The sequence below is a fragment of the Lentzea chajnantorensis genome, assembly GCF_054300775.1.
In genome coordinates, this window is sequence record NZ_JBSDZT010000002.1 from 7,543,688 (window position 1) to 7,656,722 (window position 113,035).

106 protein-coding genes, 2 tRNA genes and 7 pseudogenes (2 of these 115 cut by a window edge) are annotated in these 113,035 nt (G+C 71.1%); 60 read left to right on the forward strand and 55 right to left on the reverse strand.

Annotation, left to right across the window (positions count from 1 at the left end; genetic code table 11):
• The 3 genes from ACVDFE_RS35955 to ACVDFE_RS35965 all read left to right on the forward strand — a co-directional run.
• Positions 1-380, forward strand: partial view of an endonuclease/exonuclease/phosphatase family protein gene (locus ACVDFE_RS35955; protein WP_458433594.1) — the end only. Its footprint begins 535 nt before the window's first position; only the last 380 of its 915 coding nucleotides appear in the window; the start codon falls outside the window, past its left edge; it ends in the stop codon at positions 378-380.
• A 292-nt stretch (positions 381-672) separates the two neighbouring features.
• On the forward strand, positions 673-894 hold the full coding sequence (locus ACVDFE_RS35960) for a helix-turn-helix domain-containing protein (protein WP_458433595.1): 222 nt from the start codon (positions 673-675) through the stop codon (positions 892-894).
• Entirely contained in the window at positions 878-2,062 is a 1,185-nt protein-coding gene (locus ACVDFE_RS35965; protein WP_458433596.1) for a site-specific integrase, read from the forward strand. The genes ACVDFE_RS35960 and ACVDFE_RS35965 overlap by 17 nt, the downstream gene beginning before the upstream one ends.
• Positions 2,063-2,195: 133 nt before the next feature.
• On the opposite strand, the gene ACVDFE_RS35970 is transcribed toward ACVDFE_RS35965, so the two are convergent.
• The 6 genes from ACVDFE_RS35970 to cmk all read right to left on the reverse strand — a co-directional run bounded on the left by ACVDFE_RS35970 (position 2,196) and on the right by cmk (position 7,039).
• A tRNA-Pro gene (locus ACVDFE_RS35970) sits at positions 2,196-2,269 on the reverse strand.
• 180 nt (positions 2,270-2,449) lie between these two features.
• Positions 2,450-3,565, reverse strand: coding sequence for a sensor histidine kinase (locus ACVDFE_RS35975; protein WP_458433597.1), 1,116 nt, complete (start codon positions 3,563-3,565; stop codon positions 2,450-2,452).
• Positions 3,559-4,191 carry a response regulator transcription factor gene (locus ACVDFE_RS35980; RefSeq protein ID WP_360398895.1) on the reverse strand — a complete coding sequence of 211 codons (633 nt, stop codon included), beginning with the start codon at positions 4,189-4,191 and terminating at the stop codon, positions 3,559-3,561. The genes ACVDFE_RS35975 and ACVDFE_RS35980 overlap by 7 nt, the downstream gene beginning before the upstream one ends.
• A 51-nt stretch (positions 4,192-4,242) precedes the next feature.
• Positions 4,243-5,664, reverse strand: coding sequence for a ribosome biogenesis GTPase Der (der, locus tag ACVDFE_RS35985; protein WP_360398898.1), 1,422 nt, complete (start codon positions 5,662-5,664; stop codon positions 4,243-4,245).
• Positions 5,661-6,299 carry a lysophospholipid acyltransferase family protein gene (locus ACVDFE_RS35990; protein WP_360398901.1) on the reverse strand — a complete coding sequence of 213 codons (639 nt, stop codon included), beginning with the start codon at positions 6,297-6,299 and terminating at the stop codon, positions 5,661-5,663. The genes der and ACVDFE_RS35990 overlap by 4 nt, the downstream gene beginning before the upstream one ends.
• Complete coding sequence (gene cmk, locus ACVDFE_RS35995; protein ID WP_458433598.1) at positions 6,296-7,039, reverse strand: (d)CMP kinase; 744 nt, start codon at positions 7,037-7,039, stop codon at positions 6,296-6,298. The genes ACVDFE_RS35990 and cmk overlap by 4 nt, the downstream gene beginning before the upstream one ends.
• 151 nt (positions 7,040-7,190) lie before the next feature.
• Here cmk and ACVDFE_RS36000 point away from each other — a divergent pair, with 151 nt between their 5' ends.
• The gene (locus tag ACVDFE_RS36000) at positions 7,191-7,631 is read left to right on the forward strand and encodes a pyridoxamine 5'-phosphate oxidase family protein (protein ID WP_458433599.1); all 441 of its coding nucleotides are present in this window, start codon (positions 7,191-7,193) and stop codon (positions 7,629-7,631) included.
• 51 nt (positions 7,632-7,682) lie between these two features.
• Here the strand turns inward: ACVDFE_RS36000 and ACVDFE_RS36005 are convergent, their stop codons facing one another.
• Together ACVDFE_RS36005 and ACVDFE_RS36010 are read right to left on the reverse strand one after the other, a co-directional pair.
• Complete coding sequence (locus ACVDFE_RS36005; protein ID WP_458433600.1) at positions 7,683-8,654, reverse strand: 5'-methylthioadenosine/S-adenosylhomocysteine nucleosidase family protein; 972 nt, start codon at positions 8,652-8,654, stop codon at positions 7,683-7,685.
• On the reverse strand, positions 8,651-9,370 hold the full coding sequence (locus ACVDFE_RS36010; RefSeq protein ID WP_458433601.1) for an NUDIX hydrolase: 720 nt from the start codon (positions 9,368-9,370) through the stop codon (positions 8,651-8,653). The genes ACVDFE_RS36005 and ACVDFE_RS36010 overlap by 4 nt, the downstream gene beginning before the upstream one ends.
• Positions 9,371-9,471: 101 nt before the next feature.
• On the opposite strand from ACVDFE_RS36010, the pseudogene ACVDFE_RS36015 reads away from it, so the two are divergent.
• From ACVDFE_RS36015 to ACVDFE_RS36035, 5 genes and pseudogenes are all read left to right on the forward strand, one after another.
• Positions 9,472-10,089 (forward strand): annotated as a pseudogene (locus tag ACVDFE_RS36015) (5'-methylthioadenosine/S-adenosylhomocysteine nucleosidase family protein); the annotation flags it as partial.
• Positions 10,090-10,360: 271 nt separating this feature from the next.
• Positions 10,361-10,507 (forward strand): hypothetical protein, encoded by a 147-nt coding sequence (locus ACVDFE_RS36020; RefSeq protein ID WP_458434489.1) that lies wholly within the window; start codon positions 10,361-10,363, stop codon positions 10,505-10,507.
• On the forward strand, positions 10,508-12,646 hold the full coding sequence (locus ACVDFE_RS36025; protein WP_458433602.1) for a hypothetical protein: 2,139 nt from the start codon (positions 10,508-10,510) through the stop codon (positions 12,644-12,646).
• Complete coding sequence (locus tag ACVDFE_RS36030; RefSeq protein WP_458433603.1) at positions 12,643-14,061, forward strand: hypothetical protein; 1,419 nt, start codon at positions 12,643-12,645, stop codon at positions 14,059-14,061. Before ACVDFE_RS36025 ends, ACVDFE_RS36030 begins: the two co-directional genes overlap by 4 nt.
• A 4-nt stretch (positions 14,062-14,065) precedes the next feature.
• Positions 14,066-15,142, forward strand: a complete 1,077-nt coding sequence (locus ACVDFE_RS36035; protein ID WP_360398928.1) for a TIR domain-containing protein — start codon at positions 14,066-14,068, stop codon at positions 15,140-15,142.
• 185 nt (positions 15,143-15,327) lie between these two features.
• On the opposite strand, the gene ACVDFE_RS36040 is transcribed toward ACVDFE_RS36035, so the two are convergent.
• On the reverse strand, positions 15,328-16,452 hold the full coding sequence (locus tag ACVDFE_RS36040) for a DUF1015 family protein (protein ID WP_458433604.1): 1,125 nt from the start codon (positions 16,450-16,452) through the stop codon (positions 15,328-15,330).
• An 18-nt stretch (positions 16,453-16,470) separates the two neighbouring features.
• Between ACVDFE_RS36040 and ACVDFE_RS36045 the strand changes: the two genes are divergently transcribed.
• The 6 genes from ACVDFE_RS36045 to ACVDFE_RS36070 all read left to right on the forward strand — a co-directional run bounded on the left by ACVDFE_RS36045 (position 16,471) and on the right by ACVDFE_RS36070 (position 20,295).
• Positions 16,471-16,944, forward strand: coding sequence for a cation:proton antiporter regulatory subunit (locus ACVDFE_RS36045; RefSeq protein ID WP_360398934.1), 474 nt, complete (start codon positions 16,471-16,473; stop codon positions 16,942-16,944).
• Between the two features lie 5 nt (positions 16,945-16,949).
• Positions 16,950-18,122 (forward strand): cation:proton antiporter, encoded by a 1,173-nt coding sequence (locus ACVDFE_RS36050; RefSeq protein ID WP_360398937.1) that lies wholly within the window; start codon positions 16,950-16,952, stop codon positions 18,120-18,122.
• Positions 18,123-18,184: 62 nt separating this feature from the next.
• Positions 18,185-19,342 (forward strand): S8 family peptidase, encoded by a 1,158-nt coding sequence (locus ACVDFE_RS36055; RefSeq protein WP_458433605.1) that lies wholly within the window; start codon positions 18,185-18,187, stop codon positions 19,340-19,342.
• Positions 19,339-19,560 (forward strand): hypothetical protein, encoded by a 222-nt coding sequence (locus tag ACVDFE_RS36060; protein WP_458433606.1) that lies wholly within the window; start codon positions 19,339-19,341, stop codon positions 19,558-19,560. The genes ACVDFE_RS36055 and ACVDFE_RS36060 overlap by 4 nt, the downstream gene beginning before the upstream one ends.
• A 221-nt stretch (positions 19,561-19,781) precedes the next feature.
• On the forward strand, positions 19,782-20,174 hold the full coding sequence (locus tag ACVDFE_RS36065) for a DUF6319 family protein (RefSeq protein ID WP_458433607.1): 393 nt from the start codon (positions 19,782-19,784) through the stop codon (positions 20,172-20,174).
• Between the two features lie 32 nt (positions 20,175-20,206).
• Positions 20,207-20,295 (forward strand) — tRNA-Asp (locus ACVDFE_RS36070).
• 429 nt (positions 20,296-20,724) lie between these two features.
• On the opposite strand, the gene ACVDFE_RS36075 is transcribed toward ACVDFE_RS36070, so the two are convergent.
• Positions 20,725-21,696 carry a quinone oxidoreductase family protein gene (locus ACVDFE_RS36075; RefSeq protein WP_458433608.1) on the reverse strand — a complete coding sequence of 324 codons (972 nt, stop codon included), beginning with the start codon at positions 21,694-21,696 and terminating at the stop codon, positions 20,725-20,727.
• A gap of 1 nt (position 21,697) precedes the next feature.
• On the reverse strand, positions 21,698-22,498 hold the full coding sequence (locus ACVDFE_RS36080; protein WP_458433609.1) for an SDR family NAD(P)-dependent oxidoreductase: 801 nt from the start codon (positions 22,496-22,498) through the stop codon (positions 21,698-21,700).
• Positions 22,499-22,623: 125 nt separating this feature from the next.
• On the opposite strand from ACVDFE_RS36080, the gene ACVDFE_RS36085 reads away from it, so the two are divergent.
• Both ACVDFE_RS36085 and ACVDFE_RS36090 read left to right on the forward strand, forming a co-directional pair.
• Positions 22,624-23,376 carry an SDR family oxidoreductase gene (locus tag ACVDFE_RS36085; protein WP_360398955.1) on the forward strand — a complete coding sequence of 251 codons (753 nt, stop codon included), beginning with the start codon at positions 22,624-22,626 and terminating at the stop codon, positions 23,374-23,376.
• A 10-nt stretch (positions 23,377-23,386) separates the two neighbouring features.
• Entirely contained in the window at positions 23,387-23,839 is a 453-nt protein-coding gene (locus ACVDFE_RS36090) for a MaoC family dehydratase (protein WP_360398958.1), read from the forward strand.
• On the opposite strand, the gene ACVDFE_RS36095 is transcribed toward ACVDFE_RS36090, so the two are convergent.
• The 8 genes from ACVDFE_RS36095 to ACVDFE_RS36130 form a co-directional block, all read right to left on the reverse strand.
• The gene (locus ACVDFE_RS36095; protein WP_360398961.1) at positions 23,826-24,395 is read right to left on the reverse strand and encodes a TetR/AcrR family transcriptional regulator; all 570 of its coding nucleotides are present in this window, start codon (positions 24,393-24,395) and stop codon (positions 23,826-23,828) included. The genes ACVDFE_RS36090 and ACVDFE_RS36095 overlap by 14 nt on opposite strands.
• A 94-nt stretch (positions 24,396-24,489) precedes the next feature.
• Positions 24,490-25,032 (reverse strand): exonuclease domain-containing protein, encoded by a 543-nt coding sequence (locus ACVDFE_RS36100; RefSeq protein WP_458433610.1) that lies wholly within the window; start codon positions 25,030-25,032, stop codon positions 24,490-24,492.
• Positions 25,033-25,054: 22 nt separating this feature from the next.
• Complete coding sequence (locus tag ACVDFE_RS36105) at positions 25,055-25,765, reverse strand: hypothetical protein (protein ID WP_360398967.1); 711 nt, start codon at positions 25,763-25,765, stop codon at positions 25,055-25,057.
• Positions 25,752-27,188, reverse strand: coding sequence for a substrate-binding domain-containing protein (locus ACVDFE_RS36110; protein ID WP_458433611.1), 1,437 nt, complete (start codon positions 27,186-27,188; stop codon positions 25,752-25,754). The genes ACVDFE_RS36105 and ACVDFE_RS36110 overlap by 14 nt, the downstream gene beginning before the upstream one ends.
• On the reverse strand, positions 27,185-28,306 hold the full coding sequence (locus tag ACVDFE_RS36115) for a hypothetical protein (protein WP_458433612.1): 1,122 nt from the start codon (positions 28,304-28,306) through the stop codon (positions 27,185-27,187). The genes ACVDFE_RS36110 and ACVDFE_RS36115 overlap by 4 nt, the downstream gene beginning before the upstream one ends.
• Positions 28,307-28,396: 90 nt before the next feature.
• Entirely contained in the window at positions 28,397-29,155 is a 759-nt protein-coding gene (locus ACVDFE_RS36120; RefSeq protein WP_360398976.1) for an SDR family NAD(P)-dependent oxidoreductase, read from the reverse strand.
• A gap of 14 nt (positions 29,156-29,169) precedes the next feature.
• Positions 29,170-30,366 (reverse strand): acetyl-CoA C-acetyltransferase, encoded by a 1,197-nt coding sequence (locus ACVDFE_RS36125; RefSeq protein ID WP_360398979.1) that lies wholly within the window; start codon positions 30,364-30,366, stop codon positions 29,170-29,172.
• Between the two features lie 11 nt (positions 30,367-30,377).
• Positions 30,378-31,523: an acyl-CoA dehydrogenase family protein gene (locus tag ACVDFE_RS36130; protein ID WP_360399273.1), complete on the reverse strand. Its 1,146-nt coding sequence runs from the start codon at positions 31,521-31,523 to the stop codon at positions 30,378-30,380.
• A 94-nt stretch (positions 31,524-31,617) separates the two neighbouring features.
• Here ACVDFE_RS36130 and ACVDFE_RS36135 point away from each other — a divergent pair, with 94 nt between their 5' ends.
• Positions 31,618-32,241 carry a TetR/AcrR family transcriptional regulator gene (locus tag ACVDFE_RS36135; protein WP_360398982.1) on the forward strand — a complete coding sequence of 208 codons (624 nt, stop codon included), beginning with the start codon at positions 31,618-31,620 and terminating at the stop codon, positions 32,239-32,241.
• Here ACVDFE_RS36135 and ACVDFE_RS36140 read toward each other — a convergent pair.
• Both ACVDFE_RS36140 and ACVDFE_RS36145 read right to left on the reverse strand, forming a co-directional pair.
• Positions 32,234-32,506 carry a GlsB/YeaQ/YmgE family stress response membrane protein gene (locus ACVDFE_RS36140; protein WP_360399276.1) on the reverse strand — a complete coding sequence of 91 codons (273 nt, stop codon included), beginning with the start codon at positions 32,504-32,506 and terminating at the stop codon, positions 32,234-32,236. The two genes, ACVDFE_RS36135 and ACVDFE_RS36140, sit on opposite strands and share 8 nt — an antisense overlap.
• A gap of 105 nt (positions 32,507-32,611) precedes the next feature.
• Positions 32,612-33,391: a sporulation protein gene (locus ACVDFE_RS36145; RefSeq protein WP_360398985.1), complete on the reverse strand. Its 780-nt coding sequence runs from the start codon at positions 33,389-33,391 to the stop codon at positions 32,612-32,614.
• 179 nt (positions 33,392-33,570) lie between these two features.
• Here ACVDFE_RS36145 and ACVDFE_RS36150 point away from each other — a divergent pair, with 179 nt between their 5' ends.
• The 3 genes and pseudogenes from ACVDFE_RS36150 to secA2 all read left to right on the forward strand — a co-directional run bounded on the left by ACVDFE_RS36150 (position 33,571) and on the right by secA2 (position 40,187).
• Positions 33,571-36,495 (forward strand): carboxyl transferase domain-containing protein, encoded by a 2,925-nt coding sequence (locus ACVDFE_RS36150; RefSeq protein ID WP_458433613.1) that lies wholly within the window; start codon positions 33,571-33,573, stop codon positions 36,493-36,495.
• 11 nt (positions 36,496-36,506) lie between these two features.
• On the forward strand, positions 36,507-37,805 hold the full coding sequence (locus ACVDFE_RS36155; protein WP_360398991.1) for an MFS transporter: 1,299 nt from the start codon (positions 36,507-36,509) through the stop codon (positions 37,803-37,805).
• 95 nt (positions 37,806-37,900) lie between these two features.
• Positions 37,901-40,187, forward strand: a pseudogene (gene secA2 / locus ACVDFE_RS36160) (accessory Sec system translocase SecA2).
• A gap of 131 nt (positions 40,188-40,318) precedes the next feature.
• On the opposite strand, the gene ACVDFE_RS36165 reads toward secA2, so the two are convergent.
• From ACVDFE_RS36165 to ACVDFE_RS36185, 5 genes are all read right to left on the reverse strand, one after another.
• A complete protein-coding gene (locus tag ACVDFE_RS36165) occupies positions 40,319-40,630 on the reverse strand; it encodes a hypothetical protein (protein ID WP_458434456.1) in 312 nt (103 codons plus the stop codon).
• A gap of 43 nt (positions 40,631-40,673) precedes the next feature.
• Positions 40,674-41,786, reverse strand: coding sequence for an aromatic ring-hydroxylating oxygenase subunit alpha (locus tag ACVDFE_RS36170; protein ID WP_458433614.1), 1,113 nt, complete (start codon positions 41,784-41,786; stop codon positions 40,674-40,676).
• Positions 41,783-42,883 carry an N-methyl-L-tryptophan oxidase gene (gene solA, locus ACVDFE_RS36175; protein WP_458433615.1) on the reverse strand — a complete coding sequence of 367 codons (1,101 nt, stop codon included), beginning with the start codon at positions 42,881-42,883 and terminating at the stop codon, positions 41,783-41,785. Before solA ends, ACVDFE_RS36170 begins: the two co-directional genes overlap by 4 nt.
• Positions 42,880-45,243 (reverse strand): GcvT family protein, encoded by a 2,364-nt coding sequence (locus ACVDFE_RS36180; RefSeq protein WP_458433616.1) that lies wholly within the window; start codon positions 45,241-45,243, stop codon positions 42,880-42,882. Before ACVDFE_RS36180 ends, solA begins: the two co-directional genes overlap by 4 nt.
• 191 nt (positions 45,244-45,434) lie before the next feature.
• Positions 45,435-46,205 carry an IclR family transcriptional regulator gene (locus ACVDFE_RS36185; RefSeq protein ID WP_458433617.1) on the reverse strand — a complete coding sequence of 257 codons (771 nt, stop codon included), beginning with the start codon at positions 46,203-46,205 and terminating at the stop codon, positions 45,435-45,437.
• Between the two features lie 119 nt (positions 46,206-46,324).
• Here ACVDFE_RS36185 and ACVDFE_RS36190 point away from each other — a divergent pair, with 119 nt between their 5' ends.
• The 4 genes from ACVDFE_RS36190 to ACVDFE_RS36205 all read left to right on the forward strand — a co-directional run bounded on the left by ACVDFE_RS36190 (position 46,325) and on the right by ACVDFE_RS36205 (position 50,747).
• Positions 46,325-46,645, forward strand: a complete 321-nt coding sequence (locus ACVDFE_RS36190; protein WP_360399009.1) for a bifunctional 3-phenylpropionate/cinnamic acid dioxygenase ferredoxin subunit — start codon at positions 46,325-46,327, stop codon at positions 46,643-46,645.
• On the forward strand, positions 46,642-47,742 hold the full coding sequence (locus ACVDFE_RS36195; protein ID WP_458433618.1) for an NAD(P)/FAD-dependent oxidoreductase: 1,101 nt from the start codon (positions 46,642-46,644) through the stop codon (positions 47,740-47,742). The genes ACVDFE_RS36190 and ACVDFE_RS36195 overlap by 4 nt, the downstream gene beginning before the upstream one ends.
• An 81-nt stretch (positions 47,743-47,823) precedes the next feature.
• On the forward strand, positions 47,824-49,281 hold the full coding sequence (locus ACVDFE_RS36200; RefSeq protein ID WP_458433619.1) for an aldehyde dehydrogenase family protein: 1,458 nt from the start codon (positions 47,824-47,826) through the stop codon (positions 49,279-49,281).
• Complete coding sequence (locus tag ACVDFE_RS36205; protein WP_458433620.1) at positions 49,278-50,747, forward strand: GMC family oxidoreductase; 1,470 nt, start codon at positions 49,278-49,280, stop codon at positions 50,745-50,747. The genes ACVDFE_RS36200 and ACVDFE_RS36205 overlap by 4 nt, the downstream gene beginning before the upstream one ends.
• A gap of 251 nt (positions 50,748-50,998) precedes the next feature.
• Here the strand turns inward: ACVDFE_RS36205 and ACVDFE_RS36210 are convergent, their stop codons facing one another.
• From ACVDFE_RS36210 to ACVDFE_RS36245, 8 genes are all read right to left on the reverse strand, one after another.
• Positions 50,999-52,546 carry a helix-turn-helix domain-containing protein gene (locus ACVDFE_RS36210; protein ID WP_458433621.1) on the reverse strand — a complete coding sequence of 516 codons (1,548 nt, stop codon included), beginning with the start codon at positions 52,544-52,546 and terminating at the stop codon, positions 50,999-51,001.
• The gene (locus ACVDFE_RS36215; RefSeq protein WP_360399024.1) at positions 52,543-53,850 is read right to left on the reverse strand and encodes an MFS transporter; all 1,308 of its coding nucleotides are present in this window, start codon (positions 53,848-53,850) and stop codon (positions 52,543-52,545) included. The genes ACVDFE_RS36210 and ACVDFE_RS36215 overlap by 4 nt, the downstream gene beginning before the upstream one ends.
• 10 nt (positions 53,851-53,860) lie before the next feature.
• Entirely contained in the window at positions 53,861-54,592 is a 732-nt protein-coding gene (locus tag ACVDFE_RS36220) for an SDR family NAD(P)-dependent oxidoreductase (protein WP_360399027.1), read from the reverse strand.
• Between the two features lie 289 nt (positions 54,593-54,881).
• Positions 54,882-55,799, reverse strand: a complete 918-nt coding sequence (locus ACVDFE_RS36225; protein ID WP_360399030.1) for an LCP family protein — start codon at positions 55,797-55,799, stop codon at positions 54,882-54,884.
• 174 nt (positions 55,800-55,973) lie between these two features.
• The gene (locus ACVDFE_RS36230) at positions 55,974-56,360 is read right to left on the reverse strand and encodes a DUF3037 domain-containing protein (RefSeq protein ID WP_360399033.1); all 387 of its coding nucleotides are present in this window, start codon (positions 56,358-56,360) and stop codon (positions 55,974-55,976) included.
• A complete protein-coding gene (locus ACVDFE_RS36235; RefSeq protein ID WP_360399036.1) occupies positions 56,344-57,111 on the reverse strand; it encodes a HipA family kinase in 768 nt (255 codons plus the stop codon). Before ACVDFE_RS36235 ends, ACVDFE_RS36230 begins: the two co-directional genes overlap by 17 nt.
• 99 nt (positions 57,112-57,210) lie before the next feature.
• A complete protein-coding gene (locus ACVDFE_RS36240; protein ID WP_458433622.1) occupies positions 57,211-58,266 on the reverse strand; it encodes a lactonase family protein in 1,056 nt (351 codons plus the stop codon).
• Positions 58,267-58,416: 150 nt separating this feature from the next.
• A complete protein-coding gene (locus ACVDFE_RS36245; RefSeq protein WP_458433623.1) occupies positions 58,417-59,247 on the reverse strand; it encodes a PPK2 family polyphosphate kinase in 831 nt (276 codons plus the stop codon).
• Positions 59,248-59,387: 140 nt separating this feature from the next.
• On the opposite strand from ACVDFE_RS36245, the pseudogene rocD reads away from it, so the two are divergent.
• The 4 genes and pseudogenes from rocD to ACVDFE_RS36265 all read left to right on the forward strand — a co-directional run bounded on the left by rocD (position 59,388) and on the right by ACVDFE_RS36265 (position 63,176).
• A pseudogene (gene rocD, locus ACVDFE_RS36250) lies at positions 59,388-60,630 on the forward strand (ornithine--oxo-acid transaminase).
• A 16-nt stretch (positions 60,631-60,646) separates the two neighbouring features.
• Positions 60,647-61,201 (forward strand): DinB family protein, encoded by a 555-nt coding sequence (locus tag ACVDFE_RS36255; RefSeq protein WP_458433624.1) that lies wholly within the window; start codon positions 60,647-60,649, stop codon positions 61,199-61,201.
• Positions 61,202-61,298: 97 nt separating this feature from the next.
• Positions 61,299-62,678, forward strand: coding sequence for a DUF2252 domain-containing protein (locus ACVDFE_RS36260; protein WP_458433625.1), 1,380 nt, complete (start codon positions 61,299-61,301; stop codon positions 62,676-62,678).
• 69 nt (positions 62,679-62,747) lie between these two features.
• A complete protein-coding gene (locus tag ACVDFE_RS36265) occupies positions 62,748-63,176 on the forward strand; it encodes a GNAT family N-acetyltransferase (RefSeq protein ID WP_360399054.1) in 429 nt (142 codons plus the stop codon).
• Positions 63,177-63,294: 118 nt separating this feature from the next.
• Here ACVDFE_RS36265 and ACVDFE_RS36270 read toward each other — a convergent pair whose 3' ends face one another.
• The 3 genes and pseudogenes from ACVDFE_RS36270 to zapE all read right to left on the reverse strand — a co-directional run bounded on the left by ACVDFE_RS36270 (position 63,295) and on the right by zapE (position 66,306).
• Positions 63,295-64,890, reverse strand: a complete 1,596-nt coding sequence (locus tag ACVDFE_RS36270; RefSeq protein ID WP_360399057.1) for an ABC-F family ATP-binding cassette domain-containing protein — start codon at positions 64,888-64,890, stop codon at positions 63,295-63,297.
• Between the two features lie 78 nt (positions 64,891-64,968).
• Positions 64,969-65,220 (reverse strand): DUF3040 domain-containing protein, encoded by a 252-nt coding sequence (locus ACVDFE_RS36275; RefSeq protein WP_458433626.1) that lies wholly within the window; start codon positions 65,218-65,220, stop codon positions 64,969-64,971.
• 98 nt (positions 65,221-65,318) lie between these two features.
• A pseudogene (zapE, locus tag ACVDFE_RS36280) lies at positions 65,319-66,306 on the reverse strand (cell division protein ZapE).
• A 67-nt stretch (positions 66,307-66,373) separates the two neighbouring features.
• Between zapE and ACVDFE_RS36285 the strand changes: the two are divergent.
• A complete protein-coding gene (locus ACVDFE_RS36285) occupies positions 66,374-67,057 on the forward strand; it encodes a pyrimidine reductase family protein (RefSeq protein ID WP_458433627.1) in 684 nt (227 codons plus the stop codon).
• Positions 67,058-67,075: 18 nt separating this feature from the next.
• Positions 67,076-68,140 carry an ATP-dependent DNA ligase gene (locus tag ACVDFE_RS36290; protein WP_458433628.1) on the forward strand — a complete coding sequence of 355 codons (1,065 nt, stop codon included), beginning with the start codon at positions 67,076-67,078 and terminating at the stop codon, positions 68,138-68,140.
• Here ACVDFE_RS36290 and ACVDFE_RS36295 read toward each other — a convergent pair.
• On the reverse strand, positions 68,137-69,006 hold the full coding sequence (locus ACVDFE_RS36295) for an EamA family transporter (RefSeq protein WP_360399072.1): 870 nt from the start codon (positions 69,004-69,006) through the stop codon (positions 68,137-68,139). The genes ACVDFE_RS36290 and ACVDFE_RS36295 overlap by 4 nt on opposite strands.
• Positions 69,007-69,143: 137 nt before the next feature.
• On the opposite strand from ACVDFE_RS36295, the gene ACVDFE_RS36300 reads away from it, so the two are divergent.
• Complete coding sequence (locus tag ACVDFE_RS36300; RefSeq protein WP_458433629.1) at positions 69,144-70,676, forward strand: alpha/beta hydrolase; 1,533 nt, start codon at positions 69,144-69,146, stop codon at positions 70,674-70,676.
• 268 nt (positions 70,677-70,944) lie between these two features.
• Here the strand turns inward: ACVDFE_RS36300 and ACVDFE_RS36305 are convergent, their stop codons facing one another.
• Together ACVDFE_RS36305 and ACVDFE_RS36310 are read right to left on the reverse strand one after the other, a co-directional pair.
• The gene (locus tag ACVDFE_RS36305; RefSeq protein WP_458433630.1) at positions 70,945-71,649 is read right to left on the reverse strand and encodes a DUF6319 family protein; all 705 of its coding nucleotides are present in this window, start codon (positions 71,647-71,649) and stop codon (positions 70,945-70,947) included.
• Between the two features lie 116 nt (positions 71,650-71,765).
• Positions 71,766-72,008, reverse strand: a complete 243-nt coding sequence (locus ACVDFE_RS36310) for a hypothetical protein (protein WP_360399081.1) — start codon at positions 72,006-72,008, stop codon at positions 71,766-71,768.
• A gap of 147 nt (positions 72,009-72,155) precedes the next feature.
• Between ACVDFE_RS36310 and ACVDFE_RS36315 the strand changes: the two genes are divergently transcribed.
• Both ACVDFE_RS36315 and ACVDFE_RS36320 read left to right on the forward strand, forming a co-directional pair.
• Positions 72,156-72,470: a hypothetical protein gene (locus tag ACVDFE_RS36315; protein ID WP_458433631.1), complete on the forward strand. Its 315-nt coding sequence runs from the start codon at positions 72,156-72,158 to the stop codon at positions 72,468-72,470.
• Between the two features lie 103 nt (positions 72,471-72,573).
• Complete coding sequence (locus tag ACVDFE_RS36320; RefSeq protein WP_458433632.1) at positions 72,574-72,870, forward strand: hypothetical protein; 297 nt, start codon at positions 72,574-72,576, stop codon at positions 72,868-72,870.
• 138 nt (positions 72,871-73,008) lie between these two features.
• On the opposite strand, the gene ligD is transcribed toward ACVDFE_RS36320, so the two are convergent.
• Complete coding sequence (gene ligD, locus ACVDFE_RS36325) at positions 73,009-74,013, reverse strand: non-homologous end-joining DNA ligase (RefSeq protein ID WP_360399087.1); 1,005 nt, start codon at positions 74,011-74,013, stop codon at positions 73,009-73,011.
• Positions 74,014-74,022: 9 nt separating this feature from the next.
• The gene (locus ACVDFE_RS36330) at positions 74,023-74,601 is read right to left on the reverse strand and encodes a TetR family transcriptional regulator (protein WP_458433633.1); all 579 of its coding nucleotides are present in this window, start codon (positions 74,599-74,601) and stop codon (positions 74,023-74,025) included.
• A 64-nt stretch (positions 74,602-74,665) separates the two neighbouring features.
• Between ACVDFE_RS36330 and ACVDFE_RS36335 the strand changes: the two genes are divergently transcribed.
• From ACVDFE_RS36335 to ACVDFE_RS36350, 4 genes are read left to right on the forward strand one after another with little or no spacing between them, the layout of a single operon-like run.
• Complete coding sequence (locus ACVDFE_RS36335; RefSeq protein ID WP_360399093.1) at positions 74,666-75,811, forward strand: acyl-CoA dehydrogenase family protein; 1,146 nt, start codon at positions 74,666-74,668, stop codon at positions 75,809-75,811.
• Positions 75,812-75,820: 9 nt separating this feature from the next.
• On the forward strand, positions 75,821-76,990 hold the full coding sequence (locus tag ACVDFE_RS36340; RefSeq protein WP_360399096.1) for an acyl-CoA dehydrogenase family protein: 1,170 nt from the start codon (positions 75,821-75,823) through the stop codon (positions 76,988-76,990).
• Complete coding sequence (locus tag ACVDFE_RS36345) at positions 76,990-77,715, forward strand: MaoC/PaaZ C-terminal domain-containing protein (protein WP_458433634.1); 726 nt, start codon at positions 76,990-76,992, stop codon at positions 77,713-77,715. The genes ACVDFE_RS36340 and ACVDFE_RS36345 overlap by 1 nt, the downstream gene beginning before the upstream one ends.
• 11 nt (positions 77,716-77,726) lie before the next feature.
• Positions 77,727-78,287, forward strand: a complete 561-nt coding sequence (locus tag ACVDFE_RS36350) for a response regulator transcription factor (protein WP_360399102.1) — start codon at positions 77,727-77,729, stop codon at positions 78,285-78,287.
• A 3-nt stretch (positions 78,288-78,290) separates the two neighbouring features.
• Here the strand turns inward: ACVDFE_RS36350 and ACVDFE_RS36355 are convergent, their stop codons facing one another.
• Positions 78,291-80,399, reverse strand: a complete 2,109-nt coding sequence (locus ACVDFE_RS36355; RefSeq protein ID WP_458433635.1) for a LuxR C-terminal-related transcriptional regulator — start codon at positions 80,397-80,399, stop codon at positions 78,291-78,293.
• 295 nt (positions 80,400-80,694) lie between these two features.
• Between ACVDFE_RS36355 and ACVDFE_RS36360 the strand changes: the two genes are divergently transcribed.
• Positions 80,695-81,075: an SsgA family sporulation/cell division regulator gene (locus tag ACVDFE_RS36360; protein WP_458433636.1), complete on the forward strand. Its 381-nt coding sequence runs from the start codon at positions 80,695-80,697 to the stop codon at positions 81,073-81,075.
• Here the strand turns inward: ACVDFE_RS36360 and ACVDFE_RS36365 are convergent.
• From ACVDFE_RS36365 to ACVDFE_RS36375, 3 genes and pseudogenes are all read right to left on the reverse strand, one after another.
• Entirely contained in the window at positions 81,072-83,066 is a 1,995-nt protein-coding gene (locus tag ACVDFE_RS36365) for an ATP-binding protein (RefSeq protein ID WP_458433637.1), read from the reverse strand. The genes ACVDFE_RS36360 and ACVDFE_RS36365 overlap by 4 nt on opposite strands.
• Positions 83,067-83,274: 208 nt before the next feature.
• Positions 83,275-83,406, reverse strand: a pseudogene (locus ACVDFE_RS36370) (helix-turn-helix domain-containing protein); the annotation flags it as partial.
• Positions 83,407-83,447: 41 nt separating this feature from the next.
• Positions 83,448-84,095, reverse strand: a complete 648-nt coding sequence (locus tag ACVDFE_RS36375; protein WP_360399114.1) for a GntR family transcriptional regulator — start codon at positions 84,093-84,095, stop codon at positions 83,448-83,450.
• 107 nt (positions 84,096-84,202) lie between these two features.
• Between ACVDFE_RS36375 and ACVDFE_RS36380 the strand changes: the two genes are divergently transcribed.
• From ACVDFE_RS36380 to ACVDFE_RS36420, 9 genes are all read left to right on the forward strand, one after another.
• Complete coding sequence (locus ACVDFE_RS36380) at positions 84,203-85,156, forward strand: asparaginase (protein WP_458433638.1); 954 nt, start codon at positions 84,203-84,205, stop codon at positions 85,154-85,156.
• 64 nt (positions 85,157-85,220) lie between these two features.
• Entirely contained in the window at positions 85,221-85,511 is a 291-nt protein-coding gene (locus ACVDFE_RS36385; RefSeq protein WP_360399120.1) for a hypothetical protein, read from the forward strand.
• Positions 85,512-85,596: 85 nt separating this feature from the next.
• Positions 85,597-86,019 (forward strand): peptide-methionine (R)-S-oxide reductase MsrB, encoded by a 423-nt coding sequence (msrB, locus tag ACVDFE_RS36390; RefSeq protein ID WP_360399123.1) that lies wholly within the window; start codon positions 85,597-85,599, stop codon positions 86,017-86,019.
• A 265-nt stretch (positions 86,020-86,284) separates the two neighbouring features.
• Positions 86,285-87,169 carry a TIGR04222 domain-containing membrane protein gene (locus ACVDFE_RS36395; protein ID WP_458433639.1) on the forward strand — a complete coding sequence of 295 codons (885 nt, stop codon included), beginning with the start codon at positions 86,285-86,287 and terminating at the stop codon, positions 87,167-87,169.
• An 88-nt stretch (positions 87,170-87,257) separates the two neighbouring features.
• Positions 87,258-88,064: a TIGR04222 domain-containing membrane protein gene (locus tag ACVDFE_RS36400; protein WP_458433640.1), complete on the forward strand. Its 807-nt coding sequence runs from the start codon at positions 87,258-87,260 to the stop codon at positions 88,062-88,064.
• Entirely contained in the window at positions 88,030-88,854 is an 825-nt protein-coding gene (locus ACVDFE_RS36405; RefSeq protein WP_458433641.1) for a TIGR04222 domain-containing membrane protein, read from the forward strand. Before ACVDFE_RS36400 ends, ACVDFE_RS36405 begins: the two co-directional genes overlap by 35 nt.
• Positions 88,854-89,672 carry a DUF692 domain-containing protein gene (locus ACVDFE_RS36410; RefSeq protein WP_458434457.1) on the forward strand — a complete coding sequence of 273 codons (819 nt, stop codon included), beginning with the start codon at positions 88,854-88,856 and terminating at the stop codon, positions 89,670-89,672. The genes ACVDFE_RS36405 and ACVDFE_RS36410 overlap by 1 nt, the downstream gene beginning before the upstream one ends.
• A gap of 64 nt (positions 89,673-89,736) precedes the next feature.
• Positions 89,737-90,036, forward strand: a complete 300-nt coding sequence (locus ACVDFE_RS36415) for a hypothetical protein (protein ID WP_360399135.1) — start codon at positions 89,737-89,739, stop codon at positions 90,034-90,036.
• 176 nt (positions 90,037-90,212) lie between these two features.
• Positions 90,213-93,293, forward strand: a complete 3,081-nt coding sequence (locus tag ACVDFE_RS36420; protein WP_458433642.1) for a S8 family peptidase — start codon at positions 90,213-90,215, stop codon at positions 93,291-93,293.
• 57 nt (positions 93,294-93,350) lie between these two features.
• Here ACVDFE_RS36420 and hemQ read toward each other — a convergent pair whose 3' ends face one another.
• Genes hemQ through hemE form a run of 3 tightly spaced genes read right to left on the reverse strand, consistent with a single transcriptional unit; the run spans position 93,351 to position 96,537 of the window.
• A complete protein-coding gene (gene hemQ / locus ACVDFE_RS36425) occupies positions 93,351-94,043 on the reverse strand; it encodes a hydrogen peroxide-dependent heme synthase (RefSeq protein ID WP_458433643.1) in 693 nt (230 codons plus the stop codon).
• Positions 94,044-94,066: 23 nt separating this feature from the next.
• Entirely contained in the window at positions 94,067-95,494 is a 1,428-nt protein-coding gene (hemG, locus tag ACVDFE_RS36430; protein ID WP_360399144.1) for a protoporphyrinogen oxidase, read from the reverse strand.
• Positions 95,494-96,537 carry a uroporphyrinogen decarboxylase gene (gene hemE, locus ACVDFE_RS36435; RefSeq protein ID WP_458433644.1) on the reverse strand — a complete coding sequence of 348 codons (1,044 nt, stop codon included), beginning with the start codon at positions 96,535-96,537 and terminating at the stop codon, positions 95,494-95,496. The genes hemG and hemE overlap by 1 nt, the downstream gene beginning before the upstream one ends.
• Positions 96,538-96,620: 83 nt before the next feature.
• On the opposite strand from hemE, the gene ACVDFE_RS36440 reads away from it, so the two are divergent.
• Complete coding sequence (locus tag ACVDFE_RS36440; RefSeq protein WP_229813237.1) at positions 96,621-97,166, forward strand: DUF3000 domain-containing protein; 546 nt, start codon at positions 96,621-96,623, stop codon at positions 97,164-97,166.
• Between the two features lie 156 nt (positions 97,167-97,322).
• On the opposite strand, the gene ACVDFE_RS36445 is transcribed toward ACVDFE_RS36440, so the two are convergent.
• Positions 97,323-98,429: a dipeptidase gene (locus ACVDFE_RS36445; protein WP_458434458.1), complete on the reverse strand. Its 1,107-nt coding sequence runs from the start codon at positions 98,427-98,429 to the stop codon at positions 97,323-97,325.
• Positions 98,430-98,723: 294 nt separating this feature from the next.
• Between ACVDFE_RS36445 and ACVDFE_RS36450 the strand changes: the two are divergent.
• The 3 genes and pseudogenes from ACVDFE_RS36450 (at position 98,724) to ACVDFE_RS36460 (ending at position 101,513) form a co-directional block, all read left to right on the forward strand.
• Positions 98,724-99,441, forward strand: a pseudogene (locus ACVDFE_RS36450) (response regulator).
• Between the two features lie 70 nt (positions 99,442-99,511).
• Positions 99,512-100,769: pseudogene (locus tag ACVDFE_RS36455) on the forward strand (HRDC domain-containing protein).
• A 216-nt stretch (positions 100,770-100,985) separates the two neighbouring features.
• Positions 100,986-101,513 carry a GNAT family N-acetyltransferase gene (locus ACVDFE_RS36460; RefSeq protein ID WP_458433645.1) on the forward strand — a complete coding sequence of 176 codons (528 nt, stop codon included), beginning with the start codon at positions 100,986-100,988 and terminating at the stop codon, positions 101,511-101,513.
• A gap of 128 nt (positions 101,514-101,641) precedes the next feature.
• Here the strand turns inward: ACVDFE_RS36460 and ACVDFE_RS36465 are convergent, their stop codons facing one another.
• Positions 101,642-102,280: a MerR family transcriptional regulator gene (locus ACVDFE_RS36465; protein WP_458433646.1), complete on the reverse strand. Its 639-nt coding sequence runs from the start codon at positions 102,278-102,280 to the stop codon at positions 101,642-101,644.
• A 59-nt stretch (positions 102,281-102,339) separates the two neighbouring features.
• Here ACVDFE_RS36465 and ACVDFE_RS36470 point away from each other — a divergent pair, with 59 nt between their 5' ends.
• The 4 genes from ACVDFE_RS36470 to ACVDFE_RS36485 are packed head-to-tail and all read left to right on the forward strand — an operon-like array spanning position 102,340 to position 107,078.
• Positions 102,340-103,221 (forward strand): hypothetical protein, encoded by an 882-nt coding sequence (locus tag ACVDFE_RS36470; RefSeq protein ID WP_458433647.1) that lies wholly within the window; start codon positions 102,340-102,342, stop codon positions 103,219-103,221.
• On the forward strand, positions 103,218-103,667 hold the full coding sequence (locus tag ACVDFE_RS36475; protein WP_360399165.1) for an ABA4-like family protein: 450 nt from the start codon (positions 103,218-103,220) through the stop codon (positions 103,665-103,667). Before ACVDFE_RS36470 ends, ACVDFE_RS36475 begins: the two co-directional genes overlap by 4 nt.
• A gap of 34 nt (positions 103,668-103,701) precedes the next feature.
• Positions 103,702-104,973 (forward strand): thiolase family protein, encoded by a 1,272-nt coding sequence (locus ACVDFE_RS36480; protein ID WP_458433648.1) that lies wholly within the window; start codon positions 103,702-103,704, stop codon positions 104,971-104,973.
• Positions 104,970-107,078 (forward strand): 3-hydroxyacyl-CoA dehydrogenase NAD-binding domain-containing protein, encoded by a 2,109-nt coding sequence (locus tag ACVDFE_RS36485; RefSeq protein WP_458433649.1) that lies wholly within the window; start codon positions 104,970-104,972, stop codon positions 107,076-107,078. Before ACVDFE_RS36480 ends, ACVDFE_RS36485 begins: the two co-directional genes overlap by 4 nt.
• A gap of 45 nt (positions 107,079-107,123) precedes the next feature.
• On the opposite strand, the gene ACVDFE_RS36490 is transcribed toward ACVDFE_RS36485, so the two are convergent.
• Entirely contained in the window at positions 107,124-107,441 is a 318-nt protein-coding gene (locus ACVDFE_RS36490) for a hypothetical protein (RefSeq protein WP_458433650.1), read from the reverse strand.
• Between the two features lie 59 nt (positions 107,442-107,500).
• On the opposite strand from ACVDFE_RS36490, the gene ACVDFE_RS36495 reads away from it, so the two are divergent.
• Positions 107,501-108,070: an HAD domain-containing protein gene (locus tag ACVDFE_RS36495; protein ID WP_458433651.1), complete on the forward strand. Its 570-nt coding sequence runs from the start codon at positions 107,501-107,503 to the stop codon at positions 108,068-108,070.
• Here ACVDFE_RS36495 and ACVDFE_RS36500 read toward each other — a convergent pair.
• Genes ACVDFE_RS36500 through ACVDFE_RS36510 form a run of 3 tightly spaced genes read right to left on the reverse strand, consistent with a single transcriptional unit; the run spans position 108,021 to position 109,272 of the window.
• Positions 108,021-108,527: a DUF2199 domain-containing protein gene (locus ACVDFE_RS36500; RefSeq protein ID WP_360399180.1), complete on the reverse strand. Its 507-nt coding sequence runs from the start codon at positions 108,525-108,527 to the stop codon at positions 108,021-108,023. The genes ACVDFE_RS36495 and ACVDFE_RS36500 overlap by 50 nt on opposite strands.
• Before the next feature lie 50 nt (positions 108,528-108,577).
• Positions 108,578-108,988 (reverse strand): PIN domain-containing protein, encoded by a 411-nt coding sequence (locus ACVDFE_RS36505; RefSeq protein ID WP_458433652.1) that lies wholly within the window; start codon positions 108,986-108,988, stop codon positions 108,578-108,580.
• Positions 108,976-109,272 carry a type II toxin-antitoxin system Phd/YefM family antitoxin gene (locus ACVDFE_RS36510; protein WP_458433653.1) on the reverse strand — a complete coding sequence of 99 codons (297 nt, stop codon included), beginning with the start codon at positions 109,270-109,272 and terminating at the stop codon, positions 108,976-108,978. The genes ACVDFE_RS36505 and ACVDFE_RS36510 overlap by 13 nt, the downstream gene beginning before the upstream one ends.
• Positions 109,273-109,344: 72 nt before the next feature.
• Here ACVDFE_RS36510 and ACVDFE_RS36515 point away from each other — a divergent pair, with 72 nt between their 5' ends.
• From ACVDFE_RS36515 to ACVDFE_RS36525, 3 genes are all read left to right on the forward strand, one after another.
• Entirely contained in the window at positions 109,345-110,058 is a 714-nt protein-coding gene (locus ACVDFE_RS36515) for a DUF72 domain-containing protein (RefSeq protein ID WP_458433654.1), read from the forward strand.
• Positions 110,059-110,119: 61 nt separating this feature from the next.
• Positions 110,120-112,087, forward strand: coding sequence for an McrB family protein (locus ACVDFE_RS36520; RefSeq protein WP_458433655.1), 1,968 nt, complete (start codon positions 110,120-110,122; stop codon positions 112,085-112,087).
• Positions 112,080-113,035 carry the 5' portion of an McrC family protein gene (locus tag ACVDFE_RS36525; RefSeq protein ID WP_458433656.1) on the forward strand. The gene runs 205 nt beyond the window's last position, so only the first 956 of its 1,161 coding nucleotides appear in the window; it begins with the start codon at positions 112,080-112,082; its stop codon lies beyond the right edge, outside the window. The genes ACVDFE_RS36520 and ACVDFE_RS36525 overlap by 8 nt, the downstream gene beginning before the upstream one ends.

Below are 113,035 nucleotides of genomic sequence, written 5' to 3' on the forward strand. Positions count from 1 at the left end.
ACTGGGCGCTCGTGCCGCCCCACAAGCGCCGGCACAAAGCGATGCTCGACCAGCACGGCCAATGGGTCGCCGACACCCGCGCCCTGGACGCGTTGATCGGCGAATGGAACAACGCTGCCAGCACCCGTGCCGGCGGCGCCGGATGGCGGGCCGTCGCCGAGCTGGCCCATGCCGCCGGCGTCCCGGCCGAGGAAGCGTTCCGGCCCACCACCAACAGCGGCGCGTCCACCGGACGGCTGCTCACAAGCTGGTACCTGGCCAACCCCGCCGCAATCGAACTGATCGACCCGACCAGCTACCAGGTCCACCAGCCCACCGCCGAGTACCCGGCCGCTTGGTCACTCGACCACCGGCTGATCACCACCACGCTGACCGCCTGACCGGTACGACAGCAGAACGCCCGCCGCGCACCAAGTGCGCCCGTTGCGGGTTTAGCGCAGGTCTGCGGGTTTGCTCCGGGTTTCCCGCGGGTTTGACCCGCACCCAAACCCGCACTACAACACCGCAGGTCACAGCCCCGCGACACCCCGGTTGCGGGTTTGCGGGTTTGCAAACCCGCATCCCACACCCGCCCGCACACGCGGGCACCCACACCGTCCGGACGGCTCGAACCGCCAACCACGCACCGCCCGGACGACCACACCGCACCACCCCACAGAACGGAACCCAGCCATGAGCAACAACATCGTTGATTTGGCGAAGTACCTCTACAAGATTCCGGAAGCGATGGCACTGCTCTCGCTTAGCCGCTCGGTCATCTACGAACAGATTCGCGCAGGACGGTTGCGGTTCGTCAAGCAGGGCAGGGCGACGCTCATTCCGGCGTCGGCCATCCGGGACTACGTGGCGCTGTTGGAGCGGGAGGCGGAGGCGCACTATGGCGAAACCGCGTAGCAATCAGGAACCCAAGAAGCGGCGTAGCCGCGGCGACGGTGGCATTCACTGGGACGAGACACGCCAGCGGTACATCGCCACGGTAGACCTCGGCTTTGACGCTCGCGGGAAGCGCAAGACCAGGAGGGCCAGCGGCAAGACATACACGGAGGCCAAAGAAAAGCTCAAGGAGATCCAACGCGAACTCGACGATGGCCTGCCTGTCACACCGCACATGTACAAGGTCAAGGAAGCGGTGCAGGCGTTCCTCAAGTACGGGTTGCGCAAGTGCAGCAAGGAAACGGTGAAGAACTACACCTACCTTGCGGACGGGCACATCATCCCGAGCCTGGGTGATCGGAACCTTCGCGAGTTGGCCGCCGATGAAGTGGATGACTGGTTGGAGGAACTGTCGCTCACGTTGTCCACCCGCACCCTGCGCCTGGTCCACTCAATCCTCAATCGTGCTGTGCGCATGGCCCAGAAACGCGACAAGGTCAAGCGCAACGTCGTGCAGTTGTGCGAAGTGCCGATCGGCCAGGATGGGCGCCCGTCCAAGTCACTCACCCTCGACCAGGTCGAGGCTGTGCTGGCCGCAGCGGAGAACACCGCGATGCACGCCTACATCGTGCTGTCGCTGCTCATCGGCGCACGCACCGAAGAACTGCGTGCGTTGACGTGGGCGCACGTGGACCTGGTCGGCAGCCCAGACACCGTTCCACTCGTGCTGCCCTCGATCTCGGTATGGCGCTCGGTACGGGAAGGTGGTGACACCAAGACCAGGAAATCACGGCGAACTCTCGCGATGCCGACGCGATGTGTCGAGGCGTTGAAGACGCACCGCACCTACCAGGACGCCAGACGCAAGCTCGCCGGCGCTCGTTGGCAGGAACATGACCTGGTGTTCGCCTCCAAGGTCGGTACGCCCCTCGACTCGCACAACGTCCGGCGCGCGTTCAGGCGAGTCGTCAACGCGGCCGGACTGGTTGGCAAGGAGTGGACGCCGCGGGAGATGCGCCACAGCTTCGTGTCGGTGCTCTCCGCGTCCGGTGTGAAGCTGGAGGACATCGCGCGCCTGGTCGGCCACAGCAGCACGACGGTCACGGAGACGGTGTACCGCCACCAGATCGTGCCTGTGATGCAGCAAGCCGCCATCACGATGGACGACATTTTCCCGCTGGCCGGTTAGACCGTTGTCACTCAGTTAGTCACTCAGGTCCCCAAATGGTCCCCGGAAAGATCACGTCTATGATCAAACCGGTGACATGCGAAAGGCCCTCTGACCAGGCATTATGCCGCGATCAGAGGGCCTTTCACGACCGTCGGGACGACAGGATTTGAACCTGCGACCCCTTGACCCCCAGTCAAGTGCGCTACCAAACTGCGCCACGTCCCGGCCACACTCCCGGTTCCCCGGCGTGCAAGAAGAATCCTACAACACCACCAACGGAGATCAAAAACGACCCCCCGCACCCACAACGACCTGCGGAAATGCAGAGATGCGGAGATGCGGCGGGGACCCGAACCGGGTCCCCTCGGCCCGACCGATCCCCCGATCTTCGACCGACGAGGAGAACTATGCGGTGGCCGGGTCCCGGGCGCCACCGCCGAAAGTCGAGTCCCGGTCGTCGGCCTTCGGAGCGCCGGGTGGCAGGACGGCGGTGACGCTGAAGCCGCCGTCTGCACGGTAGGAGGTGGTGAGGGTGCCGCCCACCAGGCGGATGCGTTCGGACAGGCCGTGGAGGCCGGCGCCGCCGCCGTCGGCTTGGGTGGGGAGGTCGCTGGGGCCGTTGACGACTGTCACGCGGAGTGGGGAGCCGCGGTCCACGGTCACGGTCACGGGGGCGCCTGGGGCGTGTTTCGTCACGTTGGTCAGGGACTCCTGGACGACGCGGAAGAGGGCTCTGGACACGGCTGGGGTCGTCACACCGTCGCCGGTTTCGATGAGGGTCACGGAGACGCCGGCCACGCGGGCGCGGTCGACCAGTTCTTGCAGGGAGGGGTAGGTGGTGTCGGAGTTCAGGAGGCCCAGGGCCGTGCGCATCTCGGAGAGGGACTCCTTCGCCAGGGCGCGGAGGCGGAGGGCGGTGGCGCGGACGGTGTCGTCGGGGGCGGTGGCGGCCAGGGCGGCGGACTCCACCGCGATGAGGGTGGCGTGGTGGCCCACGGCGTCGTGGATTTCGCGGGCTATGCGGGCGCGTTCCGCGGCGCGGGCGGAGGTTTCGAGGGCTTCCAGTTCTGCTGCTCGGGCCCTGCGGGTTTCGTAGAGGGACTGGGTCAGGTCCTTGCGGGTGGTGACCAGGGCGCCGAGTGCGGTGGGGGCTGCGGAGAGGCCGAAGGAGAACGCCGTCGCCAGGAGGAGGGGGCCCAGGGGGACGGTTTCGGTCAGCACGGCGGGGAGGACGGAGGCCGCGGTCAGGAGGACGACCCACAGGAGCTGGACGGGGACGGACTTCTCCTCGCGGCCCAGGCGGTACTGGGCGACGAGTGCGGGGGCCCAGCCGAGGCCGCCGGCCACGGCGGGGACGCAGATCAGGGAAGCGAGCCACGGCCAGCGCAGGCGCACCGGGAGCAGCAGTGCGGCGAGGACGGCGGTCCAGAGCGACCACGGGAACGGGCGGTCCTGGGTCAGCAGCACGACGCCGGTGGTGGTGCCGACGGTCAGGAGCTCGCGCAGGAGCTGCTTCACCACACACCGACCTGGTGGGCGACGAGGGCCGCCTGCACCCGGTTCTCGACGCCCAGCTTGGTCAGGACGGTGGAGACGTAGCTCTTCACCGTGGCCTCGGAGAGGCAGAGCTCCTCGGCGATGGCGTGGTTGGAGCGGCCGCCGGCGAGGAGCTCCAGGACCTGGCGTTCGCGGGCGGAGAGGGAGTCCAGGCGGCGGTTCGCGCGGAAGCCGCGCAGGCGTGGGAGGAGGCGGGCGGTGATGCGGGGGTCCAGGACCGCGCCGCCGGCTGCCAGGTCGACGACGGCGCGGACGAGGGTGTCGGGTTCGGCGTCCTTGAGCAGGAAGCCCTGGGCGCCCAGGTCCAGTGCCGTGGCGACGTAGTCGTCCAGGTCGAACGTGGTCAGCACGGCGATGGCGGGTGGGGTGGCCCACGTGCGCAGGCGCCGGACGGCCTCCAGGCCGTCGACGCCCGGCATCTGCACGTCGACCAGCACCACGTCGGGCAGGTGGGTCAGCGTGACCTCGACGAGCTCGGCGCCGTCGGCGGCCTCGCCGACCACCTCCACCCGGCCGTCGGCCTCCAGCAGGACCTTCAGGCCCCGCCGCAGCAGGGACTCGTCGTCGGCAAGCACCACTCGTACGGCCACGAACCCAACCAACCGCACCCCATGGCAAAGAGCAACCGTGGGGTTGAGGAACTACTTCTTGCCCGCGCCGGCCTTCTTCTTCTCGCGCACGCGCACGGAGATGCGGACCGGGCTGCCTTCGAAGCCGAACTCCTCACGCAGCTTGCGCTCGATGAACCGGCGGTAGCCCGCCTCCAGGAAACCGGTCGTGAACAGCACGAACGTCGGCGGGCGGGTCGAGGCCTGGGTCGCGAACAGCACCTTGGGCTGCTTGCCGCCGCGCACGGGCGGCGGGGTCGCGGCGATCAGCTCGGTCAGCCACTGGTTGAGGCGGCCGGTGGGGACGCGGGTGTCCCACGAGTTCAGCGCGGTGCGCAGGGCCGGGGCGAGCTTGTGCACGGCGCGGCCGGTCAGGGCCGAGATGTTGACCCGGTCGGCCCACGGGACGCGGACCAGGCCGCGTTCGAGCTCGCGGACCATCTCGTTGCGGCGGTCCTCGTCGACGAGGTCCCACTTGTTGAACGCGAGCACGCACGCGCGGCCGGACTCGACGACCATGGTCAGCACGCGGAGGTCCTGTTCGGACAACGGCTCGTGCGAGTCCAGCAGCACGATCGCGACCTCGGCGGTCTCGATGGCGGACTTGGTGCGCAGCGAGGCGTAGTACTCGGCGCCGCTCTCGAACTTCACCCGCTTGCGCAGGCCCGCGGTGTCGACGAACCGCCAGATCTCGCCGTCGAGCTCGACCAGCGAGTCGACCGGGTCGACGGTGGTGCCGGCGACCGAGTCGACGACCGAGCGGTTCTCGCCGGTCAGGCGGTTGAGCAGCGAGGACTTGCCGACGTTGGGCTTGCCGACCAGTGCCACGCGCCGGGGGCCGCCGCTGCGGGCGCCGAAGTCGTCGCGCGGGGTCTCGGGCAGCCGGTCGAGGATCACGTCGAGCAGGTCGCCGGAGCCGCGGCCGTGCAGGCCCGACACCGGGAACGGCTCGCCCAGGCCCAGCGACCACAGCGACGCGATGTCGGCCATCAGCCGCTCGTCGTCCACCTTGGACGCGCACAGGATCACCGGCTTCTTGGACCGGCGCAGCACCTTCGCGACGGCTTCCTCGGTCGCCGTGGCGCCCACCGTGGCGTCCACGACCACGAGGATCACGTCGGCGGTCGCCATCGCGAGCTCGGCCTGGGCGGCGACGGCGGCCTGCAGGCCCTGCGCGTCGGGCTCCCAGCCGCCCGTGTCGACCACGGTGAACTTGCGGCCGTTCCACAGCGCGTCGTAGGTCACGCGGTCACGCGTCACGCCCGGGACGTCCTGCACCACGGCCTCCCGGCGGCCGATGATGCGGTTGACCAGCGTGGACTTGCCGACGTTGGGTCGCCCGACCACCGCGAGCACCGGCTGCGGCGGAGTCGACTCGCCGTCCTCGCCGGAGGAGAGGTCGTCGAAGGCTGACCAGTCGGCCTCGTCCTCCCAGGTGCCGTCCAGGTCCGTCATCGTCCTTCAACCTCACTCACACGAAGTCCATCGAGTTCGGCGACCAGTGTCGCCAGGCGGTCGCGCACCTGCTCGGTGGCAACGCCCAGTGCGGCCCGCCCCTTCCCTTCCGGGAGGTGGAACGGCTCACCGATCAGCACGTCGACCGGCGGACGCCAGCCCGTGGCCCGGTAGGTCCCCCGGCAGGCGACCGGCAGCACCACCGCGCCGGAGGTCTTGGCCAGCCACGCCGCACCGTTCTGCGCGCTGGTGACGCCGCCGTCCCCGCGCGTGCCCTCGGGGAAGACCCCGATCACGCCGCCCGCCCGCAGGACGGACAACGCGCTGGTCAGTGCCGTGCGGTCGGCTTCTCCCCGCTTCACCGGGATCTGGCCGATCTTGCGCAGCAGGTGGCCCACCACGGCGTTGGCGAACATCTCCTGCTTGATCAGGAACGTCACGCGCCGGGGCAGCACCCCGAACAGGATCGGGCCGTCCGCCATCGAGCTGTGGTTGGCGACGACGACCACGCCGCCGCTCAAGGGTACGCGGTCGAGGCCGCGCACCCGAATCCGGAACTGCCACGCGTAGGGCACGCGCCCGATCCAGCGGCCGAAGTCGAACATCCAGGGCACGGTGCCCTCGGGATGGCTCACCCGGTCACCCGCAGCCCGCGCCGTTCGACGAGGTCCAGCAGCGCGTGCACGGTGCCGGCGAGGTCGAGGTCGGTGTTGTCGAACTCGACGGCGTCGTCGGCCGCCTTCAACGGCGACACGGCGCGCGACGAGTCGTAGGTGTCCCTGCGCTGCACGTCCTTCAGCACTGCGTCCACAGTGGACACGCGACCGGCCGCGTTGTCCTGCTTGGTGCGCCGCTGCGCCCGCGCGTCCGCCGACGCGGTCAGGTACACCTTGAGCGGGGCGTCCGGCGACACGACGGTGCCGATGTCGCGGCCCTCGACCACGATGCCGCCGACGGTGTCGACCGCGTCCGCGATGATCGCCCGCTGCTGGGCGACGAGCAGCTCGCGCACGTGCCTGGTCGCGGAGACCGGCGACACGGCGAGCGTCACCTCGGGGCCGCGGATCTCGGCGGAGACGTCGTCGCCGTCGAGCGTGATGCCCGGCCGCTCCGGGTCAGTGCCGACGACGAGCACCGCGGCGTCGGCGACCCCGCCGACGGCGGCCTCGTCCGCCGGGTCGACGCCGGCGCGCAGCACGGCGACCGTGACCGCCCGGTACATCGAGCCGGTGTCGAGGTAGCGCGCGTCGAGCGCCGACGCGAGGCGCTTCGCGACGGTGGACTTGCCGGTGCCCGACGGCCCGTCGAGTGCCACCACGCCGCGCAACTGACCCTGGCCCACCACAGCTCCCTCCGAGACACCCACGGCCCTCATTGTGCCTGGTGCGGACGCCCGCACCGGCAGCGGGACGGTCCAGGCGCGTGATCGGCCGTCACCGCGGGGGTATCGATCGGGGGAATCCGCACCAGCACCGGGCCGGTGGCGCCGATCAGGTCAGCGCAGCACCGACCCGTGTGGAGGACCGATGACCACGACCGAACGCAACCCCGCCGTCCAGACCCTGCTGGAGTGCACGCTCGCCAGGCACAGGACGATGTTCCTGGCCACGTCCGGCTCGGACGGGTCGTGGGTGAGCGGCGTCTACTTCGCCGAGGACGGCCCGCAGCGGCTCGTGCTCGTGCTGGAGGAGCGGGGCCGGACGCTGAAGGCGGTCGAGGAGAACCCCGAGGTCGCCGTCGTCGTGTCGGCCGGGTCGCCGATGGAGCCGTTCCTGCAGGCGCGGGCCGTGGCCAGGGTGGTCGGGGGCGCGGAGGGCGAGGCGGTGCGGGAGCGGCTCGTGGCGAAGGTGCCGGAGGCGGCGCCGTTCCTGGCCGCGCCGGTCCGCCCGGTCGTGCTGACGGTGCCGCGGTGGCGCGTGACGGACATCCCCAACGGCTGGCTGCCCGGCCGGGAGTTCCCCGGCTGACGCCGCCGGCCCGCCCGGAACCGGTGACCGGTTCCGGGCGGGCACCGGAACTCAGGAGCTCTCCAACCGGCGTTGCAGGTCCGGGTGGCCGGCGAGCAGGTCGCGGACCACGCCCCGCGGTGCCGGGTCGGACGGGCGGGCCTTCATCTCGTGCAGTGCCAGCATCACGCGGAAGTACGTCGACTCGTCGAGCAGACCGGCCTGGGCGGCGGCGGTCAGCGAGGTGTTCAGGTCCTCGTCGCGGGCCGGGGTGGCGGAGCCGTGGGTGTGGACGCCGCCGTTGATGTTGCCGGCCTGGATGACGATGCCGTGGCTGTTGCCGGTGTGGACGTTGTGCACGCTGTGGACCACCGGGCGCTCCTCCTTGGGCTTGCGGGTGTCCTGGCCGGCGGGCAGCTCGGCGATGAGGGCGGCCACGAACGCGGCGGCGGGCGCCGGGGTGCCGATGGAGCGGACCGTCAGCACGGGCGTCGCGTTGTTCAGGTGGGCCGCGCTCGCGACCCCGGCGCTCTCGGTGTCTACGGCCGCGGCGTCGTTGTAGCCGGCGTCGAGGAACGCCGCGGTCGACGAGCCGGGGGTGAGCAGGAGCTCGCCGGCCGCGACCGGTTCGAAGTGCACCTTGGCCGGGAACGAGCGGTGCACGTACCGCGCGCGTTGCTCCAGGGCGTGCGGTGCGGGCCAGGCGTCCGGGCGGGCCTTGAGACCGGCGTCGTCCTCCTTGCCGCCGTGGTAGCCGTAGACCTTGGTCGCGACGACGACGTCACCCTGCTCGACCCACGAGTGCAGCGCGCCCGCCTCGCCGACGATGAACGCCGCGGACGGCGCAAACTCGGTGAGCACGCGCTCGGTCAGCGCCGCCGCGTTCGGGTTCCCCTTGCCCACCAACGCGAGCGCGACCGGGCGACCGGCCACCTCGCCCACGTCGTAGAGGGAGCCGGCCGGCCCCTCGTACATGCGCGGACCGGACAGCAGGGCTCGCACCGAACCATATGCGGTCTCGGTGGCCGTTAAGACAACGATCATGCGGTCACCTCCAGGGACCCTCGGGAACGCAACAACGCCGGGTGCAGCAGCGTGGCGGGACCGCGGCGGTAGAGCAGGGCGGGACGGCCGCCGTTGCGGATCGTCTTCTCGCCCGTGGGCACCAGGAAGCCCTCCGCGCCGGTGACCTTGCGGTGGAAGTTGCGGGGTTCGAGCTGCTCGCCCCAGACGATCTCGTAGACGCGCCGCAGCTCGGTGACGGTGAACTCGGCCGGGCAGAACGCCGTGGCCAGGGTCGTGTACTCCAGCTTCGAGCGGGTGCGTTCGAGCGCGTCGGCGATGATGCGGGCGTGGTCGAACGCCAGCGGACCGGCCAGCGCCGCCTCCACCGGCACCCACCGCGCCTCGTCGGCGTCTCCCCCGGCGACCGGCACCGGCAGGTTCGGCAGCACCGCGAGGTAGCACACGGTGATGACGCGCCGCCGGGGGTCGCGGTCGGGGCTGCCGTAGGTGCGCAGCTGCTCCAGGTGCAGCCCGTCCGCGGCTAAACCGGTCTCCTCCGCGAGCTCTCTCCTGGCCGCCTTCTCGATGTCCTCCAGAGCAGACGCGAGGAAGCCGCCCGGCAGCGCCAGCGCTCCCCGGAACGGCTCAATCCCCCGCTCTACCAGCAGGATCTGCAGTTGCTCCGCTCGGACGGTGAGCACTGCGAGGTCGACGGCCACCGCGACATCCGGGATCGTCCACTCCTCCTCGGTCATCCCACGACACTAACCCACTATCCGTCATGTTGACGGAAACTCACCCCGTCGGCTACCGTCTGGAACTCGGATCCAAACGACCGGAGCGACACATGATCGTGATGCTCACCGCGCTCGAAGTGGAGTACGCCGCGGTGCGCGCGCACCTGTCCGGCACCGCCCTCCACCACCACGCGTCCGGCACCCTGTTCGAGGTCGGCACCACCGGTGGTGGGCAGCAGGTCGCCATCGCCCTCACCGGCATGGGCAACTCCAGCGCCGCCACGATGACCGAACGCGCCATCACCGAGTTCGACCCGGACGTCGTGCTGTTCGTCGGCGTCGCCGGCGGCCTGCGCGACTGGCTGCGGCTCGGTGACGTCGTGGTCGCGAGCCGGGTCTACGGCTACCACGGCGGCCGCGAGACGGAGGACGAGTTCCTGGCGCGGCCGCGGGCGTGGGACGTCCCGCACCACGTCGAGCAGATCGCCCGCTCGATCGCGCGTGCGAAGGAGTGGAGCGCGAACCCGCCGAACGTCCACTTCGAACCGATCGCGGCCGGCGAGGTGGTGCTCAACTCGACCGAGTCGACGCTGGCCAGGCAGATCCACCGCAACTACAACGACGCGGTGGCGGTCGAGATGGAGAGCGCCGGGGTCGCGAACGCCGCCCACCTGCACATGGCCACCCCGTCGGTGACCGTGCGCGGCATCAGCGACCTGGTCGACGACAAGGACCTCACCGACAAGCAGGGGTGGCAGCCCAAGGCCGCTGCCAACGCCGCCGCGTTCGCCATCGCCCTCGCCGGCGCACTCGCGCAGCCCCGCCGTCACAAGGGAAAGGCCCGGCCCGTGGGCGACACGACGAACAACTTCCACAACTACAGCGGTGTCGGTCAGCAGATCGGCATCAACAACGGCGTCGTGCAGCTCGGCGCACCCGGCCGCCGCACCGCGCGACCGGCTGGACGCCATCACGGCGGCGGTGGTGCACGCACACAAGAACGGCCAGATGGACACCGCGTGGTTCACCACGGCCATGGTGGCGCTGGACAACCTGCGCAACTCCTCCGCACCGCTCGACCTCCGCCCCCTCAAGGCACTGCTCGGCGGCGTGCCCGCCCTCCGCCCGGTGCTCGACTCCATAGTGGACGACTAGATGACCGCTGCAGCGACCAACACCTTCGACAACCACGGCGACGTCGAGACCCAGGTCGGCGTCAACAACGGCGTCATCCACAAGACGTCGATCTACAACAACAACGCCGGCGAGCCGCCGGAGACCAAGTTCGAGAACGCGCTGACGTACTTGCGCGGTGGCCAGCCGCGGATGGCCGAGCGGCTGCTCGAACAGGTGCGGCAGGCCGGTCTGGTCACCACCCGCTTCCACTACTACTACGTGCTGGCGCTGCTGAGCGACCGCACGCTGAACGAGCTGCCGCCCAGCGAGTTCAAGAAGATCGTGTTCGAGCTGTCCAGCGCGAAGACCTCGCCGGAGACGCCGGGCGAGTACCACCGGGCGCTGTGGGTGGTCGAGCACCTGATCGCCTACATCGAACGGCAGGACCGCGCCGCTGACCCGAGCGGCGGCGAGCTGCACGAGGTGTCCACGGCGTTCCGGGAGCTGCCGGCCGCACGCCAGCAGGAGATCGCCCGGCACCTCGACATGATCCTCGACGGCGCGGTGCAGGACTCGCTCGACGCCTCGATCGCGGCCCTCGCCGAGCAGCGCCGGATGGACAACCGGCGCGAGCACCGGGCGTGGCTGTACTTCCAGCCGGAACCGGCGCCGCCGCTGCTCGCGGAACCGGTGAAGGCGCCGGTGGACCTCAAGGCGTGGGCCATGTCCGTGCTCGGCGGGCTCGCCGGGCTGTGGGGCCTGGTGCGGCTCTTCGACTTCCTCACCGGCGCGGCACCGGGTGCGGCGTGGCTCGCGGTGCTCCTGGTGCTGGGCGGGGCGTTCCTCTTCGTGTGGTTCCGCGTCCAGGCCAAGGTGCTGGACCGCCGCCGCGGTGTGCGCGAGGCGCGGCTGCGCGGCTGGAACGAGGGCCCGCCGCGGGAGGTGCCCGACTGGAAGGTCGAGGAGATCTCCTGGCGCGTGCACGCGGCGTTCGACGCGGAACGGCCGCCGAAGCGCACGGTCCGCCACCACGTCAACCCGAAGAACCCGGAGCCGCAGAAGGACTGGGACGCCGACACCGCGGGTCTGCGGGTGTCGATGGTCGACTGGTTCGTGCGCATCTACGGCGCCACGCACACCGAGCCGTCCGGGCTGATGTGGCTGATCCGCTGGCACACCCGGCGGCTCAGGGAGCAGTGGCAGGCCGACGGGCTGCACGCGTTCCGCAAGGAGCTCAAGACCCCGTGGTACGCCAAGGTGCTGCCGGTGGCCGGGATCGTGCTCGTGGTGCTGTTCGGGCTGTCGCTGATCGGGATGCAGCCGGGTCCCGGCTCGTTGTTCGCCCTCGGGCTGGGCGTGTGCGCGTTCGGTGCGAGCGAGGTGCTGGCGGCGTTCCGGGTGCGGGCGGCGCTGCGGGCCGACTACGCCGAGCAGCTGCGCGAGGAGACCGAGGCCTACCGCGGCTGGCTCGACCTGCTGCGGGACCGGCCCTCCGACGACGAGATCGCGTACTGGCTGCGGTTCGACGTGCTGCACCTGAAGTGCCGTGCGATGCGACGCAGCCAGCTGTCCAGCAAGGACATCATCTGCCACGTCGAGCTCACCGAGGGCGCGCCGGGGGCGTTGCGGGCCCGCGACAAGATGGCGCCGGTGCGGTACTCCGAGTACTGGGTCAAGGTCTTCCTGCTGACCAGCGGCGGTGTGCACGAGACCGAGTACTGGCTGGACTTCTTCAACGGCAACGTGCACGACCCGCACGACATGTCGTTCCGCTACGACGCGGTGGCCTCGGCGACGCTGAACGAGGTCGGCGTCCAGTTCTCCGGCAAGCGCAGGCACATCGTGCGGATGGGCGACAACGTCCAGGTGGGCGACCAGTTCACGTTCCGGCAGGCGATGCAGCTGTCGCTGGTGAACAGCCAGGACATCTACGTGCTCGTCGACGACTTCCGCGGGATGACCGACGAGAGCGAGGACGAGGCGAAGCTGCGGGAGATCGCGCAGCAGTCCTCGGGTGTGCAGAGCGCGTTGCACATCCTGCAGGCCGTGGCCCGCGAAGGCCGTGAGTGGATCTCCCGGCAGCGCGACCGCCGGCAGCGCCGCTGGCAGGACTTCGCCGAGCAGCAGCAGTTCCGGGAGCTGCAGAGCAGCTGGGAGCAGCGCCGGGAGATCGGGTGATGGACCCGCGCCGGTTCGTGAAGCGGCTGCCGGTCGCCGACGCGCTGCTCGACCGCATGGCCTACACCGGGGCGCGCGGCGACCGGCGGGCGGCGCTGCTGAACGCCTTGCTGCCCTCCGGTGCCCTGGCGCACTCGCTCACGTTCGCCGTGGCACCGGCGGGCGAGGAGGTGCTGTCGTGGCCGGCGCGGTTGCCGCCGCTGACCGCGCTGCTCGCCCCCGGGTCGCCGTTGACCGGCGCGCAGGTCGTCGTGCACACGCGGCCACCGGCGCCCGGTGCCTACCGCGAGCTGATCCAGCACGGTGTCCCCGCGCACCGCTGGACCTACGTCGCGGTCTCCTCCGACGACCCCGCCTCGGCCTCGGTCTGGACGCAGAACGTGTTGCGGCAGCACGGTTTCACCGCCGCGCAGCTGGACCAGGACGAGCTGCTGGACGTCGTCGCGTTCCTCGGTGGCCTCGACGGTGCGGCGGCGTCGGCGAAGCTGATCGAGCGCGGGTTCGAGGCGTGCACGATGGGCGCGGAGCTGCACGCCTGCTTCACCTGGTCGGAGGCCCCGGTGCTGGAGCTGCTGAGCCGGTTCCCCGCCGTGGGCGCCACGGTCGGGGTGCGGGTCGCGCGGACCGGCGGCGAGTTCGTCGCGGAACGGGTGCTGCGGCTGAGCGGTCCCGACGTGAAAGCCCTGCAGGGCGCCGAGACGTGGCTCACGAACGGTGTCCGGCACGCGGGGCGGTTGCAGCGGCTGAACGGGCACCACGCCTCGGCGGCCGCGGTGACGGTACCGGTGTGCGTGCCGCCCTCGTTGCCCTCCAAGCAGTCCTGGACGCACGTCGAACCGCCGCACGTCGCCGGTCGGGCCGCGGCGTGGACCGGTGGCGCGGGCGTGGTGCTCGGGTGGGACGTCGTGCGGCAGGCGCACGCGCCGTTGCGGCTGTTCCGGGAACGGCCGGTGGTCGGCGTGGTCACGAGCGCACGGCTGGCGCACCTGGTCGCGGCGCGGTCGGTCAGCTGCGGTGCGGGCGTGACCGTGCAGTCGGAGGCGCCGTGGCCCGGTCCGTTCGGGCACGCGCGGCCGGGTCCGCCCGCGGTGGCGCTGGGCGGTCCGCGGTTGCCGCACCTGCTCGTGCTGGACCGCCCGGCCGAGGTGCCGGGGCTCGCGGGCCTGCCCGGCTCGCACCACGCGGTGCTCGTGGTCGCCGACCTCGGGCCGGAGCACGTGCCGTTGCTGGAGGTCGCGGACTTCGCGGTGGCCGGCGACCTCGGTGCGCCGCAGCAGTCGTTGCTGCGCGGGGTGTTCGGCACGTGGCTCGACGACCTCCCGCTGGTGCCGGGGCAGGTGACGGTGATCGGGCGCGGTGTCGCTGCCCGCGTCGGCATCACCCTGACCGGCCAGGAACACCACCTGCTGGGCTGACGCGATGCCGACGGTCTTCGTCAACTACCGCGTGCGGGAGCAGCCCGGCTACGCGACGCTGCTGCACCGCGAGCTCGCGCAGGCGTTCGGCGCGGACCGGGTGTTCCTCGCCTCGCGGTCGCTGCGGGCGGGCGACGACTTCGTCGAGGAGGTCTTCGCCCACCTGCGCCGCTCGCAGGTGCTGCTCGCGGTGATCGGGCCGCGCTGGCTCGACCACACCGGCGACCCCGGCGAGGACTGGGTGCTGCGCGAGATCGCCGAGGCGTTCGAGCTCGGCATCCGCGTGGTGCCGGTGCTGGTCGAGGACGCCGAGCTGCCCACCGGCCTGCCCGCGGGCGTGGAGGCGCTGCACCGCTGCCAGTACGTGCGGCTGCGGCACTACTCGGTCGACAGCGACATCTCCGCGCTCGTCACGCACCTGCGCGGCATCGCCGGCGACCGCCCGTCGCCGTCGGTGTTCCGGCTGGGCGACCGGTCGTGCCGGATCGCGATCCACGCGGGGTCGATCCGCAGGGTGTACGACTGCGACGCGTGGGTGAACAGCGAGAACACCGACATGCGGATGGCGCGGCACACGGACTTCTCGGTGTCGGCGATCATCCGGTACTGGGGTTCGGCGCGCGACGAGACCGGGCGGATCGTCCGCGACCTGGTGGCCGACGAGCTGGAGGAGCTCGTGGCACCCCGCCGCCCGGTGGCGCCCGGAACGGCGCTGGTGACCGGGTCGGGGGCCCTGGCGGCGACGCACAACGTGCGGTTCGTCGTGCACGTCGCCGCGGTGCAGGGCGAGCCGGGCGCGGGGTACCGGCAGGTGTCGGACATCGGCGGGTGCGTCACGACGGCGCTGGACCGGGTCGAGCCGCTGGGGGTGCGGACGATCCTGTTCCCGTTGCTGGGCACCGGGGTCGCGGGCGCGGACGTCCCGCACACGGCGCGGATGCTGGTGCAGGCGGCGGTCCACCACGTCGAACGGCACCCGGAGACGGCGCTGGAGCGCATCTCGTTCCTGGCCTACGACGACCACGAGCGGCTGGCGCTGGAGCAGGCGGTGCGGATGCTGCCGCTGGTGCCCGAGCGCTGAGCCGGTGGCGCCCCTCAGTGGTTGAGGTCCGTGCGCAGCGCCGCCGCGCCGCGCAGGTGCACGTGCTTGACCGACGCCCCGCGGCAGGTCCGTCCATCTCCATGTGCGCGAGCAGCCGGACCACCCGCGGCATCGCCCCGGCACGGCGATCTCCGTCGCCGACAGCAGCGGCACGTCCGGCAGGGCTAGGGAACCCGCTCGGCGGGGTCCTGCGGGGTCAGGTCCGCGAGCAGCAGCCCGCTGCGCGGTTTGGGGGTGAAGTAGGTGCTCTTGCGCGGCATCTTGGCCCCGGCCAGCACGGCGGACAGCGGCACCGGCGCGATCAGCAGCATCGCCTCGGCCTCGACCTGCGGGTCGACCACGGCCTTCACGCACGGGCTCTCCGGGTCCAGGTCCAGCGCCTCGTGCAGCAGCACCGACTCCACCACGGCGTGGTCGACGCCGCGTCCCGCGGGCAGCTCGACGCGCAGCACGGTGTCCGGGGTGCGCACGACGACCACGCCCGGTTCCGGGTCGGTGACGAACGGCAGCTCGCCGACGCGCAGCCCGACCCGTTCCCACGCCGCCACCAGGTCGGCCGTGCCCAGCCCGGTGCCGACGACCGCGCGGTGGAACGGTCCCACCCGCAGACCGGGCCCGGAGGTGACGAGCGCGAGCAGCCCGGCGAGGCCCGCCTCCCTGGCCGCGGCGACCCGGTGGTTGCCGTCCGCGACCAGCAGCCGGTGCGCCCCCGCGGCCGCCAGGAACGCGTCCTGCCGCTCACCGGGGCCGACCAGCCACACCCAGTGCCGGCGGCCACCGGAGTCCACGAGTGACACGGCCGGGTCCTCGGTCATGCCGTGCACCAGCTCCGTGAGCCCGTCGTGCGGTGTCATCGGGACGAGCATCGCCGCGCTCGTGGCGATGCCGAGGGTGGCCAGCACCTCGGCCCGTTCGGCGACCACACCGGGGTAGACGTCCTCGGTGTGCGCGATGGCGTCCGGGTCGACCAGGCACAGCAGCCCGCACGCCGTGCCGTCCGGCCCGTCCACCCGGTAGGGCGCGACCACGTCGGTCACCTCGCGGTAGGCCCGCCGGATCAGGGCGGCGAGCTCGGCGCGGGCGGCCGGCAGCGCTTCGAGCAGGCCGGTGCCCGCCGCGAGCGCCCGCGGCGTGCGGTGCGGGTGCTGGACGGCCAGCAGGGTGCCGTGCGGGGCGCGGGCCAGGGCGCCGATGACCTGGCCGGGCTCGGCGAACTCGTCGACGTCGGGGCCGGGCACGCGGTCGCGCACCACCCACCCTCGTCGCACCGGGCGAACTGGGAGAGACATCCACGTATCATGATCTGTGTGAACGTGGAGATCACGCCCCTTCCGGGCATCGGGACGCGTCAGGACTTCACCATCCGCGCCGGGCGCCGGGTCGGTGTGATCACCTACCGCGACGGCAGGTTCGAGCTCATCCTGTCCAAGGCGAGCGACCCCGACTCGTGCGCGGCGTCGATACCCCTCTCACCGGAGGAGGCGAACACGCTCGCGGGCCTGCTCGGCGCGCCGCAGCTCGTCGCCCACCTGCGCGAGGAGACCCGTGACATCGCGGGCATCACGACCCGCCAGCTGCCGGTGACCGCGTTCGCGAACCACACCCTGGGCGAGACCGCCCTGCGCACCAGGACCGGTGCGTCCATCGTGGCCGTGGTGCGCTCGGGCAACGCCCACCCGTCGCCAGGACCCGACTTCATCTTCGAGAACGGTGACCTCGCGGTCGTCGTCGGCACAGCGGAGGGCCTCGACGCCGCCGCCGAGATCCTCCACGGCGGTTAAGCACAGTGCATGAGACAACCATCGCCATCATCCAGCTCGGCGCGGTGTTCTTCGGTCTTGGTCTGCTCGGCCGCGTCGCCTGGAAGATCGGCATCTCGCCGATCCCGCTCTACCTCGTCGGCGGCCTCGCCTTCGGCGTGGGCGGCTTGGTCCCGTTGCACGGCATCGACGAGTTCACGCACCTGGCCAGCGAGATCGGCGTCGTGCTGCTCCTGCTGCTGCTCGGCCTGGAGTACTCGGCCTCCGAGCTCACCACCGGCCTGAAGCGCTCGTGGATGGCCGGTGTGCTCGACCTGGTGCTGAACGCGGCACCGGGCGCCATCGCGGCGTTCCTGCTGGGCTGGGGGCCGGTGGCGGCGCTCGCGATGGCGGGCGTCACCTACATCTCCTCCTCCGGCATCGTCGCGAAGGTCCTCGGCGACCTGGGCCGGCTGGGCAACCGCGAGACACCGGTCGTGCTGTCGGTGCTGGTGTTCGAGGACCTCGCGATGGCGGTGTACCTGCCGGTGCTGACCGCGGTGCTGTCGGGCGTGAGCTTCCTCGGCGGCCTCACCTCGGTCGGCATCTCGCTGCTCGCGATCACCGTGGTGCTGGTGGTGGCGCTGAAGTACGGGCGGTTCATCTCGGCCATTGTGGACAGCCCGGACCACGAGGTGTTCCTGCTGAAGCTGCTCGGCTCCGCGCTGCTGGTGGCCGGTGTCGCCTCGCAGCTGCAGGTGTCGGCGGCGGTCGGCGCGTTCCTGCTCGGCATCGCGATCTCCGGGTCGACGGCGGAGAACGCCACCCGGTTGCTGGAGCCGTTGCGCGACCTGTTCGCGGCGATCTTCTTCGTGGTGTTCGGCCTCAACACCGATCCGAAGTCGATCCCACCCGTCCTCGGAATCGCGGTGGCGCTGGCGGTGATCACGACCGCGACGAAGGTCGTCACCGGCTGGTGGGCGGCGCGGCGGCAGGGCATCGGCAAGATGGGCCGCATGCGTGCGGGGGCGGCGCTGGTGGCGCGCGGTGAGTTCTCCATCGTCATCGCCGGCCTGGCGGTGGCGTCCGGTCAGGTGAACGGGGAGCTGGCGGCGCTCGCGACCGCGTACGTCCTCCTGATGGCGATCCTGGGGCCGATCGCGGCCAGGTACGTTGAGCCGATCGGTGAATTTTTCCAGCGACGTCGGCAGATGGCCTGAAACAGACGCCTCCGGATGACGACTCTCTCTAATAGGGCTACAGGAGAGTAGGGGCGATCATCATGACCGAACCAGCGGAAGTGGAGACGACGGGCCGATTCCTGGTGCTGCTGCGGGAGGACGCCGTCGACGAGGGGGTGGCCGAGCTCGGCGCGATCGCCGGGTTCGACCCGAACAGCGGAGACCTGGACCCGGACACCGTGCAGGTGTTCCCGGAGCTGGGCGTGGCCGTGGTGTCCGCGGACCCGGCCCTGCTGGCCGAGCTGAACGGCGCCGCCGAGGGCCCCGGCCCGGTGCAGGTCGTCGAACCGGAACGCGTCGTGCACGTGTTCGCCGCACCCGTGCCCGACGACGAGCCGGAACCGGCGGCGGACGAGTCGGTGCTGACCTGGGGCCTGCAGGCGGTGGGCGCGGACGTCAGCACGGCGACCGGCAAGGGCGTCAAGATCGCCGTGCTCGACACCGGCTGGGAGCAGAACCACCCGGACTTCACCGGCCGGACCATCACCACGAGGTCGTTCATCACCGGCGAGGACGTGCAGGACGGCCACGGCCACGGCACGCACTGCATCGGCACCGCCGCGGGCCCGCGCAAGCCGGCGACCCCGCCCGGCTACGGCGTGGCGTTCGAGGCGGAGGTCTTCGCGGGCAAGGTCCTGTCGAACGCGGGCTCCGGCTCCGACGGCGGCATCCTCGCGGGCATCGACTGGGCCGTGGCCAACGGCTGCGCGGTCATCTCGATGTCATTGGGCGCGGACGTCCCCGCGGGCACCCCGTACTCGCAGATCTACGAGACGGTCGCCCAGCGCGCGCTCGCGAAGGGCACGCTGATCATCGCCGCGGCCGGCAACGCCTCCACGCGCCCCGGCCGGGTCGCACCGGTCGGTCACCCGGCGCGCTGCCCGTCCATCATCGCGGTGGCGGCGATCGACGTGAACCGCGCGATCGCGTCGTTCTCCTCGGGCTCGGCGGACAAGATCGGCCAGGTCGACGTGTGCGCCCCCGGCGTGGACGTGCACTCGTCGTTCAAGCTGCCCGAGAAGTACCGCCGCCTGCGCGGCACGTCCATGGCGACCCCGCACGTCTCCGGCGTGGCGGCCCTGGTCGCCGAACGCACCGGCGCACGCGGCTACGAGCTCTGGGCCCGCCTGGCCGGCACCGCCCTGCGCCTGCCCCTGCCGTCGACCGACATCGGCACCGGACTCGTCCAGGCGCCATGACCGGTTCGGTGGACCAGGTGATGGTCTCCGTGACCGAGGGCTCCCTCCCGCAGGTGCTCGACGACCTGCGGGAGGCCGGCCTGGTCGTCGACACCGTCCTGGAGGCGCTGGGCGTCGTCACCGGCACCGCCGAGATCCGCGCGATCCCCACGCTGCTCGCGGTGCGCGGTGTCATCGACGTGGAACGGCAGTGGCGCGTGCAGCTTCCACCCTGGTGACTAGGCTCTGCGCTGACCCCATTCCTGCTCGATCGAACACGTGTTCTACGATTGTGCGCGGGGTCACGTCGTTGCGCAGAGAGGAAACCTGATCGTGTCGGACACGCTCACCGAGGTGCAGGCAGTCGAGAAGACCGTGGTGGAGGGCACCCCGGCGCCCGCCGCCGGGCCGGTCGGCGCCGTGAAGCCCGCTGCGGCTGACGCTGCAGCTGCTGTGGTTGATGCCGCGGCCGACCCTGCGGTCGACGCTGCCAAGCCGGTCGAGGCCGCGAAGCCCGTCGAGGCGGCTCCCAAGGCCGAGAAGCCCAAGGCGGCCGCCCGCACCAAGAGCACGGCGAAGAAGACCCGCACCGTCGAGCTGCACGCTCACGGTCACCGGCACCGCCGAAGGCGAATGGCAGGCCGACCTGGTCCACGGCACGCAGCGCGTGGTGTCGGGCCTCGTCATCCCCGCCATCGCCGTGGCGAAGGCCGCCAAGGAACTGCACGAGGACATCGCGGAGGGCATCGAGTCGGTGCTCGAGGCGGCCCGCGACCAGCACCGCACCCGCATGGAGGAGCTCGAAGCCGAGCTCGCCAGGGTGAAGGCGCAGCTGGCGGAGCTGTCGGAGTAACAGCGCGTCGTTGTTCCGCAGTACGGCCCTGGGGGCGGTCCGCGTGTGGCGGGCCGCCCCTTCGGCGTTCCGCATGTGACTGTCAATCGCAGGGTTACTGGTTCGAGTCCGGTACCGGCCAGCGCGAGACACGTCACTCGGACGGGTGAAGCTTGTCCGGATCTGCGCCTGGGCTCGTCTTGTTCACGTCCGGATCTCATGGGCTCGCGCGCCCCGGAATGAGGAGGTGCGGCGGCCGGCCCTGGGTGACACGTCCGCGGTACCGCGGAGGTGCGCCCTGGCCGAGGAGAGCCACGCGGAGCCGAGCCGGGCCGTGCTGGACGGAGGCGAGGCCGCGCAGGGCGGGTGACGCGGGCGGGGTTGGGCAGGGCCGTGCCGGGCCTGAGCCACATCGGGCCAGCCAAGCTGAGGCCCCGAGGCCTGGGGCCGCGCCGGACCGAACCGCGCCGCGCCGCGCCGCGAGCCGCGAGCCGCGAGCCGCGAGCCGCGAGCCGAGAAAAGCAAGGGGGCGGCCCGCCGCAGCGAACCACCCCCTCACCCTCAGCCGGCGCTACCGCGACGGGTCCAGCAGCAGCTTGCCCGCCGTCCGGCGGGACCGCAGGTCCTCGTGGGCCTGCCGGATCTCGCCCATCCCGTACTCGCCGCCCGGGACCGCCTTCAGCTTGCCGTCGACCACGAGCTGGAACAGCTCGGCCATCGCGCGGTGGGCGAGGGTGCCGTGGTCGGCGTCGCGGACCTTCAGGGCGTGGGGCAGCCACATGCCCGCGACGGTCGTGGAGTGCACGAGCAGGGCGCCGAGGTCGACTGGCTTCGGCCTTTCGCGTGAGGCCATGCCGTAGAACGCGAGGCGGCCGAACGGGGCCAGCGCGGCCAGCGACTGGTCGGTGGTCGCACCGCCGGTCATGTCCAGGACGACGTCGACGCGGCGTCCGTTGTTCGCCTCGATCAGGGCGGCCGTCATGTCTTCCGCGCGGGAGTCGACTGCCACGTCGGCGCCGAGGTCGAGGGCCAGTTTGCGCTTGTCGTCGGACGACGCGGTGGCGATGACGCGGCCGGCGCCCCAGAGTTTCGCCAGCTGCACGGCGATGGTGCCGACGCCGCCCGCGGCGGCGTGGACGACGACGGTCTCGCCGGGTTCCTGGTGCGTGGACTTGCGCAGCAGCAGCCAGGCGGTGGCGCCCTGCACGATCAGCGAGAGTGCGGTCAGGTCGTCGACGCCGTCGGGCACGTCGAACGTCGTCAGCGCGGGGGCCACGGCCTTCTCGGCGTAGCCGCCGGAGTTCTTCGTCAGTGCCACGACCCTGCGTCCGTCCTCAGTGGACCCGACGACCTCGCCGCCGGGGACCAGGGGCAGGGTCATCTTCGCCAGGTAGGAGTTCTCCGCCTGGTGCGTGTCGGCGTAGTTGAGGCCGGCGCGGCTGACATTGATCAGCACCTCGCCCTCGGCCGGTACGGGGTCGGGCAGCTCCACCCGCTGGAGCACCTCGGGGCCGCCGAACTCGGTGATCTGGATGGCACGCACGTCAGTTCTCCTCGAGCGCGATCGAAACGGGGTCCTTGCGGGCGGCGTCGATGCGCGAGCCGTCGGGGTTGCGCGGGCCGGGCGGGTTGCGGAAGCCGAACGGCTCGGAGGGCCGGCCGGACTGCACGAACCACGCCTCGCCGGTGCCAGAGCCCTCCACAATGGACATGAAGGTGTCCACGACGGCCGACACGGGCAGGATCGGCATGCCGATGTCCTGCAACGTCGAACGCAGCGGCGTGATGATGCCGGTGTCGGCGAACGCCGGGCAGAGGGCGTTCACGCGGATGTCGGGGTACGCGCCGGCCAGGGAACGGACCAGGCCGACCACGGCGGCCTTGTTCGCGCCGTAGACCGGGTCGCCGGGCATCGGCATGAGGCCGGCCATCGACGCGGTGGCGATGATCTGGCCGCCCGACGCGCGCACGTGGGACAACGCGGCGTGTGCGCCGTAGACGACGCCGTCGAGGTTGATGGCCATCGCGCGCCGGTACACGTCGGCGTCGAAGTCGTCGCCCAGTGAGCAGCCGGTGCCGATGCCGGCGTTCAGGAACGCGATGTCCAGGCCGCCGAACTCGCGCACCGCGACCGCGACGGCCTCGGCCGAGTCGGCGGGCTGCGTCACGTCGCAGCGCACGAACACGCCGCCGGCCTCGTCGGCGACGAGCTTGCCCCGCTCGACGTCCACGTCGGCGACCACGAGCCGGACACCGAGCCCGGCCAGGCGGCGGGCGGACGCGGCGCCGATGCCGTTGGACCCGCCGGTGATGAGCGCGACCTTGCCGGTGAGCTCCACTGGCACCTGCCTCCTCGAAGATGTGCAACATTCCGACCAGTCGGTATGGTCGTCCGCACGGCGCTGGACGTCAAGCGGACTGATGGGTACGTTACTAAGCGCTTGCTTAGCTCACAATTGGAGGAGGACCCGTGGCCGACAGGGTTGCCATCGTCACCGGCGCGGCGCGTGGCATCGGTGCCGCCGTCGCGCAGCGCCTCGCCGCGGACGGCCTGGCCGTCGCGTTGCTCGACCTCGACGAGCAGGGCGTGCTCGAAGGCGCCGACAAGATCGTCGCGGGCGGTGGGCGCGCCATCGGGCTCAAGGTCGACGTGGCCGACGAGGAGCAGGTCAACGCGGCCGTGGCCAAGGTGGCCGAGGAGCTCGGCGCGCCGACCGTGCTCGTCAACAACGCCGGTGTGCTGCGCGACAACCTGCTGTTCAAGATGTCCGCGAGCGACTGGGACACGGTCATGAACGTGCACCTGCGCGGCGCGTTCCTCATGAGCAAGGCCGTGCAGGCGTTCCAGACGAAGGAAGGCTTCGGCCGCATCGTCAACCTGTCGTCCACGAGCGCGCTGGGCAACCGCGGCCAGGCCAACTACTCCGCCGCCAAGGCCGGTCTGCAGGGCTTCACGAAGACCCTCGCGATCGAGCTCGGCAAGTTCGGCGTCACGGTCAACGCGATCGCGCCCGGTTTCATCGCCACCGAGATGACCAAGGCGACCGCCGAGCGCATGAAGATCTCGTTCGAGGACCTCGTCAACGGTGCCGCGCAGACGATCCCGGTCGCGCGCGTCGGGCAGCCGGAGGACATCGCGCACACCGCGTCGTTCCTCGTCAGCGAGGGTGCGGGCTTCGTGTCCGGTCAGGTCATCTACGTCGCCGGCGGACCGAAGGACTGAGGGCAGCCCCATGCGCGCGTTCGAGAGCATCGACGAGCTGGTCGCCGCGAAGGGCGAGCACCTCGGGTTCGGCGAGTGGCACGAGGTCACGCAGGAGCAGGTCAACCTGTTCGCCGACGCGACGCTGGACCACCAGTGGATCCACATCGACGTCGAGAAGGCCGCACAGGGCCCGTTCGGCGGCCCGGTCGCGCACGGCTACCTGACGTTGTCGCTGGTGCCGTACCTGGTGCGCGACGTCTACACGGTCAAGAACATCAAGATGGGCGTGAACTACGGCAGCAACAAGGTCCGCTTCCCGCAGCCCGTGCTCGTGGGCGCGCGGGTGAGGGCCGGGGTGGAGCTGCTGGACGTCTCGGACATCGCACTGGGCAAGCAGCTCGTCACGAAGGTCGTCGTCGAGATCGAGGGCAGCGACAAGCCCGCGTGCGTCGCCGAGATCGTCAGCGTCATCGTGCCGTGATCGAGTGGATCAGCAGGTCCGCGTAGTGCTCCGCCAGCCGCCCGGCCGGGATCTCCCCGTCCGGGCGGTACCAGGTGCCCAGCTGGTGCAGTGAGCCGAAGAAGTAGTGGGTGGCGACGTCGGCCGGCACGTCGGCGCGGAACGACCCGTCGCGCTGCCCCTCTTCGACCAGGCCGCGGAACCGCTCGTGGTAGCGCCGCCGTTCGGCGCGCACCTCCTTCTGCTTCTCGGCCGAGAGGTGGTTCATCGACCGGAAGAACACCTTGGCGGCGTCGAAGTCCTCGATGCTCGTGATGATCACGTCGACCGCGGCCTCGCGCAGCCGCGCGGTGACCGGCCCGTCGCCGGAGACGATCTTCTCCAGGTGTTCGGTCTGCAGGCGCAGCAGCCGCCCGTAGATCTCGTGCAGCAGGTCGTCCTTCGACCCGAAGTAGTGGTACATGGCGCCCTTGGTGACGCCGGCGTGTTCCACGACCTCCTGCACGGCGACCCGTTCGTAGCCCTTGTCCGCGAACAGGCGGGTGGCGGCGTCGATCAGTCTTTCAGGCACGGTCACGCCCGGAGCGTACCGCCAGGGCGTGGGGAACCCGGGCAATGACCAGCCACTGGACGGTTGCCGTCGACTCCACAGTGGACTCCCGCCGACGTGATCACCTCTTGAGCAGCCCGGCCAGCAGGCCCGCGATGTTGTGGGCGTCGTCGTGGCCGCGGTGGTGCGTGCCGTCGAGGCGCTGCCCGGCGATCCGCAGCGCCTCGGCCATCCCGACCTCCCGCGGCAACGCGTGCGCCAGCGCGAACAACGTCTTGACGTTGAGGTGCCGGGGCCCGAACGGGTACTTCACCCCCAGTGCGGCGCACTGCCGCTCGAACATGATGCGGTCGTAGTTGCCGTACGACGCCCAGACGCGGTCGGCGGAGCGGTACTCCTTGCGCAGCAACGCACACGCCTCGGCGAACGGGACACCGCCCGCGACCTGCCCCGCGGTCAGCGTCGTGAGCCGGGTGCAGAAGGGGCTGACGGACGACAGCACCGGCCGCACGAGCACGCTGCGCCGCTCACCCCGCTTCCCCGAGCTCACCTCGAGCGGGCTGATCCCGATCTCGATGATCTCCGAGACCTCGCCGGGCGGCGGCGTCCCCTCCCAGCAGGTCGACTCGACGTCGACGACCAGCACGTGGTCCAGTGCGATCACGTGCCGATCATCCCCGCCCCGTCTACTGGAACACGACGACGGGCAGCACGACGACCTCGCCGGCCTCGGCGTTCCACGACTGCACCTTGCCCAGGCAGCGCGCGTTGAACTGCCCCGGCGGCAGCGTGTCGCGCAGGCTCGCCCGGTCGCACTCCACCCGCACCCGGTGCTCGCCCGCGGAAGCGAGCAGCACCGCCCGGTCACCGGCGTCGTCGCCGAGCTCGAACCGGCCGTGCAGCGACACGTAGTCGCGGATGTCGTTGAGCCGGGTGGCCCGGCCACGCCGCCACGCCTCGTCCGCGGTGATGGTCCGCGTGGTCAGGTCGACGTCCACGACGCCGTGCGCGGCCCGCAGCCCTGCCAGGACCACGCCGATCACGTCGATCTCCGTGGCCGGTTTCTCGTAGGTGTCGGTGTTCTGCTCCACCACCGACCCGTCCACGCCGATGCCGAACTCGTTCGGCCCGACCTGGAGCTTGCCGTTCTTGGTGACGGTGATCTGCTTGACGAACTGCCGGGTGACGGCGTCGTCGTAGCGGCCGACCTTGCACAGGTTGATCATCCGCTGGCCGTGCACGTAGAACAGCAGGCCCGGCACCTCCGGCTGCGGGTCGCGGCGGCGCATCCAGTGCACGGCCAGCGCGACGACCACGACGAGCGCGGCCAGCGTCACGCCCCACAGCAGGAGCCAGCCCCACAGGACCGACCACCAGAGCCCTCTATCGACATCCACGGATCTCCCTCACCGCCTGCGGCAACGACGTCGTGCCGGCGTCCACGAGCCGGCCACCACTGGCCTGCGCCACGCGGTCGAGCTCCGCGCGGTCCGCCTCGCCGAACCGGATGGGGTACACCGGCACCTCGCCCCGCCCGACCCGCAGGAACTCGTCCACCGACGGGCCCGCGTTGTTCTCGCCGTCGGTCATCAGCACGACCGCCGTCTCCCCGCGGGCCAGCCGCAGCGCGTGGTCGAGCGCACCCCAGATGGCCGTGTTGTCGCGCAGGTCATCGGACGCGACGACGGCCAGCAACGCGTCGAGGTCGGCCCTCCCGCGCACGGTCACCGAGCGCTCTTCCAGCACGGTGCCCGCGAACCGGACGATCGTGACCGTCTCGCCGACGTAGAAGCGGTCGAACCCGGTGAGCGACGCGAACGCCTCGCGCAGCGCGGTGATCCGCTCGCCGCGCATGGACGTCGAGTAGTCCAGCACGAACACCACCTGACGACCCTCGCCCGCCCGGTCGTGGAACACGAGCAGCCGGTCGAGCACCTCCTGCCGGTCCGGGAAGTACAGGGCGGTGCCGATGTCGGCGGTCAGCCGCCGGTCGCGCGGTGCGGCCGGGTCGACCGGGCGCCGCCAGGTGCGTTCGGCGATCATCCGCTGCGCGGGCGGTGACCGCAGCCAGTCCACGACCCGGTCGTAGGCGGTCCGGTGCGCGGGGTCGACCAGCATCAGCGGGTAGTCCGACAGCACGATCCCGTCGCGCGGGTACACGAGCTCCAGCGGTTCGGGGAGCCGCCCGGAGGCGTTGAGCGCCAGCAGCTCCGACTCGTGCGCGACGACGCCGTCGACGGTGTCGTCGGAAGACCGCCGGACGAGCTCTGCCACCGGGTCGGGCACGTCGAACGCCCGCCCGGCGAGGAACCCCTGCAGGCGGTCGCAGCTCACGTCCTCCGGCCGCAGCGCCGCACCGGTGCCCGCGGCCGCGGTGGCCACCCCGATGAGCGCGGCCATCCCGCCACCGGACACCCGCGGGTCGGCCATGCCGTAGCGGAACTCCCCCACCGCCGCCCGGTCCGCGACGTCGGCCCACGTCGGCCGCTCCCCCAGCACGGCCCGCCGGCCCGGCCGCACGCCCAGCACCACCGGGGAGGTCATGATGCTCGCCGACAACGCTGGCTCGGCGCCGCGCAGCCGCAGGAACCGGTTGCTGGACAGCCACGCCAGGTCGAACCCGGCGAGCGACCGGCTGGCCTCGACCGTGCCGCGGTGCTCGACCGCCAGCTCGACACCGGTGGCGCGCCTCAGCTCGGCCAGCACCGGGGCGAGGTCGGCGAGCTCGGGGCTCGCCAGCACCCGCAACCGCACCGGCGGCGGTGAGCTGGAGGTGCACGCGGTCAGCACGAGCAGCAGCACCGCGGCGACGACCCTCACCGGCAGTCGCCGACGACGTCGAGCATGCGCTCGAAGAACTCGGCCTTGGGCAGCGGCACCCGGCCGGCCTGGCCCACCGGTGGCTGCGGCAGCCCGTGCTCGGTGATGACGCGACCGAAGTCCTGGTCGGTCTCCCCGCTCCAGCCCAGCGGGTGGAACCCGAGCTCGACGGCGCGGCGGCGCAGCTGCGGGTCGTTCATCATCAGCTCGCCGATCCGGTCGCCCTCGGGCGTGAACGAGATGAGCTCGGGCGTGCTCTGGTGCTGCGCCGTCGGGTAGAGCAGCACGCGGTCGCGGTCGGGCTGTTCCCGCCGCAACTGATATGCGATGTACTGGTGCTCGTACATCACCGCGATGACCGCGTGCGTGCGTCCTTCCGGCACGAAGAACTTCGGCGACATGTCCTCACCGGCCTGGCCCTGCGCGGCGATGTGCGGTTTGACCAGCAGCCCCAGCTCCTCCGCCTCCCGCAGGCTCTGCACCGGTTCGTCGCGCAGCGCGGCCGCGTAGAACCCGACGAGGGCCGCGCCCGAGTAGGCCTTGCACGGGTCCGGTGACTGGGCGACGACGAGGTTGTTGTTGCTCAACCCGAGGTCGCTCCACCTCTGCTCGGACAACGCCATGAACTTGTCGAGGTCGAGGTCGTAGAACAGCGGCGCGGGGTTCTCGTCGTGCGCCACGGCGGCGCCCGCCCGCCTCAGCGCCTCGGCGTGCTCGCGGAAGGTGGCGAGCACGACCGGGGTGAAGAACGGGCGGAACGGCACCGCGTGCTTGCCCTCGCGGCGTGCCTTGACCCGTTCGTTCGCCACGTGCCCCGACGGGAACACGAAGTGGTAGCTGTCCAGGTCGGGGCTGTCGGCGAGGTCGCGCGACCCGATCGGGGTCACGTGCACCTGGTAGCCGCGCGCCATCAGGATCTGCTTCACCTGCTCGTCCTGGAAGAACTCCCGCTTCGACGCGAGCATCACCCGCACCACGGTGGTGCTCCGGAACGGCCCGGTGACGTGCCCGGTCACCAGCAGCACCACCAGCCCGGCCACGAACACCGCGAGCGGCGGCGCGAACCACAGCAGGAAACGTCTTCGCGGGTCGACCGCCTTGAAATCCGGCTCCTGCACGACTCCCCCTCATGCCGAAAAGCCCCCGACGAGGATTAGACGCGTCGAGGGGGCTCTTGGCACTAGGCCGTTCAGGCAGTGGTCACGGGCTCAGACGATGACCGCTCCACCGTCGACCACCAGCGTCTCACCGGTAACGTAGCCACCGGCGGGCGAGGCGAGGAACACGACGGCCGCGGCCAGCTCCTCCGGGTCGCCGATGCGCCCCGCGGGCAGCGCCGCCCGCATCTTCTCCAGGTAGCCGGGCGGGTACTGGTCGGTCATCTCCGAGGCGAAGAACCCGGGGCAGATCGCGTTGACCCTGATGCCCTTGCGCCCGGTCCACTGCTGCGCGAGGTCGCGCGTCAGGCCGAGCAGACCGGCCTTCGACGCCGAGTACGCGGCCTGCGGGATGCCGCCGGTCACGAGTCCGAGCACGCTGGAGATGTTGATGATCGAACCACCGGCGGTCATCACCGCGGCGGCGGCCTGCGCCATCCAGTAGGCGCCGTTGAGGTTCACGTCGATCACGCCGAGGAACTGCTCCGGCGTCTCCCGCGAGGCCGGCACCGCCGACGCCACACCCGCGTTGTTGACGAGCACGTGCACCGGGCCGAACTCGGCGGCGGCACGCGCCACCTCCCGGCAGTCGTCGGGCTGCGAGACGTCGGCCTGCACCACCAGGGCGCGGCGGCCGGTCGACTCGACCAGCGCGGCCGTGTCCTTCAGCCGGTCCGCACGACGGGCCGCGAGGACGACGTCCGCACCCGCCTCCGCGAGGCCCTTGGCGAACGCGACGCCGAGGCCGGAGGACGCGCCGGTGACGATCGCGACCTTCCCGTCGAGGCGGAACTTGTCGAGGATGCCCACTTGGCCAGAACCCTTCAGCTCAGTCGTTCCAGGACGATCGCCATGCCCTGGCCGCCGCCGACGCACATCGTCTCCAGCCCGAACTGGGCGTCGCGGGCCTGCATGCCGTTGATCAGCGTGGTCATGATCCGGGCGCCGGTCGAGCCGAACGGGTGGCCCAGCGCGATGGCGCCGCCGTGGACGTTCAGCCTGTCGAGGTCGATGCCCAGTGCGCGCTGGCTGCCGAGCACCTGCACGGCGAACGCCTCGTTGATCTCCACCAGGTCGATGTCCGAAATGGACATACCGGCGTGCGCAAGCGCTTGCTGCGTCGCTTCCACCGGCCCGAGGCCCATGATCTCCGGCGAAAGCCCGGACACACCGGTGGACACGATGCGTGCCAACGGGGTCAGGCCGAGCTCGCGGGCCCGCACGTCGCTCATGACCACGACCGCGGCGGCGCCGTCGTTGAGCGGGCAGCAGTTGCCCGCGGTGACGGTGCCCCCGGGGCGGAACGACGGCTTGAGCGCCGACACCGCTTCGTAGGTCACGCCGGCCCGCGGACCGTCGTCAGTGGACACGACGGTGCCGTCCGGCAGCGTCACCGGCGTGATCTCGCGGGCGAAGAACCCGTCCGCGATGGCCTTCTCCGCGAGGTTCTGCGACCGGACCGCGAACTCGTCCTGGTCGTGCCGGGAGATGCCGAGCTGCGTGGCGACGTTCTCCGCGGTCTGCCCCATCGCGATGTAGTAGTCGGGCAGCTTGCCGTCCGACCGCGGGTCGGTCCACGGGGCGTTGGACGCGGCGGTGTCCTGGGTCCGCTGCTGCGCCTCGTCGAAGAGCGGGTTGGACGACGGCACGCCGGAGTGCAGGTACCGCGAGACGCACTCGACGCCGGCGGAGATGAACGCGTGGCCCTCGCCCGCTTTGATCGCGTGGAACGCCATGCGCGCGGTCTGCACCGAGGAGGCGCAGAACCGGTTGACCGTCGTTCCCGGCAGGGTGTCGTGGCCGAGCTGCACGGCCACCCGCCGCGCGATGTTCTGGCCGTGCTCGTCCTGCGGCTCGGCGCACCCGAGGTGCAGGTCGGTGATTTCGGTGGCGGGGACGTCCGCCAGCGCCGCGGCGATCACCTGCGCGGCGAGGTCGTCGGGCCGCAGTGAGGCGAGCGACCCCTTGCGCGCACGGCCGATCGGCGAGCGGGCGGTGGAAACGATGACGGCTTCAGCCATGTCGCACTCCCCTACAGGCCCAGGTCGCGGCCGATGAGTTCCTTCATGATCTCGTTGGAGCCCGCCCAGATCTTCGTGACGCGGGCGTCCATCCACGCGCGGGCGACGCGGTACTCGGTCATGTAGCCGTAGCCGCCGTGCAGCTGCACGCAGGCGTCGATGACCTCGTTCTCGATGTCGGCGCTCCAGTACTTCGCCTGCGCCGCCTCGACCGCGGTCAGCTCCTTGCGCACGTGCTGCACCGTCAGGTTGTCCACGAACGCCTGCGTGACGTCGAGCTTGGTGCGCAGCTCCGAGAGCAGGAACTTGTTGTGCTGGAACTTGCCGATCGCCTGCCCGAACGCCTTGCGCTCCTTCACGTACTCCAGGGTCTCGTCGAAGATGCCCTGGGCGTGCGCGAGGTTCGAGATGGCGGCGCCGATGCGCTCCTGCGGCAGGCGTTCCATCATGTAGATGAAGCCCTGGCCCTCCTCGCCGATCATGTTCTCGGCGGGCAGCCGGACGTCGGAGAAGAACAGCTCCGCGGTGTCGGAGGGGTGCTGGCCGACCTTGTCGAGCTTGCGGCCGCGCTCGAAGCCGGGCATGCCGGTCTCGACGGCGAACAGCGTGATGCCGCGCGCGCCCTTGGCCGGGTCGGTGCGGGCAGCGACGACGATCAGGTCGGCGGTGTAGCCGTTGGTGATGAACGTCTTGGAGCCGTTGAGGACCCAGTCGTCACCGTCGCGCACGGCGTTCGTCTTCAGCGCGGCGAGGTCGGAGCCGCCGGACGGCTCGGTCATCGCGATGCCGGTCTTCAGCTCACCGGTGCACATGCCGGGCAGCCAGCGCTGCTTCTGCTCCTCGGTGCACAGGTCGACCAGGTACGGGGCCACGACGTCGCCGTGGATGCCCAGCGACGACGCGACGGCGGCGTTGACCCGGCACAGCTCCTCGGCGAACACGGCGTTGAAGCGGTAGTCGTTCGCGCCGCTGCCGCCGTAGGACTCCGGGATCTCCAGGCCGAGCAGCCCCTGGCGGCCCGCCTCCAGCCACACGTCGCGGTCGATGACCCGCTGCTCGATGAACTTCTCGACGTTCGGCGCGATCGTGCGGTCGACGAACTCCTTCGCCGACTCGCGGAACGCGACGTGGTCCTCGTTGAACAGCGTCCGCTGCACGATCTTCTCCTCCATACTAAGCGGTTGCTTAGCGCTAAGCGCACGCTTAGCGTGCAGTACGATCGATCACCTGTCAACACGCGAGGAGCGCCCGATGACGACGACCGGCCTGGAGGGCTTCGCGCTGCTCGACGAGACGTGGCGCTCGATCACCCCGGACGCCGCCCGCAGGATGCTCATCGCCGCCGTGCACGCGTTCGCGGACAAGGGATATCACGCCACGACCACCAGGGACATCGCCGCTCTGGCCGGGATGTCGCCGGCCGCGGTGTACATCCACTACCGGTCCAAGGAAGAGCTGCTGTTCAACATCTCGCGGGTCGGCCACGAGACGTCGCTGGCGCTGCTGTCGGGCATCCGCGGCGACGACCCGGTGCAGCGGCTGCAGAACGCGGTCGCGGCGTTCGCGGGGTGGCACGCGGAGTTCCACACGACGGCACGCGTGGTGCAGTACGAGCTGGGCGCGCTCTCCCCGGAACACCACGCGGAGGTGGCGGAGCTGCGCAGGCAGATCGACGGGCGGATGCGGTCGTTCATCTCCGACGGCATCGACGCGGGCGTGTTCGACGTGCCGGACCCGCGGGGCGCGACGCTCGCGGTGCTGTCGCTGTGCATCGACGTCGCGCGGTGGTACCAGCCGGGCGGGCGGCGCACACCGGACGAGATCGGCGCGCTGTACGCCGACCTCGTCCTGCGGATGCTCAGGCCCGCTAGCTGACCCTGTTGCGGCCGTACAGCCCGGCCACGAGCGACACGCCGATCGCGGCGACCACGATCTGCACGATCACCTCGATCCAGTCGATGCCGGGCGTGTCCTCCACGCCCAGCAGCCGCGCGATCCACGAACCGATGAACGCGGCCGCGATGCCGACCAGGATGGTCAGCCAGACCGGGATGTTCTGCTTGCCCGGCGCGAACAGCTTGCCGAGCAGGCCCAGTACCAGGCCGATGACGAGCGCGCCGATGACACCGCCGATGGTCATGACCGCCTCCTCCTCGATGGTGTTCGGATCTCCTTCGATCATCCCTTCGGATGCCGAGATCCGCAGCACGAGGAGCAGTGCGATGGGCCTTTCGGCCCTATCGGGTTACCAGCGGCTGCCGGAGACCTGGCTCATCCACTGGGTGATGGTGGCGGTCCAGTCGGTGCCCACCGACTGCTCGTGCGTGACGGCGAACCGGCCGTAGGCGTCGCCGCCGGCGCGCAGCAGACCGGCGCGCTTGTCGGCCTCCAGGATCACGTGCAGGTGCTGCGGGGTAGTGACGAAGGTCAGCTCGACCTGCTTGAGGCGGCCCGCGAACTGCGGCGGCGGGTAGAACTCGATCTCCTGGTAGAACGGCAGCGTCTGCGGCACGCCGTGGATGCGGCCGCGCTCGTTGTCGGCCTTGGTGAAGCGGAAGCCCATCTGCCCGAACGCCTGCAGCACCACGTCCTGCGAGGGCAGCGGGTGCACCCAGATCGGGTCGAGGTCGCCGGGGTCGACCGCGCCGCGGACCTCCAACTCGGTGCGCAGGCCCAGCTGCATGCCCGCGAGCTGCATGCCGCCGACGACGTTCAGCGGGCACTCGACCGGCACCGGGATCTGGAACGGCAGCGACAGGTTCTGGTGCGGCTGCGCCAGGATGCGCTGGCCCACGGAGAACTTGTGGAACTCCATGTTGGTGTTGTACTCGTTGTCGCCGCTCTCGACCTCGACGCGGGTGAGCAGCGCCAGCGTCACGTGGTCGATCTCGGCCGGGTGGTCGCCGCCGGCGATCCTGACCTCGCCGCTCAGCACCTCGCCCGGCCGGACGTTCGGGTTGGTCAGGACCGTGTCGACAGTCGGCCCGCCCACGCCGAACGCGCGCATCATCCTCTTGAACACCACTGCGGCCTCCTGAAGCCCTTCGCACCTGTGCGGCGAGTCTGCCTGCTGGATCGTCCGTTCGCGCCGAACCGTTCCGTGGACGTCCCATTCCCCCGATCGGTTCCGTGTGGACTTCTGTTGACCTCAGATGGCAACATGCGACCGCCGTCACATACTAAGCGGTCGCTCAGGAGGTTGCAGTGCTGTTGGTCGCCAACCGGGGCGAGGTCGCCGTGCGCGTCCTGCGCGCCGCCGCTGACCTGGGAATCCGCACCGTGGCGGTGTACGCCGAGGACGACGCGTCGTCGCTGCACGTGACGCTCGCGGACCGGGCCGTCGCGCTGCGTGGACCGGCCCCCTACCTGGACGCCGAGCAGCTCCTCGACGCCGCGGAGGGCTGTCGGGCCGTGCACCCCGGCTGGGGGTTCCTGTCGGAGAACGCGGCGTTCGCACGGGCGTGCCGGGATCGCGGCCTCGCGTTCGTCGGGCCGTCACCGGAGGTGCTGGAGCTGCTGGGCGACAAGCGGCGGGCCCGCGAGCTGGCCGCGTCGCTGGGCATCCCGGTGCTGGACGCGGTGCCCGGCGAGTTCCCGGTGATGGTGAAGGCCGTCGCGGGCGGCGGTGGCAAGGGCATGCGGGCGGTGCACGACCCGGCGGACCTCGACGCCGCGATCGAGGCGTGCCGTGCGGAGGCGCTGGCGGCGTTCGGCGACGACGACGTCTACTTCGAACGGTTGCTGCCCTCCGCACGGCACATCGAGGTGCAGCTGGTCGGCACCGCGGTCCTCGGCGACCGCGACTGCTCGCTGCAGCTGCGGCACCAGAAGGTCGCCGAGATCGCCCCCGCGCCGCTGCTCGACCCCGCACTGCGCCGGGCGCTGCACTCCGCGGCGGCCGCGATCGCCACCGCCGCCGGGTACACCGGCGTCGGCACGGTGGAGTTCCTGGTCTCCGGCGACGAGTTCGCGTTCCTGGAGGTCAACCCGCGGCTGCAGGTCGAGCACACGGTGACCGAGGTGGTGTCCGGAGTGGACCTCGTGCGCACCCAGCTGCTGCTGGCGCAGGGCGGCGACGTCGACGTCACGCCGCTGGACCGGGGCAGCGCCGTGCAGCTGCGGGTGAACCAGACCTCCGGCGGGACGCTGTCGGTGTTCCAGCCGCCGTCCGGGCCGGGCATCCGGGTCGACACGCACGCCTACCCCGGCTACCGGGTCGGGACGCGCTACGACGGGCTGCTCGCGAAGCTCGTGGTGCACGGCGAGGACCTGGACGTGGCGCTCACCCGTGCACGGCGGGCGCTGGGCGAGTTCCGGGTCGAGGGCGTCCCGACCAACCTGGAGTTCCTCCGGACGCTGCTCACCCGCGACGTCGTCGGCGTGCCGACCAACTTCCTCGTCGAGGAACCGGCCGATGGCATGCGGGCCCCGCTGGCGGGGACCGTGGTCGCGGTGGCGGCGGACTCCGTCGTGCTCGAAGCGATGAAGATGCAGCACGTCGTGCGCGTGTCCGGCGAGGTGCTGGTCGCCGTCGGGGACACGGTCGCCGCCGGTCAGCCGCTCGCCTCCGGCGCCGGTGAGTCCACTGAGGACGCCGCACCGGCCGACCCGGCGGAGGTCCGGCCCGACCTCGCCGAGGTGCTGCACCGGCACTCCTTCGACCGGCCCGAGTCCGCGGCACGGCGGCACGCGGCCGGTGGCCGCACCGCACGGGAGAACATCGCCGACCTCTGCACGGACTTCGTCGAGTACGGCGGTCTGGCGATCGCCGCCCAACGCGCGCGCCGGTCGTTGCCCGAGCTCATCGAACGCACGCCCGCCGACGGCATGGTGGCCGGCATCGGTGTCGTGAACGGGCAGCGGATCGTGGCGATGTCGTACGACTACGCGGTGCTCGCCGGTACCCAGGGCCTGCGCAACCACCAGAAGAAAGACCGGCTCTTCGCGTTGGCACGGCAGGAGAACCTGCCGGTGGTGCTGTTCGCCGAAGGCGGTGGCGGGCGGCCCGGCGACACCGACCACAGCATGGTCAGCGGGCTCGACTGCGGCTCGTTCCACGCGTTCGCGCAGCTGAGCGGCCAGGTGCCGCTGGTGGGCGTGGTCGCGGGGCGGTGCTTCGCCGGTAACGCGGTGCTGCTGGGCACGTGCGACGTGATCATCGCGGTCGAGGGCGCGAACATCGGCATGGGCGGCCCGGCGATGATCGAGGGCGGCGGGCTCGGCACGTTCCGCCCCGAGGACATCGGGCCGTTGGACGTGCAGGTGCCCAACGGTGTCGTTGACGTCGTGGTCGGCTCCGAAGAAGAAGCCGTCGCCGTGGCCCGCCAGTACCTCTCGTACTTCCAGGGGCACCAGTCGTCGTGGGAGTGCGCGGACCAGCGCCTGCTGCGCCACGCCGTCCCGGAGAACCGCCTGCGCGCCTACGACGTGCGCCCGATCATCGACACCCTCGCCGACACCGGCTCCGTCCTGGAACTGCGCAGGGGCTTCGGCAGGGGCGTCGTCACCGCGCTCGTCCGCGTCGAAGGCCGTCCGCTCGGCGTCATCGCCAACGACCCGCACGTCCTCGGTGGCGCCATCGACGCCGACGCCGCCGACAAGGCCGCCCGCTTCCTGCAGCTGTGCGACGCGTTCGACCTCGCCGTCGTGAGCCTCTGCGACACCCCCGGCTTCATGGTCGGCCCGGACGCCGAGCGCACCGCCACCGTCCGGCACCTCACCCGCATGGTCGTCACGGGCGCGAACCTGTCCGTCCCCTTCGGACTCGTCGTGACCCGCAAGGCCTACGGGCTCGGTGCCCAGGCCATGGCCGCCGGCAGCCTCAAGGTCCCCCAGTTCGCCGTCTCCTGGCCCACCGGTGAGTTCGGCCCCATGGGCCTCGAAGGGGCGGTGAAGCTCGGGTTCAGGCGCGAGCTCGACGCCATCGAGGACCCGCAGGAACGCGCCGCGCGCTACGACCACATGGTCGCGGCGGCGTACGAACACGGCAAAGCGCTCAACGTCGCGTCGGTCTTCGAGATCGACGACGTGATCGACCCCGCGGACACCCGCCGGTGGGTCGCGACGGCGCTCGCCCCCTCAGCTTCCCGCCCCCAAGGGAAGAAACGCCCGTTCGTGGACACCTGGTGAGGAGCACCCCCGTGGTCAGTGTCGCCCCGGAACAGAAGACCTTGCGCAGGCTCATGGCAGCCGGTCTGGCCGGATCCAGCATCGAGTGGTACGACTTCTTCATCTACGCGACCGCGGCAGCGCTCGTCTTCCCGAAGCTGTTCTTCCCGGAAGCGACGCCGCTGGTCGCGCTGCTGCTGTCGTTCAGCACCTTCTGGGCGGGCTTCGTCGCCCGCCCCATCGGCGGCCTGGTCTTCGGGCACGTCGGTGACCGGTTCGGCCGCAAGCCGGCGCTGGTCATCTGCCTCGCCATGATGGCCGGTGCCACGTTCCTGATCGGCCTGCTGCCGACCTCGGCGAGCATCGGCGTCGGCGCTCCCCTGCTGCTCGTCGTGCTGCGGTTCCTGCAGGGCATCGCCGTCGGCGGCCAGTGGGGCGGTGTCGTCCTGCTGCTCACCGAGTCCGCAGGACCGCGCCGCCGCGGGTTCGCGGGCACGTTCGGGCAGGCCGGTGTGCCGATCGGCGTGTTCCTCGGCAACGTCGCCTTCATCGCCGCCACCACGACGATGAGCCAGGAGGCGTTCGCCTCGTGGGGCTGGCGCGTGCCGTTCCTCGCGAGCGCCCTGCTGTTCCCGGTCGTGCTGTTCATCCAGCTCAAGGTCGAGGACAGCCCGGTGTTCCGCGAGCTGCAGCAACGCCGCGCCGCCGGTCCCGCCGTCGTCCACGCTCCCCTGAAGGAGGCCCTGCGCTCGCACCGCAGGCAGATCCTGCTCGGCGCCGGCCTGATGTTCGCCTCGAACGCCATCTTCTACGTCTCGATCGCGGGCGTGCTGTCGTACGCGACCACGACGCTGGGGCTGGCGCGCGAGTCCGTGCTGATGGTGAGCCTGCTGTCCTCGCTCGTCGGCATCCCGGTGATCCTCTACGCCGGTGCGCTGTCGGACCGGCTGGGCCGCCGCCCGCTGATCATCGCGGGCACGGTCGGCATGCTCGTCTGGGCGTTCCCGTACTTCCTGCTGGTCGACACGGGCTCGCTGCTGTGGATGTTCGTGGCCACGACCGTCGGCGGCATCGCGACCTCGCTGGTCTACGGGCCGATCGCCGCCTACCTGGGTGAGCTGTTCGCGCCCGAGGTCCGCTACTCGGGCGCGTCGCTGGCCTACCAGCTGGCGTCGATCCTGGTCAGCGGCGGTACGCCGGTCATCATGACGGCGCTGCTGGGCGCGACCGGGACCTCGCTGTCGGTGTCGGCGTTCCTGCTGCTCATGGCGGTGGTGACACTGGTGTCGGTGCTGCGGCTGCCGGAGACGCACCAACCGGAACAGGCCTGATCACGGCTGTGGAGGCCCGGATGAACCCGACAATCCGGGCCTTCACAGTCAAGACCTCTGCGGAACCTCGCGGCAATGCCGTACGTTGCTGCGTCGTGACCACTCTCATGGCGCGCTTCAAGCAGCGGATGCGCCGGTTCGCGCAGAAACCGGCGTCGATCGACCTCGCACCGTTCTCGGCCCGGCTCGCTGACGTGGACAAACACGCCGAGGCGTTCAAGGCGTTCAGCGACGAGGAGCTGACGGCCCACGCCGTGAAGCTGCGCGAGGAGTGCACCGACACCGAGCTGGTCGCGCTGACCAGGGAGGCCGCGGACCGCGCCATCGGGCAGCGGCCGTTCGACGTGCAGGTGCTGGGCGCGCTGGGCCTGCTCAACGGCCTCGTCGTCGAGATGGCCACCGGTGAGGGCAAGACGCTCGCCGGCGCCATGGCCGCGGCCGGGTTCGCGATCAAGGGCAAGCGCGTCCACGTGGTCAGCGTCAACGACTACCTGGCCCAGCGCGACGCCGAGTGGATGGGGCCGCTGTACCGGCTGCTCGGCGTCAGCGCCGGGTGGCTCAACGGCAGCTCCAAGCACGAGGAGCGGCGCGACGCCTACCAGTGCGAGGTCACGTACGCACCGGTCAGCGAGATCGGGTTCGACATCCTGCGCGACCGCATCGCCACCCGGCCGGAGGACCTGATCGTCCCCGAGCCCGAGGTCGCGCTGATCGACGAGGCCGACTCGGTGCTCGTCGACGAGGCCCGCGTGCCGCTCGTGCTGGCCGGTTCGACCAGCGCGGAGGCCGCCGACCCGGTGATCGCCGACCTGGTGAAGCGGCTGCGGCAGAACCTGCACTACGAGATCGACGACGAGGAGCGCAACGTCTTCCTCACCGGCGCGGGCTCCGAGGCCGTCGAGCGCGCGCTGGGCGAGATCGACCTGTACTCGCAGGAGCACGTCACCTCGACGCTGTCGAAGGTCAACGTGGCCCTGCACGCGCAGGTCCTGCTGCACCGCGACGTCGACTACATCGTGCGCGACGGCAAGGTGCACCTGATCAACGACACCCGCGGCCGCGTCGCGAAGCTGCAGCGGTGGCCGGACGGCCTGCAGGCCGCGGTCGAGGCCAAGGAGAACGTGCAGACGACCGAGTCGGGCGAGATCCTCGACTCGATGACCGTGCAGGCGCTGCTGTCGCGGTACCCGACGCGGTGCGGCATGACCGGCACGGCCGTGGCGGTCGCGGAGACCCTGCGCGAGTTCTACTCGCTCGAGGTCCTCGTGATCCCGCCGAACAAGGAGAACATCCGCGAGGACGAGCACTTCCGCCTCTACGCGACGCTGGAGCAGAAGGAAGCCGCGATCGTCGAGGAGATCAAGACCGCGCACGAGAGCGGGCGCCCGATCCTCGTCGGCACGCTCGACGTCGCCGAGTCGGAGCGGATCTCCACGAAGCTGCGCAAGGCCGGGCTCGAGTGCGTGGTGCTGAACGCGAAGAACGACGCCGAGGAGGCGGCGATCATCGCCGACGCCGGCTCGTTCGGGCGCATCACCGTGTCGACGCAGATGGCCGGTCGCGGCACGGACATCCGCCTGGGCGGCCACGAGGGCGAGGACCACGACCGCATCGCCGAGCTGGGCGGCCTGTACGTGGTCGGCACCGGCCGGCACTCGTCCTCCCGCCTCGACGACCAGCTGCGCGGCCGCGCCGGCCGCCAGGGCGACCCCGGTGGCTCGGTGTTCTTCTCGTCGCTGCAGGACGACCTCATCACCCAGTACGCGCCCGACGCCGAGGACCCGTCCGAAGTGGACACCGACGGCCGGGTGCGCGACAAGGGCCTGCTGCACACCTTCGAGCACGCCCAGCGCGTGGCCGAGGGCGTGGACCTGGAGATCCACCGCAACACGTGGCGCTACAACAAGCTGATCGAGCACCAGCGCGACCTGCTGCTCAAGCACCGGGACGTGGTGCTGCGCACGGACGCCGCGTTCGAGAAGCTCGGCGAGAAGGAGGGTGCGCCCGACGAGATCGCGGCGGAGGCGGCGCGCGGGATCACGCTGTTCTTCCTCGACGACCTGTGGACGCACCACCTGACGTTCCTGTCCGACCTGCGCGAGGGCATCCACCTGCGCGCGCTGGCGCGGCAGAACCCGCTCGACGAGTTCCACCGCGAGGCCATCCCGGCGTTCAACAAGATCGTGCCGGAGTCGTGGGAAGCTCGCGAAGGAGAAGTACGAGGCAGCGAAGATCACCGACGACGGCTACGACCTCGCCGACGCCGGGGTGAAGCGCCCCAGCTCGACGTGGACGTACCTGGTGCACGACAACCCGTTCGGCTCCGGGCTGGAGGAGACGATGAAGGGTCTGGTCAAGATGGTGCGCGGCCAGCGGCGCTGACCGTCACGGGCCGGACCGTCACGGGTCGGACCGTCGCTGCCCGGCCGTGACGGTCCGACGGTTGCGGCTCGACGGTCGCGGCTCGACCGTCGCGGTCCGATCGTCGCGGCTCGACCGTGCCGGTCCGATCGTCACGATCTGGGCAGCAGGTCGTCGGCCGCCCTGGCGGGCCTGGGCAGTTCCTCGGCCCGCGTGACCGCCCTCGCCGGGGTGGCCGCGGGTCTGGCCGCCACCGCGGGCGCGGCCGTGCTCCTGCTCGCCGTCGTCATCTCCTCGGAGAGCGTCCTGATCTCCGCGAGGATGTCGAGGTGCTCCTGCGACGGCGGTGGTCCCACGAAGTTGGACCTGTTGTGCGCCGTCCGTTCCGCTCGCTCGGCCAGTTGGCGGATGCGGCGGAGGAGATCGTGCTCCCCGTTGGGGGGCAAGAAGTCCGTCTGCTCCATCACCCGTGCAAGCTTTCGCGTGCACGGGTGACCAGTCGATCCCCTAGTCGGCTGATTCCAGTTTGCGGAGGAGCCAGGCGTGGAAGTCGCCGATGTGGTGCTCGGAGGGCACCAGCACTCCGCCCTGCGCGTAGGCCTTCGAGGCCATGGCGGGCTGGCATCGCTCGCAGGCTTCGAAGTCCTGCTCGTTCACCCGGTGGAACAGCTCGACCGAGCGGGAGACGTCACGGCCGGTGGCGACGACTTCCTTGGCGTAGAGCCAATCGCACTCCACGACCGTCCGGTCCGCGGCCACCGGGTACATGCGGTGCACGATCACGTGGTCCGGCACGAGGTTCACGAAGACCTGCGGTTTGACGGTGATGGCGTAGTACTTCCGGTCGCGTTCCTCCTCCAGCGCCGCAAGCCTTGCGAAGCCCTCACCACCGTCGACGGTGAACCCCTGGACGTCCTCGCCGAACTCGGCGCCGTGGCCGACGTAGTACTGCGCCGCGTAGCCGTCGGCGAACTCGGGCAGCACCTCGGTCAGCTCGGGGTGGATGGTCGCGCAGTGGTAGCACTCCATGAAGTTCTCGATGATCAGCTTCCAGTTGGCCCTGACGTCGTAGACGATCCGCCTGCCCACGGACAACCGGTCGACCTCGTAGCCGTCGATGGCGTCGAGTGACCCCAAACGTTCGGTCACCGCGCTCAGCACGTCGTCCTCGAACCTCGGAGGACTGTCCGAAAGGTTCACCCACACGTAGCCGAGCCATTCGCGCAAATGCACCTTCGTCAGTCCATACGCAACGCGATCGACGTCGGGCATTGAGGTGAGGTTGGGTGCGGCGATCAGGTTTCCGTCCAACGCGTAGGTCCAGGCGTGGTAAGGGCACTGGAACGCGCGTTTGACGCTGCCGGCCTCCTCGACGCAGATGCGCGCGCCGCGGTGGCGGCACACGTTGAGGAACGCGTTGAGCGCACCGCGGCGGTCGCGTGCGACGAGCACGCTCTCCCGTCCGACCTGCACCGTGCGGAAGTCGCCGGCGTCCGGGAGGTCGGCCGCGCGGACCGCGCAGAACCACATGCGCTCGAAGATGGCCGCCTGTTCCCGTTCGAAGATCGCGGGATCGGTGTAGTAGCGGCCCTCCAGCGTGGGGATCAGGCTGCCGGTCATGCTCCGCCTCTCAGACGCGCCGGGTCGAACAGGGCGATCGGGTGCCTCGTCGCACCCTCGGCTGCGAGGTCGGCGACGATCTCGCCGACCACCGGCACGAACTTGAAGCCGTGCCCGGAGAACCCGCACGCCACCGTGACGCCGCCTTGGCGCGCGATCACGAAGTGGCCGTCGGCGGTGTTGGTGAACATGCAGGTGGACGCCCGGTCGAAGGTGCCGGTGACACCGGGCATGCGGTCGGCGACCAGCGCCCTGGCCGCCTCGACCTCGTGGTCGTGGACGGTGCGGTCGATGGTCTCCGGTGTGCAGGACCGGCCTTCGCCGTAGATGGCGACCTTGACGGTGCCGCCGCGTTCGGGGAAGCCGTAGAACGTGCGGCCGGTGCGTTCCCAGATGTAGGTGGGGTGGTCGCGGAGGTCCGCGGTGGGGCGGAAGAAGTGCTGCACCTGTCGTTCGACCTCGAACGTGACGCCCAGGTGCGCCAGCAGCCGCGGCGCCCACGGTCCCGGTGCGAGGACGACGTGACCGGTCTCGTAGGTGCCCTTCGCGGTGGTGACGCGGCCGGCCTCCCAGCGGGTCACCGGTTCCGCGAAGCGCAGCTCGGCGCCCGCCCGTGCGGCGAGGTCGAGGTGGGCGCGCACGGCGCTCTCCGGCACGACGTAGCCCGCTCCGGGTTCGTGCAGCGCGACCTCGTGCGGGTGCGGCCGCATCACCGGGAAGCGCCGGCGGATGTCGTGCGCGTCCAGCACCTCGTGCCGCAGGCCGTACTGCTCGGCGCTGCGCCGGCTGTCCGCGACGGTGCGGCTGTCCGGTGCGCCGACGAGGACGCCGCCGACCCGGTGGAAGATCCGCTGCCCGCTGTCGTGCTCGACCCGGTCCCACAGCTCGTGCGCGCGCAGCAGCAACGGGACGTAGGCCGGGTCCTCGAAGTAGGCCTGCCGCGTGATCCGCGACTCGCCGTGGCTGGAGCCCAGTGCGTGCACGGGCGTGAACTGCTCGAGCCCCAGCACCCGGAGTCCGCGCCGGGCCAGGTGCCAGGCCGCGGCGCTGCCCATGCCGCCGAGCCCGACCACGACGACGTCGTAGGTGCCGCTCACCCGCGCAGCCGCTTCATCCCGGGGTCGAACAGCGGCTCCGGCACCGGCCGCGCGCGCACCCTGGAGCCGAAGTACTCGATCTCGACCTCGCCGACGCCCTCGGGCAGCCACGCGTAGGCGATGTTGACGCCCGTCGTGTACCCGTAGGCCGCGCTCGTGACGTACCCGACCGGCTCACCGCCGTGGAACACCGGCTCGCTGCCCATGACGACCTGGTGCGGGTCGTCGATCGCCAGACACGTGAGTTTCCGGTCGCTGGAACGCTTCCCGAGCGCCTCCTTGCCGAGGAAGTCCTCGTCCTCCCGCACCGCGAACCCGAGGCCCGCCTCGAACGGGTCGTGCTCGTCGGTCACGTCGGTGCCCCACGACCGGTAGCCCTTCTCCAGCCGCAGGCTCGCGAACGCCCCGCGCCCGGCCGCGATCACGCCGTGCTCTCGCCCCGCCTCCCACAGCGTGTCCCACAGCGTCACGCCGAGGTCGGCCGTCGTGTACAGCTCCCAGCCCAGTTCGCCCACATAGGACAGTCGCAGCGCGGTCACCGGCACGTTCTTGACGAACCCCCGTTGCGCGGTGAAGTAGCCCTTCCCGGTGTCGAGCGTGTGCGCGACGCCGTTGAGCAGGTCGCGTGCCCTGGGTCCCCACAGGCCGATGCAGCACGTTCCCGCCGTGATGTCCCGGACGTGGACGTCGTCCGGTGCGTGCCGGGTGAGCCACGCCAGGTCGAGGTTGCCGTTGGCTCCGACCTGGAAGGTGGTCTCGTCGAGCCGCGCGACCGTGAGGTCGCTGCGCACACCGCCGGTCTCGTCGAGCAGCAACGTGTACACGACTGCGCCCGGTTTGCGCCGGAGGTTGTTGGTCGTCATGCGCTGCAGGAACTCCAGCGCGCCCGGCCCGCCGACCTCCAGCCGCTTCAACGGGGTCATGTCGAACATCGCCACGCGCCTGCGCGTCACCAGGGCCTCGGCGCCGCAGATCGGCGACCAGTACCGACTCGCCCACTCGCCGCGCTCCGGGACCTCCGCGACCTCGGGCAGGTCCGCATTGGCCTCGAACCAGTGCGGCCGCTCCCAGCCGGCGGCTTCGAGGAAGAACGCGCCCAGCTCCCGGTGCCGCGCGTAAAAGGGGCTCGTCCGCAGCGGCCGGGGGCTCTCCACGGGCTGCAGCGGGTGCAGCACGTCGTAGACCTCGGTGAAGTTCCGGCAGCTGCGCTCCAGCACGTAGTCCGGCGCCAGCTGCACCTGTTCGAACCGGCCGAGGTCGCTGGCGTGCAGGTCGAGCCGCGGCTGCCCGTCGACGATCCACTCGGCCACCGACCGCGCCACCCCGGCCGAGTGCGTGATCCACACCGCCTCCGCGACCCAGAACCCGCGCACCCGCGGGTGCTCCCCCAGCAGCGGCATCCCGTCGCTGGTGAACGAGAACAGCCCGTTGAACCCGCGCTCGACCCCCGCCTCGGCCAGCGCCGGGAACAGTTCGACCGCGGCCTCCCACGACGGCGCGAAGTCCTCCTCGGTGAACGGCAACTCCGAGCCGGTGATGTCCCCGGCGGCGATCGGCATGGGCCGGTGCCCGTAGGCCCCGATGCCCAGCGCCCGGCCGTGCGAGCGGAAGTACAGGTCGGCTTCCTGGTGCCGCAGGATCGGCTGCCGCGCCAATGCCCGCGGGTCGGCGGCCAGCTCACCGGTGAAGGCGTACTGGTGCGCCATCGGCACGAGCGGGACGGTCAGCCCGACCATCTCCCCCAGCACCGGCCCCCACATCCCGGCGCACGACACCACGACGTCGGCCGGGAAGGCGCCGCTCCCGGTCCGCACCGCGGTCACCCGGTCGCCGGAGGTCTCGACGGCGACGACCCGCTGCCCGTACTCGAACCGCGCGCCCCGCTCGACCGCCCTCCGCGCCTGCACCTCGGCGGCGGCAACGGGTCTCGCGAGACCGTCGCTCGGGATCAGGAAGCCGCCGAGGACCTGGTCGTGGTCGAGCAACGGGTGCAGGCGCGCCACCTCGCCGGCGTCGACGAGCCGGCTCGGCACGCCCCACGCCGTGGCCCAGCCGTGCCGGCGGGACAGGTCGGCGAGCCGCTCGGGGGTCGTGGCGATCTCCAGGCCGCCGACCTGGTCGAAGCAGCCCAGCGCGGTGTACTTCTCGACCGTGTAGCGGGCGAACGCGGTCATGCTGCGGCAGGGGTTCGTCTGGAACACCAGGCCCGGTGCGTGGCCGCTGGACCCGCCCGCCGCGGGCCCGTCCGCCTGGTCGAGGACCGTGACGTCGGTGAAACCGCGTTCGGTGAGCTCGTCGGCGAGCGCGCACCCGACGATCCCCGCCCCCACGAGCACCACGCGAGGCACTGCACCAGGCATCAGGACACCCCTTCGCCGCTGTTGCGCGTCACAGAACTCGTTCCGCTATATGCAACAAGCTGCGGCCAGCGGGACCGCCTGTCAATACCGCCGTTCGTGCCGCGGGCGTGTGCCGGACCGTGAAAACGGGCGGCAGCGGTGCTGTTGACCTCGGTTGGCGCGGCACCCACGCCGAACGCTTACGGGCCCGCTCAGCCCGCGAAGTAGCCGAGCTGCGCCGACAGACCGGCCGCGGCCGCCGACATCGTCGGGACGATCTCCCGCACCCGGTGCCGCGACAACCGGTACGACGGCCCGGACGCGCTCATCGCCGCGACCACCTCGCCGCGGTGGCCGCGCACCGGGACCGCGACCGCGTGCAGGCCGAGCTCCAGCTCCTCGAAGCACACCGCGAACCCCTGCCGTGCGACCTCGTCGAGCTCGGCCAGCAGGCGAACGGGGTCGACCACGGTGTTCTCGGTGTAGGGGTCGAGGTCCTGCGCGGCCAGCCGCGTGCGCTCGGCCTCCGGCAGGTGGGCCAGGAGGACCTTGCCGGACGAGGTGGCGTGCAACGGGGTCCGCCGGCCGATCCAGTTCACCGCCGAGACGGCGGCGGAACCGCGGGCCTGGGTGGTGTTGATGGCGACGCCGGCGTCGTGCACGGCGATGTTCACGGTCTCGCCGAGCTCGTCGGCGAGGGCCTGGCAGACGGGCTGGCCGAGCTTGGTGAGGTCCATCCGGCCGGTGGCGGCGCCCGCGAGCCGGACCACGCCGAAGCCGATCGCGTACTTGCCGCGTTCCCCCAGTTGCTCGACCAGTCCGCGGGCCTCCAGGACGGAGACGAGCCTCGACACCGTGGACTTGTGCACGCCCAGCTCACCCGCGATCTCGGTGATCCCGGCCTCGCCCTGGGCCAGCAGCTCCAGCACGCTGATCGCCCGGTCGACGGACTGCACCTGAGCTGCCGAGTCGGAGTTGCCCATCGCGCAACAGTAACCGGGAAGCAAAACACCCGGCCGAACTCTTGACGGCGAGTCGGCGGAGCCGGACATTGTGTTGCGTCATTCGGAACGCGTTTCGCTTCACGCAACGGAGGCCGACGATGATCCGCGCCTGCGCTCTCACGGACCTGCCCCCAGGAGAGGCGGTGCGCATCGTCGGTCCTCATGCGCCGATCGCCGTCTTCAACGCCGACGGCACCCTGTACGCCATCGACGACACCTGCACCCACCAGGACGCCTCCCTCAGCGAGGGGTGGCTGGAGGGGTGCCTCGTCGAGTGCCCGCTGCACGCCGCGTCGTTCGACCTTCGCACGGGCGAGCCCACGTGTCTGCCCGCCAAACGACCGGTGAGGACCTACCCCGTTCGCGTGGAGGATGGTGAGGTCTATGTCGATGTCGAGGTGAACAGGGACGTGGCGTGAGGACGATCGCGATCATCGGTGCTTCGCTGGCCGGTCTGAGGTCGGCGCAGGCACTGCGCAGGCAGGGGTTCGACGGACGGGTCGTCGTGGTGGGTGAGGAGGTCCACCTGCCCTACGACCGGCCGCCGTTGTCGAAGGACTTCCTGCTGGGCAAGTGCGAGGCGGTGCCGCTGGCCGACCAGGAGGACCTCGACGAGCTTGACGCGCAGTGGCGGCTCGGCGTGCGGGCCACCGGGCTGTCCGCGCGCGAAGTCTCACTCAGCGACGGCACCACCGTCGCCGCCGACGGGTTCGTCATCGCCACCGGCGGTGTCGCGCGCACGATGCCGGGCACGCACGTCCTGCGCACCCTCGACGACGCGACCAGGCTGCGCGACGCGTTCGCCGGCGCGCAGCACGTCGGCATCATCGGTGCCGGGTTCATCGGCGCGGAGATCGCGTCGAGCGCCCGCGCGCTCGGCAAGGAGGTCACGGTCGTCGAGGCGCTGCCGACGCCGTTGACCCGCGTGCTGGGACCGGAGATGGGCGCCGCGTGCGGGCAGCTGCACGGCGACCACGGATCAACGTTGATCACCGGCGTCAACGTTGAGTCGGTCAACGTTGACGGCGGGATCAAGCTCGCCGACGGCCGGCTCGTCGGCGCCGACGTCGTCGTCGCGGGCATCGGAGCCCGTCCGGCGACCGACTGGCTCGCCGGCGGCCCGGTCGACCTGAACAACGGCGTCGCGTGCGACGCGGGCGGCGTGACGAACCTCCGCAACGTCGTCGCCGTCGGGGACGTCGCCAACTGCGCGGGGCACCGCGCCGAGCACTGGACGTCGGCCACCGAGCAGGCGCAGGTCGCCGTCCGCAACCTGCTCGCGGGCGAGACCGTCGCCACGCACGCCAGCGGCGGCTACGTGTGGTCGGACCAGTACGGCGTGCGGATCCAGTTCGCCGGACGAGCGACGAACGTCGTTCGCGTCGAAGACGGGTCCATCGAGGACCGGAAGTTCGTCGCGACCTACCGGGACGACCGTGACGAGGACGCGGTCGTCGGTGTCCTGGCCATGAGCAACGCCCGGCTCTTCACCCGATTCCGCCGGGATCTCCGGTAGAGACGGTTGTCACGGTTTGACCGCCGCCGGCGACCGGCAACACCCCCATGTCCTGCGTGGACAGACGAGAGGGAGGCCTCCGTGTCGCCGGTGCGGCAGATCATCAACCCCTTCGACCAGAGTGTTCTCACCGAGGTCGAGGACCAGACCCGCGAACAGGCGACCCAGGCGATCGCGAAGGCCAGAACCGCTTTCGACCACGGCGACTGGCAGCACTCGGCGCCCGAGCACCGCGCCGCCGTGCTGAACCGGGTCGCGGACCTGCTGGAGCGCGACAAGGAGGACATCGCCCGCACCGAGACCCTCGACACCGGCAAGACGCTGGTGGAGAGCCGGATCGACGTGGACGACGTCGTCTCGGTCTTCCGCTACTACGGCGGGCTGGCCGGCCTGCTGCACCCGAAGATCATCCAGGGCACGCCGGAAGACGTCATCAGCCGCGTCGACCACGAACCGGTCGGCGTGTGCGGCATGATCGCGCCCTGGAACTACCCGCTGCTGCAGATCTCCTGGAAGATCGCACCGGCGCTGCTGGCGGGCAACACGCTGGTCGCCAAACCGAGCGAGATCACCCCGCTCACCACGATCAAGCTGTTCGAGCTGCTGACCGAGGCCGGGCTGCCCGACGGTGTCGCGAACCTCGTGCTCGGCACCGGCCCCGAGGTGGGTGCCCCGCTGAGCGAGCACCCGGACGTGGACCTGATCTCGTTCACCGGCAGCCTCGCCACCGGTCAGCGGATCATGGCCGCCGCGGCGCGGACGGTGAAGAAGGTCGCGCTGGAGCTGGGCGGCAAGAACCCGAACATCGTCTTCGCGGACGCCGACCTCGACGTCGCCGTCGACTACGCGCTCACCGCCGCGTTCTTCCACGCGGGCCAGGTCTGCTCGTCCGGCACGCGGCTCATCGTGCACACCGAGGTCTACGACGACTTCGTGGACGAGGTCGCCCGCCGTGCCGACCTCGTCAAGCTGGGCAACGGCTTCGACCCCGACACCGAGTCCGGTCCCCTCGTCTCCGCCGAGCACCGCGCCAAGGTCGAGCGTTACGTCGAGATCGCGGAGCAGGAGGGCGCCACCCTGAAGGCCGGCGGCAGGCGACCGGACGAACCCGAACTGCGGAACGGTTTCTTCTTCCGCCCCACCGTCTACGCGGACTGCCGCGCGGACATGCGGCTCGTCCAGGACGAGACGTTCGGCCCGATCATCACCGCCGAGCGCTTCCAGACCGAGCAGGAGGCGATCGCGCTGGGCAACAACACCGACTACGGCCTCGCCGGCGGTGTGTGGAGCCAGGACCTCGACAAGGCGCAGCGGGTCGCCAAGAAGCTGCGCCACGGCACCATGTGGATCAACGAGTTCGGCCCCTACCTGCCGCAGGCCGAGTGGGGCGGCTTCAAGCGCTCCGGTGTCGGCCGCGAGCTCGGCACCGCCGGTCTGCACGAGTACACCGAGCCCAAGCACGTCTACCAGAACCTCAAGCCACAGGCCCAGAACTGGTTCGCACGCCGCACTCGTTCCGCGCGGGAGGACACCGAGTGACCGCGTACGACTACGTGATCGTCGGCGGCGGCACGGCGGGCTGCGTGCTCGCGGCACGGCTGACCGAGGACGAGAACGTCACCGTTGCGGTCATCGAGGGCGGTCCCTCCGACGTGGGCGACGAGAAGATCCTGAACCTGCGCAACTGGATCAACCTGCTGGAGACCGAGTACGACTACGACTACCCGACGGTCGAGCAGCCCAACGGCAACTCGCACATCCGGCACAGCCGCGCGAAGGTCCTGGGCGGGTGTTCCAGCCACAACACGCTGATCTGCTTCCGGCCGCTGCCGCAGGACCTCGACGACTGGGGCCACGGCTGGACGTGGGACGCGGTCGGCCCGTACTTCGACAGGGTCCAGCTCAACATCATCCCGGTGGCGGAGAAGGACCGGAACCCGATCGCGCGGGACTTCGTGGCCGCGGCGCGGCGGGCCACCGGTGTTCCCGAGGTCGAGGACTTCAACGCCGGGCCGTTCCAGGACGGCGTGGGTTTCTTCTCCATCGCCTACCACCCGGAGAAGGGCAACCAGCGTTCGAGCGCGTCCACGGCGTACGTGCACCCGGTCCTGGAGCGCAGGAACCTGACGCTGCTGCTCCACACGTGGGCGAGCAAGATCGAGCTCGACGGCGACCGCGCGATCGGCGTGCACACCGACAAGGGCTACGTCGAGGCGAACAAGGAGGTCCTGCTGTGCGCGGGCGCCATCGACACGCCCCGCCTGCTGATGCTCTCCGGCGTCGGTGACGCCGAGCACCTGAGCAGCATCGGCATCGAGCCGAAGCACGACCTGCCCGGTGTCGGCGAGAACCTGCTCGACCACCCCGAGTCGGTGATCGTGTGGGAGACCACGGGACCGTTGCCGGAGAACTCGGTGATGGACTCCGACGCGGGCCTGTTCATCCGCCGCGACGCCGCCGACCCGCGGCCGGACCTGATGTTCCACTTCTACCAGATCCCGTTCACCGTCCACACGGAACGCCTCGGCCACCCGGCGGTGGAGCACGGCGTGTGCATGACGCCGAACGTCCCGCGCCCGCACAGCAGGGGCCGGATGTGGTTGCGGTCCAGCGACCCGGCGGAGAAGCCCGCGCTCGACTTCGGCTACTTCACCCACCCCGACGGCTACGACGAGCAGACCCTGGTCGACGGCTTCAGGATCGCGCGGAAGATCGCCGAGCAGGAGCCGTTGAGGTCGTGGCTCAAACGGGAGATCGCCCCCGGCCCGGACGTCACGAGCGACGAGGAGCTGTCCGAGTACGGCCGCAGGGCCGCGCACACCGTCTACCACCCGGCAGGCACCTGCGCGATCGGGTCCGTTGTGGACGGTGACCTGAAGGTCATCGGCCTCGACGGCCTCCGCGTCGTCGACGCGTCCGTGTTCCCCACCATGCCGACGGTGAACCCCATGGTCACCGTCCTCATGATCGGAGAGCGGGCCGCCGACCTGATCAGGCAGGCGTAGCGGCGGTGACCGCCGAGGACCGGCTGGGTCACCTGATCGCCCTGCTGGTCACCATCGCGTCGGTCAGCTACGGCGCGGAAGGCTCCGGCGGCTACCTGCCGGCGTTCTTCGCGGCGGCATCATCGACCTCTACCAGTGCTACGGCTTCGATCCTCAGCGGTGCGCTCGTGGTCGGCCTCGGCCTGCTCTGCGTGCCGATCGCGAAGCCGTTCGGCGACTCCGACGCGGCGGCCGGTGGTGCGGTGCCGGTGTCAGCCGAGGAGGCGCAGCAGCCGCAGGGCGAGCTGCACCTCCAGCACGCGGTCCGGCGACTGCCAGTCGCCGAGCAGCGACGTGACCCGGTCGAGCCGTTGCGTGACCGTGTTGACGTGGAGGTGCAGCTCGGCCTTGGCGCGGCTCAGGCTCGCGCCGCAGCGGAAGTAGACCTCCAGCGTGTGCACCAGCTCCGTGCCGCGTTCGGTGTCGTAGTCGAGCACCGGGCCCAGCACGGACCGCACGTAGCCGGACACGTCCGCGCGTTCCCCGAGCAGCACGCCGACGAACCCGAGGTCGGCCATCGTCGCGGCGTCCTTCTCCCTGCCCAGCAACCGCAGCGCCCGCAGGCAGCGGCGGGCCTCCTCGTAGGCGGCCGCGATGGCCACCGGTCCCGCGACCGGCCCGGACGCGCCGACCGTGGCTCCCAGTGCCCGCGCGACCTCCTGGGCGACCGCCGTCGACCCGGACGGCAGCGCCAGCACCACGTCCCGGTCCCGCGACCCCGCCAGTCCTCTGTGGACCGATGCGTAGTGCGTGGCGGCGCCCAGGTTCCCGTCCGCCACGAGCACGACGTGCGGGTCGGTCAGCTCGACGCCGACCCGGCGTGCCCGCGCCAGCAGCCCCGCCGGGTCGCGCCCGTCGAGGAGGTCGGTGATCAGCTCGCCGCGGACCTTGTTCTCCGCCTCCGCCACGGTCCTGCGCAGCAGCAACAGCAACGCCGTCACGACCGCCGACCGTTCGAACAGCCGCCGGTCGGCGTCCGACAGCTCTGGCCGCCCGGACAGGGTGACCCCGCCGAGCAGCTCCGAACCCGCGAGCACCGCGCACACCCACACGCCGTCGATCCGCACCGCACGGCCGTTGGCGCGCACCGCGGGCGTCGGCGCGGTCTCCAGGACCTCCACCGCACCGCCCAGCAGCTCCCCCACCGCGGCGGCCACGTCGGCGGCGGAACCACCGCGCAGCACCAAGTCCGTGAGCCGGTCGTGCGCCTCCTCCGCGCGTTTCATCGCGGCGTTGTTGGCCTGGATGGTCTCGAACAGCGACGCCGTGTCGATCGCGATGGCCGCGTGGTCGGCCAGCGACTGCAGCAGCGAGACCTCCTCCGGCGGGAACTCCCGCGCGGTCCGGTCGGCCGCGTAGAGCACGCCGATGACCTTCGAACCGAGCTTCAGCGGCACGCCCAGGATCGCCACCAGGCCCTCGTCGCGCACCGCCGAGTCGATCGGGCCGGTGTGGTTGAACCGGGCGTCGCCGAAGTAGTCGGGCGTGACGTAGGGCTGGGCGGTCTGCGCCACGAGCCCGCCCAGGCCCTCGCCGAGGCCGAGCCGGACCTGCTGGAAGAGCGGCGAGACCGACCCGTCCGTCACCCGCATGTAGGTGCCGGCCGGGTCGTTCATCGACAGGTACGACAGGTCGGTGCCGAGCAGCGTGCGCGCCCTCCGCACGATCGAGCGGAGGACCGCGTCCGGCTCGCGCATGCCCGCGAGCTCGGACGCGGTGTCGAACAACGCCGCCAGTTCGGCTTCACGCCGTCGTGTCACACCCCAACCCTGTCACGTTCCTCCAGGTCCGCACCACGGGTCTCCTTCGCGAAGACGATCGCGACCACGGTGATCACGCAGGTGAGGACCACGTAGACGGCGATGGGGAACGACGACCCGTACGCCTGCAGCAGCGCGGTCGCGATCAACGGGGCCAGCGCGCCGGCCGCGATCGAGGCGAGCTGGTAGCCGACCGATGCACCCGAGTAGCGCACCCGCGTGCCGAACAGCTCCGAGAAGAACGCCGCCTGCGGCCCGTACATCGCGCCGTGCAGCACGAGTCCGACGGTCGTGGCGAGGGTGATCAGCACCGGGTCCCTGGTGTCGAGCAGCGCGAAGAACGCGAAGATCCACCCGGCCATGCCGACCGTGCCGACGAGGTAGACCGGCTTCCGCCCGAACCGGTCGGAGAGGTGGCCCCACACCGGGATCGTCACCAGGTGCACCGCCGAGGCGACCAGCACCGCGTTGAGACCGACCGACTTCGACAGCCCGAGGCCGGTGACGACGTAGACGAGGATGAACGCCGTGATCACGTAGTACGACACGTTCTCGGCGAACCGCGCGCCCATCGCGATCAGCACCTCGCGCCAGTTGTGCTTGAGCAGCTCCAGCGCGGGCGCCTTCTCCTCGGCCGGCCCCTTCGCCTTCGTCTCCTGTGCCGCCTTCTCCTGGGCGGCCAGGAAGATCGGCGACTCCGACACGGTGAGCCGAATCCACAGACCGATCACCACGAGCACACCGGAGAGCAGGAACGGGATGCGCCAGCCCCACGCGAGGAAGTCCGCGTCCGACTGCACCGCCGCGAGGACCGCGAGCACCGCCGTCGCGAGCAGGTTGCCGCACGGCACACCGGCCTGCGGCCACGACGCCCAGAACCCGCGCCGCTGCGGATCACCGTGCTCGGACACGATGAGCACGGCCCCGCCCCACTCGCCGCCGAGCGCGAAGCCCTGCACCAGCCGCAGGAACGTCAGCAGCAACGGCGCCAGGACGCCCACCGACGCGTACGTGGGCAGCACGCCCATCAGCATCGTCGCGCCACCCATCAGCAGCAACGACAGCACCAGCAGCTTCTTGCGCCCCAGCCGGTCGCCGTAGTGGCCGAACACCAGCCCGCCCAGCGGCCGTGCGAGGAAGCCGATCGCGTACGTGGTGAAGGCGAGCAGCGTGCCGGTCAGCGGATCGGCGGTCGGGAAGAAGAGCTTGTTGAACACCAGGGCGGCGGCCGACCCGTAGAGGAAGAAGTCGTACCACTCCACCGTTGTCCCGATGAGTGAGGCCCCAACCACTTTCTTGATCATCGACAACTCCTCATTGAGCAGTCCAGCCGCCGTCGACGGCCAACGACGTACCGGTCACAAAACTGTTGTCGCACAACCACAGCACGGCTGCCGCCACCTCGTCGGGCTCGATCAGCCGCTTGACTGCGCTGCGCTTGAGGAAGACCTGCTCCGCGACGTCGGCCGCGGGGATGCCGTGCACCCGCGCCTGGTCGGCGATCTGCTTCTCCACCAACGGGGTCCGCACGTAGCCGGGTGCCACGCAGTTGGAGGTCACGCCGTGCGGCGCGCCCTCGATCGCGGCGACCTTGGAGAAGCCCTCCAGGCCGTGCTTCGCCGCCACGTAGGCGGACTTGAACGCCGACGCCCGCAGCCCGTGCACGCTGGAGACGTGGACCAGCCGTCCCCAGCCGCGGTCGTACATGTGCGGCAGGACGTGCCGGGTGAGCCGGAACGCGGCACCGAGCATGAGTTCCAGCATCGCCGAGAAGCGGTCGGCGGGGAACTCGTGGATGGGGGCGACGTGCTGCACGCCGGCGTTGTTGACGAGGACGTCGACCTCGGCGGGCAAAGCGCCGACGTCACCGGTCAGGTCGAGGACGTGCCCGACACCGCCGATCTCCTCGGCGAGCGGCAGCACGCCGGGGTCGACGTCGACCAGGTGGACTTTCGCGCCGTCAGACGACAGGGCGCGGGCGCAGGCCAGGCCGATGCCGCTGGCGGCTCCGGTGACCAGTGCGGTGTGGCCCGTGACACTCGACATGGCCGGAAACGGTAGGCGTGACCGGTCGTGACCGACATGTGGCGGCTCCACATATTGCCTGGTCGCAAGGTAGATTTAGCCACCATTTAGCGAGATTCGGGCATATGTCGCGAGAACGCCGGGTACAGGGGCGTAAGCTCCCGTCACCTGAACGGGGGAAGATCAGAACGAGGGGGCTACCACCATGTCTTTGACACCCATATACGACGACCTCCTGCGCGAGCTCGAAGAGATCGCACAGGAGGCCGGTCTGACCGGTTCGGAGCCCGTCCCCGAACCCGCCGAGTGACTACTTCGGGACAGCGATCAGGTCAGCGGGAACCGGCTGGTCCTTGCTGATCAGGTCGAACAGCTGGGACGCCTGCTCCTTGTTCCACTGCACGACCGAACCCGCACCGGGCACCGTCGGGGTGCCCGCGATCGGCACCGTCCCGCTCTGCGCCTCGCCCATGTTGAGGGCGACGCTCGCGAGGTGCCACACGTGGTCGTCCTCGTTGACCGACACCGCACCGGACGCCGCGTTGAGCAGCGGAACGACGCGGAACGGGTTCGCGAGGGTGGCAGGGCTCTGCACCTTCTCGAACAGCGCCGACAGGAACTTGCGCTGGTTCTGCACGCGCTGCAGGTCCGCGGTCGCGAACGCACGGGTCCGCACGAACCCGAGCGCCTGCGGCCCGTCGAGCTCCTGGCAGCCGGCGGGCAGGTCGATGCCGGCCAGCGGGTCCTTGATCGGCTCGTCGATGCAGATGTCGACGCCGCCGACCGCGTCGACCATGTCGGAGAACCCGCCGAAGCCGATCTCCATGTAGTGGTCGATCCGCACGCCCGTCGCACCCTCGACGGTCCGCACGAGCAGCTGCGGCCCACCGAACGCGAACGCCGCGTTGATCTTGTTGCGCCCGTTCTCCGGGATGGGGACGTAGGAGTCGCGCGGCAACGACAGCAGCGTCGGCTTGGCCGCGCTGTTGTCCGGCAGGTGCAGCATCATGATGGTGTCGGTGCGCCGGCCCGCCGCGTCACCGGTCGCGAGAGCGTCCTTCTGCTCCTGCGACAGGCCTTCCCGCGCGTCGGAACCGACGAGCAGCCACGTGGTGCCCGGCGTCTCGGCCGGCCGCCCCTCGTAGTCCGGCAGCGCGTCGATGCGCTTGAGGGTCGAGTCGACGTAGAAGAAGAACCCGACTGCGGCCAGCAGCAAGACCAGCAGCACGACGAGGATGGTGCGTCCGGGACGCTTCCTCTTCCTCGGTCGCCCCTGCGGCATGGGACGCCGCTGCTGCTGATAGCCCTGGTGGTACCCAGCGCTCATGTGTCGCCAACCCCGATCGCATCAGTTTCGCTTTGCACCTAGGGACGCGGTGCGCCCGTTCAGGTTGCGACGAACCTACCGGGGCGGCAGCACGAGCGCTTCGAAGAGGCGGGTGACCTCAGCCGACGGGTCGTCGGTCCAGCCCGTGTGCGCGGGCGAGGTCTGCACGACGGTGCTGCGCGGCGCCGTGAGCCAACGGAACCGCTGCCCGATCGTCGTCCGGCTCACCGGTCCCGCGTCCGGCGTGCCGTCGCACGAGCTCGCCAGGTGGGCCAGGCTGCTGCCGAGCGTCTCGAGGTCGAGCGCCGGGTCGAGCGCCCGGAGCCGGTCACCGTCCACATGGGTCTTGGCGCACAGGAAGTCCAGCGCGGCGCAGTAGACGATCACGCCGACGTTCACGAACTCGCCCCGCTCCTGCCGCGGCACCGCCCGCAGCAGCGCGTACTCAAACACGTGCGGCACGCGCGGCCTCCAGCGAGTCGACCCAGCCGCGGTGGGCGAGGCGGAAGGTGAAGAAGTCCTTGTAGCGCCGCCTGAGTTCCTGCGGGTCACCCTCCAGCCACTCGTCGGGCACGAGCGCGAGCACCTCGTCGAGCAGCTCCGGCGTGATCTTCGCGGCGAACTCCGCGTCCACTTCGGACAGAGCACCGGCGTTGGGCAGCATGGCGTGGTCGGAGGCGTCGTAGCGGAACTCCTTGGTGGCGGGCCTGTCCTCGCTCCAGGAGTAGTGGAAGTACAGGCTCGCGCCGTGGTCGATGAGCCACGGTTCCCGGTGCCACAGCAGCATGTTCGGGTTGCGCCAGCTGCGGTCGACGTTGAGGGTGAGCGCGTCGAACCACAGCAGCCGGGTCGCGAGCTCCACACCGGGGTCGCGCACCACCGGGTTGAAGTCGAACGAGCCGGGCAGGTAGTCGAAGCCGAGGTTGAGCCCGCCGCTGGCGCGCAGCAGCTCCTGGACCTCCTGGTCCGGTTCCGCGCGGGCCAGCTCGGGGTCGAGGTGCACGAGCACGATCTCCGGCACCCGGAACCCCAGCCGCCGCGCCAGCTCGCCGACGACCACCTCGGCGACGAGCACCTTCACGCCCTGCCCCGCGCCGCGGAACTTCACCACGTACATGCCCAGGTCATCGGCCTCGACCAGCCCCGGCATGGAACCGCCCTCGCGGAACGGCGTCACGTACCGGGTGGCCGTGACCTCCCTCAGAGAACTCACCCGCGCATGATCACACGAACACCCGCGCGGAGCCGAGCGGGATTCCGCTCCGGCTCGGCCGGCCGCGGTGGCGGGGGACGCCACCGCGGCGAGCGGGCGTCACCCCAGTCGCGCGGGCAGCACGCAGACCGGGATCGGGGTCTGCAGCGCGGTTCCGGACGGGGTCAGCTTGCCGGTCGCGCCGTCCACGGCGAACGACGTGACCGTGTTCGAGTTCTGGTTGGCGGCGAACAGGAACCGCCCGCTCGGGTCGGTGGTGATGTGCCGCGGGTACCTGCCGCCGACCGGCGTGGTGCCGACCAGGGACAGCTCGGAGCCGCTCACCGCGAACTGCGCGACGCTGTCGTGGCCGCGGTTGGACAGGTAGACGAACCTGCCGTCGCCGGAGACCAGGACCTCGGCCGGGTAGTTGCGCGCCCCGCCCGCCGGTGCGGTCTGCAGGACCTGGCCGGGCGTGAGCCGCCCGTCGGCGTAGCCGCACGACACGATGGTCGAGTCGAGCTCGTTGGCCACGTAGGCGACCTTGCCGTTCGGGTGGAACGCCAGGTGCCGCGGTCCGGCGCCGGGCTTGAGCTTCGCCGTCGCGACCCTGGTGAGCTTCCCGGCCGCCAGCGAGTAGGTGAACACGGCGTCCGCGCCCAGGTCGACGGCCAGCGCGTACCGGCCGGCCGGGTCGAACAGGACCTGGTGGGCGTGCGGGCCCTGCTGGCGGTCCGGGTCGGGGCCGGAGCCGGTGTGCCGCACCAGCTGCGACCGCGCGCCGATGCCGCCGTCGGAGCGCAGCGGGAACACGCTGAGCGTGCCCGACGAGTAGTCGGCGGTGATCAGGTACCGGCCCGACGGGTCCAGCGTCAGGTGGCACGGGTCGGCGCCACCGGTCGCGACCTTGTTGACCACCTTCAGCGAGGTGGCGTCGATCGCGGTGACCTCGCCGTTGCTCGTCTCGTTGACCGCGTAGAGGAAGCGGCCGTCGCGCGACTCGATGACGAACGAGGGGTTCACCACGCCCTTGATGACACCGGTCTGCCGCAGCTGCCCCGAGGCGGTGTCGTAGGTGCCGATGCCGATGCCCTGGGCGCCACCGCTCCACGTCGTGTACGCCCCGAAGAAGACTCTCCGCGTGGTGGCAGCCGCCTCGGCGGTTCCTCCGGTCATCAGCAGTCCCGCTCCCACGCCCATGGCTCCGAGAAATCGTCGCCGGTCCACACCCACGTCCGCACCTCCGGTTCGATCTCAACGGCGGCGGCGCAGCCCACAGTGGCCCAGATCGATACAGTCCGGCAATAGGTGCAACAAAGATTGCGCCTACCGCAACGGGTCGGCGGAGATCAGCCGGGCCTTCTCGGCCGCGAGGTCGTAGGCGGGCTGCGGGAACTTCGGGTCCATCTCGCGCAGCGTCTCCAGCAGCAGCCGGCTCACCGCCCAGTTCCGGTACCACTTGCGGTCGGCGGGCACCGCGTACCAGGGCGTCGCCGAGCAGGCCCGCAACGCCGCCGTGTACGCCTCCTGGTACTTCGACCACTTGGACCGCACGTCGATGTCGGCCGGGTTGTACTTCCAGTTCTTGCGCGGGTCGTCCAGCCGTGCGAGCAGCCGCTCCTTCTGCACCTCCGGCGAGATGTGCAGGAAGCACTTGATGAGCGTGGTTCCGCTCTCGGCGAGCTCGGCCTCGAAGTCGTTGATCTCGCTGTACCGCTTGCGCAGCTCCGCCGCCGTCAGCAGCTTCTCCACCTTCGGCACCAGCACGTCCTCGTAGTGCGAGCGGTCGAACGCGCCGATGCGGCCCTTCTCCGGCAGCGCCTTGCGGACCCGTGTCAGGAAGTGCTGGCGGCGTTCGGCCGGGGTCGGCTTCTTGAACGACGCGATCCGCACGCCCTGCGGGTTCACCAGGCCGACGACGTGGCTGACGACCCCGCCCTTGCCCGAGGTGTCCATGCCCTGCAGCACCAGCAGGACCGCACGGGAGTCCTCCGCGTAGAGCGCCTCCTGCAAGCTGTCCAGCTCGGTCCCGGTGGCGGCGAGGTCCTCGGCCGCCTCCTTCTTGTTCGCCGGCCCGATCGGCCGACCGGCCGGGTCGAGGGTGGAGAGGTCCACCTCGTCGAGTCGCAGGGCCGCACGAACCGACTTCTTCGCCATCAGTCGACCGTAGCGATTCACCGCCCAGTCCGCTCGTCATGCAAAGATCACCCACCGATCGGTGGATCTACGCAACATTTGACGGCTCCCCGCAACGCTTCGCGGCTGAAATCGCCTGTCCGGCACCCTAGCCTTGGAGGATGACCGCCATCGCCGACCACCACACCAGGGGAACCATGAACCTGGCCAGCGCTGATTACGTCGCACTCGACGAGGAGTGGAGCACGCACAACTACCACCCGCTGCCGGTGGTCATCTCGCACGGCGAGGGGGCGTGGGTCACCGACGTCGAGGGGCGCCGTTACCTCGACTTCCTGTCCGGCTACTCGTCGCTGAACTTCGGCCACCGCCACCCCGACCTGGTGGCCGCCGCCGTCGAGCAGCTCGGCCGCGTGACGCTCACCAGCCGCGCGTTCCACCACGACCAGTTCGGCCTGTTCTGCCGCGAGCTTCGCCCAGCTCACCGGCACCGAGCTGGTCCTCGCGATGAACTCCGGCGCGGAGGCCGTCGAGTCCGCGATCAAGGTGGCGCGCAAGTGGGCCTACCGGGTCAAGGGCGTGCCCGAGGGCACCGCCGAGATCATCGTGGCCGGCTCGAACTTCCACGGCCGCACCACGACGATCGTGTCGTTCTCCACCGACGACACCGCGCGCAACGACTTCGGTCCGTTCACGCCGGGCTTCAAGGTCGTCAAGTACGGCAACCTCGACGAGGTCGAGTCCGCGATCTCCGAGCGCACCGCCGCCGTGCTGATCGAGCCGATCCAGGGCGAGGCCGGCGTCGTCGTGCCGCCCGCCGGGTACCTCGCGGGCATCCGCCGCCTGTGCGACGAGCACGACGTGCTGATGATCGCCGACGAGATCCAGTCCGGTCTCGGCCGCACCGGTGAGCTGTTCGCGCTCGACCACGAGGGTGTGCGCGCCGACCTCTACACGCTGGGCAAGGCGCTGGGCGGCGGCATCCTGCCGGTGTCCGCGGTGGTCGGGTCGAAGACGGTGCTGGGTGTGCTCAAGCCCGGCGAGCACGGCTCCACGTTCGGCGGCAACCCGCTCGCCTGCGCCGTCGGCCGCGCGGTGGTGCGGCTGCTGGCCACCGGCGAGTTCCAGGAGCGGTCCCGCGAGCTGGGCGGGTACCTGCACGCCGAGCTCGGCAAGCTGGTGGGCCACGGCGTCGCCGAGGTGCGCGGGCGCGGCCTGTGGGCCGGTGTCGAGATCGCGCCCGGCGGCCCGGTCGGCCGTGCGGCGTCCGAGGCGCTCTCCGCGCGGGGCGTGCTGTGCAAGGAGACCCACGCGTCCACGTTGCGCGTCGCGCCGCCGCTGGTGATCACGCGGGACGAGATCGACCTCGGTGTGCGGGCGATCGCGGCGGTCGTCGCACCGTAGCTGGCACCCTGGCGGGGTGATCGACGACTTCGCGAAGCAGTACCTGCACGAGGACCTCCGGGAGATCCGTGAGGTGATGGTGCGCAAGCTCGACGGGCTGTCCGAGTACGACGCCCGCCGGCCGCTGACCACGACGGGCACGAACCTGCTCGGCCTGGTCAAGCACCTGACCCTCACGGAGTCCCGCTACTTCGGCGAGGTCTTCGGCCGTCGGTGTCCGTGGCCGGTGGCCCGCTGGGACGACCCGGCGGTGCGCGGCACCGACCTGTGGGCGACCGAGCACGAGACGCGCGCGGAGATCGTCGAGGGCTATCGGCGCGCCTGGGAGCACTCGGACGCGACGATCGCCGCGCTGCCGGTCGACGCGCCCGGCCACGTCCCGTGGTGGCCGCGCCCGGACGTGCTGTTGTTCAACGTCCTCGTCCACGTGCTCACCGAGACCAACCGGCACGCCGGGCACGCCGACGTCCTGCGCGAGCAGCTCGACGGCACGGTCGAGGTCACGGGCAGGGACGCGGCGTTCTGGGAGCGGCGGAGGGCGGAGATCGACCGCGCCGCGCGCAACGCGTGACGGTTCGTGCCCGTCTGGGCGAATCGACTCAGGGCCGTAGGTCACAAATGCTGCGGACCAGGCACACCGTCCACCCGGCCGATGCATCATGGCTCGCATGGGTGAACGGGTGCGGGCTCGGGCTGCCGCCGCGCTGGGCCGGTGGGTCGAGCCGGAGGAGGTCTACGCGCGAGGCCGCGCGTTGCGGTCCACTGTGGACTTCAAGGCGCACAGGGCCGTCTCGCTGGCCGCGCGGCGCCCCTCGGTAGAGGAGTTCCTGCACGCGAGCAACCAGGGCCGGCTGGAGCACCTGGTCCCGTTGCGGATCGGGCGGATGCTGGCCAACCCGTTCGCGTTCTTCCGCGGCGCGGCCGGCCTGCAGGCGGGCGACCTGGCCGCCGGGGTCTCGACCGGTGTGCACGCCCAGCTGTGCGGTGACGCGCACGCGGCGAACTTCGGCCTCTACGGCACGCCCGAGGGCCAGATCGTCATGGACGTCAACGACTTCGACGAGACGCTGCCGGGCCCGTGGGAGTGGGACCTCAAGCGGCTCGTCACGTCGCTGGTGCTCGCCGGGCGCACCGGCGGCGTGTCCGACAAGGGGTGCCGTGACGCCGCCGAGGACGCCGTCAGCGCCTACCGCTCGGTGATCGCGCACCTGGCGGAGGTCCCGTTCATGGAATCGTGGACCGCACTGGGCGACGAGTCGACGCTGTCGAAGGTCAAGGCCGACGACCTGATCAACGACTTCTCCAAGGCAGCGCAGAAGTCGCGCAAGAACACCAGTGCCCGGTTCGCCGCGAGGTGGACCGCGCACGACGGCGAGCGGTGGCGGTTCGTCACGAACCCGCCGACCTTCACCTCCGTCACGCAGCGCACCGCCGACGCGGTGGTCGCCGCACTGCCGTCCTACGTGGACACCCTGCGCGAGTCCCGGACCAACCTGATCATGCGCTATGGCGTGTCGGACGTGGCGTTCCGGGTCGTCGGCACCGGCAGCGTCGGCCTGCGCAACTACCTGGTCCTGTTGCACGGCAACGGGGACGAGGCGCTCGTGCTGCAGTGCAAGGAGGCCAGGCCGTCGGCGCTGCAGCCGTTCCTGGACGTCGAGCCGGCCAAGCACGAGGGCAAGCGGATCGTGCACGGCGCGCGGCTGGTGCAGGCCGAGACCGACATCCTGCTGGGCTGGACGACGATCGAGGGCCGGCCGTTCATCGTGCGGCAGTTCCGCAACCGCAAGGGCGAGATCGACGCGACCACGCTCAAGCGCGACGACCTCGACGACTACGGCCGGTTCGCGGGCGCGCTGCTGGCCCGCGCGCACACCCGCTCGGTCGACCCGCGGCTGCTCGCGGGCTACTTCCGCAACGGCGGCGGCGAGGACCTCGACGAGGCGTTCGCGAAGTACGCGTTCGACTACGCCGACCGGACCGAGGCCGACCACGCCGAGCTCGCGGCGCTGGTCAAGAACGGGAAGCTGCCCGCGCACGTCGAGTGACCGCGCGGGCCGACACGCCAGCGGATCCGCCGCACCGAGGCGGGTGGGAAGAATGTTTAGCCTGGTCACATGAAGATCCGCCGCGCCGCCTCCCCCGACGACGTGTCCGCCGCAGCGCACCTGTTCGACACGCCGCCGCTGCCGGACGCGACGGCGCGGTTCCTCGCCCAGGACCACCACCACCTGCTGATCGCCTACGTCGGCGAGCGGCCGGCCGGGTTCGTGTCCGGTGTGGAGACCACGCACCCGGACAAGGGCACCGAGATGTTCCTCTACGAGCTGGGCGTGGACGAGGCGTTCCTGCGCCGCGGCATCGGCACGGCGCTGGTCGAGGCGCTGCGCACGCTGGCGGCGGAACGGGGCTGCTACGCGATGTGGACCGGCACCGCCACCGGCGACACGGCGGCGCAGGCCACCTACCGCAAGGCCGGCGGGCTGGTCGGCGACGGCGCGCTCGTCGCCTGGAACCTGCCGTTCACCGTTCCACCGGAGGCCTGACCCCGCCCGCGGCCCTGGTTCGGCAGATGGCGAACATGTCGGTGGTGGTCAGCGGCGATTTGATCATGTGTTGGTGGTACTTGCAGATGCCTGGCCAGGGAGGACGAGAGGCGGGGGCTCAGGTCCAGACCGGCTCGTCCACTTCGGACACGCGGCCGTCCGCGCGGAAGTGCAGGAACCGGTCGAACGACCGCGCGAACCACCGGTCGTGCGTCACCGCGACGACGGTGCCCTCGAAGTCGGCGAGCGCGTCCTGCAACGCCTCCGCGGAGGCGAGGTCGAGGTTGTCGGTCGGCTCGTCGAGCAGCAGCAGCGTCGCACCGGACAGCTCCAGCAGCAGGATCTGGAACCGGGCCTGCTGGCCGCCGGACAGGTGCTCGAACCGCTGGTCGCCCGCCTGGTGCAGGCCGTAGCGCTGCAGCACCGACATCGCGGCACCCCGGTCGCGGCCGGCGCGCTGGCCGTCGCCGTGCCAGAGGATGTCCACGAGCGTGCGGCCGAGCCACTCCGGGTGCTCGTGCGTCTGCGCGAACAGACCCGGCACAACGCGCGCGCCGAGCTTCCACGCGCCTGTGGTGCGCACGTCGTCACCGCCGAGCAGGCGCAGGAAGTGGCTCTTGCCCGAGCCGTTGGAACCCAGCACCGCCACCCGGTCGCCGAAGAAGATCTCCTGCGAGAACGGCTTCATCAGCCCGGTCAGCTCCAGCTGCTCGCACGTGATCGCGCGGACACCGGTGCGGCCGCCACGGAGCCGCGGCGCGACCTTCTCGTCCTGCGGGACCTCCGGTGGCGGTCCGGCGTCCTCGAACCGTTGCAGCCGTGCGGCCATCACGCGGTACTTCGGCGCCATCGACTCGTAGTACTTCGCCTGCTGCTGCAGTGAGCGCACGAGCTCCTTGAGGCGTTCGTGCTCCTCGTTCCAGCGGCGGTGGTCCTCCAGCAGCTTCTCGATGCGCCGCGCGCGGGCGTCGTGCCAGGTCGCGAACGAACCGGGGTGCGTCCACGCCGAGTGCGCCTCGACGGTCACGACGTGCGTGGCGGCGTTCGCGAGCAGCTCGCGGTCGTGGCTCACGACCAGCACGGCCTTGTCGGTGGCGCGCAGGCGGTCCTCCAGCCAGCGCTTGCCGGGCACGTCGAGGTAGTTGTCCGGCTCGTCGAGCAGGAGCACCTGTTCGTGGCCGCGCAGCAACGCCTCCAGCACCAGCCGCTTCTGCTCGCCACCCGACAGCGTGCGCACCTCGCGGAACCGGGCGCGGTCGAACGGCAGGCCGAGCGCCGCCACCGTCACGGTGTCCCAGAGCACCTCGACGTCGTACCCGCCGGCCTCGCCGTAGTCGGTGAGCGCGGTCGCGTACCGCATCTGCGCGGCCTCGTCGTCGGTGTCCATCAACGCGAGCTCGGCGTCGTCGAGCTCCTTCGCGGCCGCGCGCAACGGCTGCGGCGCCACGGCCAGCAGCAGGTCCCTGACCAGGGTGTCGTCGCGCACCGAGCCGATGAACTGCGGCATCACCGCGAGCCCGCCCTGCACGTGCACGCTGCCCTGCTTCGGCGTCAGCTCGCCGGACAGGATGCGCTGCAGCGTCGTCTTGCCGACCCCGTTCGCCCCCACCAGCGCGACGACGGTCCCGCCGCTCACCTTGAACGAGACGTCGCGGAACAGCTCCCGGCCGTCGGGGAGTGCGTACGCCAGCCCGTTCGCTTCCAGATAACCCACGCCGAGATGGTCACGGCAGCAGGGGTCTGGGCGCCACCGAGTTTCGGACAGCCTCTGCGCTGAGCAATATATTGGATATCAGCGGATGCGTATTGGATGCCGGTGCCACACGAGCACGCCGGCGGTCACCAGCAGGCACTGGAACGCCGGCCCGAACGCGGAGATCGTCAGGCACAGCACGGTCAACCCGCCGAACACGACCAGCAGGAGCCAGAACAGCCACGGCCGCGCGGACCGCGAGCTGGTCATGGCGCGGGCCAGACCGGGTTCTTCGGTGCGGAGCCGCTGCTCGATCTCGTCGAGGGAGCGGCGTTCGGCTTCGCTCAGCATCGGGGCCTCCGGGGAGACGTCGGGACGTCATCATTCCCACTCGTCCACCAGGGGATACTCGAAGAACACCGGACTCAAACTCGCCGAACGGGCGAGTTTCACCGGCTCAGGGCCACGAGCCTGGACACCGCCCGCAGGTACTTCTTGCGGTAGCCGCCGCGCAGCATCTCCTCGGTGAAGAGGTCCGACAGCGGCTGCCCGGACACCGCCACCGGGATGTCGCGGTCGTAGAGCCGGTCCCCCAGCGCGACCAGCCGCAACGCGACGGACTGGTCGGGCGCCGCGGTGACCCCGCGCAGGTGCACGGTGCTGACGCCGTCGACGAGCCGCCCGTACTTCGACGGGTGGATGCGGGCGAGGGCCTTGAGCAGGTCGCCGAAGTCGTCGAGGGTCGAGCCGGGCATCTGCTCGGCACGCGCCTGGAGCTCGTCGTCGGTCATCGGCGGCGGTGCGTCGGGCAGGCCGCGGTGGCGGTAGTCGGGGCCGTCGACGCGCACGACGTCGAACTTCGCCGACATCGACTGGATCTCGCGCAGGAAGTCGGCGGCGGCGAACCGGCCCTCGCCGAGCTTGTCCGGCAGCGTGTTGGAGGTGGCGGCGATGTGCACGCCCTGCGCCATCAGCTCCTTGATGAGCCGGGTGACGAGCATGGTGTCGCCGGGGTCGTCGAGCTCGAACTCGTCGATGGCGAGCAGCCGGTGCCCGCTCAGCCGCTTGACCGCCTCGGGGAACGTCAGCACGCCGACGAGGTTCGTGCAGCTCGACGAACGTGCCGTACGCCTTGGGGCCGGGCACGGCGTGCCACAGCGAGGCGAGCAGGTGGGTCTTGCCGACGCCGAAGCCGCCGTCGAGGTACAGGCCGAGCTTGCCCTCGTCCTCGGACCTGCCGAACAGCGACCACTTCCTGCGGCGCGCGTTCACCCGCGCGGCGAACTCCTGACCGGCCTTGACGGCGGCGGCCTGGCTGGGCTCGTCCGGGTTGGGGATGTAGCTGTCGAAGCTGACGGTGTCGAACCTGGGCGGGGGCACCAGGCCCTCGACCAGTTCGTCGGCCCCGATCTGGGGATCCCGGTCGGACAGGCGCATGCCCCGCAGCCTATCGGCGTGATGGGATGGCCCAGTGCAGATGTTGTGGCCCTCACCGGGCGTTGAGATGACCGACACAGCGCTGGAGGACCTCTACGGCTACCCGGCGGACCGCACGTGGGTGACCGCGAACTTCGTGTCCAGCGTGGACGGTGCGGTGACGGTCGACGGGCGCTCGGCGGGGCTCGGCTCGCCCGCGGACAAGCGGATCTACCTGCTCGGGCGCGACCTCGCGGACGTCGTGCTGGTGGGCGCGGGAACGGTGCTGGCCGAGGGCTACCGGGGTGCGCGGCCCGACGTGGCGCGGCGGGAACGGCTGGGCCTCGCGCCGGCGTTGCCGATCGCGGTCGTCACGGCGCGCGGCTCGCTCACCCCCGGCTTGCCGCTGTTCACCGACACGGCGGTCCCGCCGATCGTGGTCACGACGGCGCGGGCGGAGCTGCCCGAGCTGCCCGCCGACGTGGTCGTCGCCGGTGAGGACGAGGTCGACCTCGCGGTGGCGGTGCGGGAGCTGGCGGCGCGCGGGCTGCGCAGGATCAACCTGGAGGGCGGGCCGAAGCTGTTCGGCACGATGCTCGCCGCCGGGCTGGTCGACGAGCTGAACCTGACGGTGGCGCCGGTGCTCGCGGCCGGTGACGCCGGGCGGATCGCGCACGGACCGGGCGGGGTGCCCGCGGACCTGGAGCTGCGGTCGGTGCTGCGGGCGGACGACGTGCTGTTGCTGCGGTACCGGCGGCGGGACTCCCGCTGACGGTGCAGGATGTGCCGCGTGGACCTGCCACTGACCCCTCCCCTGCAGCCGATGCTGGCCACCGCGGTGAACGGCGTCCCCGACTCGGGCGACCTGCTGTTCGAACCGAAGTGGGACGGCTTCCGCTGCGTGGTGTTCCGCTGCGGTGACGAGGTCGTCCTGCAGTCGCGCAGCGGCAAGCCGCTGAACCGCTACTTCCCCGAGGTCGTGGCGTCGATGCTGGCGGTGCTGCCCGAACGCGTGGTCGTCGACGGCGAGCTCGTCGTGGCCCGCGACGACGAGCTGGACTTCGACGCGTTGTCCGAGCGCATCCACCCGGCGGCCTCGCGGGTGGCGCTGCTGTCCGAGACGTCACCGGCGACGTTCGTGGCGTTCGACCTGCTCGCACTGGGCTCACGGGAGCTGCTGGAGTCGGCGACGGTGGACCGGCGGGCGGCGCTGCTGGAGCTGCCGGGCCTGAACGTGACGCCGGCGACGACGTCGGTGGAGACCGCTCGGCAGTGGTTCACGCTGTTCGAGGGCGCCGGTCTGGACGGGGTGATGGGCAAGCTCGCCGACGGCCCGTACACGCCCGGCAAGCGTTCGATGATCAAGGTGAAGCACGCGCGCACGGCCGACGTCGTGCTGGCGGGTCTGCGTTGGCACAAGGACACCGAGCCGGGCACGGCCGTCGGGTCGATGCTGCTCGGCGTCTACGACGACAACGACGTGCTGCACCACATCGGTGTCTGCGGCTCGTTCAAGGCGGCCGAACGCCGTGAGCTGGCGGCCGAGCTGGCGCCGTTGATCACGACCGCCGACGACCACCCGTGGGCGGCCCCGCGGCCGGGGCAGCGGATTCCGGGGGAGATCAACCGGTGGCGCGGGCAGCAGGCCGGGTACGTGGCGCTGCGGCCGGAGCGGGTCGTGGAGATCCACTACACGCAGACCGAGGGCGACGCGCCGGTGCGGTTGCGGCACAACGGTCAGTTCGCGCGCTGGCGGCCGGACCGCGAGCCGCTGTCGTGCCGGTACGACCAGCTGGAGATCCCGGCGCGCTACGACGTGGCCTCGGTGCTGAAGGGTGAGCTGCGGGCCCGTTAGGCCTCGGGACGCGCGGACCGCGTGGCCCCCACGGATGCGATGACCACGCAGCACACGGCCACCCACTGCGCCGGTTCGAGGTGCTCGCCGAGCAGGACCAGCCCGGCCACGGCGGCGACCGCGGGTTCCAGCGACATCAGGATGCCGAACACCCGCGGCGGGATGCGGCGCAGCGCCTCCAGCTCCAGCGAGTACGGCACGACCGACGACAGCAACGCCACCGCCAAGCCCGCGACCAGCACGAACGGGTCCAGCAACGCCGTGCCCGCCGACGCTGCGCCGAACGGCAACGCGATCACCGCACCGACGACCATCGCCAGCGCCAGCCCCTTGCCGTCGGAGGTCTGGCTGCCGAGCTTGGCCGCGATCAGGATGTAGCCCGCCCAGCACACCGCCGCCGCCAGCGCGAACAGCACGCCGACCAGGTCGAGGCCGCCCTGCGCGCGGGTGAGCAGCAGAACGCCGCCGCCGGCCAGCACGACCCACACCCCGTCGAGCCAGCGGCGCGACCCGGCGACCGCCACCGCGAGCGGGCCGAGGAACTCGATGGTCACCGTCGCGCCGAGCGGGATGCGGTCGAGCGCCTGGTAGAAGGTCAGGTTCATCGCGGCCAGGACACCGCCGTAGCTCGCGACGACCAGCAGCGTGCGGCGGTCCACCCGCAGCGACGGGCGCCAGATGAGCAGCAGCACCGCGGCGGCGAGCACGAGCCGCACCGCCACCGTCCCGGTCGCGCCGACGGACGTGAAGAGCTGCTTCGCGAAGGCCGCTCCGACCTGGACGCTCACGATGCCGAGCAGCACGAGCGCCGGCGGCGGGACCGCCCCCATCAGGCGTGCGACGGGCAGACCGTCCGCATGAGACATCGCTCCATCGTGCAGGAGGTCCTTTCGGCACCCGATGCGGTTTCCCACAGGCCGGGAACGGCCTGACTCACCTTGTTCACACCTGGCGCGTGCGAGGCTCCACCCGAGCCCGAGTTGGACGGAAGTGAGGAACACCTGTGCGTCGCGCTGCCCTGGTCCTGCTGGCAGTGAGCGTGCTGACGGCGTGCAGCGCCGGGCCGTCGCTGCGGCCGGTGATCGCGGTCAGGGGCGAGGGCGACCAGCCCGCCGACCAGAGCGCGCTCGCGGGACCGCAGCCCGTTCCGCCGCTGGAGGACTACCGGTCGGACTCGCTCGCGTGGTCGCCGTGCGGCGAGCAGATGCGCGACCGGATCGGCACGAACGTGCCCGAGGGCGACCAGAAGTACGAGTGCGCACGGATGAGCGTGGTGCTCGACCCGCCGGGACGTCCCGGCCGCGGTTCGCTCAGCGTCTCGCTGACCCGCGTCGGCTCCGGCAAGAGCGCGCTGGTCGTGGTCGGCGACCCCGCCGGGGAGTCCGGCACGGTGAAGGCCGCGCGGCTCGCGGCGGCGCTGCCGGAGGACCTGCTCACCACCTACACGATCATCGGCGTGGACCGGCGCGGCACCGGCCGGTCCGAGGGCATGGCCTGCGTGCCGTCCGGGACGCGTGCGGCGCTCGTCGAGTACGACCCGGCCGAGCCCGAGCAGTCCCAGCTGGTGGTCGCGGCCGGTGAGGCGGCGCAGGAGTGCGTGCTCGACCTGGAGGGCAGGCTGACCGCGTTCGACTCGTGGCGCGCGGCCGCCGACCTCGAACGGCTCCGCGACCACCTCGGCACCGACCGGCTGAACCTGCTCGGCATCGGGGAGGGCTCGCGGGTCGTCACGACCTACGCCCAGCGCTACCCGAACCGCATCGGCCGCACCGTGCTCGACGGCGCCCCCGACCCGACGCTCGACCAGGCCGGTGTCCTCGAGTCCCGCGCGGCGGCCGCCGAGGCGACGTTCGAGGCCTTCGCCCGCGACTGCCTGGCCCGCGGCTGCGCGCTCACCAAGCCGCGCGACGACGTGAACGGCCTGCTCACCCAGCTGCGCACCACCCGCATCCGCGGCGAGTACGTGGACCTGACGGCCGGGTCCGCGCTGAACGCGATCCTGTCCGGCCTGGGCGACCGCTCCCGCTGGCCCGCGCTCGCCGACGCGATCGTGAAGGCCCGCGCGGGCGACGGCACCGCGCTGTTCACGTTCCTCAACCCGCTGGTCGGCGACCTCGACGAGAACCCGCCGCGCTTCGACGCCGGCCTCGTGATCGGCTGCAACGACACCACCACCCGCATCCCACCGGACCGGGTGAAGGCGCTGGCGACGGACTGGCAGGGCAAGCACCCGCTGTTCGGCACGCTGTTCGCCCGGCAGCTGCTGCACTGCAGCCCGTTCCCGGTGCCGTCGCTCGCGAAGGTGGACCCGCTGAAGAGCGCGCCGCCGATCGTGCTGCTCAGCACCGCCGACGACCCGGCCACGCCCGCCTCGGGCACCGAGCACGCGGCGCAGCGGCTGCCGGGGTCGGTGCTGATCGGCTGGCAGGGCAGCGGGCACGGGGCGCTCGGGGTGTCGGGCTGTGCGACCACCGCGGTGCGCGACTACCTGGTCGAGGCGAAGGTGCCGACGAACGGCACGGTCTGCCCGCCCTGATCTTCCAGGACATCAGCAGGGGGAGCCTTCCGCGGTTCGGGAAGGCTCCCCCTGCTCGGTTCTGGTGTCAGCAGCTCGAACAGCAGCCGCAGCCGGGCCCCGTGCACCCGGAACAGCATCCACACGTACCCATCAGGGCCTCCCGTTTTCACGCCGGACCAGCGGGACCTCCGCGCGTTCCACGGTCCGCCCCGCCACCGGCTCTGGGAAGCCCCCTCACCCGAACGCGGCCACACCACCACCGGTGCGGTCGCAGCCGGTGACCGCGTTACGCGCCCAGGTCCTCCAGCGCCTTCTGCGCTGCCTCCAGTTCGGCGCGCAGCTGCTCCACGCGGGCGAGCTGCTGGGCACGCGCCGCGTTCAGCACGCCCTCGACGATCTCGGCGACCTCGGGCGTGAGCAGCTTCGCGGCCTGCGCGACGGAGGCCGGCGAGACCGCCGTCGGCCGCACGGACTTGCGCGCGCCCTGCATGACCTCGACGGTCCACTCGCCCTCACCGGCGCTCACCAGGGTGATGGTGACCTCCGGCGCCGCCTTCGCACCACCCTGCTTGCGGGCGGGCTTCGGCGGCGGGGGCGCCTCGACTGCGGGAGCGGGTTTCGGCTTGGGGGCCGCGGGCTTCACCGGCACCTCCGGGACGTAGGGGTACTCGACCACAGTCTCCCGCGGCGGCTCGGGCTGCGCGGCGGGTGGTGCGGCGGGCTTCTTGCGGGGCGGTGGTTTCTCCAGCGTCAGCTCGGACGGGCCGAACGACATCTCGTCCTTCGACCCCGTCGGCCGCACCTGGATGAAGTCGCCCTCCTCCGGGTCGGTGAAGGCGAGCACCTTCGCCGACCTCCCCGCCTCCATGCCCACCGCGGCCGCCGTGAACCACACCAGCGGCTGAGTGCCCCCGTCGAGCTGTGAGCGCAGGTCGCCGACGTCCTCCGCCGACAGCCCGCTCTTCTTCGCCATCGCGCTGCCTCCCGCCATTCGAACACCTGTGCCCCAGCATGCCCTACACCCCTGACAATTCTGAGCACCGGGTCGACGGCAAGATCAAGTCACGGGAACCGTGCGGTGAAAGCGCTCTCAGGCGAACGGGCCGGTCACGCCTCTTCTGCGCGCAACCGGTACTCGCACCCGTACTCGACCACGTAGGCGAGGTCGTAGACGTGCACGATCTTGGGGCCGCCGTGCAGGTGCACGTACGTGACCGTCTGCTTCGGCTCCTCCGGCACGGAGGGCAGCGAGTCCACGCGCCCGTCGAGGGGACCGCCGACGTATCGGACGACGTAGGGCTGGGCCATGGCGACCTCCTCTCGTTCCGCCCAGTCTACGAGGTCACCCACCGGATCCAGAGCGGGTACAGCCGGTTGGCCCACCTGCCGGACGACCGGACGGCCAGCGCGTCACCCCTGCTCGCGCGCCCGCGACGGCTGCCTGGGCAGGACTACCGTCCGGGAGGTCAGGCACCCCACTGGAACACGAGGCCCGCCATGGCCGATGGCCCCACCGACCAGCTCCGCAGCCCCGTCCTCATCGAACTGTGCCTGCTGCTGCGCGACTTCCTCGACGACCTCGACCTGACCGACCTGAACGACGACGACCTTTACCGGCACATCGCCTTCGCGGTATCCCTTCAGCATTCCGGCCGTGACTTCACCGCGCGGCCCGCTCCGGAAGCTCGACCAGGTCGCAGCCGCCGTGCTGCGGCGGCTGGCAACCGGGCCCCTGGGCGATCCCTCACTGCGGTCGCCCCAGGCGCGGTACGCGACGGACGCGACACCGCACAAGGTTCAGGTAGCCGATGAACCCGCAGGTGACGACAAACCGGTCGGAGCACTGTGGACCTCGTCCCTCCTGCCGGGCGGCACCAGCATGTGGCAATGGGGAGAGTGGTCGGAGTTCGGTCAGATGAGACCGCTGTCCACCGTCACCTTCGACCCGGCGGGCGTCCGGTTGTTCACCATCGGCTCGCCCTCCGACTACGGGCGGCTGGTGACCCGCTACCCGCACTCGTCAGCGGGACGCGCTCGGGTCTGCTGGAGTCGCGCCGCCGAAGACCTCGATGCCGTGCACCTGACCGTGACCGGCCTCCTCACAGCGCACCACGTCCCGGTCAGGACGCCGCACGGCACCGCCGTCCTCACCGGCTGGGACGCCGAATCCACCGCCTGGCTGCACCTGCCGCCCGGCTTCCAGCAGCACTGAACCCAAGGCGCAGGAACGAGTTTCCCAGCTCTGAGCAGGTCGCCAGCTGTTGTGCCTTCGACGCCCCAAGGCCCCGCCCCTGGCTGTGCCGGCGTCTGCAAGGAGGGGGAGGGGCGAACAAGACCTCTGGCCAGGTGCTCAGTTCTTCTTCCGAGAAGGCTGCACCCGCAGCGGCTCGCCCGGCATCTTCGGGTAGTCCGGCGGGTACGGCATCTCCCCGCGCGGGTCTGCCGCGTACCACTCCAGCAGCGTCTCGATCCCGAACGCCTCCGAGTCCAGCCCCGCGTGCGGGTCCCCGCGCTCGGCCAGGTAGGAGGGCACGGTCAGCACGTCGAAGTCGTCCGGGTCCACAGTGGACAGCTCGTCCCACGTCACCGGCGTCGACACGGTGGCACGCGGGGTGCCGCGCACCGACCAGGCCGACGCGATCGTGCGGTCGCGGGCGGCCTGGTTGAAGTCGATGAACACCCGCTCGCCGCGTTCTTCCTTCCACCACGCCGAAGTCGCCAGGGACGGCGCGCGCTTCTCCACCTCGCGGGCCAGCGCGATCACCGCGTGCCGGACGTCGACGAAGTCCCACTCTGGCCGGATGCGCACCGCCACGTGGATGCCACGACCGCCGGACGTCTTCGGGTGACCGGTGAGGCCCGCGTCGGCCAGCACCTCGCGCAGCACGCCGGCGACCCGTGCGGCGTCGCGGAAGCCGGTGCCGGGCTGCGGGTCCAGGTCGATGCGCAGCTCGTCGGGCAGGTCGACCAGCGGGCGGCGGACGGGCCACGGGTGGAAGTCGAACGTGCCGAGGTTCGCCGCCCACACGACCACGGCCTCCGAGGTCGGGCAGATCTCGTCGGCGGGGCGGCCGGACGGGAACCTCACCGTCACCGTCTCGACGTAGTCGGGGGCGCCCTTGGGCACGCGCTTCTGGTAGAACGCCTCGCCCTCCACGCCGTCGACGTAGCGCTTCAGGACGACCGGGCGATCGCGCAGGACGGACAGCAGCACGGGCGCGACCGTGCGGTAGTACTCCACCACCTGGAGCTTCGTGATGCCTCGCGCCGGGAAGTACGGCTTGTCCGGGTTGGACACCCGCACCAGCCGGTCACCGACCTCGAGCTCGATCGCCTTCGACTTCGCAGCAGCCACGCCGAAACACTAGAGGCCCCGCACGAACGCCGCGAGCGCCAGCTCGAAGCTGTCGCGGTCCAGCTCGCGGGCCACACCGGGCAGCAGGTGGGCGCGGTCGAGGTGCGGGTAGCGGCCGGAGTAGGCGGCGGGGTCGGAGGAGAAGCCGCTGGAGAACGAGCTGAGCGCGGAGCCGAACACGATGTACATGACGCCCGCGGCGATCATCGTGGCCTCGCGGCGGGACCAGCCGGCGTCGACCAAGGCGCCGTGCATCACGTCCAGGCGCTTGAGCGACTCCTCGCGACCGGCGGGGCCGTAGGCCAGGAACGGCACGATGTTCGGATGTGACGCCAGCGCCTCGCGGTAAGAGCGCGCGCACTGGACGAGTCCGGCGCGCCAGTCGCCCGAGGCGAAGCCGGACACGTCGATCGTGGCGAGGATCGCCGCGGCCACGTCGTTGAGCAGGGCGTCCTTGGTCTTCACGTGCCCGTAGAGCGACGCGGCCTGCACGCCGAGCTCCGCGGCCAGCCTGCGCATCGACAGGCCGTCGAGGCCGTCGCGGTCGATGATGGCCAGTGCCGCCGACCGGATCCGGTCGGGGCTCAACAGAGGGGTGCTCGGCCGCGGCATGTGAGTTAACCTAACACTGTTCGGTTTATCGGGAGGGCCTGTGGACTTGACGCTTTCTGACGAACACCGGCAGCTCAGGGAGCTGGCCCGGCGGTTCACGGACGAGCGCATCGTCCCGCACGCGACCCGGTGGGACCGCGAGGAGGCCATCGACCGCGCGCTCGTGCCGCAGCTCGGCGAGGTCGGCTTCCTCGGGCTGGGGATCGACGAGGCCCACGGCGGTTCCGGCGGTGACAACCTCGCGTACTGCCTGGTGCTGGAGGAGGTCGCCCGTGGCGACAGCGCGGTGCGCGGGATCATCTCCGTGTCGCTCGGGCTGGTCGCGAAGTCGATCGCGCGGCACGGCACCGAGGAGCAGAAGCAGCGCTGGCTGCCCGGTCTGACCAGCGGCGAGCTGGTCGGCTGCTTCGCGCTCACCGAACCCGGCACCGGCAGCGACGCGGGCAGCCTCGCCACCAGGGCCACCAGGTCCGGTGACGGCTGGGTGCTCGACGGCAGCAAGGTCTTCATCACCAACGGCACGTGGGCCGACGTCGCCCTGGTGTTCGCCCGCACCGGCGGACCGGGGCCGAAGGGCGTCAGCGCGTTCCTCGTCCCCACCGCGACCGAGGGGTTCACCGCCACCGAGGTCAAGGGCAAGCTCGGCATGCGCGGCCAAGCCACCGCCGAGATCACCCTGCAGGGGGTGCACGTCGGCGCGGACGCCCTGCTCAGCGAGGAGGGCTTCAAGCTCGCGATGGGCGCGCTCGACAAGGGCCGCATGTCCGTCGCGGCGGGCTGCGTCGGTGCCGCCCAGGGTGCGCTCGACGCCGCTCTCCGCTACGCCGGGGAACGCGAGCAGTTCGGCAAGCCCATCGCGGGCTTCCAGCTCGTGCAGGAGCTGCTCGCCGACATGGCCGTGGAGACCGAGGCCGCCCGGCTGCTCACCTGGCGGGCCGCCGACCTCGCCGACCGGGGCCTGCCCCTGAGCACGGCGGCGTCCATGGCCAAGCTCTACGCCAGCGAGGCCGCGGTCAAGGTCGCGAACAACGCGATCCAGGTGTTCGGCGGCTACGGCTACATCGACGAGTACCCGGTGGGCAAGTTCCTGCGCGACGCCCGCGTCACCACCCTCTACGAGGGCACCAGCCAGATCCAGAAACTGCTCATCGGCCGGGCGCTGACCGGCATCAACGCGTTCGTCTAAGGGAGAGAAATGGACTTCACGCTCGACGCCGAGCAGAAGGAGATCCGCGACTGGGTGCGGACCTTCGTGCGCAAGGAGATCGTCCCGCTGGAGCCGGAGGTGCTGCGCCGGGAGCGCGCCGGGCAGCCCGGCCTGCCCAAGGACGAGCTGAAGGCGTTGCAGGACAAGGCGAAGGCGGCGGGCTTCTTCGGCGTGCTGACGCCGCAGGAGTACGGCGGCATGGGCCTGGGCGCGCTGATGACCGCGCTCGTCGAGGCCGAGCTGGGCCGTAGCTTCGTGCCGTTCCGCTTCGGCGGCTACGCGGACAACATCCTGTTCCACGGCAACGAGGAGCAGAAGCAGCGCTACCTGCTGCCGACGATCTCCGGCGAGCGCGTCTCGTGCTTCGCGATCACCGAGCCCGGTGCCGGCAGCGACGCCAAGGCCATCCGCACCTCCGCCGTCCGCGACGGCGACGAGTGGGTCATCAACGGTGAGAAGACCTTCATCACGCAGGGCAACGAGGCCGACTTCGTGATGGTGTTCGCCGTGACGGACAGGGAGAAGGGCGCCGACGGCGGCGTCACCTGCTTCCTCGTCGACCGCGACATGGGCTGGAAGTCAGAGCCCATCCCGACCATGGGCCAGTGGGGCCCGGCCGCGCTGGTGTTCGACAACGTGCGCGTGCCGCACGAGAACATCCTCGGCGAGGAGGGCAAGGGCTTCCACCTCGCCATGCAGTGGATCGGCCAGGGCCGCTACCTGCTGCCCGCCCGCGCGCTGGGCAGCGTCGAGCGGCTGGTCGAGATGGCGGTGGAGCAGGCGAAGAACCGCGTCACGTTCGGCCAGCCGATCGCCGAGTACCAGGCCATCCAGTGGATGATCGCGGACTCCGCGGTCGAGATCGAGGCGCTGCGCTGGCTCGTGCTGCACGCGGCGTGGCTCGTGGACCAGAAGCAGGACTCGCGGCAGGCGCAGTCCATCGCGAAGCTCTACGGCGGCATCAAGGCCAACGAGATCGTCGACCGCGTGCTGCAGATCCACGGCGGCATGGGCTACACCCGCGAGCTGCCGATCGAGCGCTGGTACCGCGAGCTGCGGCTGCTGCGCATCTACGAGGGCACCGACGAGATCCAGCGCCGCACGATCGCCCGCAACCTGCTCAAGGGTCACGCGAACGTCCGCGGCACCCTCGGGTAATGCTCGACCACGGCATCCTCGGTGTCGTCGAACGACAGGTCCGCACCTGGTCGTCCGGCGACGCCGAGGTGTACGCGGCCGCGGTCGGCGGGTTCTCCCCCGCGTTCGCCATCCCGTTGCTGCAGCACGGCGGCCCGCAGCTCGGCCTGACCGGCGCCGACATGACACGCGTGCTGCACGCCGAGCAGTCGCTGTGGCTGCACGGGCCGTTGCCGCGCGAGGGTTCGGCGGTCGTCACGAAGACCGTCACGGACATCCTCGACAAGGGCTCCGGCGCGCTCGTGGTGAGCACCTGGGAGTCGGAGTACGCGTCCACCCGCTCGTCGTGCTTCGTCAAGGGTGAGGGCGGCTTCGGCGGTGCGCGGGGCACGACCCGCGAGTTCGCGGTGCCGGCCGCCGAACCGGAGGTGACCGTCGTCCGCACCACCGCCGACCAGGCGCTGCGCTACCGCGAGACCGGTGACGTCAACCCGATGCACCACGACCGGGAGTTCGCGCGGGCGGCCGGGTTCGACCGTCCTGTTCTGCACGGCCTGTGCACGCTCGGGATCACCGTGCGCGGCAGGGAGTTCACCGAGCTGCACGCGCGGTTCACCGCCCCGGTGCTGCCCGGTGACGAGCTGCGGGTCGAGCACTGGCCCACTGGCGAGTTCCGCACGTCGGTGGCCGGGCGGCAGGTGCTGATCGGTTCGGTTTTCCGAAGTGGACGCACACCGGACCGGTGAACCATCGGGGCATGAGTTCCGCCCTCGCCCTCGTGGACGCCGGGATCGAACCGGTCCGCGTCGCCGTCGACTCCCGTGACCTGATCAGCGCCGCAGGGGTGGCGCACCTGCTGAAGAGCTCCCCTCGGGTGCGGGTGGTGTCCGACCGCGCCGACGCGCACGTGCTGCTGGCCGTGGTGAACGAGCTGTGCGCGCAACAGGCCGCACGGCTCAAGGCCATCGCGGCACCCCGTGTCGTCGTCATCGCCGCACGGCTGCACGACCTCACGCCGTCGATCGCCGCGCAGGCCGGGCTCCCGGTGCCGGTGCGCCGCGCCGACGTCACCACCGAACGGCTGGAGAAGCTGCTGCTCGGCGGGCAGCCCGTCACCGGGGCCGGGTCGGTGCTGAGCGACCGCGACGTGCAGCTGCTGCGGCTGCTCGCCGAGGGCGCCACCGTCGCGGAGGTCGCGCAGCGGCTGTTCTGCTCGGAGCGGACCGTGAAGTACGCGCTGCACCAGGTGCTGGAGCGGTTCGGGCTGCGCAACCGGGTGCACGCGGTGGCGTGGGCGATCCGCTCCGGCCTGCTGTGAGGCTCAGTCGCCGAACACCGCGGAGAGCTGCACCCGCCGGCTGATGCCGGTCTTGCGGTAGACGCGGGTGAGGTGCAGCTCGACCGCCCGTTGCGTGACGCCGAACCGGGTGGCGATGGCCCGGTTCGTCTCGCCGGCGAGCGCCAGCCGGACGATGCGCGACTCGTGCGGCGTCAACCGGCCCCACGCCGCCCCGATCCGCCGGACCGGTTCCCGCGCGGTGGCCCTCGCGCCGAGCCGTGCCTTCGCCGCTGCCGCGACCAGCCGCCACGGCGCGATCGCCGGGTTGTCCGCGCGCCACAGCGCGAGCCGCTCTCCGCACTCGGTCGCGTCGGCCAGCGCCGCCCGCGGTGAGCCCAGCTCCAGGTGCATGCGGCCGCGGTGGTGCAGCAGCGTCGTGCACACCCACGCCGGCGGCAGCGTGCCCGCGTAACCCAGGCGCCCCAGCAGTTCCGCCGCCTCGTCCGGCACGCCACCGTCCACAGCGGACGCCGCGAACGCCGCCGCTCCCAGCGCCGCGCAGCCCCGCGCGGGTGAGGTCCGCGCCGTCAGCTCCCGCACCAGCCGGGACACCGCGGTGTGGTCGCCGTTCGCCCGGTGCGCCCACGCCTCCAGCGCCACCAGCCAGTCGTCCTCGGCACCGACCAGCCGCGCCCGCAGCCGCGGTACGAGCTCCAGCAGCACGGCCGCGTAGTCGGACGTGCTGTGCAGCAACGCGAGTCCGGCGAACACCAGGTCCGGCACCGCGTCGCCGGCACCGTCCGCGACCGCGCCCAGCACCTGCTCGGCGAGCTCGGCGCCGTCCCCGCGCAGGCTGAGCCAGAACGCCCGCAACGCCGGCCCGCCGCTCCGGTCGGCCGCACCGGCGTGCGCCGCGCTGACGGCGCTCGCGACCGGTCCGAGCTCCAGCCCGAGCAGCTCCTCGTCGCACTGCCAGTCGAGCACCACGGCACCGAGCCGGTCCCCGCCCGCGAGCCGGCCGAGCTCACCGGCGCGGGGCGCGACGCCGCAGCGCAGGTGCAGCTCCGCCAGGCCGTCCGCCACCTCGGCCGCGACCCGGTCGTCCATCGGCTCGCGCACCGCCGCGCGCAGGCACCGCGCCGCGTCCCCGGCCCGTCCCGCCGCCCGGTGCAGCCGGGCTGCCGCCGACAGCACCGGTGCCACCCACGGCTGCGCGACGGGTTCCGCGCACGCCACGACGTGCCCGGCCACAGCGGTCGCGGTGTCACGGCGCCGGTGCAGGACGCGGGCCGCGGTGCGGTGCAGTCGTTCGCGGTCCTGTGGCGCCATCTCGTGCCGGACCGCGTGCCCCAGGGCGGGCGAGCAGACCCGCATCGGCCCGTCGGCGGCGACCCGCGCGTCCACCAGCCGTTCGAACGCCGCCAGGGCCTCCAGCGACGGCGTCCCGGCCACCTCGCACAGCACGTCCAGCGACGTCTCCCCGAGCACGGCGAGCGCGCGGCCGACGGCCACCGCCCCGGCGTCGAGGGAGTCCCAGCGTCGCCGCACGGCGCGCAGCAACCGCGGCAGCCGCAGCGACGGCAGCGTGTCGCGCAGGCACGCTGCCGTGAGACCTCCCTCAGCCACCAGGTCCAGCGCGTCGCTCAGCACGCCGGCCGCACCGCCGCTGAAACGCAGGAACAGCCGGGTCACCTCCGGCGGCACCTCGGCACCTGCCCGGCGGCGCACCAGCTCGGCCACCGCCTCGGCACCGACCGGCCGCACCGCCACCCGTTCCGCGTCCGGCAGCAGGACCGGCACCGCGTCCGGGTCGAGGTCGCCGGCCACCAGCACCGGTCCGCGGAACCGCGCGAGCCGCTGGAGCTGCTCCGCGGGCAGCTGGTCGGCGTCGTCGACCACCAGCACAGCGCGCCGGTCGGCACCGGGCCACGCCCGCACCGGTGTCAGTCCGCTGCGCACCGCGATCGACGACGCGACGGCCAGCAGCGCGCTCTTGCCCGTGCCGACGGCACCGTGCACCACGCACGACCGCCCGGCACCGAGCGCCTCGGCCAGCGCGGCGACCTCCCGTTCGCGGCCGACGAGCCGGCCGGCCACTTGACCCGGCACCGCACCGGCCGGTCGCGGGCGGCGGGCAGAAGGGGCACTCATGTCACCCGTCCTTTCTGGGACGGATTCCAGGAAATCGCCTCGTCAGCGGAAGGACCATGCAGAACGACCGGCAGAAGTCCCGCCGCCGCGCACCGGCTGGGACGAGGGCCACAGCGCCGCCGTCGCACGTCGGAAAACCGCTCGGACCGTTCGATCAGGCAAATCTCATCAGATTGGCGCCGCGCGCTCGTTTCAGGGCCGGTGGAAACAGGAAACCGGTCCACGTACCTGTGAACCATTTCGGTGCCGGCCACGTGAACCCGGGTGAACCACCGGCGAACATTCGGGAGCTCCCATGCGGGTCGCGTCACGCACCGTCTTCGACTTCGTCCGTGCCGACGGCACGACCGCACCCGTGGACACCGAGCTGGTCTACACCGGCGAGGACCCGTTCGCCGTCTCGATGCACTTCCACGCGGGCGACGCGGTGGCGACCTGGATCATGGGCCGCGACCTGCTGCGGGACGGCCTGTCGCGGCCGTCGGGCAAGGGTGACGTGCGGGTGCGCCCGAGTGGCAGAGCGGTGGTGCTGGAGCTCGTCTCCTCCCGGCACACCACGGTGCTGCGGGTGCCCCTGGCGACCCTGCGCGAGTTCCTCGACGCCGCCTACTGCCTGGTCCCGGCGGGCTCGGAGCGGTTCGACGCGGACGCGTTCCTCAGCACGGTCCTCCGCTAAGCCGTCAGCGCGATGCCGAGCGCTTCCGCCACGTCGTGCTGGAGCTTCGTCATGCCAGGCGACTCGTAGCCCTCGCTCTCGGCCAACGCGCGCACGCGGTGCCGTGTGGCAGCGTCGTGGTCTCCCATCCGATCGCACGTCTGCGCGAGCTCGATCAGCACGGACACCCTGGCCTCCGGGTCACCCATGCCCTCGGCCGCGCGGGCGAACTGTTCACGCGCCTCCCCGCACCGGCCGGCGGCGCCGAGCGCACGGCCCCGGCTGTGCCGCACCATCGCGCGCAGACCGCCGAACTCGCCGATCAACGCGTCCGCCTCGGCCACGACCGTCAGCGCCCGCTCCGGGTCCCCCGCGGCGGTGAGGCTGTCGGCGAGCCGCAGCAGCAGCTGCGCCGTGTTCTCCTTCGCCACACCGCGCTGGGTGCCGCGCACGGCCCGTTCCTCCGCGATGGCCGCGAGGTGGGTTTCCACGGCGTCGGCGACGCGCCCGGTGCGTTGCAGCACCACGCCGGTGAACGACAGCGCGAACACCACCGCCATCGGCAGCCCGGCCCGGCGGAACAGCTCGGCGGCGCGCCGGCCGTGCGTGACCGCCGTCGCCTGGTCGCCCCTGCGGGTCTCGATGCCCGCGCGGTAGTAGTGCGCCCACGCCGTCTCCAGCACCGAACCGCACTCCTGCGCCACCAGCAGCGCCGCCTCGTGGGCCTCCAGGGCAGCGGGCAGGCGGACAGCACGGGCGAAGTACACCCACGACACGAAGTTGAGCTGTTTCGCTTCGTCTTCCTTGCGGCCGAGTGCGCGCGCTGCGTCGACACCGGCCGTGTAGACCTCCAGCCACAGATCGCTCTGGCCGCGGTGGTCGGAGTACCAGTGCATCGCGTTCGCCAGTGCCAGCACGGCTTTGTGGTCACCCGCGCGCACGGCCTCCCTCAGCGCACCACGCCAGTTCGCCACCTCCGCGAGCAACCAGCGGTCCGCGCACTCCAGGTCCGCCGCGCCCTGCTCGTCCGGGTGGAACAACGCCGCCGTGGCCGTCGCGGTGGTCATCAGCCAGTTCCGCGTCCGCAGGCGGTGCTCGTCGATGCCGGGTTCTTCGCCGTGCAGGCGTTCGCGCGCGTAGTCCCGGATCAGGTCGTGGAACGTGTACCGGCCGGGGAGGTCACCGGGACGCACGAGACTCGCGTCGACCAGCTCCTCCAGCAGCGCCTCCGCGTCGTCGGGCGGGACCCCGGCGGCGACGGCGGCGAGCTCGACCGACGTGTCGTGGCCGGGCACCAGCGCGAGCCTGCGGAACACCGCGGCGGTCCCCGGTGCGAGCAGCCGGTAGGACAGCTCGAACGCGGTCCGCACCTGGACGTCGCCGGTGGCGAGCACGTCGAGGCGCGCACGTTCGTCGGAGAGCTGCTCGGCGAGCCGGCGCAGCGACCGCGGCCCGGTGAGCCGGTGGCCCGCGATCGCGAGCGCCAGCGGGATGCCGCCGCACAGCCCCGCGACCGCACCCGCGGCCTCCCGGTCGGCCGCCACGCGGTCACCGGCCACCGCCGCGAGCAGCGCGACGGCGTCGTCGCGGCCGAGCGGACCGAGCTCGACGCGGTGCCGGGCGACGAGGCCCGCCAGGACGTTGCGGCTGGTCACGAGCACGAGCGAGCCGGGTGCGGCGGTGAGCAGCGGGCGGACCTGGGCTTCGTCGGCGGCGTTGTCGAGCACCAGCAGCACCGCGCGGTCGCGCATCATCGAGCGGTGGAGCCGGTCGCGGTCGGCCGGGTCGGACGGCATCCGGGCGTCGGGCACGCCGAACGCGGTGAGCAGCCGGGTGACCGCCCGGTCGGCCGGCAGCGGTTCGGCGTCCACGCCGCGCAGGTCCAGGTACAGGCAGCCGTCGGCGAACGACCCGGCGAACCGGTGCGCGGCGTCCACGGCGAGCGCGGTCTTGCCCACGCCGGGCGGCCCGTGCACGACGACGACGTCGAGCACCTGCGCCGTACCGGCCACCCGCACGCGGTCCGCGAGCTCGCGCCGCGCCGCCTCGCGGCCGGTGAGCCTCCGTGGCGGGCGGCGGTGCGCAGGCGGTCCGGTCAGCGTGGTCGGGCCGCGGCTGCCCCGCCTCGCCCAAGCGGGCCAGCGTGCCGAACTCCCCCGCCTCGCCCAGGTCCAGCCCCAGGCCGGTGACGAGCAGGTCGACGGTCGTCGCCTGTGGTGTGTGGACGCGACCGCGTTCGAGGTCGCTCAACGCGCGCACGCTCAGCCCTGTGCGAGACGCGAGCTGTTCCTGCGTGAGTCCGGCCCTGCGGCGGTAGAACCGCAGGAACTCACCGAACGTCGTCCCGCGCATTCCCCCGCCTTCGCACACCCACCTCGTCCGACGGCGATTATTCAGGCCTTGAGGCTCGTCAGCATCTGCGCGCACACTCGGGACAGATGGCGGCGCATCACACCCGAAGCGCGCGCCGCGTCACCTTCCTCGACCGCGCGCACGAGCTCGTCATGGTCGTCCAGCGACGCGTGCTGGTGCGGCGGGTCGTCCTCCAGCGCGCTGCGCAGCAGCACCACCCGTTGCTGCACCAGCCACACCTGCTCGGCGATCCGCGGGCTGCGCGCGGCCTCCAGCAACGCCCGGTGGAACGCGAGGTCCAGCCGGTACGGGAACGGTTGCCCCGCCGTGTAGTCGCGCCGCGACTCGGCGCACACCTCGTGCAGCCGCACCAGGTCGACGTCGGTGCGCCGGGACGCCGCCAGCTCCGCCGCCGCGCACTCCAGCGCCGTGCGCAGCTCGAACAACGCCCGCACCTCGTCCTCGTCGGCCGCCGGCACGAACGCGCCCCGGTGCGGCACGAGCGTCAGCAGCCCCTCCGAGGCCAGGTGCCGGATCGCCTCGCGCAGCGGGCCGCGGCTGATGCCGAGCTGGTGGGCCACCTCGACCTCGTTCACCCGCGACCCGGCGGGGATGACCCCGGTCAGCACCTGCTCGCGCAGGACGTCGACCGCCTGGCCGGCCAGGCTCAGGTGCAGCGGAGGTGTCACGTTCGTCTCCTGATCTGGACGGCACCGACCGTCCGGGGGTTACATTAGGTGCGTAGTCAACTGTCGACAGTTGGCAGTTCTGTTCTTCGGTCGTGAGGGAGGGCGTCATGGGGCACGAGGTGGTCGCGGAGGTCTGGCGGGGCGACTTCCTGGAGTCGGTGCACCACGGCACCGTCGTGGCGACGGACGCGACCGGCACCCCGGTGCTCTCGGTCGGCCGGCCCGGCGACGTGGCGTTCCCCCGGTCGTCCAACAAGCCGCTGCAGGCGCTCGCGATGCTGCGCAGCGGCCTCGACCTCGACGGCGAGCTGCTCGCACTGGCCTGCGCCTCGCACTCCGGCGAGGACTTCCACGTCGAGGGCGCCCTGCGCATCCTCGCCGGTGCCGGGCTCACCGAGGACGCCCTGCGGTGCACGCCCGACCTCCCCCTGGGCGAGGCGGCCCGCGCCCGGCACCTCGCCCGCGGCCTGGACGCGGCCCCGAAGTACATGAACTGCTCCGGCAAGCACGCCGCGATGCTCGCGACCTGCGTCGTCAACGGCTGGTCGACCGAGGACTACCTCGACCCGGCGCACCCGCTGCAGGTGGCCACCCGCGCCACCATCGAGGACGTCGCGGGCGAGCCGGTCGCCCAGGTGGGCGTCGACGGCTGCGGCGCACCGATCTTCGCGATCAGCCTGACCGCTCTCGCCAGGGCGTTCGGGCTGCTCGCCGGTGCCGAGGAGGGCACGCTGGAGCACCGGGTCGCCGCCGCCATGAACGCCTTCCCGCAGTGGGTCGGCGGCACCGGCCGCGACGTCACCGAGCTGATGGACGCGCTGCCCGGCGTGATCGCCAAGGACGGCGCCGAGGGCGTCTACGCGGTGGGCCTGCCGAGCGGTGAGGGCATCGCGCTGAAGATCGCGGACGGCTCGTCGCGCGCCCGCGCGGTGGTCGTCGTCGCCGTGCTCAAGCGCCTCGGCGTCGACGTCGGGAAGGCCGCCGGACTCGCGACCGTGCCGGTGCTCGGCCACGGCAGGGCGGTCGGCGCGGTCCGGCCCTCGCTCGCCGTCGCCAGCTGAACGGCCGCGCGGATCACCGCTTCGCACCGGTGGAACTCGGCCCTCAGCCACTAAGCTGGTGGTCATGGGCGATTCGAAGGACGAGCGCGAGCAGATCCAGGAGGAGCTGATCGGCCTCGACCCGCAGGACCCGGAGACGAAGGCGTTCGCCGCGCACCTCGACCGGATGAAGCGCGAACGCCCCGGCTACACCGTCGAGGGCTACCTGGACGGGGTGCAGGACTTCGCCGACTCCGCGAACCGCACGACCGGCCACCAGCGCCTGGTGGCCGTGTTCGTCGTGGGGCTGATCCTGCTCGGCGTGGTGCTCACGATCTGGTTCGCGCTGAGCGACATCATCGCCATCATCTTCTGAACCAGTCCTTAACGGGGTCTTACGCCTGCGCCCCTCGATGCCCCCGCCGGGAAGCCCAGCGACCGCCGCGGCGTTATAAAGGGTCATGGAACCTGTTGTCGGCACCACTCCCAAGATCGTGCGCTCCGAAGAGGAATGGCGCACCCAGCTCAACCCCGCCGAGTTCGCGGTGCTGCGGCAGGCCGGCACCGAACGGCCCTGGAGCGGCGAGTACGTCGAGACCAAGACCGAGGGCGTCTACGAGTGCCGTGCGTGCGGCGCGGAGCTGTTCCGCAGCGACACCAAGTTCGACTCGCACTGCGGCTGGCCGTCGTTCTTCTCACCGCTGGCGGGCGACTCGGTCATCCTGCGCGAGGACCGGACGCTCGGCATGAAGCGCGTGGAAGTGCTCTGCGCCACGTGCCACAGCCACCTCGGGCACGTTTTCGAAGGTGAGGGGTACCCCACACCGACGGACCAGCGCTACTGCATCAACTCCGTCTCCTTGAAACTCGTTCCGTCCGAATAGGAGACTGGACCGGGTCCGGCGGAACGGCCGGACAGAACCTGGGAGGCGCGATGATCTTCACCGAGTTCGGCACCGACGGCGAGGGCTCCAGCGGGGTCGACGGCGGCTCCTCCAGCTGAGCCGCATTCCCCGCCCACGGGCAGAAACCGCGACCGGGAGCGGGCAACCCTAAGGCTTCGTCAACAAGCCTTGTGAGCCTGTGGCGCGGACCACACCATGAACGTCACCCAAGCAGGGTCTTGGGGGCAGTCAGGGGGTGGGTCGCATGAGGCCTTGGGGATTGTCCGGACCGGAGTTCCTCCAGCTCTACTGGATCGGGCTGGCACTGGCCGTGCTGGTCGCGATCGTGTTCCGGGTGCGCGCACGGGCCGGTGGGAGCCAGCCCGTGCGCCTGCTCGACGTGGACGAGATCGCCTACCTGGTGGGCGGTCCGCGGCGCGTGGTCGAGACGGCCATCGCCCGCCTGCTCACCGCGGGTGAGCTCAGGGTCTCCCGCCGTGGCGCCGTTCAAGCCACCAGCTCCGCGCAGTCGCGCAACCCCGTGGACCGCGCCGTGCTCGCCGACAGCCGGCGCTACCAGAACCGCACGGTCTCCCTGCTGGTCCTGACGATGACCGGCGACCCCGCCGTCACCTCGATCGGCCGCCGCCTCGAGGACATGGGTCTCCTCATCCGCCCGGAGGCCGCGAAAAGCGCGCGGCGCAACGGATCGGTGTTGTTCTGGTTGCTGTTCGCGGTCGGCGTGGTGCGCTGGGTCAACGGCATCGCGATCGACGCACCCGTCGGCTGGCTGTCCCTGCAGCTCGTCCTCACCCTCCTGCTGCTCTTCCTCGTCACGCGGCGCGGCAAGCTCGTGCGCACGACCAAGGGGGATCGCGCTTTCGACGACGCCCGCACCGCAAGGGGTGGGGAGACCCGCCCGGACCACGAGACCTTCGTGGGCGCGGCCGCGCTGGTCGCCCTCGGGGGCCTCGCCGTCTACCCGGACCTCGCGGTGCGCAGCTCGTTGCTCGCCGCACCGGCCGGGACGTCGGCGGGCTACACCGGTGGCAGTTCGTGTTCGTCGAGCTCCTCCTCGTGTTCGGGCGGGAGCAGCTGCGGCGGTGGCGGTGGCGGGGGCGGCTGCGGCGGAGGCGGCGGCGGCTGCTGAGCCCACGGTGCCGTTCGGGTAACGAGAGGAACCGAGCAGCGGATTCCACGTCGAAGGTGCGACGGCACCAGTGGAACGGGGAGTGCTGATGGCCAAGTCTTCGACCAGGACCGACTGGTCCGCAGAGGAGATCGGGTACCTGGCAGGGGGACCGGACAGGGCGGCGCAGGCCGCACTGGCCCGGCTGATGGACGGCGGTCTGGTGCGGGTCTCCCGCGAGGGGCTCGTGACCGCCGTCCACCAGAACGGCTACGGCGCCACGACCCGGATCGAGGCCAAGGTCCTGGCCGGGGTCCAGGGTGCCGGTCAGCCGATGCGCTCGGTCGTGGCGTGGGCCGCCCGCAGCCCGGAGATGGCCTCGCTGCAGCAGAGCCTGGTCGACCGGGGCCTGCGGCGGCGCAAGGTCAGCGGGTCCACCGGCCTCCAGGTGGTCTGCATCCTGATGACCGTCCTGTTCTTCGGCATCGGGTTCGCCGAGCACGTGTTCTGGGTGTTCGCCGCGCTGACGGCGTTCCTGGCGTTCCTGGTCCGCAGGAGGGGCCCGCTGACGCCCCTGGGCAGCACCGTGCTGAAGTACGCACGGCACAACATGCTCAGCCGGCCGCACACCGTGGCGACCCGCGGTCTCACGCCGGGCAAGCGCAGCAGGCGGTCCACTTCGGACAACGGTGGCTGGCACTACACCGCCGGGTCCGGCTACGTCTACACCTGCGGCGCGGCGTCGAACTGCGCCGGGAGCGGCTGCGGTTCCGGCAGCGGCTGTTCGAGCAGCGGCTGCGGCGGTTCCAGCAGCAGCTGCGGCAGCTCCAGCAGCAGTTGCAGCAGTTCCAGCAGTAGTTGCAGCAGTTCGAGCAGCAGCTGTGGCAGTTCGAGCAGCTGCGGCTCCAGCAGCTGAGGGGGAAGACCGGATGACCACGACGACGCCCCAGGGCACCCGGCTGTCCGCGGAGGAGATCGGGTACCTGACGGCGGGACCCGGCCGGGCCGCGGAGACCGCGCTGGCCCGGCTGGTCGACACCGGCGCGGTCCGGGTGTCGCGCGACGGGCTCGTGACGGCCGTGCGCCAGGACGGCCAGGCCGCGACCACGTCGCTGGAACGGCAGGTCCTCGACCAGCTGAGCACCGCCGTGCGGTTCGAGCTGGTCGTGGAGTCCGCCGCGTTCAGCCCGGAGGCGCAGGCGCTGCACCGGTACCTGGTGGCGCGGCGGCTGATGCAGCCGTCACGCCGGCGCAGTGACGCCTGGTGGACCTACCTCGTGCTCGTCGCCGCCCTGCTCCTGCTCGGGGTCGTGTCCTCGCCGATGTTCCTCATCGGTGTGCCGGTCGCCGTTCTGCTGGTCGTCTGGGCCCGTGGCCGCGAGCCGCTCACCAAGGCGGGCCGGCAGGCCCTCCTGCACGCCACCGCGCACGACCGGGTGCACGCGGTGGCGGTGCACGGGTTCTGCGGGAAGGTCGACGGGCGCCCGGTCGCCGGGCTCTTCGGCCTGTCGCAGAGCGTGGTGCGGATGTTGCCGCGCAAGGGCCACCTGAAGAAGTCCACTCCGGACCGCGGCGGGTCGTCGTGCGGCAGCTGTGGTGCCGGGTGTGGTAGCAGTGGATGCGCTTCGAGCGGCAGCGGCTGTTCGTCGAGTGGTGGCAGCAGCTGCGGCGGTGGTGGCTGCGGCGGTGGCGGAGGAGGCGACTGATGGCGGTCATCAAGGACCTGGGCGTCGGCATCGGCTGGCGGTCGGAGATCGACCTGACCGTGGAACGGCTGCCCGGCGTGGACTTCGTGGAGGTCGTCGCCGAGAACCTGCACACCGGCCACCTGCCGGAGTCGGTGACGATCCTGCTGGAGCGCGGCATCCCGGTGCTCCCCCACGCCGTGTCGCTGTCGCTGGGCGGCGCGGAGGAGGTCGACCTCCAGCGCGTCGAGCACCTCGCGTCGGTCGCGGAGGCCGTCGGTGCTCCGCTGGTGAGCGACCACGTGTGCTTCGTGCGCGCGGGCGGGCTCGACTCGGGACACCTGATGCCGGTACCCCGGACCAGGGACGCGCTCGACGTGCTCGTCGCGAACGTCAAGCGCGCCCAGGAGCACCTGCCGGTGCCGCTCGCGCTGGAGAACGTCGCCGCACTGCTGGAGTGGCCGGACGGCGAGCTGACCGAGGGCCAGTTCCTGGCCGAGCTCGTCGAGCGCACCGACTGCTGGTTGCTCGTCGACGTCGCGAACCTCTACGCCAACGCCCGCAACATCGGCACGGACCCGCAGCGGTTCCTCGACGAGATCCCGCTGGAGCGCCTGGCGTACGTGCACGTGGCCGGCGGCGAGCAGCACGGCGACATCTACCACGACACGCACGCCCACGCGGTGCTGCCCGAGGTGCTCGACGTGCTCGACGAGCTGTGCTCGCGCGTCGCGCCTCCCGGTGTTCTGCTCGAACGCGACGACAACTACCCGTCGGACGCCGAAATCTCGTCCGAGCTGACCGCTATCCGCACGGTGGTGGACAAACACCGTGACTGAGAAACACGACCACATTGACGCTTCGGCTGCACGCAAAAGGCTTGCCGCGCAGCAGGCGGAACTGTTGAATGCATTGCTCACGGGCACCCCCGCACCTGCGGGGTTCGACGAACGACGCATTGAGGTCGAACGGCGCGCGTTGCTCGCGAAACGCCGGGGCATCGTGCGGATGCTGGGCCCGGAGGTCGCACACGAGCTGGGCGACCGGTTCCGGCCGCTCTTCGACCGGTATGCGCTGGCCAACCCCCGCAAGGCGGGGTCACGGGCCCGCGAGGACGCCGCCGCGTTCGCCGACTGGCTGCGCGCCGCCGGTGAGCTGCAGGCGCCGCCCAGGTCGCGCTGGAAGTTCTGGCGGTCGCGCTGACGGGCGCGGAGAAGCCGCAGGAGAATACCCCGTTCAGCCCTGTGTGATCCGGGCCACCCTCGATACGTTCGAAAGCGTCGGGGGACCTTTTTCGCCTTGCCTTCGCTTTTCCGCGGAAGGCCTTCCGGCCTGCGCGGACCACAGCGCGCAGCAATTCGAACCACGAGGGGATTCGAATGCGCGGCAAAACGAAAGTGCTGGGCGCCGCCTTCGCGGCGCTCACCCTGACCGCCCTGCCGGCCACCGCTGCCACCGCGGCACCGACCGGGAACCAGCCCGCCCAGGCCGTTGACGAGGTCACTCTCGTCACCGGTGACAGGGTGCTGCTCGGCGCGGGGCAGCGGGTGCTCGGCATCCAACCCGGCGAGGGCAGGCAGGACATGACGTTCCGGACGCACCGCGGTGCCGACGGGCACACCCTGGTCGTCCCCGGCGACGCGATCGGGCCGCTGGCGGCGGACCGGCTCGACCGCAGGCTCTTCGACGTCACCACGTTGCTGGAGTTCGGCTACCGGGACCGGATGCCGTTGGTCGTGGACGGCCGGGCCAGGCTCGGCGCGCGCACGACCGGCGACTGGGGCGCGCTGCGGTCCGGTGCGGCCAAGGTCTGGCTCGACGGCATCCGCAAGCCGGTCCTGGACCGCAGCGTGCGGCAGATCGGCGCACCCGCGGCCCACCAGCGCGGCATCACCGGCAAGGGCGTGAAGGTCGCCATCGTCGACACCGGTGTCGACGAGAACCACCCCGACCTCCGCGGCCAGCAGGTCGCCGAGCGGAACTTCACCACCGACCCGGACAACACCGACAACGTCGGCCACGGCACGCACGTCGGGGCGACCGTCGCGAGCCACGACGTGAAGTACGGCGGCGTCGCACCCGGCGCGCAGCTGCTCGACGCCAAGGTGTGCGTCGAGTCCGGCTGCCAGGAGTCGTGGATCCTCGACGGCATGCGCTGGGCGGCCGAGCAGGGCGCCCAGGTGGTCAACATGAGCCTCGGTGGCAGCGACACACCGGAGGTCGACCCGCTGGAGCAGGCGGTCAACGACCTGACCGCGCGGTACGGCACGTTGTTCGTCATCGCCGCGGGCAACTCCGGCGGCACGGGCACGGTCGGCTCCCCCAGCACGGCCGAGGCCGCGCTCTCGGTGGGGGCCGTCGACCGCGACGACAAGCTCGCGCCGTTCTCCAGCAGGGGCCCGCGCACCGGGGACAGCGGTCTCAAGCCCGAGGTGACCGCGCCGGGCGTCGACATCGTCGCGGCGGCCGCGGGCACCAACGGCGAGCACGTCGCCGCCAGCGGCACGTCGATGGCGACCCCGCACGTGGCGGGCGCGGCGGCGTTGCTGCGCCAGCAGCACCCGGAGTGGACGCCCGCCCAGGTGAAGTCGGCGCTCGCGACCACGGCCAGGCCGGCCGCCGGCGTCAGCGCGTTCGACCAGGGCGCCGGCCGCATCGACGTGGCGAAGGCCGTCGAGCAGGTGCTGACCGCCGACGTCGTCGCGCTGAACCTCGGCCGGCACGAGTGGCCGCACGCCGACGACGAACCGGAGACCAAGCCGGTCACCTACACCAACCCGACGGACGCGCCGGTCACGCTGGACCTCAGGATCGACACGACCGCTCCGGCGGGCATGTTCACGCTGGGCGCCACCAGGGTCACCGTTCCCGCGAAGGGCACGGCGGCGGTGCAGGTCACCGGCGACACCCGCGTCGGCGGCAAGGACGGCACGTACACCGGCGTGGTCGTGGCGACCTCCGGCTCGCACACCGTCCGCACTCTCGTCGGCATCGACCGCGAGGTCGAGTCGTACACCCTCACGGTCGACCTGACCGACCGCGAGGGGCAGGACCCGGCGAGCTCGATCACGTTCGTCGACGGCCTCGACTCCACCGGCTTCAAGGTGCTCGTCGGCGCCGGTGACCAGAAGATCCGGCTGCCCAGGGGCACCTACGTGCTCGACTCGTCGATCAGCACCCCGGAGCACCTGGACGTGCTCCTCCACCCGACGGTGGCGGTGACGGGCGACCTGACTGTGCGGCAGGACGCCCGGCTCGCGCAGCGGATCGACGTGCGGGCACCGGAACCGCCCGGCTCGTTCGTCGTCGGTGAGCTGAGCTGGCAGCGCACGTACGGCGACCGCACGGTCGGGGCAGGCATCCTCTCGTTCGGCGGCTTCGAGGGGGTGGCGGCCGCGCAGATCGGCGGTCCGCTCCCGCCGCGCGAGCTTTCGTCGCTCACGGCCCTGCACGCCAACTCGGCGGCCGACCCGGCGACCTACTACCGGCTCGCCTACCCGGTCGGCGGCAGCCTGCCCACCGGCCTCACCCGCACACCGCGCAAGGAGGACCTCGCGCGCGTCGAGACCGCCATCGGTGGCCTGAAGCCGGGCAGCACGGCGACCAAGGGCGAGTTCCCGTTGACGGTGCACGGCCTCAGCGGCTCCTCGGCGCTCTACCCGGTGCCCTCCGGTGCCAAGGCGGTCGACTACCTGACCACCGAGGACCTGCGCTGGCAGTCCGTCGTGAGCACCCAGCACGCCAACGGCGCGCAGGAACGCGTGATCTCCGGCCCGCGCACCTACGCACCCGGCCGCACCCACCAGGAGCGCGAGGTCGTGCCGGTGTTCTCGCCGGCGCTGCCGGAGTCGCCGTACCCGTTCGCCGAACGCCTGCGGGACGAGCTCTACTTCGGCGTGCCGATGCTGGGCGACGGCAACCACGGCAGTGGCACGTCCACTGTGGACACCGCCCGCACGGCCCTGTACCGGGAGGGCACCCTGGCCGGTGAGCTGCCGCAGAGCGGTGGCCTGTTCGAGGGCCTGCCCGCAGGTGAGGCGGACTACCGCGCCGAGATGAGCCTCGACCGCGGCTCGCGGTTCGAGCTCAGCACGCGGGTGTCGGGCAGGTGGACGTTCAGGTCCAAGGCGACCGGTGAGCAGCGTTCGGTGCTGCCGCTGTCGGTCGTGCGGTTCGCTCCGAAGCTCGACGCGAACGGCGCCGTGCCCGCCGGAACGTTGCAGCGCCTCGGTCTGCTCACGCAGTCGCAGGGCGACACGGGCGCGGTGCGCGTCACCGGTGTCGAGTACTCGTTCGACGACGGCGCGTCGTGGCGTCGTGCGGGGGTGGTCGGCACCAGTGCGCTCGTTCACCACCCGGCGGACGCGAAGTGGGCCTCGCTGAGGGCCACTGCGGTCGACGCGAAGGGCGGCACCGTCGAGCTGACGGTCATCCGCGCCTACCGGGTGGCCGCGCAGTAGCCGGGTGACGCGAAAGGCCGCCCGGAGGTGCTCCGGGCGGCCTTGTCGTCGTCAGGGCTACGGGAGGTTGAGCACCAGCTCGGCCGCCGGGACGCGGGTGCCCGTGTAGAACGGGATCTCCTCGCGCACGTGCAGCCGCGCCTCGGTGCCGCGCAGGTGGCGCATCAGGTCGACGATGCGGTGCAGCTCGTCGGCCTCGAACGCGAGCAGCCACTCGTAGTCGCCCAGCGCGAACGACGCGACGGTGTTCGCGCGCACGTCCGGGAAGTCGCGGGCCTCCTTGCCGTGGTCCGCCAGCATCTTGCGGCGGTCCTCCTCCGGCAGCAGGTACCACTCGTAGGACCGCACGAACGGGTACACGCAGATGTACTTGCGCGCCTCCTCACCCGCGAGGAACGCGGGGATGTGGCTGCGGTTGAACTCCGCGGGGCGGTGCAGGGCGACCTGCGACCACACCGGCGTGGAGACCTTGCCGAGCGGCGTGCGGCGGAAGCCCGTGTAGGCCTGCTGCACCTGCTCGATCTCCTCGGCGTGCCACCAGATCATGAAGTCCGCGTCGGCGCGCAGACCGGCCACGTCGTAGACGCCGCGGACGATGACGCCCTTGCCCTCCAACGCGTCCAGGTAGTTCTGGGTCTCGCTCGCGGCGGCACTGCGGTCCTCGGGCAGCTTGCCGGGTTCGACCCGGAACACCGACCACATCGTGTAGCGGATGGTGTCGTTGAGCTCGTTGTAGTTCAGGCGCGCCATACGTCCATCTTGGCACGCGCCGCTCAACGCCGGACGCGGCCCAGCAGGTGGGCTGCGACACGGGCGGCGGCCGAGTCTGCGGTGGCGATGCACGCGGGCACGCCCACGCCGTGCAGGGTGGCGCCCGCCACGGCCAGGCCTGGCACGTCGCCGATGCCCTTCTCGATCGCCTCCACCAGGTCGACGTGACCGACGCCGTACTGCGGCAGCCCACCGCCCCAGCGCTGCACCACCGAGTCGACCGGGGTGGCGTTGACGCCGGTGAGCTCGTACAGGTCGTTGCGCACGGCCTTCACCAGGTCGGCGTCGCTGCGCTGCAGCAGCGCCGTCTCGCCGTGGCGGCCGACCGAGCCGCGCAGGAGCACCGGCTCACCGAGGTGGCCCCACTTGCGGCTGGAGAACGTGAACGCCTTGGCGGTGAACGGGGTGATGCGGTCGGAGTACCGCTCCCCCTCCGCGATCAGCACACCGGAGCGGTCCGGCAGCTCGGTGCCCGGCGGCAGTGCGAGCGCCACCACGGCCATGGAGGCGACCTCGACCTTGCCGTACGCGGCGGACACCTGCGGCGCGATCTCGGCGAGCAGCTTGCGCGACGCCGGCGCGGGCACGGCGAGCACGACGCCGTCGCACTCCAGGTACTGCGGGGTCGCGGCCGAGCCGATCTCCAGCCGCCAGCCGTCGCCCAGCCACGACAGCACGCGCACCGGCAGGCCCAGGCGCACCTCGGGCCTGGCGACCTCGGCGAGCCGGTCGACGAGGGAGGAGACACCGCCGTCGAGGCTCGCGAACACCGGCGGCCGCGCGGCACGGGGCTGCGGCGGCGCGGGCATGATCATCGCGGCGGCGGCGAGCAGTGAGCCGACGCCCTTGTCGAGCAGGGTGGCGATCTGCGGCATCGTGGCGCGCAGGCCGAGCTCGTCCGCGCGGCCCGCGTAGACGCCGCCGAGCAGCGGTCCGACGAGCCGGTCGGCGATCTCGGGGCCGAACCGGTCCTTCATCAGCGCGCCGACCGCGACGTCACCGCCGCGCAGGTCGACCGGCGGCAGCGTCGGTTCCATCTCGACCCGCAGCGCGCCCTCGGACGACAGCAGGTGCCGCACGGTCTCGACGCTCGCCGGGACGCCCATGAACGTGTGCGCAGGCAGCCGGTGCGTGCGCCCGGCCGCGTGCACGGTGGCCTTGGCGCCGGTGGGGTGCACCACCCGGCCGGTGAGGCCGACCTCGTCGATCAGCTCCTGCGCCTCGGGCTTGCGGTGCAGGAAGGCCTCCGCGCCCACGTCGAACCGCACCCCGGCGAGCTCGACGGTGCGCAGCTTGCCGCCGAGCCGGTCGGACTGCTCGATGACGGTGATCCGCGCGTCGGGCCCGAGCAGCATCCGCAGCCGGTGCGCGGCGGCGAGACCGGAGATGCCACCTCCGACGACGGCGACCCTGGGTGCTCTTGCGTTCATTACAAGCTGTGGATCAGTTCGACGGTCCGGGTGATGATCTCCGGATCGGTGTCGGGCAGGACGCCGTGGCCGAGGTTGAAGATGTGGCCTGCGGCGGCCTTGCCCTCGGCGTGGATGCGGCGCACCTCGCGTTCGACGGCCGCGAAGCCCGCGAAGAACAGCGCCGGGTCCAGGTTGCCCTGCACCACCGGCTTGGGCAGCTCGGGGTGGGCCCGCTCGAGCCGCTCGACCGCGACGTCGAGGGGCAGGCGCCAGTCGACGCCGACGACGTCCGCGCCGGCCTCGCGCATCGCGGGCAGCAGCTCGCCGGTGCCGACGCCGAAGTGGATCCGCGGCACGGTGCTGATCGTCTCCAGCACCCGCTTCGAGTGCGGCAGCACGAACTCGCGGTAGTCGCGCTCGGACAGCGCGCCCGCCCACGAGTCGAACAGCTGGACGGCCTGCACGCCCGCGTCGAGCTGCGCGTGCAGGAACGCCGCGGTGATGTCGGCGATCTTCGCGAGCAGCGCGTGCCACAGCTCGGGGTTGCCGTGCATGAGCGCCTTGGTGCGCTCGTGGTTCTTGCTCGGCCCGCCCTCGACGAGGTAGGAGGCGAGCGTGAACGGCGCGCCGGCGAACCCGATCAGGGCGACCTCGGCGGGCAGTTCCTTCAGCAGCAGCCCGATCGCGTCGGCGACCGGCTGGACCTGCTCGGCGTGCAGCTGCGGGAGCGCGTTCACGTCGTCGAGCGTCCGCACCGGGTTCGCGACGACGGGCCCGGTGCCGGCGACGATGTCGAGGTCGACACCGGCGGCCTTGAGCGGCACCACGATGTCGGAGAACAGGATCGCGCCGTCCACGCCGTGCCGCCGGATCGGCTGCATGGTGATCTCGCAGACCATCTCCGGGTCCATGCAGGCGTCGAGCATCGCGGTGCCCTGGCGGAGCGCCCGGTACTCGGGCAGCGACCGTCCCGCCTGCCGCATGAACCAGACAGGGGTGTGCGACGGGGTGCCGCCCCGCGCGGCCACGAGAAGGGGTTGCGCAAAATCAGACACAGTCAAGCCATCTCTCTCTTTCTTCCATGGTCCCACGTCTCGGCGTGCCGCCGTCACTCGGTCGGTTTGCGAGGCATACAGTCAGTTGCGTGACCGAGCCGGAAATCTTCCGCCGGGCGGTGGGGACGCTCAAGTCGGTTCGCCACAGGCCCGAGATCGAACTCACCGAGGTTCGACCGCCGCAGCGGCTCGCGCCCTGGGCGTACGCGTTGACAGCGGAGGTCACCGGCCCGTCCGACGAGCTGTCGACGGGCAGGCTCGTGCTGCTGCACGACCCGGACGGCGACGAGGCGTGGGGTGGCGTGCTCCGCGTCGTCGCCTACGTGCGCGTGGAGCTCGACCACGAACTGGCGTCGGACCCGCTGCTGCCCGAGGTCGGGTGGTCGTGGCTGACGGAGGCGCTGGAGCAGTCGGGTGCCCGGTTCACCGCGCTGGGCGGCACCGTGACGCAGACGTCCTCGGCCCGCTTCGGCGACATCGCCGGCCCGGCCCGCACGGACGACCTGGAGCTGCGCGCCTCGTGGACCGCCCTCGACGGCGAGCTCGCCGAGCACGGCACCGCGTTCTACGAGCTGATGGCCACGGCCGTGGGCCTGCCCCCGGTCGGCGTGACCATGTTCGGTCAGCGCTCCTGACCCACCCGGTACACCACCCGACGTTCCCACCGATATATCAGCGCGCCCGCAGCACCCCTTGCAACTGGTCTTTTGCGGTCGTCGTCAAAAGACCAGTTGCAAAACAGCAGGTGAGCTAGCTGCATGCAGGCGCGGCGAGCTCGCCCGTTGCAACGATCAGTTGTCGGCGTCGTGCAACACGCGCAGCACGTTCGCGCCGGCGAGCTTCGTGCAGTCGTCCTCGGACCAGCCCTTGTCGAGCAGCGCGCCGAGCAGGTTCGGGTACGTCGAGACGTCCTCGAGCCCCTGCGGGAGCGCCGTCACGCCGTCGTAGTCGCCGCCGAGGCCGAGGTGGTCGATGCCGACGACCTCGCGGGCGTGCTCCAGGTGCGTGACGACGTCGTCGAGCGTCGCGCCCGGCTTCGGGTGCTCCCGGACCCACTCCTCGCTGAACGTCTTGCGCTCGCCCATGTCGGCATGGCTCGCGCCGGCGGCCGTCATCGCGTCACGAAGGGCTGCGTCCCATTCAGCGACACGGGGCGACACGAAGTCCGGAACGAATGTGATCATGGCCACACCGCCGTTGTCCCTGAGCTTCACGAGGACGTCGTCCGGGATGTTGCGCGGGTGGTCCGCGACGTGGCGGCACGACGAGTGGCTGAAGATGACGGGCTTGACGCTCGTGTCGAGCGCCGCGTGCATCGTGCTGGGCGCGACGTGGCTGAGGTCGACGAGCATGCCGATGCGGTTCATCTCGCGCACGACCGCACGGCCGAACTCGGTCAGCCCGCCGTGTTCCGGCTGGTCAGTGGCGCTGTCAGCCCACGGCGTGTTGTCGTTGTGGGTGAGCGTCATGTACCGGACACCCAGGCGGCGCAGTGCGCGCAGGACGCCGAGTGAAGAGTTGATGGAATGTCCGCCCTCAGCCCCGAGGAGTGACGCGACACGCCCGGAGGAGAAAACTTTTTCGGCCTCGGCCGCAGTGGTCGCGATCCCGAGGTGGCCGGCATACCGCTCCGCCAGCTCGTAGACGAGCTCGACCTGCTCCAGCACGGCGGTCACAGCTCCGTCGCCGGCGAGCCTGCCGGGAATCCAAACGGACCAGAACTGCATGCCCAGACCGCCCTCGCGCATTTTCACGAGGTCCGTGTGCAGGTCCGGATGACGTTCGGTCAGATCGATCTTGGCGGCGGTCGTGAAGACGTCCTCGCCGGTTCCCTCGCCGAACTCGCGCAGTGCCCACGGGAGGTCGTTGTGGCCGTCGACGAGGGGCACACGCTGCAGCAATGCCCGCGCTCGTTCACGACCGGCAGAACTCGGCACAACCAACTCCTAGATGTCGTTCCGGAAGGGGTCCGCGTTACACCCCCTATCCAGTTGTCATCCAATCGTGTGACACATGAGGCCATCTGTCACAACTCAATAGGGATAGATACCCGATTGATCGTCCCGTAGACCCGCATGGGCGGCTACGCTGCCCCAGACGACACCACTTTCGGTCGATCAGTGGCGCGGCTGATTGGACGAAAGTCTCCGGTGCCGGTCGGGGGGCACGACCGACTCCAGGGAGGTAGTGACGTGGCTGCCGTCGGCTTAGGTCAGGCCGTTCGTACCACGCCAGCCGGCTCGTTGCCGGCGAACATGGTCCCGCACCCGCGGGAAGAGCTTTTTTCAGTGCTGGTGGTCGACGACCACCCACTGCTGAGGGAGGCGATATCAGCTCGGCTCACCCAAATGGGAGCCGGGACAGTGCATGAGGCCGCATCGGTGGCAGAGGCTCGGGCGCGGGCACTTGCAACCGGACCGTGCGACCTCGCGATCCTCGATCTGGGCCTGCCGGATGGCACCGGCATCGACCTGGTCACGGAGGCTCCGTGCCCAGGGCTGGCCCCGCATCGTGGTCCTCGCATCCTCCGACGACCCCTACGCGGTCAGGTCGGCCTTCCAGGCGGGCGCCCAGGCGTACCTCCTGAAGTCCGCCTCTCCGATGGTGGTCACCGACGGGGTGCGCAGGGTTCTCGACGGCGGCGTTTACGCAGATCCGAGCGTGGCACCAGTACTCGCAGCGGGTACTCGGGTGCCGGGCACCGACAACACGCCGCGGGAACTCTCCGCACGTGAGGTCGAGGTGCTCCAGCTGGTCGCCGATGGCCAGAGCAACAAGGAGATCGGCGAGGCTCTGAGCCTGTCCGCGTTGACGGTGAAGTCTCACCTGTCGCGGATCGGCCGGAAGCTGGGCACCGGGGATCGCGCTCAGATGGTCGCGCTGGCCATGCGTGCCGGCGTGATCCGTTAGACACCGGTTTGAAGCACTGAACCGGCCGAGAACACCTGTGAGTGGTGCGATCGTCGTAGGGTCTTCCGCTGTGGATGTACCCGCCGACGAGCCAACCGCACCAGCCGGACCCGGTCCGGTACCGCTGACGGAGCCTGCTGATGGGGTTCCGCCGGTGGTCGCCGATCCTTCTGCGCTCCGGCGAGCCGCTGACGCGCTCGCCGGGGCGGAGGGCCCGGTCGCGGTGGACACCGAGCGAGCCTCGGGCTACCGCTACTCACAGCGTGCCTATCTGGTGCAACTGCGCCGGGAAGGCGCCGGCACCTGGTTGGTCGACCCGATCGCCCTCGGCGGACGGCTCGACCCCCTGGTGGAGGCGTTGGAGGGCACCGAGTGGGTGTTGCACGCAGCGTCCCAGGACCTGCCGTGCCTCGCCGAGCTCGGGCTCCGACCTGGCGTGCTGTTCGACACCGAGCTGGCGGGCAGGCTGGCTGGGTTCGAACGCGTGGCATTGGGCACGCTGGTCGAGCGGCTGCTCGGCTATCGGCTGGAGAAGGGGCACGGCGCGGCCGACTGGTCGCGCCGCCCCCTTCCTGCCGACTGGCTGACGTACGCCGCTCTGGACGTGGAGCTGCTCGTGCAGCTGCGCGACGTTCTCGAAGCCGAGCTGGAGCGCCAGGGCAAGCTCGCCTGGGCGCTCGAGGAGTTCGAGGCGGTACGGACGGCGCCGTTGCCGCGCCCCCGTACCGACCCCTGGCGGCGCACGTCGGGCATCCACCGCGTGCGCAACCAGCGCCAGCTCGCGCTGGTCCGCGCGTTGTGGGAAGCCCGCGACGCCGTGGCCCGCGAACGCGACATCGCTCCAGGCCGAGTCCTCCCGGACTCCGCCCTCATGGAAGCCGCCGCCCGCAACCCCGCATCGGAAGCCGAACTGCTCGCGCTCCCGGTGTTCCGCGGCCGTGCCCAGCGCCGGATGTCCGGCACCTGGATGAACGCCCTGCGACGCGCCTCGGCGCTGTCCAAGGCGGAGCTCCCCCGAACCCGCCGGCCAGCACGACGGCCCTCCCCCGCCCAACCGCTGGGCGGACAAGGACCCGGATGCCGCGGCCCGGCTCGCCGCCGCCCGCGCGGCACTCGCGACCATCGCCGAGGCCAACACCCTGCCGGTGGAGAACCTGCTGCTGCCCGACCTGGTGCGCCGCACCTGCTGGCAGCCGCCCGCCGACCTGTCCCCCGAGTCCGTGGCCGCCGTGCTGCGCGAGGGAGGGGCGCGGTCGTGGCAGGTCGGGCTGACCCTCGACGCCCTGGCGAAGGCCCTCACCGCGACAGCACCCCCGCCGGCGTCCTGACCATCCTGTCGCCGGGACGGGCCGGCCGCGCACGAAGTACTTGCCGCGGCCAGCCCGCCCCGGTCTTTGCTCGGCCCCGCCCGCAGTCAGTCAGGCACGCACCTCACCCGATATATCAGTCCTGAGCTGCCGTTGACCTGCATCTTTGCAATGAGTCTTTGGACGACGACCACAAAAGAACGGTTGCAAGGGGTGTGGTCGGGAATGATCAGCTGCGTGACGAAGGATGGCAGCTCGCAGGTCGGCACGGAGATTCGCACGGGTCGGCTGGACCTGGTGCCGTTGCGCGTCGAGCACGCCGCGGAGATGGCCGAGGTGCTGGCGGACCCGGCGCTGCACGCGTTCATCGGCGGAACCCCGTACGCACCGGACGAGCTCGCTGCGCGGTACCGGCGGCTGGTCGCGGGATCGCCCGATCCGGACGTGCGGTGGCTGAACTGGGTGATCCGGCTGCGTGAGACCGGCGAGCTCACCGGCACCGCCCAGGCGACGGTCGCCGCGGCCGACGCGACAGCCGAGATCGCCTGGGTGGTCGGCACGCCGTGGCAGGGCCGCGGCATCGCGAGCGAGGCAGCGCGCGGACTCGTCGAGTGGCTGCGCACGCAGCCGGTGCGGACCGTCGTCGCGCACGTCCACCCCGAGCACCACGCGTCGGCCAAGGTGGCTGCGTCGGCCGGGCTGACCGCCACCGGCGAGCTGCACGACGGCGAGGTCCGCTGGCAGCTACTTCTGCAGTCACGCTGACACCCTTGCAATGAGTCTTTTGACGACGTCCGCAAAAGACTCATTGCAAGGGTGCAGGTCAGCGGCGTCCGGGCTGGATGCGTAGCTGCGTGGGCAACTGATATATCGGCTGCGCGAGCTACCGGAGCTCAGCCGTCGAAGCCGTCGCCGATCACCTCGCGGGACACCTGCACGTGCGCGAGCCGGCGCACCGCCTTGATCACGGCGTCGCCGATGAGGGTGCCCACGACCATCGCCTCGATGACCGCGTCGGAGGAGCCGCGCCGCGCGATGTACTCGAGGTCGGCCCGTGCGATGAGCCGCATCCCCTCCAGGTAGGGGTCGAGCAGCTCCTCGAAGTGGTCGTGCCCGACCGACCGGGCCGCTGACAGGGCGGCGGCGAGCATGCGGGTCACGTTGCTCTCCGCGACGTCGGCGCACTCCGTCTCGCCGTGCCGTGCGAAGAACGACTGGACGTCCCGCACCGCGAGTGGGTCCAGCTCGACCGAACCCGGCTGGCTGATGGCCTCCTGCACGGCGCCGAGCTTGTTGTGCAGTGAGTCGTCACGGGTGTCGACCGCGGCGAGCACCTCCCGCACGGCCGCGATGGAGAGGCCGCCGACGTCGACCAGCGCCCGCACCAGCCGGAGCCTGCGGAGGTGCTCCTCGTCGTAGTGCGCCTGGTTCGGGCTGGTCAGCACGCCGGCCGGCAGCAGTCCCTCACGCAGGTAGTACTTGATCGTCGGCACCGGGACGCCACTTCGCTTCGCAAGCTCGCCAACACGCATATGGATAGTGTAACTTCCGGATAGCAGACAGTACCGCTATCCATTCAGGGGGCAGAGAGATGACTCGCACGTGGCACCGTCCGTTAGTCCTGTTCGGCTGGTCGATGGTGGTCCTGGTCCCGGTAGCGCTCCTCGGGCTCTTGCTCGACGACCGCACGGTCGTGAACTCGCCGATCTGGCTCAAGCCGCTCAAGTTCGCCGTGTCGCTGTCGGTCTACGCGTTCACGCTCGCCTGGCTGCTCACCTACCTGAAGAGGTTCCAGCGCGTCGGCTGGTGGGCGGGCACCGTGCTCGCGGTCGCCGGCGCCGCCGAGATGGTCGTGATCGTCGGTCAGGTCGTGCGCGGCAAGCGCAGCCACTTCAACTTCGAGACGCCGCTCGATGCGGCCCTGTTCTCGATCATGGGCTCGACGATCGTCGTGCTCTGGGTGACGCACGCGATCGTCGCGGTCCTGCTGTGGCGCACCGAGATCGAGAACAGGGCGCTCGCGTGGTCGATCCGGCTCGGGCTGGTCATCTCGTTCCTGGGCCTCGGCGTCGGCTTCCTGATGACGCAGCCGAAGCCCGGCCAGGCGCTCGACGGTGACACGCTCGGCGCCCACACGGTCGGCGCACCCGACGGCGGTGCGTACATGGCGCTCACCGGCTGGAGCACCGAGCACGGCGACCTGCGCGTCGGGCACTTCGTCGGCATGCACGCGCTGCAGGTGCTGCCGGTGGTCGTCGCCCTGCTCGGGCGCCGTGCCAACGCCCGGTTCGCCTGGGTCGCGAGCGGGTCGTTCCTGGGGGTCTTCCTGCTCGTGACGTGGCAGGCGCTGCGCGGTCAGTCACTGGCCCAGCCCGACGGCACGACACTGCTCGCGCTCGCCGGGATCGTCGTCGCGACCGCACTGGGTGTGGTGTGGGCGCGCGCACCGAAGAAGGAGCTCGTTCCCGCATGACCGCCACGCTGTTCGACCTGACGTTCCTGGTGGCCGCGCCGTTCTGGGCGCTCATGATCTTCGCGCCGAAGTGGTCGTGGACGCGGCGGATCGCCGAGTCGTACCTGATCGTGCTGCCCGCGGTCCTGATCTACGTGGTGCTGGTCGTCCCGGAGCTGCCCGAGGTCTTGCCGCTGGTCACGCGGCCGGAGATCGGATCGCTGGCGGCGTACCTGGCCACGGACGTCGGCACGGCGGTCGTGTGGGCGCACATGCTCGCGTGGGACCTGTTCGTCGGACGCTGGATGTACCTCGAAAGCCGCCGCCTGGACGTCAACCCGCTGATCATGGCACCCGTTCTGGTGATCACGATCCTGCTGGCCCCGGTCGGGTTGCCGCTCTTCCTCGTCGTCCGCAAGGTGTGTGACACAACGAACAGGGGCGCCACGGTGGTTACCGGCCAGTAACTAGGGCTAGAGTTGGCGTTACCGACCGGTAGGGATGTCGCGCACCCCCGCCGGAGTGGACAGAGTTGTCACCACAAGTGGAGGAGACGCCGTGGCCGCACCAGCAGCGCCGGCACGCGTTCGGAACGTGGTCTTCGTCGACGGCGTCCGCACGCCGTTCGGCAAGGCCGGCCCCAAGGGGATTTTCGCCGAGACCCGTGCCGACGACCTCGTCGTCAAGGTCATCCGTGAGCTGCTGCGCAGGCACCCCGAGCTGCCGCCGGAGCGCGTCGACGAGGTCGCCATCGCCGCGACCACGCAGACCGGTGACCAGGGCCTGACGATCGGCCGGACCGCGGCGCTGCTCGCGGGCCTGCCGAAGTCGGTGCCCGGCTACGCGATCGACCGCATGTGCGCGGGTGCGATGACCGCCGTCACCACGGCGGCCAGCGGCATCGCGTTCGGCGCCTACGACGTCGTCATCGCCGGCGGTGTCGAGCACATGGGCCGCCACCCGATGGGTGAGGGCGTCGACCCGAACCCGCGCTTCCTGTCGGACAAGATCGTCGACCCGAGCGCGCTGGTCATGGGCCAGACCGCGGAGAACCTGCACGACCGGTTCCCGGAGATCACCAAGGACCGCGCGGACGCCTACGCCGCCGCCTCGCAGGCCAAGTACGCGGCCGCGCTGGCCGCGGGCAAGATCGGCCCCGAGCTGGTGCCGGTCGCGACCCGGTCCGCCGAGCACGGCTGGGGCCTCGCGACGGCCGACGAGCCGCCGCGTCCTGGCACCACGGTCGAGGACCTCGGCAAGCTCAAGACGCCGTTCCGCCCGCACGGCCGGGTCACCGCGGGCAACGCGGCCGGCCTGAACGACGGCGCGACCGGCGCGATCCTGGCCGAGGAGGAGACCGCCCGCGAGCTCGGCCTGCCGATCGGCATGCGCCTGGTGGGCTACGCGTTCCAGGGCGTCGACCCGTCGGTCATGGGCGTCGGCCCGGTGCCCGCCACCGAGCGCGCGCTGTCCCGCGCGGGCCTGTCCATCGAGGACATCGGCCTGTTCGAGATCAACGAGGCGTTCGCCGTGCAGGTGCTGGCGTTCCTCGACCACTTCAAGATCGCCGACGACGACCCGCGCGTGAACCAGTGGGGCGGCGCCATCGCGACCGGCCACCCGCTGGCCTCGTCCGGCGTGCGCCTGATGACGCAGCTGTCGCGTCAGTTCGCCGAGCGACCGGACGTCCGCTACGGCCTCACCACCATGTGCATCGGCATCGGCATGGGTGGAACGGTCATCTGGGAGAACCCGAACTGGAGTGGCAAGTGACCATCACCGCTGAGGAAGCAAAGGCGATCTTCCCCGACGAGGTCGTCACCCACGCCAAGACGCGTCTGATCACCGTGCCCGGCCTCGACAAGCCGGTCGCGTTCATCACGATCGACAACGGCCTGGACCACACCCGTCCGTCGACGTTCGGCCCGCAGTCGCTCGTGTCCCTGGGCGCGGCGTTCGACGAGGCCTACGCGGCCTCCCCCGCCGCCATCGCGGTGACCGGCAAGCCGTTCATCTTCGCCGTCGGCGCGGACCTGTCCGCCGTCGAGCAGGCGTCGGACCGCTCGCAGGGCGTGGCGATCGGCAAGCTGGGCCACAACGTCTTCAAGAAGTTCACCGACTCGGACATCCCGACCTTCGCCTTCGTCAACGGCGCGGTCATGGGCGGTGGCCTCGAGCTCGCGCTGTCGTGCCACTACCGCACGCTCGCGTCGAACGCGGCGGCGATCGCGCTGCCCGAGGTGTTCCTGGGCCTGTTCCCCGGCTGGGGCGGCACGCAGCTGCTGCCGAACCTGATCGGCGCCAACGACGCCGTGACGGTGATCTTCGAGAACGCGTTGAACCAGAACAAGATGCTCAGGCCGGCCGACGCGCTGAAGCTGGGCATCGCGGACGTGCTGTTCGACTCCGCGGACTACCTGGAGCAGTCGCTGCTGTGGCTGTCCGGTGTCGTGCGCGGTGAGATCACGGTGCCGCGCAAGGAGATCGACCGCGGCGAGGCGTGGGACGCCGCCGTCGCGCGGGCCAAGGCCATCGTCCACGGCAAGACCAAGGGCGCGGCCCCCGGTGCGGAGAAGGCGCTGGAGCTGCTGGAGCTGGCGCGCGAGAACGACCTGGAGAAGGGCTACGCCGCCGAGACCGAGGGCCTCGCGGACCTCGTCATGAGCGACGAGCTGCGCGCGGGCCTGTACTCGTTCAACCTGGTGCAGAAGCGGGCCAAGCGCCCGGCCGGCGCACCGGACAAGTCGCTGGCGCGCAAGGTCACCAAGGTCGGTGTCGTCGGCGCGGGCCTGATGGCCTCGCAGATGGCGCTGCTGTTCATCCGCCGCCTGCACGTGCCGGTCGTGCTGACCGACATCGACCAGGCGCGCGTGGACAAGGGCGTCGGCTACGTGCACGCCGAGATCGACAAGCTCGCGGGCAAGGGCCGGATCTCACCGGACGAGGCGAACCGCCTCAAGGCGCTGGTGTCCGGCTCGCTCGACAAGGCCGCGTTCGCCGACGCCGACTTCGTCATCGAGGCCGTGTTCGAGGACCTCGCCGTGAAGCAGCAGGTGTTCGCCGAGGTCGAGGAGCACGTCTCCGCCGAGGCGATCCTGGCCACGAACACGTCGTCGCTGTCGATCACGGACATGGCGTCGAAGCTCAAGCACCCCGAGCGGGTCGTGGGCTTCCACTTCTTCAACCCGGTCGCGGTCATGCCGCTGCTGGAGATCGTGCGCGCCGAGCAGACCGACGACGCCACGCTGGCCACGGCGTTCGCGGTCGGCAAGCAGCTCAAGAAGTCCTCGGTGCTCGTGAAGGACGCGCCCGCGTTCGTCGTGAACCGCCTGCTGACCCGCTTCATGGGCGAAGTCATCAAGTCGGTCGACGAGGGCACGTCGTTCGAGGTCGCCGACAAGGCCACCGAACCGCTGGGCCTGCCGATGTCGCCGATGATCCTGCTGCAGCTGGTCGGTTCCGCCGTCGCGCTGCACGTGTCGGAGACGATGCACGGCGCGTTCCCCGACCGCTTCTCGGTGTCGGAGAACATGAAGAAGTTCGTCGCCGCGGGCAAGGGCGCCGTCTGGCAGTGGGACTCCTCCGGCAACCAGACCGTCGACCCCGAGGTCCTGGCGCTGTGGGAGTTCGGCTCCTCCCCGCTCACGGGCGAAGAGGTCAAGACGCGCGCGCTGGAGGCGCTGGCCGAGGAGATCCGGATCATGCTCGACGAGGGCGTGGTCGCGGAGGCGCAGGACATCGACCTGTGCATGATCCTCGGCGCCGGGTGGCCGTTCTGGCTGGGCGGCATCACGCCGTACCTGGACCGCACCGGCATCTCGGAGAAGGTGACCGGCAAGCGGTTCCTGGCTCCGGGCGTGGCCTCCGTCCCCGCCTAGTCGCTGCACGGTGAAGCCCGGCTCTCCTTCCGCGGGGGCCGGGCTTCACTCCGTCTCAGGCCGGTAGTGCTCCACGCTGCCGTCCGGCCGGATGAAGCAGGCCTCGATGTTCGTGGCCCGCAACGTCACCTCGGACCCCGCCACCAGGTCCCGGTACCGCAGCAGGTCCGGCAGGCCGAGCGCGACGACGTCGAACGGGTGCTTCTGCCGCAGCATCAACGCCCTGCGCAACGCCTCGCTGAACGCCCTTCGCGGCGAGCCGTCCTCCTCGGGAACCTCCACCAGCGCACCGTCGAGCTGCCGTTCGAGCGCGGCCCGCACGTGGGCCGCCGTCCCCGATGTCACGATCTCCGCGAGAGTCATGTGACCCGTATCGGGATGATTCGCGGGATCATTAGCGTTCGGGATGTTTCGATCACGTCATGTTCCCGCGACCCGCAATCCTGGTCGACGTCGACGGGCCGCTGAACCCGTACGCGGCGAAACCGACCCGCCGTCCCGCCGGCTACCACACCCACCGCCTGCGCCCCGCGGGTTTCCGCCGCCCGCTGCGGGTGTGGCTCGACCCGTCGCACGGGCCGTGGCTGCTCTCACTGGCCGCCGCGACCGGCGCGGACCTGGTGTGGGCGACGACGTGGGAACACGAGGCGAACGAGTTCATCGGGCCCCGGCTGGGCCTGCCCGAGCTGGAGTGGATCGACTTCGGCGGCCGCGGGTCGGAGCACCACGACGGCCGGCACGGCAAGGTCCCGGCGATCACGGCGTGGGCCGGTGAACGGCAGATCGCGTGGCTGGACGACGAGTTCCAGCGGCGGGACGCCGAATGGGCGGCGGCACGACCCGGCACGCTGCTGGTACCGGTCCCCGCACGGACCGGCATCGGGATCGACCACCTGGAGCAGGTGCTGACGTTCCTCACCAGCACCACCGAAACCACCGGTGTCACCGGTGCAGGGCGAACTCCGCGAACTCCTGGACGCGCGCGACGGTGATGCCCTCGCGCTGCTCCACCGCGAGCGGGTGGTCGGTGGGTTCCAGCTCGATGATCGGCCGGATGCCGCGCTCCTGCGTGTGCAGGTTGGTCTTGAGGTTGAGCGTCGTCGGCTCGTAACCGGGCAGGGCCACCGACAACCAGCCGAAGTACGGCGGCTCGTGCACACGGCCGGGGTCGTCGAACACCTCGCCCATGCGCGCGAAGTTGTCCTTCGACAACGACACCCAGGCGCCCCACTCGAAGTTCTCGTCGGCGTCACGCACCGGCAGCACGATGCGGCCGCGCACGAAGAAGTGCTCGTTGTCGATCACGCACATCTCGTCGCCCAGGACGTTGCCGGGTTTTCCCGCGAACTCATCGGACCAGTAGGCCGGCGCGGCCAGCAGTTGAGCGAACGGCAGACCGCCGTGTTCCTGACCGCAGCAGGTGCAGGTGAAGCCCTTCGTGACCGACATGCGGGCAGCCTAGAGGGGAACGTTGCGTCTCAAACGGCTTTTGGCGATGTTCAGGCCTGGCGCACCGGCACGACCTCGACGAGGCGGTCCAGGTCCGCGAAGTCCTTGACGTTCATGGTCAGCACCGGCATCCCCGCGGCGGCCGCGGTCGCGGCGATCTGCAGGTCCATGCGCCGCGGCCGGGGTGAGCGCCCCGCCCTGCGCACCAGCGACGCCATCTGCCCGTAGAGCTTGGCCTCCTCCAAGCCGAACGGCAGCACCTCGAACTGCTGCTGCGCGGCGTAGAACCGCTCGGTGCGCGCGAACCGCTCCACCGGGTCGTCGGTGTCGAGCCCGAACGCCAGCTCCGCGATCGTGACGGCGCTCAGGAACGGCTGCGCCTGCACGTACGGCCCCAGGTCGACGTGCTCAAGGCGGATCACCACACCCGTGTCGAGCAGGGCCCGGTTCACCTCTGCCACGGGTCGTCCGCCGGGTCGTCCTCACCGAAGACCTCGTCGGCCGCACGCCGGTCTGCCTCCCAGCGCTCCGCGTCCACCGGCGGCAGCTGCCGGAACGCGTCCTGCACGGCACCGAGCCGCACCCGCGGCTGCTCGTGCCACCTCACGTCGACCCGGTACGGCGACAGCTGGGCGACTGGCTTGTTGTTGCGGGTGACGACGAAGCTCTCCCCCGCCTCGACCCGCCGCATGATCTCCGCGTTGTCGTTGCGGAGCTGCCGTTGTCCGATAGCAGTGGGCGACATAGCACCAACGTAGCACTTCTGCCCAAAAAGCGCTACGGAGTAGCGACAGCCCGCTGCGGTTACCCCGCCTCCGTGATCAGAATCGGCACGTCGGGTTGGCGCTACCCCGAATGGCGCGACGGCTTCTACCGCGGCATCCCCCAACGCCTGTGGCTGACCCACCTGGCCTCCCACGTCGCCACGATCGAGGTCAACAGCTCCTTCTACCGCCTCCAGCCACCCGCCTACTACCGCAAGTGGGCCACCGAGACCCCGACCGGCTTCACGTTCGCCGTGAAGGGCCCGAAGCTGATCACGCACGACAAACGCCTGCGCCACACCGAGGACGCGCTCAAGGCGTTCACCGACACCCTCGACCTCGGCGACAAGCAGGGCCCGATCATCTGGCAGCTGCCACCGTCCCTGCGCTTCGACCGCGGCCTGCTCCAGGACTTCCTCGCCGCGCTGCCACCGGGCCGGCACGCCCTCGAACCGCGCCACGAGTCGTTCCGCACCGACGCCTACTTCGACCTCCTGCACGCGCACAACATCGCCCACGTGGTGTCGGACGCGCCGACGTTCCCGTGCATCGAGGCCGTGACCGCGGACTTCGCCTACGTGCGGCTGCACGGGCACGACGAGCTGTACATCAGCTCGTACAGCGAGGACCAGCTCGACGAGTGGGCGCGCAAGGTCGAGGAGTGGGACCGCGACACCTACGTGTACTTCGACAACACGATGCACGGCGCCGCGCCCAGCAACGCACTCGCTCTCATGGCCAGGTGCACATCCGAAGCGCGGCGTTGAGGACATTCCGGCCCTGATGTTCGATGCTCTTCCCGAAGGCCCGCCGTCGTGAGGAGCATTCGTGCCCGGCTTGGACCACCTGACCACAGCTCTGGAGACCCATCCCAAGCCGGAGATGGACGACGAGCTGGAACTGGCCGAGCGCGAACGTGAGCAGGTGCTCGCCGACCACCCGCTGAACGAGTGGACACAGCTGCCACTGGAACGCTTCGCGATCGGCACGGGTGAACCGTCGTTCTGCGCGGCGATGGAGGACGGCACCCCGCACCTGGGCAACATCAAGGGCGGGAGCTTCGCCAAGTACGTCATCTTCCGACGCGAACGCAGCCAGGAGTGGTACACCGCAGGCTCTCGCGGCTTCTCCGCGCCGGAGAGGTCGTGGATGGTGTTGAGGGACCAGCTCGTGGAGGCGCTGCTCGACGGTGATTTCGCAGAGGCACCGCTCCTGCGCCACGGGCAGTCACTTGTCACCAAGGCGCTTCACACCTACGCGCCGGAGTCCTACCTGCCGATCTACTCGTCGGCGGACCTGCGTGCACTCATCCAGCTCCTCGGTCGCACCCCGACCGCCAACGGCCTGGTGTGGGAGCTCAACCTCCAGCTGAGGGAGGCGGTTGACGCACATCCGGTGCTCCGGCGCTGGAAGTACGCCGAGGTCGTCCGCTACCTGCACGAGCACTTCCTCGCACCCGTCTCCGCCAAGACGATCATCAAGATCGCGCCTGGACGTGGCGGCCGGTACTGGGACGAGTGCCTGCGGGACGAGGTGATCCGCGTCGGCTGGGACCGGGTCGGTGACCTCAGGCAGTACACGACCGGCGGAGAACTCGCCCTCGCGCTCGCCGAGGAGTACCCCGACAAGTCCGCGCAGTCCCACCGCGCGAGCGCGACCCGGCTGTTCCAGTACTTCCGCGATCTCCCGGCGGGCGCGAAGGTCATCGCGAACCAGGGCAAGTCGAAGGTGCTCGCCGTCGGCACCGTCACCGACCGCGGCTACCGCTACGACCCGGGGATCGAGCACTACCGCCACACCGTCTCGGTCGACTGGGACCCCTCGTACGAACAGGATCTCGACGTGCCGGTCGGAGCCTGGCTCCGCACGTTCGCGCCGGTGCGACCGGCACTGTGGAACACCATCAGCGCGAAAGCCGTCCCCGGCGCGGCCGCCCAACCCGTTCCGGTGCCGAAGGACGTCGAGGACGTCATCCGCGGCCTGGAACGCAAGAACCAGGTCGTCCTCTTCGGCCCGCCGGGTACTGGCAAGACCCGGCTGGCCTTCGCCGCGGCGGCGGAGTTCGCCGGCGACCGGGTCACGCACACGACGTTCCACCCGTCCTACGGCTACGAGGACTTCATCCTCGGCTACCGGCCGACCGAGACGGAGGGTGGCGGTCTGTCGCTGACACTCGCCAAGGGCGTGTTCTACCGGGTCTGCGAGCGGGCGCGGAACGAGCCGAACCACGTCCTGGTCATCGACGAGATCAACCGCGCGGACCTGCCGCGGGTGCTCGGCGAGCTGGTCACCTACCTGGAGAAGGACAAGCGCGGCAAGGAGTTCCAACTCTCGACGGGGAACGAACCGTTCAGCGTTCCGGCGAACGTCTACATCATCGCCACCATGAACACCGCCGACCGCAGCGTCTCCCACCTGGACGCCGCGATCCGCAGGCGGTTCGAGTTCCAGCCCGTGCGCACCGACTACGAGGTCATCGCGGGCGCGGTGGGCCCTCTTGAGCTCGGGGTCTTCCTGACCGAGCTCAACGGCCGGATCGCCGAACACCTCAGCCCCGACCACGAGATCGGGCACGCGTTCTTCCTGCGCGACGACAAACCGCTCGACAACGAGCGCGACGTCCACTCGGTGTACTTCCACGACGTGCTGCCGTTGCTGGAGGACTGCACGAGCAACGACCAGGTCCTCCTCGAAGCGGTCCTCGGCAAGGCCAAGGTCGGCCCGGAGACCACTCCCGGTGACCTGCTGGAGGTGCTGGCGAAGGAGTTCAGCGCGGACGCGGACACGAATGAATAAGTTCCGTGAGCAGCACACGACCCTGCTGGACTTCGAGCTCACCGAAGCGGATCTGCGCAAGTTCGACGGCCCGGAGCTGAGGAAGTACTTCACGCCACGCCCGACCGCCAAGGGCACGACCCTGACCGTCCGCAAGGTCGTCGGCCTCCTCAAGCTGGACAACGCCGACCTGGTCATCGAGCCGAAGGTTCCGGTGAGCGGCGAGATGTTGCTGCACTGGCTGCATTATGCGGCGAACCGGGACCACCCGGCCTCGTCGCAACGGCGCGGGTGGGACGCCGACGGGGACTACTTCCCGGACATGGCGGTCGAAGCGTTGCTCGACGAGTGCCGGACGTTGCTGCGCGACCAACTGCGCAAGGACTACCAGCCGCGACAGACCGTCGAGGCGGCTGTCCGGGGCAGGCTCGACCTCACCCGCCAAGCCACCCACCGCTTCGGGATGCTCGACCGGCTGCACGTCCGCACGTTCGACCGCACCGTGCAGATCTGGGAGAACGAGGTGTGCGGCGCCGCTCTGCGGCACGCCGCGAAGACCGCCACCACCGCGAAGCTCCGCCAGCAGGCCAGGCAGCTCTCCACCGAGTTCCCGCTCTGCACAGCCGAGGTCGCCCGCTCGACGCTCGCCAGGTCGCGGCACAACCGGCTGAACCTCCGGTACCGGGCCGCGCACGCGTGGGCCGAGGTGGTGCTCAGGGCCGGCGGTGTCTCGGAGCTGTTCCTGCCGCGCACGCTGGTCGGTGAGTCGCACCTGCTGGTGATCGAGAAGGTGTGGGAACGAGTGGTGCACCGGATGGTCGGCAGCCCGGCGACGATCGAAGGGGTCATGGTGCACCGGTACGGCGACCGGGCGCGGCCTTACCGCCCGGACGCCCTGGCCGAACGGCTGCCGGTCGACGCGAAGTGGAAGGACTACGACCGGCGTGCCGTCACCCGTGAGGACGTCCA

Excerpts from the sequence above, each read along its gene's own strand:
- ACVDFE_RS35960 (WP_458433595.1), top strand. The coding sequence starts at position 673 with ATGAGCAACAACATCGTTGATTTGGCGAAGTACCTCTACAAGATTCCG.
- ACVDFE_RS35965 (WP_458433596.1), top strand. The coding sequence starts at position 878 with ATGGCGAAACCGCGTAGCAATCAGGAACCCAAGAAGCGGCGTAGCCGC.
- der (WP_360398898.1), bottom strand. The coding sequence starts at position 5,664 with ATGACGGACCTGGACGGCACCTGGGAGGACGAGGCCGACTGGTCAGCC.
- cmk (WP_458433598.1), bottom strand. The coding sequence starts at position 7,039 with ATGAGGGCCGTGGGTGTCTCGGAGGGAGCTGTGGTGGGCCAGGGTCAG.
- ACVDFE_RS36000 (WP_458433599.1), top strand. The coding sequence starts at position 7,191 with ATGACCACGACCGAACGCAACCCCGCCGTCCAGACCCTGCTGGAGTGC.
- ACVDFE_RS36005 (WP_458433600.1), bottom strand. The coding sequence starts at position 8,654 with ATGATCGTTGTCTTAACGGCCACCGAGACCGCATATGGTTCGGTGCGA.
- ACVDFE_RS36010 (WP_458433601.1), bottom strand. The coding sequence starts at position 9,370 with ATGACCGAGGAGGAGTGGACGATCCCGGATGTCGCGGTGGCCGTCGAC.
- ACVDFE_RS36020 (WP_458434489.1), top strand. The coding sequence starts at position 10,361 with ATGGACACCGCGTGGTTCACCACGGCCATGGTGGCGCTGGACAACCTG.
- ACVDFE_RS36025 (WP_458433602.1), top strand. The coding sequence starts at position 10,508 with ATGACCGCTGCAGCGACCAACACCTTCGACAACCACGGCGACGTCGAG.
- ACVDFE_RS36035 (WP_360398928.1), top strand. The coding sequence starts at position 14,066 with ATGCCGACGGTCTTCGTCAACTACCGCGTGCGGGAGCAGCCCGGCTAC.
- ACVDFE_RS36040 (WP_458433604.1), bottom strand. The coding sequence starts at position 16,452 with ATGTCTCTCCCAGTTCGCCCGGTGCGACGAGGGTGGGTGGTGCGCGAC.
- ACVDFE_RS36055 (WP_458433605.1), top strand. The coding sequence starts at position 18,185 with ATGACCGAACCAGCGGAAGTGGAGACGACGGGCCGATTCCTGGTGCTG.
- ACVDFE_RS36060 (WP_458433606.1), top strand. The coding sequence starts at position 19,339 with ATGACCGGTTCGGTGGACCAGGTGATGGTCTCCGTGACCGAGGGCTCC.
- ACVDFE_RS36065 (WP_458433607.1), top strand. The coding sequence starts at position 19,782 with ATGCCGCGGCCGACCCTGCGGTCGACGCTGCCAAGCCGGTCGAGGCCG.
- ACVDFE_RS36090 (WP_360398958.1), top strand. The coding sequence starts at position 23,387 with ATGCGCGCGTTCGAGAGCATCGACGAGCTGGTCGCCGCGAAGGGCGAG.
- ACVDFE_RS36125 (WP_360398979.1), bottom strand. The coding sequence starts at position 30,366 with ATGGCTGAAGCCGTCATCGTTTCCACCGCCCGCTCGCCGATCGGCCGT.
- ACVDFE_RS36135 (WP_360398982.1), top strand. The coding sequence starts at position 31,618 with ATGACGACGACCGGCCTGGAGGGCTTCGCGCTGCTCGACGAGACGTGG.
- ACVDFE_RS36140 (WP_360399276.1), bottom strand. The coding sequence starts at position 32,506 with ATGACCATCGGCGGTGTCATCGGCGCGCTCGTCATCGGCCTGGTACTG.
- ACVDFE_RS36165 (WP_458434456.1), bottom strand. The coding sequence starts at position 40,630 with ATGGAGCAGACGGACTTCTTGCCCCCCAACGGGGAGCACGATCTCCTC.
- ACVDFE_RS36170 (WP_458433614.1), bottom strand. The coding sequence starts at position 41,786 with ATGACCGGCAGCCTGATCCCCACGCTGGAGGGCCGCTACTACACCGAT.
- ACVDFE_RS36180 (WP_458433616.1), bottom strand. The coding sequence starts at position 45,243 with ATGCCTGGTGCAGTGCCTCGCGTGGTGCTCGTGGGGGCGGGGATCGTC.
- ACVDFE_RS36185 (WP_458433617.1), bottom strand. The coding sequence starts at position 46,205 with ATGGGCAACTCCGACTCGGCAGCTCAGGTGCAGTCCGTCGACCGGGCG.
- ACVDFE_RS36190 (WP_360399009.1), top strand. The coding sequence starts at position 46,325 with ATGATCCGCGCCTGCGCTCTCACGGACCTGCCCCCAGGAGAGGCGGTG.
- ACVDFE_RS36215 (WP_360399024.1), bottom strand. The coding sequence starts at position 53,850 with ATGATCAAGAAAGTGGTTGGGGCCTCACTCATCGGGACAACGGTGGAG.
- ACVDFE_RS36220 (WP_360399027.1), bottom strand. The coding sequence starts at position 54,592 with ATGTCGAGTGTCACGGGCCACACCGCACTGGTCACCGGAGCCGCCAGC.
- ACVDFE_RS36240 (WP_458433622.1), bottom strand. The coding sequence starts at position 58,266 with ATGACCGGAGGAACCGCCGAGGCGGCTGCCACCACGCGGAGAGTCTTC.
- ACVDFE_RS36245 (WP_458433623.1), bottom strand. The coding sequence starts at position 59,247 with ATGGCGAAGAAGTCGGTTCGTGCGGCCCTGCGACTCGACGAGGTGGAC.
- ACVDFE_RS36260 (WP_458433625.1), top strand. The coding sequence starts at position 61,299 with ATGGGTGAACGGGTGCGGGCTCGGGCTGCCGCCGCGCTGGGCCGGTGG.
- ACVDFE_RS36265 (WP_360399054.1), top strand. The coding sequence starts at position 62,748 with ATGAAGATCCGCCGCGCCGCCTCCCCCGACGACGTGTCCGCCGCAGCG.
- ACVDFE_RS36275 (WP_458433626.1), bottom strand. The coding sequence starts at position 65,220 with ATGCTGAGCGAAGCCGAACGCCGCTCCCTCGACGAGATCGAGCAGCGG.
- ACVDFE_RS36285 (WP_458433627.1), top strand. The coding sequence starts at position 66,374 with ATGACCGACACAGCGCTGGAGGACCTCTACGGCTACCCGGCGGACCGC.
- ACVDFE_RS36295 (WP_360399072.1), bottom strand. The coding sequence starts at position 69,006 with ATGTCTCATGCGGACGGTCTGCCCGTCGCACGCCTGATGGGGGCGGTC.
- ACVDFE_RS36305 (WP_458433630.1), bottom strand. The coding sequence starts at position 71,649 with ATGGCGGGAGGCAGCGCGATGGCGAAGAAGAGCGGGCTGTCGGCGGAG.
- ACVDFE_RS36315 (WP_458433631.1), top strand. The coding sequence starts at position 72,156 with ATGGCCGATGGCCCCACCGACCAGCTCCGCAGCCCCGTCCTCATCGAA.
- ACVDFE_RS36320 (WP_458433632.1), top strand. The coding sequence starts at position 72,574 with ATGAGACCGCTGTCCACCGTCACCTTCGACCCGGCGGGCGTCCGGTTG.
- ACVDFE_RS36340 (WP_360399096.1), top strand. The coding sequence starts at position 75,821 with ATGGACTTCACGCTCGACGCCGAGCAGAAGGAGATCCGCGACTGGGTG.
- ACVDFE_RS36345 (WP_458433634.1), top strand. The coding sequence starts at position 76,990 with ATGCTCGACCACGGCATCCTCGGTGTCGTCGAACGACAGGTCCGCACC.
- ACVDFE_RS36350 (WP_360399102.1), top strand. The coding sequence starts at position 77,727 with ATGAGTTCCGCCCTCGCCCTCGTGGACGCCGGGATCGAACCGGTCCGC.
- ACVDFE_RS36355 (WP_458433635.1), bottom strand. The coding sequence starts at position 80,399 with ATGAGTGCCCCTTCTGCCCGCCGCCCGCGACCGGCCGGTGCGGTGCCG.
- ACVDFE_RS36360 (WP_458433636.1), top strand. The coding sequence starts at position 80,695 with ATGCGGGTCGCGTCACGCACCGTCTTCGACTTCGTCCGTGCCGACGGC.
- ACVDFE_RS36380 (WP_458433638.1), top strand. The coding sequence starts at position 84,203 with ATGGGGCACGAGGTGGTCGCGGAGGTCTGGCGGGGCGACTTCCTGGAG.
- ACVDFE_RS36385 (WP_360399120.1), top strand. The coding sequence starts at position 85,221 with ATGGGCGATTCGAAGGACGAGCGCGAGCAGATCCAGGAGGAGCTGATC.
- msrB (WP_360399123.1), top strand. The coding sequence starts at position 85,597 with ATGGAACCTGTTGTCGGCACCACTCCCAAGATCGTGCGCTCCGAAGAG.
- ACVDFE_RS36395 (WP_458433639.1), top strand. The coding sequence starts at position 86,285 with ATGAGGCCTTGGGGATTGTCCGGACCGGAGTTCCTCCAGCTCTACTGG.
- ACVDFE_RS36400 (WP_458433640.1), top strand. The coding sequence starts at position 87,258 with ATGGCCAAGTCTTCGACCAGGACCGACTGGTCCGCAGAGGAGATCGGG.
- ACVDFE_RS36410 (WP_458434457.1), top strand. The coding sequence starts at position 88,854 with ATGGCGGTCATCAAGGACCTGGGCGTCGGCATCGGCTGGCGGTCGGAG.
- ACVDFE_RS36420 (WP_458433642.1), top strand. The coding sequence starts at position 90,213 with ATGCGCGGCAAAACGAAAGTGCTGGGCGCCGCCTTCGCGGCGCTCACC.
- hemQ (WP_458433643.1), bottom strand. The coding sequence starts at position 94,043 with ATGGCGCGCCTGAACTACAACGAGCTCAACGACACCATCCGCTACACG.
- hemG (WP_360399144.1), bottom strand. The coding sequence starts at position 95,494 with ATGAACGCAAGAGCACCCAGGGTCGCCGTCGTCGGAGGTGGCATCTCC.
- ACVDFE_RS36465 (WP_458433646.1), bottom strand. The coding sequence starts at position 102,280 with ATGCGTGTTGGCGAGCTTGCGAAGCGAAGTGGCGTCCCGGTGCCGACG.
- ACVDFE_RS36470 (WP_458433647.1), top strand. The coding sequence starts at position 102,340 with ATGACTCGCACGTGGCACCGTCCGTTAGTCCTGTTCGGCTGGTCGATG.
- ACVDFE_RS36475 (WP_360399165.1), top strand. The coding sequence starts at position 103,218 with ATGACCGCCACGCTGTTCGACCTGACGTTCCTGGTGGCCGCGCCGTTC.
- ACVDFE_RS36480 (WP_458433648.1), top strand. The coding sequence starts at position 103,702 with ATGTCGCGCACCCCCGCCGGAGTGGACAGAGTTGTCACCACAAGTGGA.
- ACVDFE_RS36490 (WP_458433650.1), bottom strand. The coding sequence starts at position 107,441 with ATGACTCTCGCGGAGATCGTGACATCGGGGACGGCGGCCCACGTGCGG.
- ACVDFE_RS36495 (WP_458433651.1), top strand. The coding sequence starts at position 107,501 with ATGTTCCCGCGACCCGCAATCCTGGTCGACGTCGACGGGCCGCTGAAC.
- ACVDFE_RS36500 (WP_360399180.1), bottom strand. The coding sequence starts at position 108,527 with ATGTCGGTCACGAAGGGCTTCACCTGCACCTGCTGCGGTCAGGAACAC.
- ACVDFE_RS36510 (WP_458433653.1), bottom strand. The coding sequence starts at position 109,272 with ATGTCGCCCACTGCTATCGGACAACGGCAGCTCCGCAACGACAACGCG.